Annotated in this window: 118 protein-coding genes, 5 tRNA genes and 1 pseudogene (2 of these 124 cut by a window edge); 56 read left to right on the top strand and 68 right to left on the bottom strand. The window is 59.3% G+C overall.

From position 1 onward, the window contains the following. The 38 genes from rplO to AAY24_RS14400 all read right to left on the bottom strand — a co-directional run. On the bottom strand, nt 1-201 hold the 5' end (the start) of the coding sequence (rplO, locus tag AAY24_RS14585; protein ID WP_046860309.1) for a 50S ribosomal protein L15. It extends 234 nt beyond the left edge of the window; the window shows 201 of its 435 coding nt (coding positions 1-201); its start codon is at nt 199-201; its stop codon lies beyond the left edge, outside the window. Nucleotide 202: 1 nt separating this feature from the next. After that, on the bottom strand, nt 203-391 hold the full coding sequence (gene rpmD / locus AAY24_RS14580; RefSeq protein ID WP_046860308.1) for a 50S ribosomal protein L30: 189 nt from the start codon (nt 389-391) through the stop codon (nt 203-205). A gap of 3 nt (nt 392-394) precedes the next feature. Next, complete coding sequence (gene rpsE / locus AAY24_RS14575) at nt 395-901, bottom strand: 30S ribosomal protein S5 (protein WP_046860307.1); 507 nt, start codon at nt 899-901, stop codon at nt 395-397. Nucleotides 902-911: 10 nt separating this feature from the next. Further along, nucleotides 912-1,268, bottom strand: coding sequence for a 50S ribosomal protein L18 (rplR, locus tag AAY24_RS14570; protein ID WP_046860306.1), 357 nt, complete (start codon nt 1,266-1,268; stop codon nt 912-914). An 11-nt stretch (nt 1,269-1,279) separates the two neighbouring features. Further along, a complete protein-coding gene (gene rplF / locus AAY24_RS14565; RefSeq protein WP_046860305.1) occupies nt 1,280-1,813 on the bottom strand; it encodes a 50S ribosomal protein L6 in 534 nt (177 codons plus the stop codon). A gap of 14 nt (nt 1,814-1,827) precedes the next feature. After that, complete coding sequence (gene rpsH, locus AAY24_RS14560; RefSeq protein WP_046861343.1) at nt 1,828-2,223, bottom strand: 30S ribosomal protein S8; 396 nt, start codon at nt 2,221-2,223, stop codon at nt 1,828-1,830. Nucleotides 2,224-2,330: 107 nt separating this feature from the next. Next, the gene (gene rpsN / locus AAY24_RS14555; protein WP_046860304.1) at nt 2,331-2,636 is read right to left on the bottom strand and encodes a 30S ribosomal protein S14; all 306 of its coding nucleotides are present in this window, start codon (nt 2,634-2,636) and stop codon (nt 2,331-2,333) included. Between the two features lie 16 nt (nt 2,637-2,652). Continuing rightward, nucleotides 2,653-3,192, bottom strand: a complete 540-nt coding sequence (gene rplE / locus AAY24_RS14550; protein ID WP_046860303.1) for a 50S ribosomal protein L5 — start codon at nt 3,190-3,192, stop codon at nt 2,653-2,655. Between the two features lie 14 nt (nt 3,193-3,206). Continuing rightward, nucleotides 3,207-3,521 (bottom strand): 50S ribosomal protein L24, encoded by a 315-nt coding sequence (gene rplX, locus AAY24_RS14545; protein WP_046861342.1) that lies wholly within the window; start codon nt 3,519-3,521, stop codon nt 3,207-3,209. A 16-nt stretch (nt 3,522-3,537) separates the two neighbouring features. Further along, the gene (rplN, locus tag AAY24_RS14540; protein ID WP_029134304.1) at nt 3,538-3,906 is read right to left on the bottom strand and encodes a 50S ribosomal protein L14; all 369 of its coding nucleotides are present in this window, start codon (nt 3,904-3,906) and stop codon (nt 3,538-3,540) included. Between the two features lie 59 nt (nt 3,907-3,965). After that, the gene (rpsQ, locus tag AAY24_RS14535) at nt 3,966-4,226 is read right to left on the bottom strand and encodes a 30S ribosomal protein S17 (RefSeq protein WP_046860302.1); all 261 of its coding nucleotides are present in this window, start codon (nt 4,224-4,226) and stop codon (nt 3,966-3,968) included. Next, a complete protein-coding gene (gene rpmC / locus AAY24_RS14530; RefSeq protein WP_046860301.1) occupies nt 4,223-4,423 on the bottom strand; it encodes a 50S ribosomal protein L29 in 201 nt (66 codons plus the stop codon). The genes rpsQ and rpmC overlap by 4 nt, the downstream gene beginning before the upstream one ends. Beyond that, complete coding sequence (rplP, locus tag AAY24_RS14525) at nt 4,423-4,836, bottom strand: 50S ribosomal protein L16 (protein WP_046860300.1); 414 nt, start codon at nt 4,834-4,836, stop codon at nt 4,423-4,425. Before rplP ends, rpmC begins: the two co-directional genes overlap by 1 nt. 3 nt (nt 4,837-4,839) lie before the next feature. After that, nucleotides 4,840-5,532 (bottom strand): 30S ribosomal protein S3, encoded by a 693-nt coding sequence (rpsC, locus tag AAY24_RS14520; protein ID WP_046860299.1) that lies wholly within the window; start codon nt 5,530-5,532, stop codon nt 4,840-4,842. Nucleotides 5,533-5,541: 9 nt separating this feature from the next. Beyond that, on the bottom strand, nt 5,542-5,874 hold the full coding sequence (gene rplV, locus AAY24_RS14515) for a 50S ribosomal protein L22 (protein ID WP_029134309.1): 333 nt from the start codon (nt 5,872-5,874) through the stop codon (nt 5,542-5,544). A gap of 14 nt (nt 5,875-5,888) precedes the next feature. Then, entirely contained in the window at nt 5,889-6,164 is a 276-nt protein-coding gene (gene rpsS, locus AAY24_RS14510) for a 30S ribosomal protein S19 (protein WP_029134310.1), read from the bottom strand. Between the two features lie 21 nt (nt 6,165-6,185). Then, a complete protein-coding gene (gene rplB, locus AAY24_RS14505) occupies nt 6,186-7,013 on the bottom strand; it encodes a 50S ribosomal protein L2 (RefSeq protein WP_046860298.1) in 828 nt (275 codons plus the stop codon). A gap of 41 nt (nt 7,014-7,054) precedes the next feature. Next, nucleotides 7,055-7,351 (bottom strand): 50S ribosomal protein L23, encoded by a 297-nt coding sequence (gene rplW / locus AAY24_RS14500; protein ID WP_046860297.1) that lies wholly within the window; start codon nt 7,349-7,351, stop codon nt 7,055-7,057. Continuing rightward, nucleotides 7,348-7,962, bottom strand: a complete 615-nt coding sequence (rplD, locus tag AAY24_RS14495; protein ID WP_046860296.1) for a 50S ribosomal protein L4 — start codon at nt 7,960-7,962, stop codon at nt 7,348-7,350. The genes rplW and rplD overlap by 4 nt, the downstream gene beginning before the upstream one ends. Nucleotides 7,963-7,968: 6 nt before the next feature. Then, nucleotides 7,969-8,616 (bottom strand): 50S ribosomal protein L3, encoded by a 648-nt coding sequence (gene rplC / locus AAY24_RS14490; RefSeq protein WP_046861341.1) that lies wholly within the window; start codon nt 8,614-8,616, stop codon nt 7,969-7,971. A 10-nt stretch (nt 8,617-8,626) separates the two neighbouring features. Beyond that, on the bottom strand, nt 8,627-8,938 hold the full coding sequence (rpsJ, locus tag AAY24_RS14485) for a 30S ribosomal protein S10 (protein ID WP_029134315.1): 312 nt from the start codon (nt 8,936-8,938) through the stop codon (nt 8,627-8,629). Nucleotides 8,939-8,943: 5 nt separating this feature from the next. Then, a complete protein-coding gene (gene tuf, locus AAY24_RS14480; RefSeq protein WP_046860295.1) occupies nt 8,944-10,134 on the bottom strand; it encodes an elongation factor Tu in 1,191 nt (396 codons plus the stop codon). Nucleotides 10,135-10,152: 18 nt separating this feature from the next. Further along, nucleotides 10,153-12,243 (bottom strand): elongation factor G, encoded by a 2,091-nt coding sequence (fusA, locus tag AAY24_RS14475; RefSeq protein ID WP_046860294.1) that lies wholly within the window; start codon nt 12,241-12,243, stop codon nt 10,153-10,155. A gap of 71 nt (nt 12,244-12,314) precedes the next feature. Beyond that, nucleotides 12,315-12,785 (bottom strand): 30S ribosomal protein S7, encoded by a 471-nt coding sequence (rpsG, locus tag AAY24_RS14470; RefSeq protein ID WP_046860293.1) that lies wholly within the window; start codon nt 12,783-12,785, stop codon nt 12,315-12,317. 33 nt (nt 12,786-12,818) lie between these two features. Then, entirely contained in the window at nt 12,819-13,193 is a 375-nt protein-coding gene (gene rpsL, locus AAY24_RS14465; protein WP_046860292.1) for a 30S ribosomal protein S12, read from the bottom strand. A 314-nt stretch (nt 13,194-13,507) separates the two neighbouring features. Next, a complete protein-coding gene (rpoC, locus tag AAY24_RS14460; RefSeq protein WP_046860291.1) occupies nt 13,508-17,728 on the bottom strand; it encodes a DNA-directed RNA polymerase subunit beta' in 4,221 nt (1,406 codons plus the stop codon). Between the two features lie 73 nt (nt 17,729-17,801). After that, nucleotides 17,802-21,878 (bottom strand): DNA-directed RNA polymerase subunit beta, encoded by a 4,077-nt coding sequence (gene rpoB, locus AAY24_RS14455; RefSeq protein ID WP_046860290.1) that lies wholly within the window; start codon nt 21,876-21,878, stop codon nt 17,802-17,804. Nucleotides 21,879-22,201: 323 nt separating this feature from the next. Beyond that, the gene (gene rplL, locus AAY24_RS14450; protein WP_046860289.1) at nt 22,202-22,579 is read right to left on the bottom strand and encodes a 50S ribosomal protein L7/L12; all 378 of its coding nucleotides are present in this window, start codon (nt 22,577-22,579) and stop codon (nt 22,202-22,204) included. A gap of 62 nt (nt 22,580-22,641) precedes the next feature. Beyond that, a complete protein-coding gene (gene rplJ, locus AAY24_RS14445) occupies nt 22,642-23,169 on the bottom strand; it encodes a 50S ribosomal protein L10 (RefSeq protein ID WP_046860288.1) in 528 nt (175 codons plus the stop codon). A 234-nt stretch (nt 23,170-23,403) separates the two neighbouring features. Continuing rightward, nucleotides 23,404-24,099 carry a 50S ribosomal protein L1 gene (gene rplA / locus AAY24_RS14440; protein ID WP_046860287.1) on the bottom strand — a complete coding sequence of 232 codons (696 nt, stop codon included), beginning with the start codon at nt 24,097-24,099 and terminating at the stop codon, nt 23,404-23,406. 2 nt (nt 24,100-24,101) lie between these two features. Next, nucleotides 24,102-24,533, bottom strand: coding sequence for a 50S ribosomal protein L11 (gene rplK, locus AAY24_RS14435; protein WP_046860286.1), 432 nt, complete (start codon nt 24,531-24,533; stop codon nt 24,102-24,104). 95 nt (nt 24,534-24,628) lie between these two features. Further along, nucleotides 24,629-25,162 carry a transcription termination/antitermination protein NusG gene (gene nusG / locus AAY24_RS14430; RefSeq protein ID WP_046860285.1) on the bottom strand — a complete coding sequence of 178 codons (534 nt, stop codon included), beginning with the start codon at nt 25,160-25,162 and terminating at the stop codon, nt 24,629-24,631. A gap of 10 nt (nt 25,163-25,172) precedes the next feature. Further along, nucleotides 25,173-25,508: a preprotein translocase subunit SecE gene (secE, locus tag AAY24_RS14425; protein ID WP_335337177.1), complete on the bottom strand. Its 336-nt coding sequence runs from the start codon at nt 25,506-25,508 to the stop codon at nt 25,173-25,175. Nucleotides 25,509-25,580: 72 nt separating this feature from the next. Next, nucleotides 25,581-25,656: transfer RNA gene (locus AAY24_RS14420), tRNA-Trp, on the bottom strand. A gap of 90 nt (nt 25,657-25,746) precedes the next feature. Then, a complete protein-coding gene (gene tuf / locus AAY24_RS14415; protein ID WP_046860283.1) occupies nt 25,747-26,937 on the bottom strand; it encodes an elongation factor Tu in 1,191 nt (396 codons plus the stop codon). A 79-nt stretch (nt 26,938-27,016) separates the two neighbouring features. Continuing rightward, nucleotides 27,017-27,092, bottom strand: a tRNA-Thr gene (locus tag AAY24_RS14410). A 41-nt stretch (nt 27,093-27,133) separates the two neighbouring features. Next, a tRNA-Gly gene (locus AAY24_RS14405) sits at nt 27,134-27,207 on the bottom strand. Nucleotides 27,208-27,252: 45 nt separating this feature from the next. After that, a tRNA-Tyr gene (locus tag AAY24_RS14400) sits at nt 27,253-27,337 on the bottom strand. 420 nt (nt 27,338-27,757) lie between these two features. On the opposite strand from AAY24_RS14400, the gene AAY24_RS14395 reads away from it, so the two are divergent. Beyond that, nucleotides 27,758-29,131 carry an OmpP1/FadL family transporter gene (locus AAY24_RS14395; RefSeq protein ID WP_046860282.1) on the top strand — a complete coding sequence of 458 codons (1,374 nt, stop codon included), beginning with the start codon at nt 27,758-27,760 and terminating at the stop codon, nt 29,129-29,131. An 89-nt stretch (nt 29,132-29,220) separates the two neighbouring features. Here AAY24_RS14395 and pth read toward each other — a convergent pair whose 3' ends face one another. The 6 genes from pth to AAY24_RS14365 all read right to left on the bottom strand — a co-directional run bounded on the left by pth (nt 29,221) and on the right by AAY24_RS14365 (nt 34,370). Continuing rightward, nucleotides 29,221-29,811, bottom strand: a complete 591-nt coding sequence (gene pth / locus AAY24_RS14390) for an aminoacyl-tRNA hydrolase (protein WP_046860281.1) — start codon at nt 29,809-29,811, stop codon at nt 29,221-29,223. A 123-nt stretch (nt 29,812-29,934) separates the two neighbouring features. Further along, the gene (locus tag AAY24_RS14385; protein WP_046861340.1) at nt 29,935-30,567 is read right to left on the bottom strand and encodes a 50S ribosomal protein L25/general stress protein Ctc; all 633 of its coding nucleotides are present in this window, start codon (nt 30,565-30,567) and stop codon (nt 29,935-29,937) included. 73 nt (nt 30,568-30,640) lie between these two features. Beyond that, nucleotides 30,641-31,594 (bottom strand): ribose-phosphate diphosphokinase, encoded by a 954-nt coding sequence (locus AAY24_RS14380; protein WP_046860280.1) that lies wholly within the window; start codon nt 31,592-31,594, stop codon nt 30,641-30,643. A gap of 100 nt (nt 31,595-31,694) precedes the next feature. Beyond that, nucleotides 31,695-31,769, bottom strand: a tRNA-Gln gene (locus tag AAY24_RS14375). Further along, nucleotides 31,748-32,626 (bottom strand): 4-(cytidine 5'-diphospho)-2-C-methyl-D-erythritol kinase, encoded by an 879-nt coding sequence (gene ispE / locus AAY24_RS14370; protein ID WP_046861339.1) that lies wholly within the window; start codon nt 32,624-32,626, stop codon nt 31,748-31,750. Before ispE ends, AAY24_RS14375 begins: the two co-directional genes overlap by 22 nt. A gap of 55 nt (nt 32,627-32,681) precedes the next feature. Further along, entirely contained in the window at nt 32,682-34,370 is a 1,689-nt protein-coding gene (locus AAY24_RS14365; RefSeq protein ID WP_052761258.1) for a tetratricopeptide repeat protein, read from the bottom strand. A 369-nt stretch (nt 34,371-34,739) separates the two neighbouring features. On the opposite strand from AAY24_RS14365, the gene hemA reads away from it, so the two are divergent. The 7 genes from hemA (at nt 34,740) to AAY24_RS14330 (ending at nt 40,703) form a co-directional block, all read left to right on the top strand. Beyond that, complete coding sequence (hemA, locus tag AAY24_RS14360) at nt 34,740-36,005, top strand: glutamyl-tRNA reductase (RefSeq protein ID WP_046860279.1); 1,266 nt, start codon at nt 34,740-34,742, stop codon at nt 36,003-36,005. After that, nucleotides 36,002-37,078 (top strand): peptide chain release factor 1, encoded by a 1,077-nt coding sequence (gene prfA / locus AAY24_RS14355; protein WP_046860278.1) that lies wholly within the window; start codon nt 36,002-36,004, stop codon nt 37,076-37,078. Before hemA ends, prfA begins: the two co-directional genes overlap by 4 nt. A gap of 14 nt (nt 37,079-37,092) precedes the next feature. Continuing rightward, nucleotides 37,093-37,953: a peptide chain release factor N(5)-glutamine methyltransferase gene (gene prmC, locus AAY24_RS14350; protein ID WP_046860277.1), complete on the top strand. Its 861-nt coding sequence runs from the start codon at nt 37,093-37,095 to the stop codon at nt 37,951-37,953. Nucleotides 37,954-38,041: 88 nt separating this feature from the next. Next, nucleotides 38,042-38,452: a hypothetical protein gene (locus tag AAY24_RS14345; protein WP_046860276.1), complete on the top strand. Its 411-nt coding sequence runs from the start codon at nt 38,042-38,044 to the stop codon at nt 38,450-38,452. 100 nt (nt 38,453-38,552) lie between these two features. Beyond that, nucleotides 38,553-39,308 carry a HesA/MoeB/ThiF family protein gene (locus tag AAY24_RS14340; RefSeq protein ID WP_046860275.1) on the top strand — a complete coding sequence of 252 codons (756 nt, stop codon included), beginning with the start codon at nt 38,553-38,555 and terminating at the stop codon, nt 39,306-39,308. Next, nucleotides 39,305-39,916, top strand: coding sequence for a class I SAM-dependent methyltransferase (locus tag AAY24_RS14335; RefSeq protein ID WP_046860274.1), 612 nt, complete (start codon nt 39,305-39,307; stop codon nt 39,914-39,916). Before AAY24_RS14340 ends, AAY24_RS14335 begins: the two co-directional genes overlap by 4 nt. Before the next feature lie 166 nt (nt 39,917-40,082). Then, nucleotides 40,083-40,703: an ANTAR domain-containing response regulator gene (locus AAY24_RS14330; protein WP_046860273.1), complete on the top strand. Its 621-nt coding sequence runs from the start codon at nt 40,083-40,085 to the stop codon at nt 40,701-40,703. An 86-nt stretch (nt 40,704-40,789) separates the two neighbouring features. Here AAY24_RS14330 and gatB read toward each other — a convergent pair whose 3' ends face one another. Genes gatB through gatC form a run of 3 tightly spaced genes read right to left on the bottom strand, consistent with a single transcriptional unit; the run spans nt 40,790 to nt 44,044 of the window. Beyond that, nucleotides 40,790-42,226 carry an Asp-tRNA(Asn)/Glu-tRNA(Gln) amidotransferase subunit GatB gene (gene gatB, locus AAY24_RS14325; protein WP_046860272.1) on the bottom strand — a complete coding sequence of 479 codons (1,437 nt, stop codon included), beginning with the start codon at nt 42,224-42,226 and terminating at the stop codon, nt 40,790-40,792. Nucleotides 42,227-42,251: 25 nt separating this feature from the next. Continuing rightward, nucleotides 42,252-43,706 (bottom strand): Asp-tRNA(Asn)/Glu-tRNA(Gln) amidotransferase subunit GatA, encoded by a 1,455-nt coding sequence (gatA, locus tag AAY24_RS14320; protein ID WP_046860271.1) that lies wholly within the window; start codon nt 43,704-43,706, stop codon nt 42,252-42,254. Between the two features lie 50 nt (nt 43,707-43,756). Next, complete coding sequence (gene gatC / locus AAY24_RS14315; RefSeq protein WP_046860270.1) at nt 43,757-44,044, bottom strand: Asp-tRNA(Asn)/Glu-tRNA(Gln) amidotransferase subunit GatC; 288 nt, start codon at nt 44,042-44,044, stop codon at nt 43,757-43,759. Between the two features lie 339 nt (nt 44,045-44,383). Between gatC and AAY24_RS14310 the strand changes: the two genes are divergently transcribed. The 14 genes from AAY24_RS14310 (at nt 44,384) to AAY24_RS14250 (ending at nt 56,628) form a co-directional block, all read left to right on the top strand. Next, entirely contained in the window at nt 44,384-45,433 is a 1,050-nt protein-coding gene (locus AAY24_RS14310; protein ID WP_046860269.1) for a rod shape-determining protein, read from the top strand. A 44-nt stretch (nt 45,434-45,477) separates the two neighbouring features. After that, nucleotides 45,478-46,368: a rod shape-determining protein MreC gene (mreC, locus tag AAY24_RS14305; RefSeq protein ID WP_199930588.1), complete on the top strand. Its 891-nt coding sequence runs from the start codon at nt 45,478-45,480 to the stop codon at nt 46,366-46,368. Beyond that, on the top strand, nt 46,365-46,853 hold the full coding sequence (mreD, locus tag AAY24_RS14300; RefSeq protein ID WP_046860268.1) for a rod shape-determining protein MreD: 489 nt from the start codon (nt 46,365-46,367) through the stop codon (nt 46,851-46,853). Before mreC ends, mreD begins: the two co-directional genes overlap by 4 nt. Nucleotides 46,854-46,857: 4 nt before the next feature. Continuing rightward, the gene (gene mrdA, locus AAY24_RS14295; RefSeq protein WP_046860267.1) at nt 46,858-48,702 is read left to right on the top strand and encodes a penicillin-binding protein 2; all 1,845 of its coding nucleotides are present in this window, start codon (nt 46,858-46,860) and stop codon (nt 48,700-48,702) included. Next, complete coding sequence (gene rodA / locus AAY24_RS14290) at nt 48,702-49,838, top strand: rod shape-determining protein RodA (protein ID WP_046860266.1); 1,137 nt, start codon at nt 48,702-48,704, stop codon at nt 49,836-49,838. The genes mrdA and rodA overlap by 1 nt, the downstream gene beginning before the upstream one ends. A 46-nt stretch (nt 49,839-49,884) precedes the next feature. Further along, on the top strand, nt 49,885-50,889 hold the full coding sequence (gene mltB, locus AAY24_RS14285; protein ID WP_046860265.1) for a lytic murein transglycosylase B: 1,005 nt from the start codon (nt 49,885-49,887) through the stop codon (nt 50,887-50,889). Then, on the top strand, nt 50,889-51,719 hold the full coding sequence (locus AAY24_RS19590) for a septal ring lytic transglycosylase RlpA family protein (RefSeq protein ID WP_046860264.1): 831 nt from the start codon (nt 50,889-50,891) through the stop codon (nt 51,717-51,719). The genes mltB and AAY24_RS19590 overlap by 1 nt, the downstream gene beginning before the upstream one ends. Nucleotides 51,720-51,897: 178 nt before the next feature. Further along, the gene (locus tag AAY24_RS19555) at nt 51,898-52,029 is read left to right on the top strand and encodes a hypothetical protein (protein WP_257720820.1); all 132 of its coding nucleotides are present in this window, start codon (nt 51,898-51,900) and stop codon (nt 52,027-52,029) included. Further along, nucleotides 52,023-53,051: a D-alanyl-D-alanine carboxypeptidase family protein gene (locus tag AAY24_RS14275; RefSeq protein WP_335337247.1), complete on the top strand. Its 1,029-nt coding sequence runs from the start codon at nt 52,023-52,025 to the stop codon at nt 53,049-53,051. The genes AAY24_RS19555 and AAY24_RS14275 overlap by 7 nt, the downstream gene beginning before the upstream one ends. After that, complete coding sequence (locus AAY24_RS14270; RefSeq protein ID WP_046860263.1) at nt 53,039-53,950, top strand: D-amino acid aminotransferase; 912 nt, start codon at nt 53,039-53,041, stop codon at nt 53,948-53,950. Before AAY24_RS14275 ends, AAY24_RS14270 begins: the two co-directional genes overlap by 13 nt. After that, nucleotides 53,947-54,219 carry a YbeD family protein gene (locus AAY24_RS14265; protein ID WP_046860262.1) on the top strand — a complete coding sequence of 91 codons (273 nt, stop codon included), beginning with the start codon at nt 53,947-53,949 and terminating at the stop codon, nt 54,217-54,219. Before AAY24_RS14270 ends, AAY24_RS14265 begins: the two co-directional genes overlap by 4 nt. After that, entirely contained in the window at nt 54,219-54,887 is a 669-nt protein-coding gene (lipB, locus tag AAY24_RS14260; protein WP_199930387.1) for a lipoyl(octanoyl) transferase LipB, read from the top strand. The genes AAY24_RS14265 and lipB overlap by 1 nt, the downstream gene beginning before the upstream one ends. Beyond that, the gene (gene lipA, locus AAY24_RS14255) at nt 54,880-55,866 is read left to right on the top strand and encodes a lipoyl synthase (protein WP_046860261.1); all 987 of its coding nucleotides are present in this window, start codon (nt 54,880-54,882) and stop codon (nt 55,864-55,866) included. Before lipB ends, lipA begins: the two co-directional genes overlap by 8 nt. 3 nt (nt 55,867-55,869) lie before the next feature. After that, nucleotides 55,870-56,628 (top strand): YdcF family protein, encoded by a 759-nt coding sequence (locus AAY24_RS14250; protein ID WP_046860260.1) that lies wholly within the window; start codon nt 55,870-55,872, stop codon nt 56,626-56,628. 31 nt (nt 56,629-56,659) lie between these two features. Here the strand turns inward: AAY24_RS14250 and AAY24_RS18965 are convergent, their stop codons facing one another. After that, nucleotides 56,660-57,058, bottom strand: a complete 399-nt coding sequence (locus AAY24_RS18965; RefSeq protein WP_234422183.1) for a hypothetical protein — start codon at nt 57,056-57,058, stop codon at nt 56,660-56,662. Between the two features lie 58 nt (nt 57,059-57,116). Further along, complete coding sequence (locus AAY24_RS14240; protein ID WP_046860259.1) at nt 57,117-57,563, bottom strand: FxsA family protein; 447 nt, start codon at nt 57,561-57,563, stop codon at nt 57,117-57,119. A gap of 182 nt (nt 57,564-57,745) precedes the next feature. Here AAY24_RS14240 and cutA point away from each other — a divergent pair, with 182 nt between their 5' ends. The 13 genes and pseudogenes from cutA (at nt 57,746) to purD (ending at nt 70,662) form a co-directional block, all read left to right on the top strand. Continuing rightward, entirely contained in the window at nt 57,746-58,066 is a 321-nt protein-coding gene (cutA, locus tag AAY24_RS14235) for a divalent-cation tolerance protein CutA (RefSeq protein WP_046860258.1), read from the top strand. Then, a complete protein-coding gene (locus AAY24_RS14230) occupies nt 58,054-60,348 on the top strand; it encodes a protein-disulfide reductase DsbD (RefSeq protein WP_046860257.1) in 2,295 nt (764 codons plus the stop codon). Before cutA ends, AAY24_RS14230 begins: the two co-directional genes overlap by 13 nt. Continuing rightward, a complete protein-coding gene (locus tag AAY24_RS14225; protein ID WP_082117161.1) occupies nt 60,345-60,869 on the top strand; it encodes a TlpA family protein disulfide reductase in 525 nt (174 codons plus the stop codon). Before AAY24_RS14230 ends, AAY24_RS14225 begins: the two co-directional genes overlap by 4 nt. 223 nt (nt 60,870-61,092) lie before the next feature. Then, on the top strand, nt 61,093-61,533 hold the full coding sequence (gene aroQ, locus AAY24_RS14220) for a type II 3-dehydroquinate dehydratase (protein ID WP_046860255.1): 441 nt from the start codon (nt 61,093-61,095) through the stop codon (nt 61,531-61,533). A 27-nt stretch (nt 61,534-61,560) separates the two neighbouring features. Next, nucleotides 61,561-62,015: pseudogene (gene accB / locus AAY24_RS14215) on the top strand (acetyl-CoA carboxylase biotin carboxyl carrier protein). 14 nt (nt 62,016-62,029) lie between these two features. Continuing rightward, complete coding sequence (gene accC / locus AAY24_RS14210; RefSeq protein WP_046860254.1) at nt 62,030-63,370, top strand: acetyl-CoA carboxylase biotin carboxylase subunit; 1,341 nt, start codon at nt 62,030-62,032, stop codon at nt 63,368-63,370. A gap of 52 nt (nt 63,371-63,422) precedes the next feature. Then, nucleotides 63,423-64,295 (top strand): 50S ribosomal protein L11 methyltransferase, encoded by an 873-nt coding sequence (gene prmA / locus AAY24_RS14205; protein WP_052761257.1) that lies wholly within the window; start codon nt 63,423-63,425, stop codon nt 64,293-64,295. Nucleotides 64,296-64,311: 16 nt separating this feature from the next. Next, complete coding sequence (locus AAY24_RS14200) at nt 64,312-65,433, top strand: zinc-ribbon and DUF3426 domain-containing protein (RefSeq protein ID WP_046860253.1); 1,122 nt, start codon at nt 64,312-64,314, stop codon at nt 65,431-65,433. Nucleotides 65,434-65,561: 128 nt separating this feature from the next. After that, a complete protein-coding gene (gene dusB, locus AAY24_RS14195; RefSeq protein WP_046860252.1) occupies nt 65,562-66,551 on the top strand; it encodes a tRNA dihydrouridine synthase DusB in 990 nt (329 codons plus the stop codon). Beyond that, nucleotides 66,548-66,844, top strand: a complete 297-nt coding sequence (gene fis / locus AAY24_RS14190; protein ID WP_234422182.1) for a DNA-binding transcriptional regulator Fis — start codon at nt 66,548-66,550, stop codon at nt 66,842-66,844. The genes dusB and fis overlap by 4 nt, the downstream gene beginning before the upstream one ends. An 88-nt stretch (nt 66,845-66,932) precedes the next feature. Next, a complete protein-coding gene (purH, locus tag AAY24_RS14185; protein ID WP_046860251.1) occupies nt 66,933-68,492 on the top strand; it encodes a bifunctional phosphoribosylaminoimidazolecarboxamide formyltransferase/IMP cyclohydrolase in 1,560 nt (519 codons plus the stop codon). Between the two features lie 50 nt (nt 68,493-68,542). Next, a complete protein-coding gene (lpxA, locus tag AAY24_RS14180) occupies nt 68,543-69,319 on the top strand; it encodes an acyl-ACP--UDP-N-acetylglucosamine O-acyltransferase (RefSeq protein ID WP_046860250.1) in 777 nt (258 codons plus the stop codon). A 56-nt stretch (nt 69,320-69,375) separates the two neighbouring features. After that, nucleotides 69,376-70,662 carry a phosphoribosylamine--glycine ligase gene (gene purD, locus AAY24_RS14175; RefSeq protein WP_046860249.1) on the top strand — a complete coding sequence of 429 codons (1,287 nt, stop codon included), beginning with the start codon at nt 69,376-69,378 and terminating at the stop codon, nt 70,660-70,662. Between the two features lie 70 nt (nt 70,663-70,732). Here the strand turns inward: purD and AAY24_RS14170 are convergent, their stop codons facing one another. Next, a complete protein-coding gene (locus AAY24_RS14170) occupies nt 70,733-71,716 on the bottom strand; it encodes an aminoglycoside phosphotransferase family protein (RefSeq protein WP_046861333.1) in 984 nt (327 codons plus the stop codon). A gap of 256 nt (nt 71,717-71,972) precedes the next feature. Between AAY24_RS14170 and AAY24_RS14160 the strand changes: the two genes are divergently transcribed. Genes AAY24_RS14160 through pdxA form a run of 3 tightly spaced genes read left to right on the top strand, consistent with a single transcriptional unit; the run spans nt 71,973 to nt 77,104 of the window. After that, nucleotides 71,973-74,774, top strand: coding sequence for an LPS-assembly protein LptD (locus tag AAY24_RS14160; protein ID WP_052761255.1), 2,802 nt, complete (start codon nt 71,973-71,975; stop codon nt 74,772-74,774). A gap of 11 nt (nt 74,775-74,785) precedes the next feature. Further along, nucleotides 74,786-76,105: a peptidylprolyl isomerase gene (locus tag AAY24_RS14155; RefSeq protein ID WP_052761254.1), complete on the top strand. Its 1,320-nt coding sequence runs from the start codon at nt 74,786-74,788 to the stop codon at nt 76,103-76,105. 12 nt (nt 76,106-76,117) lie between these two features. Beyond that, complete coding sequence (pdxA, locus tag AAY24_RS14150; protein WP_046860248.1) at nt 76,118-77,104, top strand: 4-hydroxythreonine-4-phosphate dehydrogenase PdxA; 987 nt, start codon at nt 76,118-76,120, stop codon at nt 77,102-77,104. Nucleotides 77,105-77,257: 153 nt separating this feature from the next. Here pdxA and AAY24_RS14145 read toward each other — a convergent pair whose 3' ends face one another. Then, nucleotides 77,258-77,611 carry a TusE/DsrC/DsvC family sulfur relay protein gene (locus AAY24_RS14145; RefSeq protein ID WP_046860247.1) on the bottom strand — a complete coding sequence of 118 codons (354 nt, stop codon included), beginning with the start codon at nt 77,609-77,611 and terminating at the stop codon, nt 77,258-77,260. A gap of 180 nt (nt 77,612-77,791) precedes the next feature. Here AAY24_RS14145 and cysB point away from each other — a divergent pair, with 180 nt between their 5' ends. Both cysB and AAY24_RS14135 read left to right on the top strand, forming a co-directional pair. After that, entirely contained in the window at nt 77,792-78,766 is a 975-nt protein-coding gene (cysB, locus tag AAY24_RS14140; protein WP_046860246.1) for an HTH-type transcriptional regulator CysB, read from the top strand. A 224-nt stretch (nt 78,767-78,990) separates the two neighbouring features. Next, nucleotides 78,991-79,380 (top strand): hypothetical protein, encoded by a 390-nt coding sequence (locus tag AAY24_RS14135; protein ID WP_046860245.1) that lies wholly within the window; start codon nt 78,991-78,993, stop codon nt 79,378-79,380. Between the two features lie 60 nt (nt 79,381-79,440). On the opposite strand, the gene AAY24_RS14130 is transcribed toward AAY24_RS14135, so the two are convergent. The 3 genes from AAY24_RS14130 to AAY24_RS14120 all read right to left on the bottom strand — a co-directional run bounded on the left by AAY24_RS14130 (nt 79,441) and on the right by AAY24_RS14120 (nt 82,245). Beyond that, nucleotides 79,441-80,556, bottom strand: a complete 1,116-nt coding sequence (locus AAY24_RS14130) for a DegT/DnrJ/EryC1/StrS family aminotransferase (RefSeq protein WP_046860244.1) — start codon at nt 80,554-80,556, stop codon at nt 79,441-79,443. 80 nt (nt 80,557-80,636) lie between these two features. Beyond that, nucleotides 80,637-81,584: a Gfo/Idh/MocA family protein gene (locus AAY24_RS14125; RefSeq protein ID WP_046860243.1), complete on the bottom strand. Its 948-nt coding sequence runs from the start codon at nt 81,582-81,584 to the stop codon at nt 80,637-80,639. Nucleotides 81,585-81,789: 205 nt separating this feature from the next. Next, nucleotides 81,790-82,245, bottom strand: a complete 456-nt coding sequence (locus tag AAY24_RS14120; RefSeq protein ID WP_046860242.1) for an ankyrin repeat domain-containing protein — start codon at nt 82,243-82,245, stop codon at nt 81,790-81,792. Between the two features lie 155 nt (nt 82,246-82,400). On the opposite strand from AAY24_RS14120, the gene apaG reads away from it, so the two are divergent. Genes apaG through AAY24_RS14100 form a run of 4 tightly spaced genes read left to right on the top strand, consistent with a single transcriptional unit; the run spans nt 82,401 to nt 85,112 of the window. Continuing rightward, nucleotides 82,401-82,784, top strand: coding sequence for a Co2+/Mg2+ efflux protein ApaG (gene apaG, locus AAY24_RS14115; protein ID WP_046860241.1), 384 nt, complete (start codon nt 82,401-82,403; stop codon nt 82,782-82,784). A 23-nt stretch (nt 82,785-82,807) separates the two neighbouring features. Continuing rightward, entirely contained in the window at nt 82,808-83,425 is a 618-nt protein-coding gene (locus tag AAY24_RS14110) for a DUF2238 domain-containing protein (RefSeq protein ID WP_046861329.1), read from the top strand. Between the two features lie 15 nt (nt 83,426-83,440). Then, nucleotides 83,441-84,274 (top strand): symmetrical bis(5'-nucleosyl)-tetraphosphatase, encoded by an 834-nt coding sequence (locus AAY24_RS14105; RefSeq protein WP_046860240.1) that lies wholly within the window; start codon nt 83,441-83,443, stop codon nt 84,272-84,274. Nucleotides 84,275-84,323: 49 nt separating this feature from the next. Continuing rightward, nucleotides 84,324-85,112: a TIGR00266 family protein gene (locus tag AAY24_RS14100; RefSeq protein ID WP_046860239.1), complete on the top strand. Its 789-nt coding sequence runs from the start codon at nt 84,324-84,326 to the stop codon at nt 85,110-85,112. 22 nt (nt 85,113-85,134) lie between these two features. On the opposite strand, the gene folA is transcribed toward AAY24_RS14100, so the two are convergent. The 3 genes from folA to lgt form a co-directional block, all read right to left on the bottom strand. Further along, entirely contained in the window at nt 85,135-85,635 is a 501-nt protein-coding gene (gene folA / locus AAY24_RS14095) for a type 3 dihydrofolate reductase (RefSeq protein WP_046860238.1), read from the bottom strand. A gap of 84 nt (nt 85,636-85,719) precedes the next feature. After that, nucleotides 85,720-86,514 (bottom strand): thymidylate synthase, encoded by a 795-nt coding sequence (locus AAY24_RS14090; protein ID WP_046860237.1) that lies wholly within the window; start codon nt 86,512-86,514, stop codon nt 85,720-85,722. A gap of 3 nt (nt 86,515-86,517) precedes the next feature. Next, complete coding sequence (gene lgt / locus AAY24_RS14085) at nt 86,518-87,360, bottom strand: prolipoprotein diacylglyceryl transferase (protein WP_046860236.1); 843 nt, start codon at nt 87,358-87,360, stop codon at nt 86,518-86,520. Nucleotides 87,361-87,475: 115 nt separating this feature from the next. Between lgt and AAY24_RS14080 the strand changes: the two genes are divergently transcribed. Together AAY24_RS14080 and AAY24_RS14075 are read left to right on the top strand one after the other, a co-directional pair. Next, entirely contained in the window at nt 87,476-87,835 is a 360-nt protein-coding gene (locus AAY24_RS14080; RefSeq protein ID WP_046860235.1) for a hypothetical protein, read from the top strand. A gap of 458 nt (nt 87,836-88,293) precedes the next feature. Beyond that, nucleotides 88,294-88,587 (top strand): helix-turn-helix domain-containing protein, encoded by a 294-nt coding sequence (locus tag AAY24_RS14075; RefSeq protein ID WP_199930385.1) that lies wholly within the window; start codon nt 88,294-88,296, stop codon nt 88,585-88,587. A gap of 57 nt (nt 88,588-88,644) precedes the next feature. Here AAY24_RS14075 and AAY24_RS14070 read toward each other — a convergent pair whose 3' ends face one another. Continuing rightward, nucleotides 88,645-89,841, bottom strand: a complete 1,197-nt coding sequence (locus AAY24_RS14070) for a class I SAM-dependent rRNA methyltransferase (protein WP_046860233.1) — start codon at nt 89,839-89,841, stop codon at nt 88,645-88,647. A 347-nt stretch (nt 89,842-90,188) separates the two neighbouring features. Between AAY24_RS14070 and AAY24_RS14065 the strand changes: the two genes are divergently transcribed. From AAY24_RS14065 to AAY24_RS14020, 10 genes are all read left to right on the top strand, one after another. Then, a complete protein-coding gene (locus AAY24_RS14065; protein ID WP_046860232.1) occupies nt 90,189-91,214 on the top strand; it encodes an efflux RND transporter periplasmic adaptor subunit in 1,026 nt (341 codons plus the stop codon). 14 nt (nt 91,215-91,228) lie between these two features. After that, nucleotides 91,229-94,363: an efflux RND transporter permease subunit gene (locus tag AAY24_RS14060; RefSeq protein ID WP_063370466.1), complete on the top strand. Its 3,135-nt coding sequence runs from the start codon at nt 91,229-91,231 to the stop codon at nt 94,361-94,363. A gap of 72 nt (nt 94,364-94,435) precedes the next feature. Beyond that, on the top strand, nt 94,436-94,771 hold the full coding sequence (locus tag AAY24_RS14055) for a hypothetical protein (RefSeq protein ID WP_046860231.1): 336 nt from the start codon (nt 94,436-94,438) through the stop codon (nt 94,769-94,771). After that, complete coding sequence (locus tag AAY24_RS14050) at nt 94,772-95,929, top strand: MFS transporter (protein WP_046860230.1); 1,158 nt, start codon at nt 94,772-94,774, stop codon at nt 95,927-95,929. It abuts the gene before it with no gap. Nucleotides 95,930-95,987: 58 nt separating this feature from the next. Then, complete coding sequence (locus AAY24_RS14045) at nt 95,988-96,842, top strand: hypothetical protein (RefSeq protein ID WP_046860229.1); 855 nt, start codon at nt 95,988-95,990, stop codon at nt 96,840-96,842. Between the two features lie 12 nt (nt 96,843-96,854). Then, on the top strand, nt 96,855-97,937 hold the full coding sequence (metA, locus tag AAY24_RS14040) for a homoserine O-succinyltransferase MetA (RefSeq protein ID WP_046860228.1): 1,083 nt from the start codon (nt 96,855-96,857) through the stop codon (nt 97,935-97,937). A 220-nt stretch (nt 97,938-98,157) separates the two neighbouring features. After that, nucleotides 98,158-100,278, top strand: a complete 2,121-nt coding sequence (locus AAY24_RS14035; RefSeq protein WP_063370465.1) for a thioredoxin domain-containing protein — start codon at nt 98,158-98,160, stop codon at nt 100,276-100,278. A 119-nt stretch (nt 100,279-100,397) separates the two neighbouring features. Continuing rightward, on the top strand, nt 100,398-100,943 hold the full coding sequence (locus AAY24_RS14030; RefSeq protein ID WP_046860227.1) for an RNA polymerase sigma factor: 546 nt from the start codon (nt 100,398-100,400) through the stop codon (nt 100,941-100,943). Further along, nucleotides 100,940-101,659 carry a DsrE family protein gene (locus AAY24_RS14025; protein ID WP_046860226.1) on the top strand — a complete coding sequence of 240 codons (720 nt, stop codon included), beginning with the start codon at nt 100,940-100,942 and terminating at the stop codon, nt 101,657-101,659. The genes AAY24_RS14030 and AAY24_RS14025 overlap by 4 nt, the downstream gene beginning before the upstream one ends. Before the next feature lie 85 nt (nt 101,660-101,744). Then, complete coding sequence (locus AAY24_RS14020) at nt 101,745-102,182, top strand: DsrE family protein (RefSeq protein ID WP_046860225.1); 438 nt, start codon at nt 101,745-101,747, stop codon at nt 102,180-102,182. Between the two features lie 2,038 nt (nt 102,183-104,220). On the opposite strand, the gene AAY24_RS14010 is transcribed toward AAY24_RS14020, so the two are convergent. The 10 genes from AAY24_RS14010 to gcvPB all read right to left on the bottom strand — a co-directional run. Further along, nucleotides 104,221-105,261 carry an acyl carrier protein gene (locus tag AAY24_RS14010; RefSeq protein ID WP_046860223.1) on the bottom strand — a complete coding sequence of 347 codons (1,041 nt, stop codon included), beginning with the start codon at nt 105,259-105,261 and terminating at the stop codon, nt 104,221-104,223. Further along, the gene (locus AAY24_RS14005; RefSeq protein ID WP_052761253.1) at nt 105,258-107,480 is read right to left on the bottom strand and encodes a thiamine pyrophosphate-dependent enzyme; all 2,223 of its coding nucleotides are present in this window, start codon (nt 107,478-107,480) and stop codon (nt 105,258-105,260) included. Before AAY24_RS14005 ends, AAY24_RS14010 begins: the two co-directional genes overlap by 4 nt. Nucleotides 107,481-107,537: 57 nt before the next feature. Then, nucleotides 107,538-108,170 carry a LysE family translocator gene (locus AAY24_RS14000; RefSeq protein ID WP_046860222.1) on the bottom strand — a complete coding sequence of 211 codons (633 nt, stop codon included), beginning with the start codon at nt 108,168-108,170 and terminating at the stop codon, nt 107,538-107,540. A gap of 197 nt (nt 108,171-108,367) precedes the next feature. Beyond that, nucleotides 108,368-108,832, bottom strand: a complete 465-nt coding sequence (moaE, locus tag AAY24_RS13995; protein ID WP_046860221.1) for a molybdopterin synthase catalytic subunit MoaE — start codon at nt 108,830-108,832, stop codon at nt 108,368-108,370. 238 nt (nt 108,833-109,070) lie between these two features. Further along, nucleotides 109,071-109,325 carry a molybdopterin converting factor subunit 1 gene (moaD, locus tag AAY24_RS13990; protein WP_046860220.1) on the bottom strand — a complete coding sequence of 85 codons (255 nt, stop codon included), beginning with the start codon at nt 109,323-109,325 and terminating at the stop codon, nt 109,071-109,073. Next, nucleotides 109,322-110,572 (bottom strand): molybdopterin molybdotransferase MoeA, encoded by a 1,251-nt coding sequence (locus AAY24_RS13985; protein WP_046860219.1) that lies wholly within the window; start codon nt 110,570-110,572, stop codon nt 109,322-109,324. Before AAY24_RS13985 ends, moaD begins: the two co-directional genes overlap by 4 nt. Nucleotides 110,573-110,608: 36 nt before the next feature. Then, nucleotides 110,609-111,127, bottom strand: a complete 519-nt coding sequence (moaB, locus tag AAY24_RS13980; protein WP_046860218.1) for a molybdenum cofactor biosynthesis protein B — start codon at nt 111,125-111,127, stop codon at nt 110,609-110,611. Nucleotides 111,128-111,241: 114 nt separating this feature from the next. Further along, the gene (locus AAY24_RS13975; RefSeq protein WP_046860217.1) at nt 111,242-112,174 is read right to left on the bottom strand and encodes a carbohydrate kinase family protein; all 933 of its coding nucleotides are present in this window, start codon (nt 112,172-112,174) and stop codon (nt 111,242-111,244) included. Between the two features lie 159 nt (nt 112,175-112,333). Further along, nucleotides 112,334-112,702 (bottom strand): diacylglycerol kinase, encoded by a 369-nt coding sequence (locus tag AAY24_RS13970; RefSeq protein WP_046860216.1) that lies wholly within the window; start codon nt 112,700-112,702, stop codon nt 112,334-112,336. Beyond that, on the bottom strand, nt 112,703-112,782 hold the final stretch of the coding sequence (gene gcvPB / locus AAY24_RS13965) for an aminomethyl-transferring glycine dehydrogenase subunit GcvPB (protein ID WP_046860215.1). Its footprint extends 1,375 nt past the window's final position; 80 of the gene's 1,455 nt are visible here — the last part of the coding sequence; the start codon falls outside the window, past its right edge; the stop codon is at nt 112,703-112,705. It lies immediately after the preceding gene.

Below are 112,782 nucleotides of genomic sequence, written 5' to 3'. Positions count from 1 at the left end.
ACTGAATCCGACTTTCGGCAGACGACGCTGCAGCGGCATCTGACCGCCTTCGAAACCTACTTTGTGAAAACCACCGGAACGGGATTTCTGCCCTTTGTGGCCGCGACCGGCTGTTTTGCCCAAACCACTACCGATGCCACGACCAACACGTTTCGCGTCAGTTGTTGCGCCTTCAGCGGGCTTAATGGTATTTAAACGCATATCAAGCCTCCTCAACCTGGACCATGTAGCTGACTTTATTCACCATGCCACGGGTCGCGGGCGTATCTTCTACGAGCACGCTATGCCGAATGCGCCGCAGGCCCAGGCCCCGGACACACGCCTTATGACTCTCGAGCCGACCGTGAACACTACGGGTCAGGGTCACCTTCATCATCTTTTTCTCACTCATGACTTACCCCAGGATCTCTTTAACCGATTTGCCACGCTTGGCCGCCACGGTTTCAGGATCAGTCATTTCGGTCAGCGCGTTAACGGTAGCGCGAACCACGTTTATGGGATTGTTCGTTCCAATGCACTTGGCAAGAACGTTGTGGACACCGACCGCTTCGCAGACAGCACGCATCGCACCACCTGCGATAATGCCAGTACCTTCAGAGGCCGGCTGCATGTATACCTTGGCTGCGCCATGACGACCGATCAACGGGTACTGCAGGGTATCCCCATTCAGCTTGGAAGTACGCATGTTCTGCCGCGCGTTCTCCATCGCCTTCTGAATAGCGATCGGAACCTCGCGAGCCTTACCGCTGCCGAAGCCGACTTTGCCATTGCCGTCGCCAACCACTGCCAGCGCCGCAAATCCAAACACGCGACCACCCTTAACCACTTTCGCGACCCGGTTGACGTTGATCAACTTCTCAATCAGATCGTCACCTTCCGGCTTTTCATTGAACTTTGACATAGCCTGCCCCTTAGAACTTAAGACCGTTTTCGCGGGCAGCGTCTGCCAACGCCTTGACCCGGCCGTGATATTTGAAACCGGCGCGATCGAAAGCAACACTTTCGATACCAGCAGCCTTGGCGCGCTCGGCGATAGCCTTACCGACGACTGCTGCAGCTGCGCTGTTACCCGCTGCGCCCTGCAGTTGCGCTTTCACTTCCTTATCCACAGTGGACGCGCTGGCGATCACTTCGGAACCGTTAGGCGCAATCACCTGGGCATACATATGCCGCGGAGTGCGAAAGATGGTCAGACGATTGACCGCCAGTTCGCGAATCTTAGCGCGTGCTCTGCGAGCACGGCGTAAACGTGTAGTTTTCTTGTCCATCTCAGTATGACCTATTTTTTCTTGGCTTCTTTACGGGCGACATGCTCATCCGCGTAGCGAACACCCTTGCCCTTATAGGGCTCAGGCGGACGGAAGGCACGAATCTCCGCAGAGACCTGGCCGACACGCTGCTTGTCACATCCAGACACGACAATCTCAGTCTGACTGGGGGTTTCAATCGTAATACCCTCCGGCACGGGGTAATCCACCGGATGGGAAAAACCAAGATTCAGATTCAGTACTTTACCCTTGGCCTGTGCACGATAACCGACACCGATTAACTGCAACTTCTTTTGGAAACCGGTACTTACACCAGTCACCATATTTCCGACCAACGCCCGGAAGGTACCAGCCATCGCCCACTGCTCGCGATTCTCTTTGACGGGTGCTACGGTAATCACACCGTTATCGTTCTTGAGAGTCACAAACGGATGCAGGTCCAGCTGCATGGTGCCCTTCGCCCCCTTAACGGTCAGTTCACTACCGTTCAGGTTCACATCCACACCGGATGGCAGGGTTATCGGATTCTTTGCTACACGAGACATGTCATTTCCTCCGATTAAGCGACGTAAGCGACAACTTCGCCGCCTTGGCCGTTGGAACGGGCGACACGGTCAGTCATCAACCCCTTGGACGTGGAAATGATCGCAACGCCAAGACCGCCACGCACCTTCGGAAGCTCTTTGCTGCCCTTGTAGATGCGCAATCCAGGGCGACTGACGCGCTGGATCATTTCAATGACAGGTTTACCCTGGAAATACTTGAGATCAATGTGAAGTGTGGGCTTGTTGCCGTTGGACTCGACATTGAAACCGGCAATATAGCCTTCATCGAGAAGCAGTTGCGCGACGGCAACTTTCTTCTTTGAAGATGGCATGGAGACAGCCACCTTGGAAACTTGTTGACCATTACGAATACGCGTCAGCATATCCGCGATCGGATCAGACATACTCATTTTTAAATCCTCAGGGTCAGCCATCCCTACCGGATGCGATACCCAAACGATTGAACAGAAGCCCGCCGATAAGCGAGCCCACCCCGAAAAGGGTGGTGTATTCTACATTACCAGCTGGCTTTTACAAGCCCTGGAACATCACCACGCATGGCTGCTTCACGGAGCTTGTTTCGACACAGACCGAACTTACGATATACGCCGTGCGGACGCCCGGTAACCCGGCAACGGTTCCGCTGACGGGAGCGACTGGCGTCTCTCGGCATTTTCTGAAGTTTAATCACTGCCTCGTCGACCTGCTCGGGAGTGCTTGCAGGATTGTTGATAATAGCTTTCAGCTCTTTGCGCTTTGCACTGAACCTCTCAACAATTTTTGCCCGCTTTGCTTCGCGCGCGATCATGCTCTTTTTTGCCATGCGATTCTGCTCTGTTTCAGTTCTTGAAAGGGAAGTTGAACGCTTCGAGAAGCGCGCGACCTTCCGCATCATTCTTAGCTGTGGTGGTGATAACGATATCCAGCCCACGCAACGTGTCGACCTTGTCGAAATCGATCTCAGGGAACATGATCTGTTCCTTTACGCCCATGCTGTAGTTGCCACGCCCATCGAATGACTTCGGATTAAGTCCGCGGAAGTCACGGATACGGGGGATGGCCACATTGATCAGGCGATCCAGAAACTCATACATCCGCTCCCGCCGCAGGGTAACTTTGCAGCCGATTGGCCAACCTTCACGCACCTTGAATCCGGCAACCGATTTCCGCGCCATAGTGACAATCGCCTTCTGACCGGCAATTTTTTCCATGTCGGAGACTGCAAATTCAAGTACCTTCTTGTCGCCAAGGGCCTCGCCAACACCCATGTTCAGGGTGATCTTGGTGATCCGCGGGACTTCCATCACGCTCTTGAAGTCAAACTGATCTTTCAGCTTGCCCACGAGCTCGTCGCGGTAGACCTGTTGTAATCTTGCCATCTTAACTATCCGCCTCAGATATCCACGACTTCGCCATTAGACTTGAAGTAGCGCACTTTGCGACCATCCTCCAAAATCTTTATACCCACCCGATCGGCCTTGCCTGTATTGGGGTTGTATACGGCAACATTGGAAGCATCGATAGGCATCTCTTTGTCGAGGATGCCACCCTGCTCACCCTTTTGCGGGTTCGCCTTCGTGTGCTTTTTGACAATGTTGATATTCTCAACAATAACCTTGTTGTCGATTACCCGCAGAACCGTACCCTGCTTACCCTTATCCTTACCGGCAAGGACGACGACCTGGTCACCTTTTTTAATCTTACGCATAGCCATGATTCACCCCTCAGAGCACTTCTGGCGCGAGCGAGATGATTTTCATGAATCGTTCGCTGCGCAGTTCGCGGGTAACCGGCCCGAAAATACGGGTACCGATCGGCTGTAGTTGCGTATTCAGGAGAACGGCGGCATTGCCGTCGAAGCGGATCAGCGATCCGTCCGGACGACGAACACCCTTCCTGGTACGCACAACTACTGCGTTATATACATCACCTTTCTTCACTTTGCCGCGGGGAATGGCGTCTTTGACGCTCACTTTAATTATGTCCCCGATACCAGCATAGCGACGGTGTGATCCGCCCAGCACCTTTATGCACTGGACTCGCTTTGCGCCGCTGTTATCGGCGACGTTAAGCATTGTCTGCATCTGGATCATTGGTCTATTCCAATTAAATAATCACTAAACCGAAATCGTACGATTTACCGGTGCCTACTTCAGGTTGCCTTCGCGACAACCTTGACCAGACGCCAGGTCTTGCTCTTTGAGAGCGGGCGGCACTGCTCAACCACCACTAGATCGCCGATACCACACTCGTTGGTTTCATCATGAGCGTGAACTTTGGTGGACCGCCGGATAAACTTGCCGTAAATCGGGTGCTTCACCTTGCGTTCAACAAGAACGGTGATGCTTTTGTCCATCTTATCGCTCACCACGCGGCCCTCAAGTGTGCGATTGCTGTTGTTTTGATCGCTCATGATGCTTCACCTACACCCTTCTCATTCAGCAACGTCTTCACCCGGGCAATCTCTTTTCTGACCCGTCTCATTTCTGACGGACGCGACAACTGTCCAGTGCCCTGCTGCATACGCAGATTGAACTGCTCCTTGCGCAATTCCAGTAACAAGCCCTCCAGTTCAGAAGGCTCTTTTTGACGAAGTTCACTCGCATTCATCACATCACCGTCCTTTTAATGAAAGCAGTCTTGAACGGCAGTTTTGCGGCTGCCAACTGGAAAGCTTCACGAGCGACTTCCTCAGACACACCTTCAATCTCATAAAGTACGCGACCGGGCTGAATCAGGGCTACCCAGTATTCGACACTACCTTTACCTTTACCCTGACGCACTTCCAGAGGCTTCTTGGTAATTGGCTTGTCCGGGAACACACGAATCCACATCTTACCGCCACGTTTAGCAGTACGGGTGATCGTGCGTCGTGCAGCCTCAATCTGGCGAGACGTCATACGTCCCCGGTCGACGGCCTGAAGACCATACTCACCGAAGCTAACCTTGTTGCCCCGGTTGGCCAGGCCACGATTGCGGCCCTTCATTTGTTTACGGAATTTAGTCCGCTTTGGCAGTAACATGACTTAATCCTTCTTACGCGGTGCTTTACGACGCGCGGGTTTTGGTGCAGCTTCTTCCGGCGCTTCGTCACCGAAGACTTCGCCCTTGAAGATCCAAACCTTGACACCGATGATCCCATAGGTGGTTTTCGCCTCGGCGAAACCGTAATCAATGTCGGCGCGCAGTGTGTGGAGTGGAACGCGGCCTTCCCGGTACCATTCGTTACGGGCGATCTCCGCACCGTTCAGACGACCGGAAATATTCACTTTGATGCCGCCGGCGCCCAGGCGCATGGCTGTCTGCACTGAACGCTTCATCGCCCGACGGAACATCACACGACGCTCCAACTGCTGAGTTATACCTTCAGCAACCAACTGGGCATCCAGTTCAGGCTTACGGATCTCTTCCACGCTGATGTGCGCGGGGATACCCATGCGTTTGGATACCTCTTCACGCAGCGTGTTGATATCTTCGCCTTTTTTACCGATCACAATACCAGGCCGCGCCGAGTGAATCGTCACATGGGCGTTCTTGGCAGGACGGTCAATCTGAATGCGGCTTACTGAAGCCTGGGAGAGACGCTTTTTCAGGTACTCCCGCACTTCAAGATCGGTGTTGAGCATATCAGCATAGTCTTTGGAGTCGGCATACCACTTCGACGTCCACTGCTTGACAATACCAAGACGAATTCCAATTGGATGTACTTTCTGACCCATAACTCTGCCTTACTTGTCCGACACAATCACGGTGAAGTGACTGGTACGCTTTAAAATACGGGCCGCACGACCCTTGGCTCGCGCCCTGATCCGTTTCATTGTCGGACCCTCGTCGACCATAACAGAGGCAACCTTCAACTCGTCGATATCCGCGCCTTCGTTGTTTTCCGCATTTGCAATGGCGGAATCCAGCAATTTCTTCATAAGGTCCGCGCCCTTCTTGTTACTGAAGGAGAGGATGTTCAGAGCCTGCTCCACAGGCAGACCCCTGATCTGATCGGCGACCAGACGACCCTTCTGGGCCGAAATACGCGCAAAACGCAATTTAGCAGCAGCCTGCATGGTTCCTACCCCGATTATCGTTTTGATTTCTTGTCAGCTGCATGCCCACGGAAGGTGCGGGTCAATGCGAACTCACCAAGTTTATGACCAATCATGTTTTCCGTGACCAGCACTGGAATATGTTGGCGTCCGTTGTATACCGCAATGGTCAGGCCGATCATATCCGGCAGCACCATAGAACGGCGGGACCAGGTTTTAATCGGACGTTTGCTATTGCTTGCCACTGCTTCATCGACTTTTTTCATCAGATGATGGTCGACGAACGGGCCTTTTTTGATTGAACGTGGCACTTTAAATTACCTCAGTTCCATTTACTTGCGATTGCGCCGACGCACAATCATCTTGTCAGTACGCTTATTGGTACGTGTCTTGTAGCCTTTTGTCGGCACACCCCAGGGACTGCAGGGATGACGCCCACCGGAGGTACGACCCTCACCACCGCCGTGCGGATGGTCAACCGGGTTCATCGCCACGCCACGAACGGTCGGCCTGACACCACGCCATCTGGAGGCACCAGCCTTGCCCAGTTTGCGCAGACTGTGCTCCGTGTTACCCACTTCACCAATGGTTGCCCGGCATTCGCTGCGAATCTTGCGCATCTCACCAGAGCGGAGGCGCAGGGTAGCATATTCTCCCTCACGTGCAACCAATTGTGCAGAAGTTCCGGCAGAGCGGGCGATCTGCGCACCCTTGCCGCGCTTCATTTCAATGCAGTGCACGTTGGTTCCGACCGGTATATTCCGCAGCGGCAGGCAGTTACCCACTTTAATACTGGAATCTTCCCCGGACATGATCGTCTCGCCTGCCACCAACCCTTTGGGGGCGATGATGTAACGACGCTCGCCGTCCAGATACTTTACCAAGGCAATGTTGGCCGTACGGTTCGGATCATATTCCAGACGTTCCACAACACCTGGTACGCCTTCCTTGTTGCGTTTGAAATCGATCAAACGATAACGCTGCTTGTGACCACCGCCCTTGTGCCGGGTGGTGATACGGCCGTTATTGTTGCGACCGCCCTTCTTGCTCTTCTGCTCCAGCAGTGGGCCGTACGGCTCACCCTTATGCAGCTCAGGGTTTACCACCTTAACCACAAACCGGCGACCTGCTGATGTTGGTCTGGTTTTTACAATAGCCATACTCTTAATTCCGCTCTAATTCGTTGCGATCAAGGGCCTGTTCAGGCACCCGCACCGAAGTCGATGTCACTGCCTTCAGCAAGCCTGACATAGGCTTTACGAACGCCGTTACGACGACCTTTAATCTGACCGAACCGTTTGCTCTTGCCCTTGATATTGACAACACGAACGTTATCAACCGTGACATCAAACATCAGTTCTACAGCCTTTTTTATCTCAGGCTTCTTGGCATCGGGAACCACCTTGAATACAAACTGGCGATTCACATCGGCCGCGATTGTGCTCTTCTCGGAAATAACCGGTCCCAGCAGCACCTGCATCAGACGCTCTTTATTCATGACAGGTTTGCCTCCAGTTGCTTGAGTGACTCAGAGGTAATCACAACCTTGTCAAAGCCGATCAGGCTGACCGGATCAACTTCACGCACCTCACAGACGTCCACACCATACAGATTGCGCGCCGCCAGGTAGAGATTCTCATCGGCCTGGGTGGTAACGATCAACGCCTCTTTCAGACCCAGTGCGTCCAGCTTTGCCACCAGCTCTTTGGTTTTAGGCGCTTCTACTGCGAAGTCAGAAACCACCACCAGCCGCTCGGTGCGCAACAGCTCGGACAGGATTGAACGGATAGCGCCGCGATACATCTTGCGGTTAACTTTCTGCGAATAGTCCCGCGGCCGTGAAGCGAAAGTCATGCCGCCGGCACGCCAGAGCGGACTCCTGCTGGTACCCGCACGGGCCCGACCAGTACCTTTCTGACGGAACGGTTTGATACCGCCACCGCTGACATCAGAGCGGCTCTTGCCTGCTTTGGTGCCACTGCGCGCGGCTGCCATGTAGGCGGTAACTACCTGATGAATCAGTGCTTCGTTATAATCAGCTGCAAAAACCGCGTCGGAAACCTGGATGGTTTCGGTGCCGCCGTTTCCAGCCTGTACATTGAGGTCCATTTTTTATTACCCCTTGTTCAGCTTCTTGATCGCCGGTGTGATGATCACATCACCACCACGCGAACCAGGCACAGCCCCGCGAACCAGCAACAGATTGCGGTCCGCATCCACTCTCACTACCTGGAGGTTCTGGATGGAACGCTTTGCGTTGCCCATGTGGCCAGCCATCTTCTTACCCTTGAATACACGCCCCGGCGTTTGACACTGGCCGATCGAACCCGGTGCCCGATGGGACAGCGAGTTACCATGGGTAGCATCCTGCATCCTGAAACCATGCCGCTTAACACCGCCCTGGAAACCCTTACCCACGGTGGTGCCCCGTACGTCCACGATCTGGCCGGCTTCAAACATGTCGACTTTGATCTCGCCGCCCAGCTCAATACCTTCCTGCTCGCCCTCGGCAAGGCGGAACTCCCACATACCACGGCCCGCTTCCACACCGGCCTTAGCCAGGTGTCCGGCCTCCGGTTTGGTGACGCTTGAAGCCTTACGGCTGCCCGTGGTTACCTGCACGGCGCTGTAACCGTCATTTTCGACGGTGCGCAACTGGGTAACACGATTAGGCTCGACTTCAATAACCGTCACAGGTACTGAAACGCCTTCCTCGGTAAACACCCGAGTCATGCCGACTTTTCGTCCTACTATTCCTAACATCGTCATTACCTCAGTTCAGCTTGATCTGAACGTCAACACCTGCCGCCAGATCCAACTTCATCAGCGCGTCCACCGTCTTATCGGTCGGATCAACGATATCCATCAGCCGTTTGTGGGTACGAATCTCATACTGATCACGGGCGTCTTTATTGACGTGTGGTGAGATAAGTACCGTGAACCGCTCCTTTTTGGTCGGCAGCGGGATCGGTCCGTGGACCTGCGCCCCGGTGCGCTTGGCGGTATCGACAATCTCTCGTGCGGACTGGTCGATCAGACGATGATCGAACGCCTTCAGTCGAATACGAATTCTCTGGTTGGCCATATTAATTACTCTATGATCTTGGCAACGACGCCGGCGCCGACAGTACGGCCACCTTCACGGATCGCAAAACGCAGACCCTCTTCCATTGCAATGGGGGCAATCAACTTGACTTGCATCTTCACGTTGTCACCCGGCATTACCATCTCCACACCTTCCGGCAGATCACACGCACCGGTCACGTCGGTGGTACGGAAGTAGAACTGCGGACGATAGTTATTGAAGAACGGCGTATGACGCCCACCCTCGTCCTTGCTCAGTACGTAAACCTCTGCCTCAAAGTGGGTGTGCGGGGTAATGGTGCCCGGCTTCGCCAGCACCTGGCCGCGCTCAACCTCTTCACGCTTGGTACCACGCAGCAGCACGCCCACGTTGTCTCCCGCTTCACCCTGATCCAGCAACTTGCGGAACATCTCAACTCCGGTACAGGTGGTCTTGGTGGTATCCTTGATACCCACAATCTCCACCTCGTCACCCACGTGGATAATGCCACGCTCAACACGTCCGGTAACCACCGTGCCGCGACCTGAGATCGAGAACACGTCCTCGATCGGCATCAGGAAGGATTTGTCGGTGTCACGCTCCGGCGTCGGAATGTAGCTATCCATCGCTTCAACCAGCTTGATGATGGATGGCGCACCGATCTCAGAGGTATCACCCTCCAGCGCTTTCAGTGCAGAACCGACAATGATCGGGGTGTCATCACCCGGGAACTCGTACTGATCCAGCAGCTCCCGGATCTCCATCTCCACCAGCTCCAGCAGCTCTTCGTCGTCCACCATGTCTGCCTTGTTCATGTAAACAAGGATGTAGGGAACGCCAACCTGACGGGACAGCAGGATGTGCTCGCGGGTCTGCGGCATCGGACCATCTGCGGCAGACACCACCAGGATCGCGCCGTCCATCTGCGCCGCACCGGTGATCATGTTCTTCACATAGTCAGCGTGCCCCGGGCAGTCTACGTGCGCATAGTGGCGCGTATCCGACTCGTACTCCACGTGCGCCGTCGCAATGGTGATACCACGCTCACGCTCTTCCGGTGCATTATCGATGTCAGCGTAGTCTTTAAACTCACCACCACGCGCTTCCGCCATCACTTTCGTGATCGCCGCCGTCAACGTGGTTTTACCGTGGTCAACGTGACCAATGGTTCCCACGTTTACGTGGGGTTTTGTACGCTCGAATTTTTCCTTGGACACGGTTCTACCCCTTCCAGATTACTGTTTCTTCACGGCCTCAGCGATATTCGCCGGGACTTCACTGTATTTAGCAAATTCCATGCTGTACGTTGCACGACCTTGCGTAGCTGAACGGAGATCCGTCGCATATCCAAACATCTCGGATAGCGGAACCTCCGCCTTGACTTGCCGACCCGCCGGACAGTCATCCATGCCCTGAACGACACCACGTCGCCGATTCAGGTCACCCATCACGTCCCCCATGTACTCCTCGGGCGTGATGATCTCAATCTTCATAATGGGCTCCAGAAGAACAGGACGGGCTTTCTCCGCCCCTTCTCTGAAGCACATGGATCCAGCAATTTTGAAGGCCATCTCGCTGGAATCCACATCGTGGTATGACCCGTCGTAAAGGGTCACTTTCACATCCACTACCGGGTATCCAGCAATAACGCCATTTTGCATCTGTTCCTGGACACCCTTGTCGACCGCGGGGATGTACTCCCGTGGCACAACACCACCCACAATCGCATTGACAAACTCGTAACCGGCACCCGGTTCCTGCGGCTCGATCCGCAGGAATACATGACCGTACTGGCCGCGACCGCCGGACTGCCGGACGAACTTGCCTTCCTGCTCGACCGTCGAACGAATGGTTTCCCGATAGGCCACCTGGGGTGCGCCGACGTTCGCTTCCACATTGAACTCGCGCTGCATCCGGTCAACGATGATCTCCAGATGCAACTCACCCATGCCGGCAATAATGGTCTGACCGGACTCCGTGTCGGTGGTGACACGAAATGAAGGATCCTCGTGCGCCAATTTACCCAGCGCCACGGACATCCGCTCCTGATCCGCCTTGGTCTTCGGCTCGACCGCTACCGCTATAACCGGCTCGGGAAACTCCATCCGCTCCAGCGTGATGTGGGCATCCAGGGCGCACAATGTATCGCCGGTAGTCACGTCCTTAAGGCCAACAGCCGCTGCAATGTCACCCGCGCGCACTTCCTTGATCTCTTCGCGCGAGTTGGAGTGCATCTGCAAAATCCGCCCAACCCGATCCTTCTTACCCTTAACCGGGTTATAGACGCTGTCTCCGGAGTTAAGCACACCGGAGTAGACGCGGAAGAACGTCAGATTACCAACAAACGGATCAGTTGCTATTTTAAATGCCAACGCCGCAAAGGGCGCGTCATCATCGGACGGCCGCTCGGCGACGGTCTCCTCGTCATCCAGCACGCCCGTTATCGCCGGCACATCGACCGGGGCCGGCATGTATTCGATAATCGCATCCAGCAGGGCCTGCACACCTTTATTTTTAAAGGCGGAGCCACACATCATCGGCGTTATCTCGCTAGCCAGGGTTCTGGCTCGCAAACCGGACTTTATCTGTGGTTCGGAGAGCGTACCGCTATCGAGATACGTCTCCATTAATTCATCACTTGCTTCGGCGGCCGCTTCAATCAGCTTCTCCCGCCACTCTTCCGCCAGGGCAGTAAGCTCTGCAGGAACCTCTTTTTCCTCGTAGGCCATGCCCCGGCTGGCTTCATCCCAGTAGATCGCCTTCATGCGGATCAGATCCACTACACCCTGGAAATCCTCCTCAGCGCCGATAGCAATCTGAAGCGGCACGGGCTGAGCACCCAACCGTGTGCGCACCTGCTCTACAACGCGCAGGAAGTCCGCCCCCATGCGATCCATCTTGTTGACAAAGGCGATGCGCGGGACACCGTATTTATCGGCTTGCCGCCACACCGTCTCCGACTGCGGCTCGACACCACCTACCGCGCAAAATACCGCACAGGCACCGTCCAGCACTCGCAATGAACGCTCCACCTCAATGGTGAAGTCGACGTGCCCCGGGGTATCGATAATATTGATACGATGCTCCGGAAATTGCTGATCCATTCCTTTCCAGAAGCAGGTGGTTGCCGCGGAGGTAATGGTAATACCGCGCTCCTGCTCCTGCTCCATCCAATCCATAGTCGCCGCACCATCATGCACTTCACCGATCTTGTGAGAGACCCCGGTGTAGTACAAAATGCGCTCGGTTGTGGTGGTCTTACCCGCATCAATATGCGCCATAATCCCAACATTCCGATACCTATCAATAGGTGTGCTTCGCGCCACGACTCAATCCGATCAACAATGTAAAAGAGCAAAAAAAGAGAGAACAGCCTAGTTAGGCGTAACTCAATAACTTACCAACGATAGTGCGAGAATGCCTTGTTCGCTTCAGCCATACGATGAGTATCTTCACGCTTCTTCACAGCCGAACCACGCTGTTCCGCAGCATCCGAAAGCTCTCCCGCCAGCCGGTGGGCCATCGACTTCTCACTACGCTTGCGGGAGGCTTCGATCAACCAGCGCATGGCCAGCGTATTACGACGATTAGCGCGAACCTCAACCGGCACCTGGTAAGTTGCACCACCCACACGGCGGGACTTAACCTCCACCATCGGGCGCACATTCTCCAGCGCCTTCTCAAGCACATCCATCGGCTCGCCACTTGCGCGCTCGCTGACACGATCCAGCGCATCATAAATGATCTTCTCGGCAACCGACTTCTTACCATCAACCATGATCATGTTGATGAATTTCGCGAGCAACTGGCTTCCGAATTTCGGATCAGGCAGGATTTCGCGTTTTGCTGCAACTCGTCTTCTTGGCATGACTTATTAACTCAGTCCTGTTAGTGAACCCAATCAGCTCTTAGGCCGCTTGGCACCGTATTTCGAACGACCCTGACGACGCTTATCAACGCCGGAGGTATCCAGACTGCCGCGCACCACATGGTAGCGAACACCAGGCAAATCCTTCACACGACCACCACGGATCAAAACCACCGAGTGCTCCTGCAAGTTATGCCCCTCACCACCGATATAGGTGCTCACCTCATACCCGTTGGTCAGGCGCACACGGGCAACCTTACGCAATGCGGAGTTCGGCTTTTTCGGCGTAGTCGTATAGACGCGCGTACAGACGCCACGCTTTTGCGGACACGCCTCCAACGCAGGCACGTTACTTTTTTCTACTTTGCGCGCGCGTGGCTTGCGCACCAACTGATTGATTGTAGCCATTAAATCCCGTCTCCAGAGATGCGCACCATGCGCCCTCTATCGCACCAGAAAAGCGCGCAATCGACACCCGACTGGTAAACCGCCGGTACATATCGACCACAAGCTTAAAACCTAGTCCCCACGACCCAAACTGGCCGAGGAATAATCCTGAACCCCAAGCAAAAGCAGCACTTCAGCTCGAGTGAAGAGCGCGCATTCTACGCGCCTAATTTAGAGGTGTCAATACCAGCCCGGCCACCTGTTATCCGTTCGGTCGCCGTCCCCTAAATCAACAAATGTATCGGGGGCGCTTTACGCGCCCCCTTCCATGACAACTACTCGCTATCGGCAGTGTTCAGGGCCTGCTTGATAGCTTCTGCAACCTCATCCGCATCCATTTCGACTTTGGCGTCAGCAGATTCGGCATTCAGTTCCTCGTCCCGGCGTTTATGCCGCTCGTTGTGATAGGAGAGTCCGGTACCTGCCGGTATCAGTCGACCAACGATCACGTTCTCCTTCAATCCGACCAGGGAGTCGCTGGAACCGCGCACTGCCGCTTCCGTCAGCACCCGTGTAGTCTCCTGGAACGAGGCGGCAGAAATAAACGACTCGGTAGCCAGCGATGCCTTGGTGATACCCAACAGGATCGGCTCCCACAGCGCCGGCTGCTTGCCTTCCGCTTCGACGCGCTGGTTCTCTTCCAGCACCCGGGCTTTTTCAGCCTGCTCACCGCGCAGGAATCGGGTGTCGCCAGGTGCGGTGATCTCCACCTTGCGCAGCATCTGGCGAATAATCACCTCGATGTGCTTGTCATTGATCTTCACACCCTGCAGGCGATAGACATCCTGGATCTCCTTCACCAGGTAGTCGGCCAGGGCGGTTACACCCTTCAGACGCAGAATGTCATGGGGATTGTACTCACCATCGGACACCACTTCGCCCTTGGCCACGTGCTCGCCCTCGAAGACGTTGACATGACGCCACTTTGGAATCAGGTCTTCATGCTGCTCACCATCCGCATCCGTGATGACCAGTCGTTGCTTGCCCTTGGTATCCTTGCCGAAGCCGACCGTACCGGTCGCTTCCGCCAGTATCGCCTGATCCTTCGGCTTGCGCGCCTCGAACAGATCGGCCACCCGGGGCAGACCACCGGTGATATCACGGGTCTTGGAAGACTCCTGCGGGATACGCGCCAGGGTGTCACCGATCTGAACCCGTCCACCATCGGTCACGATGACCACCGCGCCAGCCGGCAGGTAGTAATGGGCCGGGATATCGGTTCCGGCGATGTTCAGGTCGTTGCCCTCATCATCCACCAGCTTGACCATGGGGCGCATATCCTTGCCCGCGGTTGGCCGCTGCTTCGGATCGATAATCGCCAGCGAGGAGAGGCCGGTGACATCATCCACCTGCTGCTGCACACTGATACCGTCAGCAAATTCGACGAACTGTACCGTACCGGCCACCTCGGTAATCACCGGATGGGTATGGGGATCCCAGTCCGCCACCAACTGGCCGCCGGTAACCTCTTCACCGTCGGCGGCGCGAATATTCGCACCGTAGGGCACCTTATAGCGCTCGCGCTCGCGGCCCACCTCATCAACCACCGTCAGTTCACCGGAGCGGGATACCGCCACCAGGTTGCCTGAATGATGTTCCACGGTTTTGATATTGTGCAGACGTACAATACCGGCGGTCTTGACCTCGATACTGTTCACCGCTGCTGCCCTGGATGCCGCACCACCGATATGGAAGGTACGCATGGTCAACTGGGTTCCCGGCTCACCAATCGACTGGGCGGCAATCACACCGACCGATTCACCGATATTGACTTTGTGACCACGTGCCAGATCACGGCCATAACACATGGAGCAGACGCCCACCTTGGATTCACAGGTAATGGCAGAGCGCACGCGCACATGATCCACACCCAGTTTTTCCAGCTTCTCGACTGACGTTTCGGTCAGCAGGGTGCCGCGGTCAAACACCATCTCATCACTGCCAGGCTTGTAGACCGCCTCGGCCAGCACTCGACCCAGGATCCGCTCGCGCAACGGCTCGACCACATCACCACCTTCAATGATGGGATGCATGTCCAACCCTTCCTCGGTACCACAGTCGTCTTCCAGCACCACCATGTCCTGCGCCACATCGACCAGGCGACGGGTCAGGTATCCGGAGTTGGCGGTCTTCAGCGCGGTATCCGCCAGACCCTTACGGGCGCCGTGGGTCGAGATGAAGTACTGCAGTACGTCCAGACCCTCACGGAAGTTTGCTGTAATGGGCGTCTCGATAATGGAACCATCCGGCTTGGCCATCAGGCCACGCATACCGGCCAGCTGACGAATCTGTGCCGCCGAACCTCGAGCACCGGAGTCAGCCATCATGTAGATCGAGTTGAAGGAGTCCTGCTTGACCTCGTTGCCTTCACGGTCAATCACAGTCTCCTGGCCCAGGTGGGCCATCATGGCCTTGGCTACCTGGTCATTGGTATGGGACCAGATATCCACCACTTTGTTGTAGCGCTCGCCATTGGTCACCAGACCGGAGGCGTACTGGTTCTGGATCTCCTTGACCTCTTTTTCCGCCGCCGCCAGGATCGGCCCTTTCTCCTCGGGGATGATCATGTCGTTCATTCCGATGGAGACACCGGCACGGGTGGCGAAACGGAAGCCCATGTACATCACCTGGTCGGCAAAGATAACGGTCTCCTTGAGACCGACACGCCGATAGCAGGCATCCACCAGACTGGAGATCTGGCGTTTACCCATAGCCATGTTGACCAATTCAAACGGCAGACCCTTGGGCAGAATCTCGGACAGCAGGGCTCGACCGACAGTGGTGTCGACCAGACGTCGCACCGTCTGTTCCTCACCATCTTCATCCTTCACCTTTTCAGTCAGACGCACTTTGACCTTGGCCTGCAGGTCGACCATGCGCGCCTCATAGGCACGGTGCACTTCAGCGAGGTCGGCAAACACCATCCCCTCACCCTTGGCATTAATGCGTTCCCGGGTCATGAAGTAGAGACCCAGCACCACGTCCTGTGAAGGTACAATGATAGGCTCGCCATTGGCCGGGGAAAGGATGTTGTTGGTCGACATCATCAGGCTGCGCGCTTCCAGCTGCGCCTCGATGGAGAGCGGTACATGGACCGCCATCTGGTCACCATCGAAGTCGGCGTTAAAGGCGGTACAGACCAACGGATGCAGCTGAATAGCCTTGCCTTCGACCAGCACCGGCTCAAACGCCTGGATACCCAGACGATGCAGTGTGGGTGCACGGTTCAGCATGACCGGATGTTCCCGGATCACCTCTTCCAGTATATCCCACACCTCACTGGTACCACGTTCGACCAGCTTTTTGGCCGCTTTGATGGTGGTGGCCAGGCCGCGCAACTGCAACTTGGAGAAGATAAACGGCTTGAACAGTTCCAGCGCCATCTTCTTAGGCAGGCCGCACTGGTGCAGCTTCAGGGTCGGACCGACCACGATCACTGAACGACCGGAATAGTCCACGCGCTTACCCAGCAGATTCTGCCGGAAGCGACCCTGCTTACCCTTGATCATATCCGCCAGTGATTTCAGCTGGCGCTTGTTGGTGCCGGTAATGGCGCGACCGCGTCGACCGTTATCCAGCAGGGCATCAACCGACTCCTGCAGCATGCGCTTCTCGTTACGCACGATGATATCCGGCGCATTCAGATCCAGCAGTCTTTTGAGACGATTGTTACGGTTGATCACCCGACGATACAGATCATTCAGATCCGAGGTGGCGAAGCGGCCACCGTCCAGCGGCACCAAGGGGCGCAGTTCGGGCGGCAGCACTGGCAGTACGGTCATCACCATCCACTCGGGGCGGTTGCCGGACTCGTGCAGCGACTCCACCAGCTTAAGACGCTTGCTCAGCTTCTTCAGCTTGGTTTCCGAGTTGGTACCCTGAATCTCCTCCCGCAGAATTTCGATCTCTTTCGGCAGGTTCAGGGAGCTGAGCAGTTCGTAAACCGCTTCAGCACCCATACGGGCATCAAATTCGTCGCCGTTCTCTTCAATTGCTTCCAGGTACTGGTCGTCATTAAGCAGCTGACCACGCTCCAGCGGGGTCATGCCGGGATCAACCACCACAAAGGACTCGAAATAGAGTACCCGCTCAATATCCCGCAGGGTCATATCCAGCAGCAGACCAATCCGGGATGGCAGTGATTTCAGGAACCAGATGTGAGCAACCGGGCTGGCCAGTTCGATGTGGCCCATCCGTTCACGGCGCACCTTGGCCAGAGTCACTTCCACGCCGCACTTCTCACAAACCACGCCGCGATGTTTCAGGCGCTTGTATTTTCCGCACAGGCATTCATAGTCGCTGGTCGGGCCAAAGATCTTGGCACAGAACAGCCCTTCGCGCTCCGGCTTGAAGGTCCGGTAGTTGATCGTCTCAGGCTTTTTAACTTCGCCATAGGACCATGAACGGATCATGTCGGGTGAAGCCAGACCAATTTTGATCGCGTCAAAATCTTCAGTCTGCCCTTGCTGCTTCAGAATTTTTAATAGATCTTTCAAGATCGTATCTCCTGCTGTCGGGTTCCGGTGTTTGTCTCGGTATTCGCTACGTTACGACGCGTGATGCCGGACCCTATTCCCGCTCCAACTCAATATTGATGCCCAGTGAGCGTATCTCTTTGACCAGCACGTTGAAGGACTCGGGCATACCGGCCTCCATCTGGTGATTACCATCGACAATGTTCTTGTACATCCGGGTACGCCCGGTGACATCATCAGATTTGACGGTAAGCATCTCCTGGAGAGTATAGGCGGCGCCGTAGGCCTCCAACGCCCAAACCTCCATCTCACCAAAGCGTTGTCCACCGAACTGTGCCTTACCACCCAACGGCTGCTGGGTAACCAGACTGTAAGGTCCGGTTGACCGGGCATGCATCTTGTCATCCACCAGGTGATTCAGTTTCAGCACATACATGTAGCCGACCGTCACCTGGCGATCGAAGGCCTCTCCCGTTCTGCCGTCAAACAGCGTTGTCTGACCACTCTCCGGTAGATCCGCCAGCTTCAGCAACGCGCGGATCTCTTCTTCAGACGCCCCGTCGAACACCGGCGTCGCCATCGGCACACCTTTTTTCAGATTGGTCGCCAGCTCGATGATCTCATCGTCGCTGAAACTGTCCAGATCTTCCGGCTTGCCGCTGGTGTTATAGACCTGATCCAGGTATTTGCGCAGCTCGGCAATCTTCGCCTTGGCTTCCAGCATCTTGCCGATCTTTTCGCCAACACCTTTTGCCGCCCAGCCCAGGTGGGTCTCCAGTACCTGTCCCACATTCATACGTGACGGTACGCCGAGGGGGTTCAACACGATATCCACCGGCTCACCATTCTCATCAAACGGCATATCTTCGACCGGCTGGATCATGGAGATCACACCCTTGTTACCGTGTCGACCAGCCATCTTGTCACCCGGCTGAATACGACGCTTCACCGCCACATACACCTTGACCATTTTCAGCACACCGGGGGCCAGATCATCACTGGTGGTGAGCTTGCGCCGCTTCTCCTCGAACTTCTCACGGAACTCTTCGCGCTGGGCCTTGACCTGTTCGGCAATGGCCTCCAACTGGGCAGCCGCCTCTTCATTGTGCAGGCGAATCTCCAGCCAACGGTCCTGATCCAGCTCGGCCAGGTAAGCCTTGGTGATCTTGGCACCGGACTTGAGCTGATTCGGACCACCATCGGCCACCTTGCCCAGGAGCATCTTCTCGACACGCTGGAAGGTGTCCTCCTCCATGATGCGCAGCTGATCATCCAGATCCTTCTTGACCCGTTCCAGCTCGGCATTTTCAATCTGCAGTGCGCGGGCATCTTTCTCCACACCATCACGGGTGAAGACCTGAACATCGATAACCGTACCCACCCGTCCTGAGGAGACACGCAGTGAGGTATCCTTCACGTCCGCCGCCTTCTCGCCAAAGATGGCGCGCAGCAACTTCTCCTCCGGAGTCAGCTGGGTCTCACCCTTTGGTGTTACCTTGCCGACCAGGATATCGCCCTCTTTCACTTCGGCGCCCACGTAGACGATACCGGACTCATCCAGCTTCGCCAGCGCCGCCTCCCCCACATTGGGGATATCGCCGGTGATCTCTTCAGAACCCAGCTTGGTGTCCCGGGCCATGCAGGTCAGCTCTTCGATATGAATCGTGGTGAAACGATCCTCCTGAACCACCCGCTCCGAGACCAGGATGGAGTCCTCGAAGTTGTAGCCGTTCCAGGGCATAAAGGCGACACGCATATTCTGACCCAGCGCCAATTCACCCAGATCGGTGGAGGGACCATCCGCCATCACATCGCCGCGGGTAATTTTGTCCCCCGGTTTGACCAGCGGACGCTGGTTGATGCAAGTGTTCTGGTTGGACCGGGTGTACTTGGTGAGGTTATAGATATCCACACCGGACTCACCGGCAACCGTCTCTTCGTCGTTGACACGTACCACAATACGGGCCGCGTCCACTTCTTCGACCAGGCCGCCACGCTTGGCTACCACCGTCACACCGGAGTCGACCGCTACGGCCCGCTCCATACCGGTTCCCACCAGGGGTTTTTCGGCCCGCAGGGTCGGCACAGCCTGACGCTGCATGTTCGATCCCATCAGGGCGCGGTTGGCGTCATCGTGCTCCAGGAACGGAATCATGGAAGCCGCCACCGAGACAATCTGCTTCGGCGACACATCCATATACTGAATCTGATCGGGACTGGTGAGCATGGTCTCGTTCTGGTAGCGACACGGGATCAGTTCATCAGACAGATAACCCTTCTCGTCCACCACCGCACTGGCCTGGGCAATAACGTAGCGCCCCTCTTCAATGGCCGACAGGTAGTCGATCTTGTCTGTCACCAGACCATCCTTCACCACCCGGTAGGGAGTTTCCAGGAACCCGTAATCATTGGTACGGGCATACACGGCCAACGAGTTGATCAGACCAATATTGGGGCCTTCAGGGGTCTCAATCGGGCAGACACGACCGTAGTGTGTCGGATGCACATCGCGCACCTCGAAGCCAGCCCGTTCCCGCGCCAGACCACCCGGGCCGAGCGCCGAGACACGACGTTTGTGCGTCACTTCCGAGAGTGGATTGTTCTGATCCATAAACTGGGACAGCTGGCTGGAGCCGAAAAACTCCTTGATCGCAGCAGAAACCGGCTTGGCGTTGATCATCTCCTGGGGCATCAGGCCCTCGGATTCCGCCAGGGTCAGACGTTCCCGTACAGCCCGTTCCACCCGAACCAGACCTACCCGGAACTGATTTTCCGCCATTTCACCCACGGAACGGATGCGGCGGTTACCCAGGTGATCGATATCATCAACAATGCCGTGGCCGTTGCGGATATTGATCAGCTCTTTGAGCACATCCACGATGTCCTCGTTGGAGAGGACACCTTCGCCGGTCACTTCGTCCCGACCCAGACGCTTGTTGAACTTCATCCGGCCAACGGCCGAGAGGTCGTAACGATCAGGCGTGAAGAACAGGCTGTTAAACAGTTTCTCAGCCGCTTCCTTGGTAGGCGGCTCGCCGGGACGCATCATGCGATAGATCTCCACCTGTGCCTCCAGGGCATTGGCGGTGGTATCGATGCGCAGGGTGGTGGAGAGATAGGGTCCCTGATCCAGATCGTTGGTGAACAGGGTTTCGATCTTCTTGACACCGTTTTCGATCAGGCTCTCCAGCACCTCTTCATTCAATTCGTCGTTGGCAGAGACCAGCACTTCGCCGGTATCCTGATCCACCACGTCGTGCGCAATGGTTTTGCCGTACAGAAACTCAAACGGCACATCGAGCGACTTCACTTCGGCCTTTTCAAGTTCCCGGATGTGGCGAGCGGTGACACGACGTCCAGCTTCCACGATGACCTTCTTGCCCACCTTGATATCGAAGGTCGCGGTCTCACCACGCAGACGCTCCGGCACCAGGGTCAGTTTCCCGGACTTTTTGCTCAAAGCGATCTTGTCGGTTTCGAAGAACATGTCGAGCATCTGCTCGGTGTTGTAACCGAGGGCGCGCAACAGCACCGTGGCCGGCAGCTTGCGGCGCCGGTCAATACGGACGAATACGTTGTCCTTGGGGTCGAACTCGAAATCCAGCCAGGAGCCGCGGTAAGGGATCACCCGGGCCGAGAACAGCAGCTTTCCGGAGCTGTGGGTCTTGCCCTTGTCATGGTCGAAAAACACACCGGGAGAGCGATGCAGCTGGGAGACAATGACCCGCTCGGTACCGTTGATAACGAAGGTACCGTTGTCAGTCATCAGAGGCATCTCGCCCATGTAGACTTCCTGCTCACGGATATCTTTCACTACTTTGGATTTTGCCGGCGCATCTTTATCGTAGATAACCAACCGGACCAGAACCCGCAGCGGCGCAGCATAGGTGGCGCCCCGGAGCTGACACTCCCGCACATCGAAGACTGGCGTACCGAGACGGTAGCTGACGTACTCGAGCACCGCATTTCCAGAATAGCTTTCAATAGGGAAAACCGATTTGAATGCGGCGTGCAATCCCACGTCCGCGCGGTCCGCTATCGCGACACCTTCCTGCAGAAATCTGCGATAAGAGTCAATCTGTGTCGCCAAAAGAAAAGGCACTTCCAGGATACTCGGACGCTTGCCGAAATCCTTACGAATACGCTTTTTCTCAGTGAAAGAATAGGCCATGTTGCCGTCCCTCGATTTCTTGAGATCCTGTGGATCTTCGAAAAGATACTCTTAATATTGTGGTTCCAGCCAACTCCTTGCCGGAATACATCCCTGTCGCTGTGTTCCTACCCAACGCCCTCATTAGGTATATGCTTACACCCATACATTTCTCCGTTCGGCGGAATCGCCTGCGGAGGCAGTGGTTTACTGTTTCATAAACCTGCTTTCCAAACAGCATCTCGTATTGCTTGGAAAGCAAGTCTACAAGCGGGAAAAGGCCGGTGGCGAAAACGCCACCAGCCCTGACCTCACGAGTATTTGCAACTGTATGAAATCAAGAATTATTTGATCTCTACTGATGCACCCGCTTCTTCCAGTTCTTTCTTCACGCTCTCAGCCTCATCCTTGGAAACGCCTTCCTTCAGAGTGGTGGGGGCGCCTTCAACGGCTTCCTTCGCCTCTTTCAGGCCAAGCCCGGTGATACCGCGCACTGCCTTAATGACGGCAACCTTGTTGGAACCGAACGAGGTCATAACCACATCGAACTCGGTCTGCTCTTCAGCAGCGGCAGCTTCACCGCCACCAGCTACAGGGGCAGCAGCTACGGCAGCTGCAGCGGACACGCCAAACTTCTCTTCCATGGCGGAAATCAGCTCGACAACATCCATAACGGTCATGCCGGCGATTGCCTCCAGGATATCTTCTTTAGAAACGGCCATTGTAAAAACTCCTGATAATGGGTTAACACTTACTACGTGTGTAGATTAAGGGATTAAAGCTATTAAGCAGCCTCTTTCGCATCACGGATCGCAGCTACAGTGCGGACCAACTTACCCGGTACCTCGTTAATGGTACGTGCAAGCTTCTCCACAGGAGCCTTCATGACAGCCATAAGCATACTGACAGCCTGCTCGTAAGTAGGCATCTTCGAAAGCGCCTCGAGATCGGAAACAGCAAGCAGCTTGCCACCGATTGAGACCACTTTCACTTCCAGTTTGCTGTGATCTTTGGCAAAGTCTTTGATCACGCGCGCAGCAGCACCTGGATCTTCCTGGGAGAATGCGATGACAAGCGGACCGGTCAACTCATCCTTCATGCAGGCGAAATCCGTATTCTCGATAGCGCGACGGGCCAGGGAGTTCTTGATAACCCGAACATAGACACCCGCTTCACGTGCCTTGGCACGCAACTCGGTCATCTCGCCCACGGTTAAACCCCGGTACTCGGCGGCTATCGCAGAGTAGGCAGTACTTGCTACTTCAGCGACTTCGGCGACGACAGCTTTCTTTTGCTCAAGATTGAGTGGCACTCGTCACCTCCTAAAAAATGACAACGTCATTTTGTTTACCAGACCCTTGCCCTTGCGGGTTCGGGCACTCTCACTACAACGTGCACCATCATCAGAAAACCGAATCAGGAGCACCGTCTGCGCAGGCGAGTATTAAGCCAGGTGGCGCCTGCGGTCTTTGACGGCTCCGGCCCAGGCCGGTGCCCCAAAGTTCTTTAAATGGCGGGCAGGATTGACCTTACCCGCCAGTGACAATCAGACATCCAGCGAAGAGAGATCCACCTGAAGACCCGGCCCCATGGTCGAGGAGATGGTAACTTTCTTCATGTAGACGCCTTTGGCAGCACTGGGTTTGATCTTCTTCAGATCGGCCAGCAGCGCTTCAAGGTTCTGTTTTACAGCAGCAGGCTCAAAACTGACCTTACCAATAGTACAGTGGACAATACCGCCCTTATCGGTGCGATAGCGTACCTGTCCGGCCTTGGCATTCTTGACCGCTTCCGCCACATTGGGTGTTACTGTGCCCACTTTCGGATTCGGCATCAGGCCACGCGGACCGAGAATCTGACCCAACTGACCGACGACACGCATGGCATCGGGAGTAGCGATGACAACGTCAAAATCCATGTTGCCCGCTTTCACATCCGCTGCCAGGTCTTCAAAACCGACTACGTCTGCACCTGCTTCCTTGGCAACATCGGCATTTGCACCCTGGGCAAAGACCGCCACTCGCACCACTTTACCGGTACCGTTCGGCAATACGGTGGAACCACGAACATTCTGATCCGATTTACGGGGATCGACACCCAGGTTCACCGACACATCCAGGGACTCGCCAAACTTGACGGTGGACAGCTCTTTCAACAGCTGCACCGCATCCGTGATCTCATACTGCTTGCCGATCTCGACTTTTTCCTTGATTGCGCGGGCGCGCTTGCTCAACTTGGCCATGCTCAGACCCCCTCTACATCAAGGCCCATGGAACGGGCAGTACCAGCAATAGTCCGCACAGCCGCATCCATATCCGCAGCGGTGATATCGGGCTTCTTCACAGTGGCGATCTCTTCCAACTGCTCCCGGGTCACCTTACCCACCTTGACGGTGTTGGGAGTACCGGAACCCTTCTGCACGCCGGCCGCCTTGCGCAGCAGTACTGCGGCGGGTGGGGTCTTGGTGATGAAGGTAAAGCTGCGATCCGCATAGACCGTGATCACGACGGGGATCGGAAGCCCCTTCTCAACGCTCTCGGTCTTGGCGTTGAACGCCTTGCAGAACTCCATAATGTTGACACCATGCTGGCCCAGGGCAGGACCTACTGGTGGACTGGGGTTGGCTGAACCGGCAGCCACCTGAAGCTTAATATAAGCTTGGATTTTCTTAGCCATTGTCTACTCCAAATCGGGTGCAAGCGCCTCGCGGCTCCCCGGATAACCAGATGAGAAGCACCCATCCGCCGGCAGGACAGACGGAGGAGATCTTCTCAGCTCTTTTCCACTTGGCCGAATTCGAGATCGACCGGGGTGGAACGCCCAAAAATCAGCACGGAAACCTTGAGGCGACTCTTCTCGTAGTCCACATCCTCAACCACGCCATTGAAATCATTGAAAGGTCCGTCGATAACACGTACCACTTCGCCCGGCTCGAACAACACCTTGGGTCGCGGTTTCTCGACACCCTCCTGCACGCGCTGCAGGATAGCATCGGCTTCGCGCTCAGTGATCGGCGCTGGACGATCAGCAGTCCCGCCGATAAAGCCCATCACTTTCGGCGCGTCCTTGACCAGATGCCAGGTCTCATCGGTCATCTCCATCTGCACCAACACATAGCCCGGAAAAAACTTGCGTTCGCTCCGGCGCTGTTGGCCGCTGCGCATCTCCACCACCTCTTCGGTGGGCACAAGTATCTGACCGAACTGCGACTCCATACCGAAACGCTTAATGCGCTCCTCCAGAGAACGCTTTACCTGCGCCTCAAAACCGGAGTAGGCGTGAACCACATACCACCGCAATGCCATAGCACTCTCCCTATCCGGTTACAGCCTTAACAATCCACATCAGAATCATATCGAACAGCCAGAGCACGATACCGATCAGCAACACCATGGCAAACACAATTAATGTGGTTTGAATGGTCTCCTGCCGACTTGGCCAGACAACCTTGCGTACTTCGCCCCGTGACGCCTTGGCAAATTCCCAGACACGCCGACCTGCGACAGACTGCATGCCTATAAACACCGCTACGCCGGATATCGCCAGCAGTCCAAGCACTCGCACCAGGGTGGAGTACTCCTCAAAAAAATAGAACAGCGCGATGCCAGCCACCAGCAGTACTACTGCCAATAACAGCTTAGCTGTATCCATCCCCGTGCTTTCGACTTCAGCCTTTGCGTTCATTCCTGCCACAGCACTTCTTTGCAGAAGCGCCTTAGATAATGGCAGGCCAGGAGGGACTCGAACCCCCAACCTGCGGTTTTGGAGACCGCTGCTCTACCAATTGAGCTACTGGCCTGTAAAAAAATTGTTAGCTGCCAGACGAAGAGGCGGCTGGACCTTTACGGCCCGCCGCTTCTCACGCCCAGCTACAGGTAACTAACAACGATCACTCGATGATCTTAGACACGACGCCGGCGCCGACAGTACGGCCACCTTCACGGATCGCAAAACGCAGACCCTCTTCCATTGCAATGGGGGCAATCAACTTGACTTGCATCTTCACGTTGTCACCCGGCATTACCATCTCCACACCTTCCGGCAGATCACACGCACCGGTCACGTCGGTGGTACGGAAGTAGAACTGCGGACGATAGTTATTGAAGAACGGCGTATGACGCCCACCCTCGTCCTTGCTCAGTACGTAAACCTCTGCCTCAAAGTGGGTGTGCGGGGTAATGGTGCCCGGCTTCGCCAGCACCTGGCCGCGCTCAACCTCTTCACGCTTGGTACCACGCAGCAGCACGCCCACGTTGTCTCCCGCTTCACCCTGATCCAGCAACTTGCGGAACATCTCAACTCCGGTACAGGTGGTCTTGGTGGTATCCTTGATACCCACAATCTCCACCTCGTCACCCACGTGGATAATGCCACGCTCAACACGTCCGGTAACCACCGTGCCGCGACCTGAGATCGAGAACACGTCCTCGATCGGCATCAGGAAGGATTTGTCGGTGTCACGCTCCGGCGTCGGAATGTAGCTATCCATCGCTTCAACCAGCTTGATGATGGATGGCGCACCGATCTCAGAGGTATCACCCTCCAGCGCTTTCAGTGCAGAACCGACAATGATCGGGGTGTCATCACCCGGGAACTCGTACTGATCCAGCAGCTCCCGGATCTCCATCTCCACCAGCTCCAGCAGCTCTTCGTCGTCCACCATGTCTGCCTTGTTCATGTAAACAAGGATGTAGGGAACGCCAACCTGACGGGACAGCAGGATGTGCTCGCGGGTCTGCGGCATCGGACCATCTGCGGCAGACACCACCAGGATCGCGCCGTCCATCTGCGCCGCACCGGTGATCATGTTCTTCACATAGTCAGCGTGCCCCGGGCAGTCTACGTGCGCATAGTGGCGCGTATCCGACTCGTACTCCACGTGCGCCGTCGCAATGGTGATACCACGCTCACGCTCTTCCGGTGCATTATCGATGTCAGCGTAGTCTTTAAACTCACCACCACGCGCTTCCGCCATCACTTTCGTGATCGCCGCCGTCAACGTGGTTTTACCGTGGTCAACGTGACCAATGGTTCCCACGTTTACGTGGGGTTTTGTACGCTCGAATTTTTCCTTGGACATCGACTCAATCTCCGAAAGGTTCGCTCTAAAACTTAAGACAAATAAGCCCGCGCACAACATGTGCACGGGACTGGATTAATGGAGCCCATGAGCAGATTTGAACTGCTGACCTCACCCTTACCAAGGGTGTGCTCTACCAACTGAGCTACATGGGCCTTGCACTACAATCATAGAAGCCCTAACGAAGGACTTGATATGGAGCGGGTGATGGGAATCGAACCCACGTATTCAGCTTGGAAGGCTGAAGTTCTACCATTGAACTACACCCGCGCTGCCAAGCGACGGAATCGCTTACCAAAACCGCTTCAAATTCTTTGGTGGAGGGGGGAGGATTCGAACCTCCGAAGGCGGAGCCGTCAGATTTACAGTCTGATCCCTTTGGCCACTCGGGAACCCCTCCACGAAGCCCGGCATTCTGCTTGATCATGGGGATGCTGTCAACATCTTTTCTGACAAAATATCCAACAAATCGAACAAATCCATCCGGCAACTTCTTACGGGCACAGAACACTCAAATGTGGTCATATTGACGTGTTACACCAACACCCGAAAGCCAAAGGCACACGGGAGCCATCAGAGGGGCCATGGAAAACCACTATATAAAGAATTCAATTAACCTATAACATTGATTAATAACAATAAGTTACTAATATTCTAATATTTTTTCCAGTTGACATAGATTCACTCCCTCCGCATTATTAGTACTACCGAATAAAAATAGTGTTATTCCAAACCAGACACTTAAAGCAGGACCACAAAACAATAATTATGCCGTCGGCTCCCAACCCACCAGCCGGCATATTAGCGGAGGATTTAACAAATGCATCTCAAGAAACAGCTGCTCACTGCAGCAATATCAACCATTTTCGCATCCAGTGCCTGGGCAACCAATGGCATGAATCTTGAGGGGTATGGCCCTGAAGCCCTGGGGATGGGTGGCGCATCTTTTGCCTATGACAACGGAACTGCCGCCTCCATGAATAACCCGGCCACTCTCGGCCTGATGAATCAGGGCGCCAGACTTGACCTCGCAGTCGGTTTTCTGGGACCTGACGTCGATGCAACCGCAACAGGCATGGGTACTGCCAGTTCTGGCGGCGACGCCTACTACATGCCAGCATTCGGTTATGCGCGTAAAAATGGCGCTCTCACCTATGGCCTAGCAGTATTTGCACAAGGCGGGATGGGAACCGAATACAATAGCAACACCTGGCCTGGGATGATGACGCCGCCAACCGGGCGACCGGAACAGCGATCAGAGGTTGCTGTCGGACGCGCGATGGTACCTGTCGCTTACAACGTAAATGATAAGTTAACCATCGGCGGCACTGTCGACCTGGTCTGGGCCGGCATGGACCTGATAATGAGCATGGGTGGCGGGCAGCTTCAACAGATGACCGCTGGCGGACTTATTACCGGGTCCCTTGCCCCTGCACTTCCAGCCTTTGCCGCAAATGATATCTTCCAATTCGACTTTTCCAACGGAAGTGACTTTACAGGCGAGGCCATGGGGTATGGCGTGGCAGGTAAACTGGGCCTCACTTATGCACTCAGTGAGACCGTCACATTCGGCGCCACCTATCACTCGAAAACCAGACTGAGTGACCTAAAGGCCAACGGCGCCTACATGCACTTCACCGATGCCAACAATGTCATGGGGGGCGTGACCGACATACCCGGTACTGTCAAAATCATTGATTTCGAGTGGCCGGAAACCTACGGATTGGGCGTCGCCTTTCAGGCTACCGATAAACTGATGTTGGCGATGGACGCAAAGCGAATCCGCTGGTCAGATGCGATGAAGAACTTCAAGCTCAGCTTCACCGCAGCCCCTGGATTTGGTGGCGGAACAACCTATATCACCATGCCGCAAAACTGGGATGATCAAAATGTCTTTTCACTTGGGGCGGCCTATGCTGCAACCAAAAACCTGACCTTACGCATAGGGGCCAACATTTCTGACAACCCGATTCCTGATAACACGCTCAACCCACTGTTTCCAGCGATTATCAAGGAGCACTACACCGCCGGTTTCTCTTACCTGCTGGGTGACGGCAGCAGTGAAGTAACCTTCGCCCTTTCCCACGCCCCCGAAGTCAAACAGACCAACACCAACGCCCTTGGCCCAGGTGTTGACTTGACAGCCACCCATAGCCAGACCAGTTGGCAGGTTATGTATTCCATGAACTTTTAACTGTAGATGGGTAAAGCGCAGTACGCCCACCGTTAATAACCCCCCGCCCGGCAACTACCGGCGGGGGTTTTTATATGGAAAACCACCAATCAACCCGAATGCATTGCATTCATCGCCAACTGGAAGCGCCCCTGCAGCAGCTCGGGCAGCACCCGCTCCGCCCCATCCAGCGCCCGTTCAATCGCCTCCCCATCCTGACGGGACGGGCGACCCAGAACATAATTCACCACTTCCCGGGCATTACCGGGGTGATCAATGCCGATCCGCAAGCGCCAGAAATCCCTGCCCCCCATGGCACTGATAATATCCCGCAGCCCGTTGTGCCCGGCATGGCCACCACCGAATTTGAGTCGCACGACACCTGGCGACAGGTCCAACTCATCATGGGCCACCAGGATCTCGTCCAGGCCGATTTTGTAGTATTTCGCCAGACTCGAGACCGACTGACCACTACGATTCATGAAGGTCCCTGGCTTCAATAGCCAGCACTCGCGACCGTCGACCTGAATACGGCACACCTGACCGTGGAATTTTGATTCTGATCTGAAACTGCCACCATAGCGCTCGGCCAGCCGATCGACCCACCAGAAACCGGCATTATGGCGTGTCGCCGCGTAATCAGCTCCGGGATTACCCAGGCCAACGATCAGCCGAATGGATTGTGTGGGATGACTACTCATAGGGAGCTATCACCATAAACGTACAATGGGATTGAGAGTATGCCTGGAGCGGCGGAACGTAAGGAGGGAGAAAGTCAGGGCCGGACAGCATGCCCGGCCCTGTCACTGGAACAAGGGTACGGATTACTCTTCCGCGGCACCCGCTCCCTCTTCGTCCTCTTCCTCATCCTCGACAGCAACATGGGCCGCGTGAATGGAGACAACCTGTACATCCTGCGCATCGTCCTGACCCAATGCGGGCAACTCCACGCCGCTAGGCAGCGAAATCTCGGACAACATGACCGCACCACCCAGCTCAAGAGCCGAGATATCCACTTCGATGTACTCAGGCAGATCGCCCGGCAGACAGCTCACCTCGACCTCGGTCAACAGGTGGGAGACCACGCCACCGGCCTTGACACCAGGCGCCACATCTTCACCCACAAAGTGCAGAGGCACATTGGTCTTCAACTTCTCTTTGGCACTGACGCGCAGAAAGTCGGCATGCATCACAAACGGACGGGCCGGATGACGCTGCAGATCTTTCAGGATCACCTGCTCCGGCTTTCCATCCACATTCAGAGTCAGGATATGGGAGTAGAACGCCTCGTGATCCAGGTGCCGAAGCAGATCGCTGTGCACTATAGAGATCATAGCCGGCTCCTGGTGGGCACCATAAACGATACCCGGCACCAAGCCGGTACGACGCAGGCGGCGGCTCGCACCCTTCCCTGTATCAGTGCGCGACTGCACGTTAATAACAAACATTTCTTTCATGATTTTCTCCAAATCATCAGTTTTAATAATCACCACCTCTCCGCGACCAGAAAGGATGGTGAAGGATGGGCCATCACTCCATAAAGAGCGAGGTCACCGATTCATTCAGGGCGATTCTGCGCATGGTCTCCGCCAGCAGTTCTGCAATGCAGATCTGGCGAATCCGGCTGCAGGCCCGCGCCTCTTTGTGCAGTTGAATGGTATTTGACACCACCAACTGGTCGAGCACTGAATTCTCTATATTGTCAATCGCCGGCCCTGACAACACCGGGTGCGTACAATAGGCCACCACCTGCTCGGCACCCCGATCCTTCAACGCCTGGGCCGCCTTGCACAGGGTGCCTGCGGTATCCACCATGTCATCAATCAGCACGCAGGTGCGGCCGTTGACATCACCGATGATATTCATCACCTGGGCGTCATTGGCCTTGGGCCGGCGCTTATCGATAATGGCGAGATCCGCATCATCAAGCTGCTTGGCCAACGCCCGGGCGCGTACCACACCGCCCACGTCCGGCGAAACCACCATCAGGTTGGGATATTTTTGCCGCCAGACGTCCCCCAGCAGCACCGGCAGGGCGTAGATATTGTCCACCGGAATATCAAAAAAGCCTTGTATCTGGTCCGCATGCAGATCAACCGTCACCACCCGGCTGGCGCCGGCTGCGGCGATCTGCTTGGCCACCAGGCGTGCGGTAATCGGTACCCGGGCTGAACGGGGGCGACGATCCTGTCGCGCATACCCGAAATAGGGGATCACCGCCGTAATGCGCTCTGCCGACGCCCAACGCAGTGCGTCAATCAGCACCAGCAACTCCATCAGGTTATCGTTGGTCGGCTGGGAGGTGCTCTGCACCACGTACACGTCGCGGCCACGTACGCTTTCCCGTATCTCAGCCATCGCCTCACCGTCACTGAAGCGACCGACAACCGCCTTGCCAGTACGCAGACTGAGACGGGAGGTTATTTCGCTAACAAGTTCAGGATTGGAATTTCCTGAAAAAACCATCATGTGGTTATCTGGCATAACTAGCCTCTCCACCTGCCTGACAAACAACGGGATACGAAAACGCCTCTATAAACGGGAATACCCGGCTACCTGTGACACAGATAGCCGGGCCGATATATGGCTGGGGCGGTAGGATTCGAACCTACGTATGCCTGGATCAAAACCAGGTGCCTAGCCGCTTGGCGACGCCCCATCAATCTCTGCCGAACCCCCTGCCATGGCCAGCAACGGTGAAGTATCCAGCCCTCTGGCGATAAACGCCCGATAACATTCGGGCACTTTCCGCAGCAGCTCGCTGGCCTGTTCCGCCCGCTCGAACTCGGCAAATACCGCGCCGCCGGTTCCGGTCAGTCGCGCCTCAGCGTGGTTCCCCAACCAACGCAGCGCAGCGGCGACCTCAGGGTAGTGATTCGACACAACAGGCAGGCAGTCATTCAACCGACCGCCCGCAAGAAAGTCGCGTATTGTCGTTCGAGGAGCGTTCCGTGTCAATTGCGGATCGCTAAAAACTGCGGCGGTGGAAACATGGCAGGCGGGAACCAGCACCAGATACCAGGCAGCCGGCAGCTGCAACGGCGTCAGCGCTTCCCCCACCCCCTCTGCCCAGGCCGCTTGCCCGCGGATAAACACCGGCACATCGGCCCCCAGACGCAGACCCAGTTCAGCCAATCTGTCCAGAGAGAAACCGATCCCCCACAGCTTATTGAGGGCCATCAGCACCGTAGCGGCGTCGGAACTGCCACCCCCCAGGCCGGCCCCCATGGGAATCTGCTTGATCAGTGATATATCCGCCCCCGAGGCAACACCCGATTCGGCCCGTAACAGCTGTGCAGCCCGCACCATCAGGTCATCCGTTGCCGGCACCGAGTCGTTACCCAGGGCACGCCGGATCACGCCATCCGGCCTGACCCGGAACGCGATACGATCTCCATAATCGATAAAGCGGAACACCGTCTGCAGCAGGTGATAACCATCTGGCCGCCGCCCCACAATCCGCAACATCAGGTTCAGCTTGGCCGGTGCCGGCCACCACTCTGCGGCCTTATCCATTGCGATCAGAAACAGTGTCAACCAGCCAAATAGAAGGAACAATCATGGTATGAAATCAGATCTTCAGGCGACGCATCACTTCCAGCACATGTTCATTATCGGGTGACTCCTTCAGAACACCCTGCCAGATCTGTTGCGCCTGCTGATGATCCCCTGTCATCCAGAGCACTTCACCCAGATGGGCTGCGATTTCCGGATCCGGCAGCTTGGCAAAGGCCCGTTGCAGATATTCCAGCGCCTCCTGCAAGCGCCCCATGCGGAACATCACCCAGCCCATACTGTCGAGGATCGCGGCGGAATCGGGTTTCAGAGCCAGGGCACGCTGAATATAGTCCAGCGCCTCCTGATGCCGGTCTGTCTGGTCGGCCAGCGTATAGCCCAGCGCATTCAGGGCATCGGCATTCTCAGGGTCGCTATCGATCACCTGCAGCATGTCCCGCTCCAGGATATCCAGCCGGTTCTGGCTGGCTGCATACAGCCCCCGGGCATAGAGAAGATCACTATTTCCGGGCATTGCGTTGATAGCCTTGTCGAACAGTGCCATAACCTGTTCCGGCGTACCATGATCCCGCAGCAGACTGACTTCAATCAGATAAAGCCTGACCGACTGGTCCGGATATTGAATCCGTTTACGCTGCAGCCACTCCAGCGCCTCTCCAATCGACCCCTGGTCCGCCATCAAGCGGACAACCCGGACTTGCGCCTCGTCGTTAAACTCGCCGCCCTCGGCTCGCTGATACCAGTCGATCGCCTGCTTCGGCTGATCAGCATCTTCAGCAATGCGCCCCAGATAGTAGGCGGCAAGATCGGTGCGCTTATCCAGACTCATCAGATGCAGAAAATGCTTCCGCGCCACTTCATTACGTCCCTGCTCCAGGGCGATCAATCCCATCCAGTAACTACTATCCCCACGCCCCTGCTCGATTTGTTCCAGCACCTGAAACTGTTCGTAGGCCAACTGGTACTTTTTGGCATCCACCAGAAGTCGCGCATAGGCAGAGCGCAACAAAGGATCCTCGGCAAATCGATCCACCGCGTCGGCCAGGAGCGCCTGGGCCTGGGCCTTGTCGCCGCGCGCCAGGTGGATCCGGCTCAATACCAGATAGCCTTTTGGCCAGTCTGGATGGGCCTCAATCAATTGGTTCGCCTCTTTTTCCGCCGTCGAGAAATCCTTCTCCACCAGCGCGGTGATCGCCAGTGCATAGCCACCCCGGGGATCGTCCGGAAAAGCCAGCGCCAGCCTGCGCATCCACCCCATCACCACATCACGCTTCAGCTCACGATTGATCGCCGCCATGGCGTTCAGGAATCCATTCCCATCCTGTTTTTCACTGATCTGAACAATGGCCTTAAGGTGCTCCAGCACCGGGGCATTTTCATCCTGCCGCAACATCAGAATGACGATCAGCTGCCGAGCGGTCAGATCAGTCGGGGCCAGTTCCACCCAGAGCGCAGCGGCTTCGGTAGCCAGGTCATCCCGCTCCATGTGCAGGGCCAGGCGGGTGGCCCGCTCAGCTGACTTGGCATCCCCCGACAACCGGGCCGCCTCCAGCTGATAGTCATAAGCTTCGTCCAAGGCGCCCCGCTGGGTAGCAACCTCACCGGCCAGCAGATTGAACACGATATCCTCGGTCAGCTCGGTAGCTCCTGCCGGGGTGGTTGGCGGGGAATGTTCTGTCACCGACTGGGTCAGCGGCTCGGCAGGCGGCGTCGCAGCGGGCTCAGGCGCCGTTTTATGCGCCATCGACTGGCAACCGGCGAGGGACCAGAAACACGTCAGAATGAGTACCCGTTGAAGCGACTGCAACATGAACCTTACACCTGAAAAACGCCCACCAGGGGCCTGTCATAAAGCATAGATGATAACCGGAATCCCCATCAAAGGACGACATCTAACGCCTGTAAAAAATGGCTGACGACTTGTATTTAACCTTTTGATAATACAAAATTTCACTTTCCAAGGTCCGGCACGCGTGAAGTTTAGTGGTAATTACTCCGCTTGTGGTGGCGCCAGCAGGATTATTAATCCCGAATGGCGGCAGTGATCATTGACGGGCTGACAGCACCATTGACGACGAGCTACTGAGACTATCCTGATACGCGACAAGTTCCTATGGCATTGATTACTCTCGGCCTTAACCACAAGACAGCCCCCATTGATATCCGTGAACGGCTCACGTTTGGTCCGGACATCATTGTGGCCGCGCTGCGCAGTCTGACAGAGCAGCCGGAGATTGATGAAGCCGTAATTCTCTCAACCTGCAACCGGACAGAGCTCTACTGCACCCACAACCGTTCCAGTCGGGAGCAGATCTGCAACTGGCTGGGTGAGTTCCACGGCCTGGAGCCGGAGACCATCTCGCCGTTTCTCTATCACCACCAGGATCAGGAGTGTGTGCGCCATCTGCTGAAAGTGGCCAGCGGACTGGACTCCATGGTGCTTGGAGAGCCGCAGATTCTGGGCCAGGTAAAACAGGCCTTCCAGACCGCCAACGACGCCTCAACCAGCGGTAAGTTCCTCGGGCGCCTGTTTCAGCACACTTTCTCGGTCGCCAAGCAGGTGCGCACCGATACCGCCATTGGACACAGTCCGGTCTCGGTGGCCTTCGCCGCGGTCAGCCTGGCCCGGCAGATTTTCAGCGACCTGTCACAGCTGACCGCACTGCTGATCGGCGCCGGCGAAACCATTGAGCTGGCGGCCCGGCATCTGCACCAGCACGGGGTGGGCAGAATTATCGTTGCCAACCGAACCCTGGAGAAAGCCCATCAGCTGGCCGGCCATTTCGACGGCTACGCCATTGGCCTGACCGAGATCCACAACCACCTGGCGGAGGCCGATATCGTCATCTCATCCACCGCCAGCCCGTTACCGGTGGTGGGCAAGGGCACGGTGGAGAGCGCACTGAAAAAGCGCAAACACCAACCTATTTTCATGGTGGATATCGCCGTACCCCGGGATATCGAAAGCGAGGTCAGCGAACTGAACGACGTCTACCTCTACACGGTCGACGACCTCCAGGAAGTAATCCAGGAGAACATGCGTTCCCGTCAGGAAGCGGCGGAGCAGGCGATGGAGATTGTCGACCTGCACGTGGAAGAGTTCATGGGCTGGCTACGCTCACTGGATGCGGTGGGTATGATTCAGGACTATCGCCGCCAGGCCGAACAGATGCGCGATGAGGTACTCGAAAGAGCACTGAAACAGATCCAGTCGGGCAAATCCCCGGAAGAGAGCCTCAGGTTCCTTGCCCACACACTGACCAACAAACTGCTGCACACCCCCAGCACCCAGATAAGACAGGCGGGATTCACCGGTCAGTCTGAACTTCTGGAAGCAGCAAACACCCTATTCCAGATCAACGACAAAACCACTCAATGAAGGCATCCATACGCAGCAAGCTGGATCAGATTGCCGAGCGCTTTGAAGAGATCACCGCCCTGCTGGCGGAGCCGGAAATTCAGAACAATCAAAACCGCTACCGTGAACTGAGCCAGGAGTACGCCCAGCTGGAGCCGGTGGTGGCGTGCTTTGGTCGTTACCGGGCCCTGGAGCACGAAATAGCCACCGCCCGTGAGATGCTGGATGACCCGGAGATGGCTGATCTTGCCAAAGAGGAGCTGGCCGAAGGAGAGCAGCAGTTGCGACAGCTGGAACCCCAACTCCAGTTACTGCTGATCCCACCCGATCCCAACGATGACCGCAACATCTTCCTGGAAGTGCGCGCAGGTACCGGCGGCGCCGAGGCCGCTCTGTTTGCCGGGGATCTGCTGCGCATGTACCTGCGCTACGCCGAACAGATGGGCTGGCAGACTGAAACCATCAGCGAAACAGCAGGCGAACAGGGCGGTTACAAGGAGGTGGTGAGCCGGGTCTCCGGACGCAATGTCTACTCACGCCTGAAATTTGAGTCCGGCACCCACCGGGTCCAGCGGGTACCGGAAACCGAATCCCAGGGCCGGGTCCACACCTCCGCCTGTACCGTTGCGATCCTGCCGGAAGCGGCAGAAGTGGATAATGTGGAGATCAATAGCGGCGACCTGCGCATTGACACCTTCCGCGCATCCGGCGCTGGCGGTCAGCATGTCAACAAAACCGACTCGGCCGTACGCATCACCCATCTGCCCAGCGGTATCGTGGTGGAGTGTCAGGATGAGCGTTCACAACACAAAAACAAGGCCCGGGCCCTTTCCCTGCTACAGGCCAGGCTGCTGGCCGGCATCCAGGAGAAGCAGGCCAGCGAGCAGGCTGAATCCCGCAAGCTGCAGGTGGGCAGTGGCGACCGATCGGAACGGATTCGCACCTACAACTTCCCCCAGAATCGGCTGACTGATCACCGCATCAACCTGACCCTGTATAAACTGGACGAGATCATGGCGGGCGCCCTTGACCAGGTGATCGATCCCCTGATCCAGGAACACCAGGCGGAGCAACTCACCTCCCTGGCCCACTGACCCGGGCCACCCCCATGAGCGACCAGGAACCGTTGACCATCACCACCGCACTGCGGTTGGCCGAACAGGTCGCGCGACTCACTCCGGTGGACGCACAAGTGCTGCTATGCCATGTGCTGCACTGTTCCCGCAGCCACCTTTATGCATGGCCTGAACAGCGCCTGAGCGCTCAACAGGCCAACCAGTTCCACGCCCTGCTTGACCGCCGCGCCCAGGGAGAACCGATAGCCTATCTCACCGGATACCGGGAGTTCTGGTCCCTGAACCTGCGGGTCACCCCGGATACGTTGATTCCCCGTCCCGAAACCGAACTGCTGGTCGAGTGCGCCCTGACCCTGTTGGAACCGGAACGGAATGGCCGGGTGGCCGATCTGGGCACCGGCAGTGGCGCTATTGCCGCCGCTATCGCCAGCGAATGCCCCCGGGCGCAACTGGTCGCCACGGATATTTCCGGCGCCGCACTGGCAGTGGCCAGGGAGAACGTCCAGGCCCACAGGCTGCACAACATCGAGCTGCGCCAAGGCAGCTGGCTGGATGCCCTGAAGCCTTCTGAGCGCTTTGACCTGATTCTCAGTAACCCGCCCTACGTGGCTGAAAACGATCCCCACCTGGAGCAGAATGGGCTGCCCTGGGAACCGCAGAGAGCCTTGACCGCAGGAGCCGACGGTCTGGCTGACATTCGCCGGCTGATCAACGATGCACCACCCCATCTGGAGCCGGAAGGCTGGCTGCTGATCGAGCACGGCTTCGAACAGGGCAGCGCCGTGCGCCAACTCTTTCAGCAGGCAGGCTATCGGGCCATAACCACCCATCAGGATCTGGCCAAACGCGACCGGTTGACCCAGGGCCAGCGCCCGGAGGATGATGTAAGTTAAATCGTCTCATACCCCGACCGGCAGCTTCACATAGAAGTGAGCAGCGGCAACGCTTGATAATTTCTGCACAGCGTTTAGGATCATTAACATGGAAGGCGAAGACAGCGACCTCATCAAACTCCGGGAAATCGTGTTTACGGAGTTGCATCCCGACCCGGCGCAGGCCCAATCGGCAGCCAGCATGCTGGAGGGGATAGACGGTATCCTTGAAGTTCATGCGGAGACCCGACTGCTGCTCAAGGTGCGGTACCATGTGCTGAAGGTCTCCCTGGAACAGATCGAGACTGCCCTGATCGACTGCGGATTCCATCTCAGCAGCAAACTGATCTACAAGGTCGCGCGCGCCCTCTACTACTACACCGAGGAGAATCAACGGGCCAACAATGGCTGCAGCAGCGAAGACCACAACTGCACCCGCAAAATATTCATCAATCGCTACCAGCAAAAGACCCACGGCTGCGCGGATCCCCGGCCCGAGCACTGGCGAAAATATCTGTAGCAGGACACCTACAGCGGCAATTACCCATTCAGGGATCGGAGAGACGGCCGGAGCTGCCGTTTCGTGCTATTCCTGAGCTAACTGAACTGACCTGCAACCTATGAACGACGAACAACTCCTACGCTACAGTCGACAGATCATGCTCCCCAGCATCGGTATCGAGGGGCAAGAGAAGCTGCAGCAATCCCGTGTGGTGATTTTTGGCCTGGGCGGCCTTGGCTCACCGGCGGCCATGTACCTTGCCGCCGCCGGCGTCGGACAGCTGGTACTGGTGGATTTCGACCGGGTGGACCTGACCAATCTACAGCGTCAGATCGCCCATACCAGCGGCAGTATCGGTCAGTTAAAGGTGGATTCGGCACGCCAGACCCTGCGCGCCATCAACCCCGAGTGCCGCATTGAGACCATCTCATCCAGACTTGAGGGGGAGGAGTTGGCCCGGGAGATCCGGCGGGCCGATCTGGTGATCGACGGCACCGATAATTTCACCACCCGTTTCGCCGTGAACGAAGCCTGTGTGCAGAACCGCATACCGCTGGTATCCGGCGCCGCAATCCGCATGGAGGGACAGGTGTCGGTCTTTACCGGTCAACCCGGAGAGCCCTGCTACCGCTGCCTCTATGGCAGTGCCGCGGAGATGGATGAAACCTGCTCTGCCAACGGCGTACTGTCACCCCTGGTGGGTATCATCGGCAGCGTGCAGGCGCTGGAAGCCATTAAGGTACTGACCAGTGCCGGCACCCCGCTGATTGGCCGCCTGCTGCTGCTGGACGCCCTGGAGATGGAGTGGCGCACCCTGACATTGAAAAAGGACCCCGACTGCAAAACCTGCGGAAATGGCAAAAACAATCCATGAGCCCTATAAAAATAACGCCAGAAACCAACGCCTACCTGGATAAACTGCGTGCCGATATCGTGTTCCAGGATACCCTGCGGGGAGAGACGCTTACCTACCACACCACCTGGGGGCTGTTCTCCCCGAAAGGCATTGACGAGGGGAGTCGCCTGCTGCTCGATCACCTGGATGTAAGGGAAGACGATGACACCCTGGATCTGGGGTGTGGCTACGGACCCCTCGGTCTGACCCTGGCCCGCCTGGCTCCCCGGGGGACCAGTGTGCTGGTGGACAAGGATTTTGTCGCTATCGACTACAGCCGCAAAAATGCCAGCATCAACGGCATCAGCAACGCCGAAATCTTCCTCAGTAACGGCTTCACCGAGGTCGGTGACCGGCGTTTTGACCTGATCGTCTCCAACCTGCCGGCCAAGACCGGCAAGGAACTCTATTACCTGTACTTTTATGACGCCCTGGTACGCATGAATCCCGGCGCCCGCTTCTATGTGGTGACGATCAGCGGTTTACGCAAATTTATCCAGAGAGCCTTCATGGAAGTGTTTGGCAACTATAAGAAACTAAAACAGGGCGGCACCTATACTGTAGCTATGGCTACCCTGCCGGAATAGACAACGCTTCATATCGGTCTGTGTGGTACGGCTTGGGCATCCCGGCTTTATCACTTATAATCCTAAATTGCCGTAGATTACCGGCAGGCTGCTCCCTCCCGCGCATCCTGCCGGGGTCTCCCGCGGGGGACGGGGGAATTTAGAGCAGGGTTTATCCAGAGAGACCATGAAGAAAAACAAGATCCTGGTTGCCGACGATGACATGATCACCCTCACCAGCATTACCAGTGGCCTGAGTGATGCAGGCTATCTGGTGGTGTCGGCCCAGGATGGCCGGAGTGCCGTTCAGCTTGGCCTGCGGGAAAAACCGGACCTTGCCCTGCTGGATATTCGCATGCCCGGCATTAGTGGCATTGAGGCGGCACGTGAGCTCAAGGCAGAGGGCGGCATCAGCACCCTGTTTCTCAGCGCTTACTCGGATCACGACATGGTTGAGTCCGCCACCCGCGAGGGAGCGCTGGGCTACCTGGTCAAACCGGTCAACACCCAACAGCTGATCCCGGCGATCGAGGCGGCGCTGAAGCGTGCCCGGGATTTACAGCAGCTGCGGCAGAAAGAGTCTGACCTGCTGGGGGCGATCCACCGCAATCGGGAGATCAGCGTGGCGGTTGGTATCTATATGCAGCGCTTCGACGCCGATGAGCAGAGCGCCTTTGAGGCGATCCGGCGTTATGCCCGCTCCAGAAGCCTGAAACTGGCCACTCTGTCCAGCCAGCTGGTCAATGAGATCGACATCCGGGACGACCTGTTCCGGGAGATTTATCAGTACGACCTGCAGCATCGCTAAATCGCCCGGCACTTCCCTGTGCACACCACCCGGACGCCCGGCAGCTCTACACAGCGTCGCACGGGGTGATTTTGAAAGGGGCGCTGTCAGAGCTTCTTCAGCAGCAGTTCATTGACCTGTTTCGGATTGGCCTTGCCCTTGGACGCCTTCATCACCTGGCCGACAAAGAAACCGAGCATTTTCGGCCGTTTCTTCTCATCCGCATTGCGGTAATTGGCCACCTGATCCGGATTGGCCGCCAGCACCTCATCCACAACCGCCTCAATAGCCCCGCTATCGGTAATCTGTTTCAGACCACGGGCCTCGATGACCTGGTCGGCACTCCCCTCACCGGCCCACATCGCCTCAAACACCTGCTTGGCGATCTTGCCGGAGATGGTCTGATCGACAATGCGTAACAGCATGCCACCCAGATCGGTGGCGCTGACCGGGCTCGCTTCCAGCTCAATCCCGGCTTTGTTCAGGGCGCCCGACAGCTCGCCCATCACCCAGTTGGCAGCCAACTTGGCATCACCCGCCACACCGGCAGCCTGCTCGAAATAGTCTGCCAGCCCTTTGCTGGCGGTCAGCACAGCGGCATCATAGGTGCTCAGGCCGTACTCCTCGGCAAACCGGCGCCGCTTGGCATCCGGCAGCTCCGGCATCTGGGCGCGCACATCTTCAATCAGGTTCGCTTCCAGCTCCACCGGCAACAGATCCGGGTCGGGGAAATAGCGGTAGTCATTGGCCTCCTCCTTGGAGCGCATGGAGCGGGTTTCGTCCTTGTCGGCATCATACAACCGGGTCTCCTGAACCACTTCGCCGCCCGCTTCGATCAGGTCGATCTGGCGTTCCACCTCGATATTGATGGCGCGCTCCAGAAAACGGAACGAATTGAGGTTCTTCAGCTCCGCCCGGGTACCCAGCGGTTCGCCCACGGGCCTGACTGACACATTGGCGTCACAGCGGAACGACCCCTCCTGCATGTTGCCGTCACAGATCCCCAGATACTGGACGATCTGGTGGATCTTTTTGGCATAGGCCACCGCCTCCTTGGCGGAGCGCAGGTCCGGTTCCGAGACTATTTCCAGCAGCGGTGTACCGGCCCGGTTCAGATCCACACCGGTCATGCCGTGAAAATCCTCATGCAGGGACTTGCCGGCATCCTCTTCCAGATGGGCCCGGGTCACCCCGATCGATTTCACCGAACCGTCATCCAGCGCGATCTCCACACTTCCCTGACCCACAATCGGCAGCTCAAACTGGCTGATCTGATAGCCCTTGGGCAGATCCGGGTAGAAGTAGTTTTTCCGTGCAAACACTGAGCGTGGCGCGATCTCAGCCTGGATCGCCACACCGAAGGTGATCGCCATGCGAACCGCTTCCCGGTTCAACACCGGTAATACCCCCGGCATACCCAGATCGACGCTACAGGCCTGGGTGTTCGGGGCCGCGCCGAATGCGGTGGAAGCAGCGGAGAAGATCTTCGATCTGGTGGCCAGCTGGGCATGGATCTCCAGCCCGATTACGGTTTCCCATTGCATATGCTGTCTCTATTCCTGTCTCTTATTACTCAAAACCGGCCGGTGCCGCCAGGTGCCAGTCGGTCGCCTGCTGGAGCTGATGCGCCACATTCAACAGCCGCCCTTCCTGGAAATAGTTACCGATCAGTTGCAGTCCCACCGGCATGCCGTCCACCGGTCTCACCGGCACCGACATACCCGGCAATCCGGCCAGATTGACCGCAATGGTATAGATATCGGACAGATACATGGTGACCGGATCATCCGCTTTCTCGCCGATAGCGAAGGCCGTGGAGGGTGCGGTCGGTCCCATGATCACATCCACCTGCTCAAAGGCGGCCCGGAAGTCATCCGAGATCAGGTGCCGGATCTTCTGGGCTTTCAGGTAGTAGGCGTCGTAGTAGCCGGCGGACAGGGCGTAGGTGCCGATCATGATACGGCGCTTCACCTCGGCCCCGAACCCCTCGCCCCGGGAGCGCTTGTAGAGATCTTCCAGGTCCCGGGGATCACTGCAGCGATAACCGTAACGCACCCCATCGAAGCGCGACAGATTGGAGGAGCATTCGGCCGGCGCCACCACGTAGTAGGTCGGCACCCCAAGCCGGCTATTGGGCAGACTGATCTCCACCAGCTCCGCCCCCAGGCGTCTGTATTCATCCAGCGCCTGCTGAATGGAATCAGCGATCGCTCCCTCCAGCCCGTCGTCAAAATACTCTTTGGGAATACCAATCCGCAACCCCTTCAGATCGTCATTCAGGGTGGCCAGATAATCCGGCACCGGCTGCTCAGCACAGGTGGAGTCACGCTCATCAAATCCGGCCATGGCCTGCAGCAGGATGGCGGCGTCCTCCGCGCTGCGCGCCATGGGCCCACCCTGGTCCAGCGACGAGGCGAAAGCGATCATGCCATAGCGGGATACCCGGCCGTAGGTGGGCTTCAGCCCGGTGATGCCACAGAAAGCGGCCGGCTGGCGAATCGAGCCGCCGGTATCCGTACCGGTGGCCGCCGCACAGAGTCGCGCGGCCACTGCGGCGGCCGAACCGCCGGAGGAGCCGCCGGGTACGCTGCCCGCCTTCCAGGGATTGTGGACCGGCCCGTAGTAACTGGTTTCATTGGATGATCCCATGGCGAACTCATCCATGTTGGCCTTGCCCAGCATCACTGCACCGGCCTGTTTCATCAGGGAGACCACATGGGCATCGTAGGGGGCGATGAAATTGTCCAGCATGCGGGAACCGCAACTGGTTTTTACCCCGTCGGTACAGAAGATGTCCTTGTGCACAATCGGAATGCCCAGCAGCTGGCCCGTTTCGCCGGCCTGAATCCGACTATCCGCCTGCTCCGCCGCCTGCAGCGCCTCCGTCTCACAGACAGTGACCAGACAGTTCAGCGCCGGATTATGGCCGGCAATCCGCTCCAGGTAGGATCGGGTGAGTTCGACGCTGGTGAACTCACCGGCCCGCAGCCCCTGCGCCAACTCGGAAATAGATTTGTTATGCATGCACTCTACCCATCAATTTCTTACACTTGCCCGCGTTGCGGAGACTATACTCACTCTATCACCCGGGGAACCAGGTAGAGTCCATCTTCGGTCAGCGGTGCGATCGACTGGAACTTGTCCCGCTGATCCACCTCCCGCACCTCATCTGCCCGCAGTCGCTGGGCCATGTGCAGTGGATGGGCCATCGGCTCCACCCCGGTGGTGTCCACCGATTCCATCTGCGCCACCAGGTGCAGAATATTTGACAGATCAGAGGTGACTGCATCCAGCTCCTCCTCACTCACGGCAAGACGGGCCAGGTGGGCAATCTTCTCGACATCGGATCTTTCCAGCGACATGATTTCCTCGACAATACAGACGGTTGATCCCGGAGCATGGTAGCAGCGTGATACACTGGGCAACGGCGTAATTCGGGATCAGCGCCCTGCTCGGGCAGATCCTCCTCCGTACCGGTGATCACAACCGGGATGACGCAAGGGGGGGAAATTAACACATTTAACAGCGTGCGTGCAGGTGCATAAATGATAAACAAGCCCCTAAACAGGCATATTTTCCAGCGGATCGCCTTGCCCAATACCCCTGCTGATTGCTAGATTACGTCTTTTTCCCGGGGCATCACGCTGGTAACGGTGCCCTGCAACAACTAACGACACACCTCACGGGATATCAATTTCGCAATGTTCAGACGCATACGCGGGCTTTTCTCCAACGATTTGTCGATCGATCTTGGGACTGCCAATACCCTGATTTACGCACGTGGCCAAGGCATCGTGCTCGACGAACCCTCCGTTGTGGCAATCCGCCAGGACCGGGGCCCGGGCAGCGGCAAATCGGTCGCAGCCGTTGGTGAAGAGGCGAAGCGCATGCTCGGCCGCACCCCCAACAACATCACCGCCATCCGGCCCATGAAAGATGGGGTGATCGCCGACTTCACCGTCACCGAGAAGATGCTGCAGCACTTCATCCACAAGGTACATGAGGCCAAGCTGATCCGCCCCAGCCCCCGGGTGCTGGTGTGCGTCCCCTGCGGCTCCACCCAGGTGGAGCGCCGCGCCATCCGCGAATCGGCCGCCGGCGCCGGCGCCCGTGAGGTCTACCTGATTGAAGAACCCATGTCAGCCGCCATCGGCGCCGGTCTGCCGGTTAACGAAGCACGCGGCTCCATGGTGCTGGATATCGGCGGCGGCACGTCGGAAGTGGCCATCATCTCCCTGAACGGCATCGTCTACTCCAACTCGGTGCGGGTCGGGGGGGACCGCTTTGATGAGGCGATCATCAACTACGTCCGGCGCAACTACGGCACCCTTATTGGTGAAGCGACTGCCGAGCGGATCAAGAAAGAGATTGGCTCCGCCTTCCCCGGCAACGAAGTGAAGGAGATGGAGATCAAGGGCCGTAACCTGGCCGAGGGTATTCCGCGCAGCTTCACCCTGACCAACAACGAGATATTGGAAGCGATGCAGGAACCGCTCTCCGGCATCGTCGGCGCGGTCAAGGCGGCCCTGGAACAGACGCCGCCGGAACTGGGCGCCGATGTGGCTGAGTGCGGCATCGTCCTGACCGGCGGTGGCGCCCTGTTGAAAGATATCGACCGACTGCTGGAAGAGGAGACCGGGCTGCCGGTGCTCATCGCCGAGGACCCGCTGACCTGTGTTGCCCGCGGTGGCGGCCGGGCTCTCGAGATGCTGGATGAGCGCGGCGGAGAATTTCTGTTCGCACTGGAGTAATCTGCCGTCAGGCACCGATCAGGAAGCAGAGAGGCTGATCCCCTATTAAGCCGATCTTTACACAAGGTCCGTCTATCCGTATCCGCGTTTTGCTGGCCGTGGTGGTTTCGCTCGCCCTGATGATTGTGGATCATCGCCAGCATCACCTGGAAGCGGTCCGCTCACTCCTTTCCACCATCACCTACCCACTGCAGTACGTCGCCAACATGCCCATTGCGGTGGGCTACTGGGCATCAGAGGCGTTCGCCACCCGGGCACGCCTGCAGGAGGAGAACCGGGAACTGCATCGGGAGAACCTGCTGCTGCAGGGACGCCAGCAGAAGCTGGCGGCGCTGGAAGCGGAAAACATGCGCCTGCGCGACCTGCTCGACTCATCGTTCAAACTCGGCGACCGGGTACTGATTGCGGAGCTGATCGCCGTCGACATGGACCCCTACCGGCAGCTGGTACTGCTCAACAAGGGCTCCAGCTCCGGCATCTACAAGGGTCAGCCGGTGCTGCATGCCAATGCCGTCATGGGCCAGGTGGTGCATGTCAACCGCTTCACGGCCTCGGTTCTGATGATCACCGACGCAAGCCATGCCCTGCCGATTCAGGTGAACCGCAACGGCCTGCGTACTGTGGCGATCGGCACCGGGCGCAATGATGAGCTGGAACTGCCCAATCTGCCGAACAATGCCGATATAGAGGTGGGCGACCTGCTGGTCACCTCGGGACTGGGGGGACGTTTCCCCGCCGGTTACCCGGTGGCCACCGTCACCTCGATCCGGCGTGAGCCCGGCGAACCGTTTGCCCTGATCAAGGCCCAACCCAGCGCCCATCTGGAACGGGCCCGGGAAGCACTGCTGGTGTGGACACTCTCCCCACCCGGCCAGGACGAAGCGGAACCGCAGCACGACCAGACCGACGCAGAGATGCCGGGGGAAGAGCCATGACCCTGACGCCGAGAAGCGGTACCACCGTCATCATTGTCACTTTCTGTATCGCCCTGCTACTGACTATCCTGCCGTTGCCGGACTGGGCCCAGATGCTGCGCCCCCAGTGGTACACGCTGGTATTGATCTACTGGACCATGGCCCTGCCGCAGCGGGTTGGCGTGGGGGTCGGCTGGCTGGTGGGTATCGTGGTGGATGTGCTGTCCGGCACCCTGCTGGGACAGCATGCCCTGCCACTGGCACTGATCGCCTATATCACCTTCGAGCTGCATCAGCGCATCCGCCTGTTCCCGCTCTGGCAGCAGTCCCTCACCATCCTGGTACTGCTGTTGCTGGAGAAGTTGCTCTCCTTCTGGGTCATTGGCGCCGTGGGTCAGCCCACACCGCCGCTCAGCTACTGGACGCCACCGCTGGTGGGCATGCTGCTGTGGCCCTGGATCTTCATTGTGCTGCGGGATCTGCGCCGTAAGTTCCAGGTCAGCTGAGGCCATGTACCAGACCACCCTGAAAGATTATCTGCGCGAGAGCCGTCTGTTCCGGGCACGGGCCATCAGCGCCAGCCTGATCATCCTGCTGCTGTTACTGCTTCTGCTGCTGCGCCTGGCCCAGTTGCAGATTATCGATCACACCCACTTCACCACCCTGTCCCGGGACAACCGGGTGAAGGTGGAACCGCTGCCGCCGACCCGTGGTCTGATCTACGACCGCAACGGCGTCATCCTGGCTCAGAACATACCCACACACAGCCTGGAGATCATCCCCGAGCGGGTCAAGGATCTGGAGTGGACGTTACGGGAGCTGGGCAAGATCATCACCATCAGCGACAACGACCGAAAGCGTTTCAAACGGCTGAAGAGTCATCAGCGCCGGTTTGAGAGCATCCCGATTCGTGTTCAGCTTACCGACGAGGAGGTGGCGCGCTTCGCTGTTAACCGCCACCTTTTCCCGGGGGTGGATATCCGTGCCAAACTGCTCCGGCAGTATCCTCTCAAGGACGTGACGGCACACATCCTCGGTTACGTCGGCCGGATCAACAAAAAGGAGTTGCAGACCATTGACAACTCCAGCTACTCCGGCACCACCCATATCGGTAAAAACGGTATTGAGAAATATTATGAGGAGACGCTGCACGGCCAGGTGGGGCTGCAACAGGTGGAGACCAACGCCCTGGGCCGGGTGATCCGCATACTGGAAAGCACGCCGCCGGTGCCGGGGGCCGACCTGCACCTGACCCTGGACTCATCCCTGCAGCGGGTGGCCATGGATGCGTTTGGCGAGGAGAACGGCGCGGCGGTGGCCATCGACCCGCAGACCGGGGATATTCTGGCCATGGTCAGCAAGCCGGGCTTCGATCCCAACCTGTTCGTGGAGGGGATCTCCTCCAAGGAGTACAACGCCCTGCAGAACTCCGACGCCAAACCGCTGTTTAATCGGGCCATCCGGGGGCAGTATCCCCCCGGCTCCACGGTAAAACCCTTCATCGGTCTGGGCGGACTGGAGAACGGCGTCATCACCGCCACGCAGAAAAAGTACTGCCCCGGCTTTTACCAGCTGCCGAACCATACCCACAAATACCGTGACTGGAAAAAAGGCGGCCACGGGGCGGTGGACCTGTATGACAGCATCATCCAGTCCTGCGATGTCTATTACTACGACCTGGCCCACCAGATGGGCATCGACATGCTGGCGGACTATCTGGCCCCGTTCGGGTTCGGCCAGAAGACCGGCGTCGACATCACCGGGGAACTGGGCGGACTGCTCCCATCCCGGGAGTGGAAACAGCGCAACAGGAAGCAGCCCTGGTACCCGGGCGAAACCCTCATTACCGGTATCGGCCAGGGTTACTTCCTGACCACGCCCCTGCAACTGGCCAGCGCCACCGCCACTCTGGCCAGCCGTGGCACCCGTCTACGCCCGCGCCTGGTCAAGTCGATCCAGTTCAACGGTGAGCCGACGCCGAAAGAGCAGCCAATCCACGAGCAGTTGCAGATTGTCCGGCAATCGGAGGAGCACTGGGACGATATTTTCGAGGCGATGGTGCAGGTGGTGGAGGGGCCACGGGGAACCGCCCGCCGCATCCGCAGCGAGCAGTACCAGATCGCCGGCAAAACCGGCACGGCGCAGGTATTCACCATTAAGCAGGAAGAGACTTACGACGAGGAGAAACTGGATAAGAAAATGTACGATCACGCTCTGTTTGTCTCCTTCGCGCCCGCCGAGGCGCCCCGCATCGCGGTTGCGGTGATCGTGGAGAACGGCAGCCACGGCGGCTCGGTGGCAGCACCCATCGCCAAGACTATCATGGATCACTACCTGCTCCCGGGATCAAACTGATGGCCCATTACAAACCGAGTGGCCTGCCGGAATCCAACCCGACCCGTGCCGAGGGTCTGCTGGCCGATCTTCATCTGGACCTGCCCCTGCTGACCGGGCTGATTCTGCTGTGCGGATTCGGCCTGCTGGTGCTGTACAGCGCCAGCGGCCAGGACATGGCGATTATCGAGCGCCAGGTGATCCGGCTGGGGATCGCCTTTGCCGTGATGATTGCCGTCGCCCAGGTACCGCCCACCACGCTGCGCCGCTGGGCGCCCTGGCTGTTTGGCGCCGGCATTCTGATGCTGATCGCGGTGCTGGTGGTCGGCCAGGTGGGTAAGGGGGCACAACGCTGGCTAAATCTGGGGCTGTTCCGTTTTCAACCATCCGAACTGGTCAAACTGGCGGTGCCCATGATGATCGCCTGGTTCCTGGCCGAGAAATCCCTGCCACCCCGCTGGAACCGGCTGATGATTGCCGGCGTGATGATCCTGGTTCCGGTACTGCTGATCGCGCGACAACCGGACCTCGGCACCTCCCTGCTGGTGGCCAGCGCAGGCATCTTTGTACTGTTTCTGGCCGGACTCAGCTGGCGTTTTATTGGCGGCATGATTATCACCGCCATCCCCATCTCCTGGGTACTGTGGGAGTGGGGCATGCGGGACTACCAGCGCAACCGGGTGCTGACCTTCCTGAATCCGGAGCGGGATCCGCTCGGCACCGGCTACCATATCATTCAGTCCAAGATCGCTATCGGCTCCGGCGGACTGTACGGCAAGGGCTGGCTGAACGGCACCCAGTCCTATCTGGACTTCCTGCCGGAGGGCACCACCGATTTTATCTTCGCGGTGCTGGCGGAAGAGTTCGGTTTCATCGGCATACTGCTGTTACTGACACTCTACCTGGTGATTATCCTGCGCGGCCTCTATATCGCCGCCCAGGCCCAGGACACCTTCAGCCGCCTGCTCGGCGGGGCCGTTACCATGGTCTTTTTCGTCTACCTGTTTGTGAACACCGGCATGGTCAGCGGGATTCTGCCGGTGGTCGGTGTGCCGCTCCCCCTGATCAGCTATGGCGGCACATCACTGGTGACCATCATGGCCGGGTTCGGTATCCTGATGTCCATACATACCCATCGCAAGCTGCTGCCGACATGATCGGCAGCCACGGAACAACACCGCATACAGGCAAAAGGAACTAGGCATGCTAAAGACCCTGACAAGAATCGGCTTTCTGGCAATCCTGTCGTGCTGCACCCCGCTCATGGCCTCCACCCCGGCAGCCGACACGGAGGCACTGCTCCAGGAGCTGGCCACCGAGAAGGGCTATGCGATCGAAGACCTGCGCAGACTGCTGCAGGGAGCCAGCCGCAGCCAGCGGGTTATCGACAGCCTCAACCGTCCGGCCGAAACCATCCATACCTGGAAAACCTACCGGCCCATATTTCTCAAGCAGAACCGCATCGACGCGGGCGTCGCCTTCTGGAAGCAGCATCAGGAGACCCTGGAGCGGGCTGAACAGACCTACGGTGTTCCGCCGGAGATCATCGTTGCCATTATTGGAGTCGAAACCTTCTACGGAAAACGGCCAGGCAGTATCAGCATCCTTGATGCCCTCTACACCCAGGCCTACCACTATCCGAAACGCTACCGGTTCGGACGCAACCAGCTGAAGGCGTTCCTACAGATCCTGATGGAGGAGGAGATGGAGCCCAGCATGGCGGTTGGCTCCTACGCCGGCGCCATGGGAATGCCCCAGTTCATCCCCACCAGCTATCTCAGCTATGCGGTCGACTTCAACGGCGACGGCAAACGGGATATCTGGAGTGATACCGAGGATGTGATCGGCAGCGTGGCCAACTACTTCAGCAAACACAACTGGCGCAAAGGCGAGCGGGTCGTCCTGCCGGCCAATACCGTGGAGGCGGGCCAGCCTTTCTACATCGAACCGGCCCAGCGGACGGCAAAACCGGCTACCCCGCTGGCGGATCTGGTGGCGGCCGGCATCCTGACCCAGCCGGAGCCCCCACTCCCGGCCGATACCCTGGCGACCGTCCTGCATCTGCAAGGTGCCAAGGGGTCTGAATTCTGGCTCGGGCTGAATAACTTCTACGTCATCACCCGGTACAACCACAGCAACCTTTACGCCATGGCGGTCTACCAGCTGAGCCAGGCGATACGGTCACAAAAACAGGGGTCCGGGAACTGATGTCTCTGGTCACGACAAACAGATCACTGCTCCTGGCTCTGCTCTGCGCCGGCCTGCTCACTGCCTGTTCAGGTCGTGCACCGGTACTGTCCGGCAGTGACAGCGCGCCGGCCCGTCGACTGGACCCCAACACCATCGCCGATGCCACGCCACGGGCGGAGCCGAAGAGCACGCGGGGCAACCCGGCCTCCTATGTGGTGCTGGGGAAACGCTACTATACGTTGCCCAGCAGTCGCGGTTATATCGAGCGTGGCATCGCCTCCTGGTATGGCACTAAATTTCACGGCCGCTCCACCAGCAGTGGTGAGCCGTATGACATGTATGCCATGACGGCCGCCCACAAAAGCCTGCCCCTGCCCACCTATGTGCAGGTGACCAACCTGCGTAACGGCCGCAGCGCCATTGTCAAAGTGAATGATCGCGGCCCGTTCCATGATAACCGGCTGATAGATCTCTCCTATGCCGCCGCCACCAAACTGGGCATCGTGGCCGAGGGCACCGGCCTGGTGGAGGTGCGGGCACTGGATCCGGGCACCCCGACGACTCCGGCGGAGTCCCCGGTGATCCTGGCCAACCAGGCCAGTCTGCCGGCACCGCCCGCCCTGTTCGTCCAGGTCGGCGCTTTCAGCAGCCGCCACAACGCCAACCAGCTGAGCCAACGCCTGGCGGGATCACTGAGCCAGCAGGTGCGCATCCAGCAAGTCGATAACCAGGGACAGCGGCTGTACCGGGTGCAGATCGGTCCGCTTGCCAGTGTCGAACAGGTGGATGAACTGAGCCAGAGCCTGCCCCGGCTGGGTATCATGGAGACCCAGGTGATCATCGACTGATCACAGGAGCCGGAACGCCCCTGAAACGGCTGATCCGGGATCGTTGTCCGAATCCCTCAATCTTTGGCCGCGATTTTGCGCCGCCATTCGCGTTAGAATAGAGCGCCAACAGACAGAACCTCGTCCGTTTTGTGCTGTCATTAGCTGCTTCAGGCCCAAGTAACTGATAAGGACTACCATGTTTGTACGCACCACCAGAATCAACCTGCTCTCCCTGCTCGCATTTATCTTTCTGACGCTCGCCCTGCTGCCGGTCGCCGCCGCACCGGTGCCGGCGCCCCCAGCGTCGCCGCCACGGGCCACCTGCTGATCGATTTTGACAGCGGCTATGTGCTGGCAGAGAACAATGCGGAGCAGCGACTGGAGCCGGCCAGCCTGACCAAAATCATGACCGCCTACGTGGTCATGAAAGAGATCGAGGCGGGCCAGGTGACCCTGCAGGATCAGGTACTGGTGAGCAAAAAGGCCTGGCGCACGCCGGGCTCGCGCATGTTTATCGAGGTGGGCAAAAAAGTCTCCCTGGAAGATCTGCTCAAGGGCATGATTATCCAGTCCGGCAACGATGCCAGTGTTGCGCTGGCTGAACACATTGCCGGCAGCGAGGAGACCTTCGCCAACCTGATGAACGACCACGCCCGACGCCTGGGGATGGTGAATACCCACTTCGTCAACAGCACCGGCCTGCCGGCCGACGAGCACTACACCACACCGCGGGACATCGCCCAGGTGGCCCGCGCCACCATCCGGGAGTTTCCAGAACTCTACAAGTGGTACGCCACCAAGGAGTTCACCTTCAACAATATCAAGCAGCACAACCGCAACAAGCTGTTGTGGCGCGATGATGCGGTGGACGGGGTCAAGACCGGCCATACCGAAGCCGCCGGCTACTGTCTGGTGGCGTCGGCCCAGAAAGATGGCATGCGCCTCATCTCGGTGGTTATGGGAACCAAAAGCGAGGATGCCCGGGCCAGGGAGAGCCAATCCCTGCTCAACTACGGCTTCCGCTTCTACGAGACCCACCGACTCTACGGTGCCGGTGAGAAACTGACCACCACCCGGGTCTGGAAGGGCAGTCAGGAGCAGCTCCGCCTCGGTCTGACCCGGGATCTCTATATCACCATCCCCAGAGGCCAGTATCAGAATCTGAATGCCGGCATGCAGCTCGAGCCACAAATCATCGCACCGGTCAGCCCCGGCCAACCGTTGGGCAAACTGAACATCTCCCTGGCTGGCGAGACCGTGGTGGAAGAGGATCTGGTGGCACTGGACCCGATTGAGGAGGGCGGTCTGATGCAGACCGTCAAAGATACCGTCCTGCTATGGCTGGAGTAGGCCACAACCGCAGCCCGGCTGGACCGCCGGAGATCTATCTGAATGGCCGTTTTCTGCCCCCCGATGAGGGTAAGATTTCGGTCATGGATCGGGGTTTTCTGTTCGGTGACGGCGTCTACGAAGTGATTCCCTGCTACGCCGGACGCCTGTTTCGGCTGGAGCACCACCTGCAGCGTCTGGACAACAGCCTGCACGGTATCCGCATGCCCAATCCCCTGGACCGGGCGCAATGGCAGGCGATACTGGAACGGCTGATCGCCCAGTTGCCGGGGGCCGATCAATCGATCTATCTGCAGATCACCCGCGGCTCCAGCGGGCGGCGGGAACACGCAATTCCCAGCGGGATCGAGCCGACCGTGTTCGCCATGACCCAACCGGCAGTCTATCCGGACGCCACCACCCTGGCGACCGGTATCAAGGCGATCACCCTGGATGACACCCGTTGGAAACACTGCGATATCAAGGCGATCACCCTGCTGGCCAATGTGCTCCTGCGTAGCGAGGCAAAAGACCGCGGGGCAGCGGAGGCGATCCTGATCCGGGACGGTTTTGCCATCGAGGGGGCAGCCAGCAACCTGTTTATCGTCCAGGCCGGCCAGATCATCACCCCGCCCAAGAGCGATCACTTGCTACCGGGAATCACCCGCGACCTGGTGCTGGAACTGGCACAACAACACCAGCTCCCCTGCCGTGAAAGCCCGATCAGCCGGCAGATGCTGGACCGTGCAGACGAGGTCTGGGTGACCAGCTCCAGCAAGGAGGTGACGGCGGTGGTGGAACTGGATGGGCACCCGGTTGGAAATGGTCGGCCCGGCCCCATATACGGGCGCATGGCCCGCTTTTACAGTGACTACAAGGCCCTGCTTCAGACGGGCCGGTTAGCATCCGGAATGACATGAAACAAGAACGCGACACACTGCTGGAGTTCCCCTGCCAATTCTCCGTCAAGGCGATGGGGCTCGCCAGCCACCCGGACTTCGAGGCCCTGATCACCGAGATCGTTGCCACCCATGTACCGGATCTACCCGGCGATGCCTGCCGCAGCCGGGCCAGCAGCAATGGAAAATACCTGTCCGTCACAGTCACTTTCCAGGCCACCAGCAAGGCCCAGCTGGATGCAATCTATTACGCCCTCACCGACCATGACGACGTGGTGATGAGTCTCTGATGGGCAGTCGTCCTGCCCTGCCGCCGCTGATCCGTGAACTCGGCCGGCAATCCTACGAGCCGGTCTGGCAGGAGATGCAAACCTTTACCAACAATCGGGATGCGGACACCCGGGATGAGATCTGGCTGGTGGAGCATCCACCGGTCTTCACCCTGGGACAGGCCGGCAAACCGGAACACCTGCTCAACCCGGGTGACATCCCGGTGATCAAAACCGACCGGGGCGGCCAGGTCACCTACCACGGCCCGGGACAGCTGGTCGCCTATCTGCTGCTCAATCTGCGCCACTACGGCCTGGGGGTGCGCCAACTGGTCACCCTGATCGAGCAAAGCATTGTGGATCTGTTACAGACTTACGGGATCGACTCCAGGGCGCGCCCGGACGCGCCCGGCGTCTACGTGAACGGCAGCAAGATTGCGGCACTTGGCTTGCGGGTGCGGCACGGCTGCAGTTTTCACGGCCTGAGCCTGAATGTGGACATGGAGCTGGAGCCTTTTAACCGTATCAACCCCTGTGGCTATCCCGGCCTTCAGGTGACGCAACTGCGCGAACTGACCGACCCCGAGCCCCTGTTTACCGTGGGTCAGCGGCTGGCCAGCCACATTTTGGGCCGACTCGGCTACAATCAACACCAACAGACCACAGGCGATAACCGTTCCCATGAGTAAACTTGAAGATTACAACGCCCCATCACGGGCCACCCCGGAGACCCACCAGCGCGGCAGTGAGAAGCTGGCCAGAATTCCCGTCAAAGTCGAACCGACCCGGGAGATGCCCCGTAAGCCGGCCTGGATCCGGGTGAAGATGCCCAGCGGCGAACGGGTCAGCCAGATCAAGCAGATCCTGCGCCAGAGCAAACTCAGCTCGGTGTGCGAAGAGGCCGCCTGCCCCAACCTGGGAGAGTGCTTCAGCCACGGCACCGCCACTTTCATGATCATGGGCGATATCTGCACCCGGCGCTGCCCATTCTGCGACGTGGCCCACGGCAAACCAAAGCCGTTAGATCCCCAGGAGCCGATCGAACTGGCTGAAGCGGTGAAGGCGATGCAGTTGCGCTACGTGGTGATCACTTCGGTCGACCGGGACGATCTGCGGGACGGCGGGGCCGGCCACTTCGTTGACTGCATAACCGCACTGCGTGACACCAATCCGGAGACCCGTATCGAGATCCTGGTACCCGATTTTCGGGGCCGCATTGATGTGGCGCTGGATGCCTTCGCGGAGACCCGGCCAGACGTGTTCAACCACAACCTGGAGACTATTCCCCGACTCTACCGCCAGGCGCGACCGGGGGCCGACTACCAGGGTTCGCTGGACCTGCTGGCCCGTTTCAAGGAGCGCCACCCCGAGGTACAGACCAAATCCGGCTTGATGCTGGGCCTGGGCGAGACTACCGAGGAGGTGCTGGCTGTCATGCGGGACCTGCGCGACCACCAGGTCAATATGCTGACCCTGGGTCAGTATCTACAACCCAGCCGGGACCACCTGCCGGTGGACCGGTTCGTCACACCACGAGAGTTCGACCAGTTGCGTCAGCAGGGCGAAGCGATGGGCTTTTCCAACGTGGCCAGTGGCCCGCTGGTGCGCTCCTCCTATCACGCCGATCTGCAGGCCAACCCACTACTCGACCGCGATCACAAGGAGTAATCGATGGATCAGGAGATTGTCTGGGCCCTGAAAACCCTGTTACTGCCACCCGGCATACTGGTACTGCTGGGGCTACTGGGCCTGATACTGGCCGGCCGACTGATCGGCAAGCTGTTGCTGTTCACCACCCTGGCAGCGCTCTATCTGCTATCAACCCCCTACATTTCCGGCCAGTTGATGGCCAACCTGGAAACCATATCCGCGCTCACCAGAGACCAGATCCGCAGCACGGACGCCCAGGCGATCGTGGTACTGGGCGCCGGTCGCCGGGAAGCGGCGCCAGAGTATGGTGGCCAGGATACCGCCAACTCCCTGCTTCTGGAGCGCCTGCGCTACGCCGCCTGGCTATCCCGTAACACCGGCCTGCCGTTGATCACCAGTGGCGGCTCACTACACAGCAGTGGGCCCAGCGAGGCCACTATTGGCCGGGCCGTACTGGAGGGTGAGTTTGGGGTCAAAGTGATGCTCACCGAGGATCGAAGCCACACCACCCGGGAGCAGGCGCTGATCCTGAAACCGCTGTTGGAGCAACACAATATCCACAAGATCCTGCTGGTGACCCACGCCTGGCACATGCTGCGCGCCCTGGATGTGTTCGAGGCGGCCGGCATCCGGGTTCAGCCGGCACCGACGGCATTCGCCCACGGCCCGAGCGAGCGCGCCAGCTACTACGACTGGCTGCCCACAGAAAGGGCTTTCCGGGACAGCTATTTCGCCCTGCATGAACAGCTGGGACGGGCCTGGTATCGACTGCTGGACTGAGCAGACCGGGATGGCTGTCTGAGCGGGCTGGCTATCTGACCGGGTCGGGCAACTGCCGGACCGCACAGCCGGGCCGCCACAGACGGCCGAACTGGTGCACCGCTGGCAGCACATCGCCACTCACCCAGAGCTGCTCGCCCCCTCCGTGGCAAGCACCCCGACCACACCACTGCGACTCAGGCTGATAGGGGGCTTCAGCCCCGGCTCCACACCGATCACCGGCAGGGCGAACTCCTGCCGCAATGCGGCGATTACCGCCGCCGTGGCGGTATTGCAGGCCACCACGATTGCCCTGATCCACCAGAAACCGGCCGATGGCCGGGGAACGCCGTCGCACAACTTCGGGCGGTTTGCTGCCGTAGGGAAGATAGCCGTTGTCCGCCACGTAGCAGAGTGACGCGGCCGGCAACAGGCGACGGATTTGGTGCAATACCGATAGGCCACCAATACCGGAATCAAATACCCCGATCGGCCCGGATCACGTCAGCTCAATCGTCATCCCGATGGAATTCGCCTTCGATCACCCGGGGATTTTCATTGCGCTGCGTGGAATCAGCATCCCCCACCGGGCGCATGGTGCCCGAGCGCTTCAGGAACCAGACAATCATGGCGCGCCGGACCGGCGGCACCAGGCAGAGAAAACCGAACAGGTCGGTAAAAAAACCGGGCAGCAGCAACAGAATGCCACTGAGCAGCAACACCACCCCTTCCAGCATCTCAATGGCCGGAACTTCGCCCCGATCCATGCCGGCCCGCACCCGCATGGCGGTGGAGAAACCCTGCAAACGGACCAGCGCACCACCCAGTACTGCGGTGAAAACGGTCAGCAGGATGGTTGGCAGAGCGCCGATCTGGGAACCAACTTCAATGAGAAAATAGAGTTCGACTAGCGGGATGCCGACAAACAGCAGCAGAAGCAGGAGTAGAGGATTCATGGGGGCAGAGCTTACGCCCCGAAACCGCACGATTCAAGATAACCACACCCTTATCCGGGCTACTGCACTCTTGGCGCGACAACACGGCCTCCCCGACCCGATCCGGGAGGCCATTACCATGCTAAATATAAGTATTTATTTCGATTTTGCGCACGACCGATCAATCCTGTATCTTCCGGCTCATGCCCGTGGACAAGCTTTTGATCTACTGTACCTGCCCCGACCAGGAAAGCGCCGACAGGATCGCCGGCCAACTGGTGGAACAACGACTCGCCGCCTGCGTCAGCATAACGGCGCCGATCAAATCGATCTATGTCTGGCAGGATAAGCTTGAAAAGTCGGAGGAGTACCTGTTGCTGATAAAGAGCACGCAAGCACGCTATGCGGATCTGCAGCAGACCATAATCTCTCTCCATCCTTATGAACTACCGGAGATTATTGCGGTCCCTGTACAGCAAGGTCTACCCGCTTACCTTCATTGGATTGATGTATGTACACAATAAAAAAATTAAATGCACTGTTTTTGTTACAGATCCTACTGTTACTACCGTTATTCAGCACCGCCCAGGCAGAACAGCCCGACTACCTGACACCCCAGCAGGCATTCAAGCTGAACACCGCTGTCGAGGGTGCTGACAATATCCGTCTCACCTGGCAGATTGCCGAGGGATATTACCTCTACCGCAACAAGCTCAAGTTCACCAGCCAGACCCCCGGCATCACCCTGGGGGAAGCCCGTTTCCCAGCGGGTAAAAACAAGCATGATGAATTTTTCGGTGATGTGGAGATCTACCGCAACTCGGTCTCCATCCAGATCCCCATCCAGCGTGCAGCCGACGCCGGTGACAACCTGGTATTGACGACCGTCTCCCAGGGCTGCGCCGATGCCGGACTCTGTTATCCGCCACAGAAACAGGATGTCTCCCTGAGCCTGCCCCCTGCCGGTGGCCAGGCAATGGGGGCATTGGGCAACCTGGGTCAAACCCTGGGCATCCAGGAAGAGGATGAGATACCCTCCCCGGAGCAGGCTTACCAGCTCTCCGCCACCGTTGAACAGGCCGACCGCATTCGTCTGAACTGGCAGATCGCTCCAGGCACCTACCTGTATCAGGACAAAATCGGTGTAACGCTAAAGTCAGGTGATGGTGTACAACTGGGCCAGTTCAAGCTGCCCCCCGCCGAAATCAAACAAAACGCCCTGAAACCTGATGGCTCCTTCGGTGATCTGCCGGTTTACCACGACAGCATTGATCTGCCATTGCCGCTCATTCGCAGCAGCAGTGACGTTACTGATATCGAGCTGCAGGTAAATTATCAGGGCTGCGCCGAGGCCGGCGTCTGCTACCCACCTGCCCGCAAGGTTTTCGCATTGACCCTGCCGGCCCTGAGCGCCGCCCAGGCCAGCGCAGCGCCGCAGCAACCACAACAGGCCATGGCGGCCACCGCGGTGCAGACCTCCAGTGCCGCAGGGGAACCCCAGTCCGAAATGGACGAGATCGCCTCCACCCTGGCCGGCGGCAACACCCTGTTGATCACGCTGCTGTTCTTTGGCCTGGGACTGGCACTCTCACTGACCCCCTGCGTCTTCCCCATGATCCCGATCCTGTCCGGGATCATTGCCGGACAGGGCACCGGCATCACCACCTACAAGGCCTTCATCCTGTCGCTGGTCTATGTACTGGCCATGTCGGTCACCTACACCGGGGCAGGCGTGCTGGCGGGGCTTTTCGGACAGAACCTGCAGGCCGCCTTCCAGGACCCCTGGATTCTCAGCTTCTTCGCCCTGGTATTTGTCGGTCTGGCGCTCTCCATGTTCGGTTTCTACGAGTTGCAACTGCCCAGCAGCTGGCAGAGCAAACTGACTGAACGGAGCAACAAGCAGTCCGGCGGCAGCCTGGTGGGTGTGGCCATTATGGGCTTCCTGTCCGCCCTGATTGTCGGCCCCTGTGTTGCGCCACCCCTGGCGGGCGCACTGATCTATATCGGTCAGACCGGTGACGCCCTGCTGGGCGGCCTGGCCCTGTTCGCCCTCGCCATGGGTATGGGCACACCACTCATCATCATCGGCACATCCGCCGGCAAATACCTGCCCCGGGCCGGCAGCTGGATGGACAAGGTCAAGGCGGTGTTCGGTGTCGGCATGCTGGCGGTTGCCATCATCCTGCTGGAGCGGGTCGTGCCAGCGGATATCGCCATGTTGCTATGGGGCATCCTGCTGGTGGTCAGCGCCATCTACATGGGCGCAATTGGTGAGCTGCCGGTAGAAGCGTCCGGCTGGGATCGGCTCTGGAAGGGTCTGGGCATGGTACTGCTGATTTACGGCAGTCTGATGTTGATCGGTGCAGCGGCAGGCGGCAAGGATACGGTACAGCCACTGCGCGGACTGTTCGCCGCCGGCACTACCAGTGAGTCGGCCCATCTGCAGTTCAAACGGATCAAGACCGTAGCCGACCTGGAACGGGAAGTGGCCGCAGCCAGCAGCGCCGGTAAACCGGTGATGCTCGACTTCTACGCCGACTGGTGCGTCTCCTGCAAGGAGATGGAACGCTACACCTTCAGCGATCCGCAGGTAATGGCCGCACTCTCGGATGCCGTTCTGCTGCAGGCGGACGTCACCGCCAATGATGAACAGGATGTGGCCCTGTTACAGGGACACTTCGGCCTGCCTGGACCTCCCAGCATCATGTTCTATGGCCGGGATGGCCAGGAACGGAAAGGTTACCGCGTAGTCGGTTTCAAAGCAGCTGAGGAGTTCGCCAACCACGTAAGGAGCGCCCTGCAATGAGAATGCGTTATGTACTGATGCTCCCCCTGTTAGTGAGCCTGGGATTCCTGGCCGGTTGTGAGCAGGAGCCGACGCCGGCCAAGCCAAACCTGACCGGGAATGCCGAAAGCCAAATGCCGGCTTTCAGTTTCCCGGATCTGGATGGCCAGCAGCAGTCCAGCGACCAGTGGGCCGGCAAGGTCCTGGTGGTGAACTACTGGGCCACCTGGTGCCCACCCTGTCGCAAGGAGATGCCGCTGTTTATCGAGACCCAGCAGAACTACCAGGACCGGGGCGTTCAGTTCGTCGGCATCGCTATTGATGATCCGGACATGGTGCAGGATTTTGTCGATGTCTACGATATCGGTTTTCCCATCCTGATCGGCAGCACCAAAGCGATCGAGCTCTCCAACCGCATGGGGAACCGGTTCGACTCACTCCCTTTCACCGTCATATTCGATCGCCAGGGGAAGACCCGGTACATCCAGTCCGGCGAGATGAAGCGTGAAGTGCTGGAGAAGGAGCTGAACGCGGTACTTTAGTTAGAAATGTGGGCCCGGCCCCTGACAAATGTGTCATGAATCACGGCCGGGCCCATTTTAATTGTTTAATTCCTGATTTATTTTCGCCGATCTTGGCGTGATCTTCGCTAAAATCTGGACAAACTAACTCCACTCCGTCAGAATTTACCCCTAGATTGATCTTACATCCCCAGCCGCTTCAGGCGTGCAACGGGGCGAAACACCATCTGTCGGGAAAACTATCATGGCGACCATTCTGGTACTGAACGGCCCCAACCTGAATCTACTGGGAACCCGTGAACCGGAACTGTATGGCCAGGAGACACTGGCCGACATCGAGGAGCACCTGACCCATCTCACCCAGGGCGCCGGCCACAGCCTCACCTTCACCCAGAGCAACGCGGAGCACGAGCTGATCGAGCGGATCCACCGCGCCCGGGATGAGCAGATCGCCTATATCATTTTCAATCCGGCAGCCTTCACCCACACCAGCGTGGCCCTGCGCGACGCCCTGCTTGGGGTGAACATACCCTTCATAGAAGTGCACCTCTCGAACGTTCATGCACGGGAGCCGTTCCGCAAGCACTCCTATTTTTCCGATATTGCTGAAGGCGTCATCAGCGGCCTGGGAGTGCAGAGTTACGAGCTCGCACTGGCCGCCGCCCTCAAGCGTCTCAGCACCTAAGCAACCGAACCGGGATTTACAACCACCATGGATATCCGCAAAGTAAAAAAACTGATCGAGCTCATCGAAGAGTCGGATGTTGCCGAGATCGAAATTCACGAAGGCGAAGAGTCGGTACGCATCAGTCGGGTCAGTTCGACCATGCCGCCCGTCGCCATGAGCGCACCGCAACCCCAAATGGCACCCGCCGCGCCCCCGCCGCCGCTCCGGCGGCCGAAGCCGCCGGCGAGGCAAAACCGGAACTGACCGGTCACGCCATCCGCTCCCCCATGGTAGGCACCTTCTATCGCTCCCCGACCCCCACCTCCAAACCCTTTGTTGAAGTGGGACAGCAGGTCAACGTGGGCGAGACGCTCTGCATCATCGAGGCGATGAAAATCCTCAATCAGATCGAGTGTGACAAGTCCGGTGTAATCGCCAAGATTCTGGTGGAAAACGGCCAGCCAGTGGAATACAACGAGCCCCTGTTTATTATTGAATAAAGGCCCCTGTCGCTATGATTGAAAAAATCGTCATCGCCAATCGGGGCGAAATCGCCCTGCGCATTCTGCGGGCCTGCCGGGAACTGGGCATCAAGACCGTGGCCGTGCATTCGGAGGCCGACCGGGAGCTGAAGCATGTCCGGCTGGCGGATGAGACTGTCTGCATCGGTCCCGCCCCCTCCGCCGGCAGCTACCTGCAGGTCCACTCCATTATCAGCGCCGCCGAGGTGACCGACGCCATGGCCATCCATCCCGGCTATGGCTTCCTGTCGGAAAACGCCGATTTCGCCGAACGCGTCGAGGAGAGCGGCTTCATCTTTATCGGCCCGAGGCCGGAAACCATCCGCATGATGGGTGACAAGATCACCGCCATCGAAGCGATGAAAGAGGCCGGCGTCCCCTGTGTACCGGGCTCCGACGGGCCGCTCGACAGCGACGAGCGCAAAACCCTGAAAATGGCCAGCGAGATCGGTTATCCGGTCATTATCAAGGCGGCCGGTGGCGGCGGTGGACGGGGCATGCGCGTGGTCCACGCCGAAGCCAACCTGCTCAATGCCATCTCCCTGACCAAGGCCGAGGCGGGCGCCGCTTTCGGCAATGACACGGTCTACATGGAAAAGTACCTGGAGAATCCACGCCACGTGGAGTTCCAGGTTCTGGCCGACACCCACGGCAACGCCATTCACCTGGGGGAACGGGACTGCTCTATGCAGCGCCGACACCAGAAAGTGGTGGAGGAAGCGCCGGCACCAGGGATCTCCGAAGAGCTGCGCAACCGGCTGGGGGAGCGCTGCGCCGAGGCGTGCCGCAGGATCGGCTACCGGGGTGCCGGCACGTTCGAGTTCCTGTATGAAAACGGCGAGTTCTATTTCATCGAAATGAACACCCGGATTCAGGTTGAACACCCGGTTACTGAGATGATCACCGGGGTGGACATCGTCAAGGAGCAGTTGCGTATCGCGGCAGGTGAGGAGCTGGCCTATCGCCAGTCCGACATCCAGATCCGTGGTCACGCCGTGGAGTGCCGTATCAACGCCGAAGACCCGGAGAGCTTCATGCCCAGCCCGGGGGATATCACCCACCTGCATATTCCGGGCGGTCCCGGCATTCGGGTCGACACCCACATCTACGACGGCTACCGGGTGCCACCCCATTACGACTCCATGATCGGCAAGCTGATCGCCCATGGTGAAAACCGGGCTTCCGCCATTGCCCGCATGCGCACCGCCCTGTCGGAGATGGTGGTGGACGGAATCAAGACCAACATTCCGTTGCAGCAGCGCATCATGCAGGACGAAGCGTTTGCCCGGGGTGGTGCCAACATTCACTACCTGGAAAAGAAACTGGGTCTCTAACAACCGCGTATCACGGCACTGGGTCTGACATCCCTGCCGACTGGAGTTGATCGTGCCCTGGATACAAGCCCATCTCACCACCGGCAAGGAGCAGGCCCCGCTGATCGAACTGCTGTTCGAAAACCTGGGTGCCCTCTCCACCACCCTGGAGGATGCGGAGGACGAACCGCTGCTGGAACCCGGGCCGGGCGAGCTGCCGATCTGGCAGCGGACCCGGGTCACCGGCCTGTTTGAAGGCGACATCGACAGCGATGATCTGCGCCATCGCATCAACCAGACACTCAACAGTGACGTTACCCTGACCCTGCAACTGGAAGTGCTGGAGGATCAGGCCTGGGAACGGGCCTGGCTGGACAATTTTCACGCCATGTCCTTCGGCCAGCGCCTCTGGGTCGCCCCCCAGGGCAAGCGTCCGGAGCAGCCCGATGCGGTGATCGTGGAGTTGGATCCGGGACTCGCCTTCGGCACCGGCACCCACCCCACTACCGCACTCTGCCTGCAGTGGCTGGACCGGACACCACCGGAGCAGCTGGAAGCGATCGACTTCGGCTGCGGCTCCGGCATCCTGGCGGTGGCGGCACTCAAACTGGGGGCCCGGCGGGTGTACGCCACTGATCACGACCCCCAGGCACTGCAGGCTACCCGGGCCAATGCGGAAAAGAACCAGGTACTGGGACGGCTGCAGCTGTGTGACAGCGGGGAGTTACAACCGGTGGATCTGGTCATGGCCAATATCCTGGCCGGCACCCTGATCGAGCTGCGGGATCTGCTGGCCGGACTGACCCGTCCTGGCGGTCGGATCATTCTTTCCGGCATCCTGAGTGAACAGGCCGAGCGGGTAAGTGACGCCTATGCCGACGCCTTCCACATGCAGCCGCCAAGGCAACAGGAGGAGTGGGTGCTGCTGGAGGGACGGCGAAAATGAACGGAGCGGGTTGAGCGTGTATACCCAGTGTCCACACTGCCAGACCCTGTTTCGTATCAGCGCCGAGCAGCTGCAGGCGGCCGGCGGCCAGGCGCACTGCTGCCGTTGCGACCGGATATTCAGCGCCGTGGCCAATCTTCGGGAACCGGAGCCGGATGAGACGTGGTCGGAGCGGGATCTGGCCGATGCCGATACCACTACCGAACAGCAGAACCTGGAACTGCCCTTTGACGCCCCGCCCGCCGAACCGGAACGGTTTGAGCAGCCCAGCGACCTGTCGGAACTGATGCAGGCACTGAAAATCACCCCTGACCAACCGGTTGACACCGCAGATCGATCCACGGCGGATGATCAACTGGCGATGGATGATGAGCGTGATCCGTTCGAACCCCCCTTTGTGGTGGACGAACCGGAGCTGGATAGTGTACAGATCGGACTCGATTCCCAACTCACCGACAGCAATGCGCCGACACCGACCACTGATGAGCCATCCGAGACGGCAGCCATCAAACCCCTGGATGATTACTGTGTTTCAGCGGGTATCCCCATCGTGCCGCAGGAACACCATTCGGACTCATCGACACCGTTCCCTATCCCGCCAAACCTGCCGGAGCTTCCGCCCACTGAAACCGACCCGCTCTCCCTGGATGAGAGCCTGTCAGAACAGGCGCACAGCGGCAAGCATCTGTTTGGCTGGTCCCTGCTCATTCTGCTGTTGTTGGTGACAGCCCTGGGCCAGCTGGCCTGGTTCGGACGCGATCACCTGCTCCGTTACCCGGCCGGTCGGGAGCTGCTGGAGGCGACCTGCAACCTGCTGCCCTGCCAGCTGCCACCCCGCCATGAACCGGAAAAGCTCCAGGTCATCACCCGCGCCATGACCAGTCATCCGACCCGGGACAACGCCCTGCTGGTAACCCTGACCCTGCGCAACAACAGTGAGTTCCCCCAGGCCTGGCCGCAGCTGGAACTGAGCCTGCTGGACCGGGGTGGCAACCTGGTCGCCCGACGCAGCTTCGGGCCGACCGAATACCAGCACCGGGCCACCGAATTACTGCAGCCCGGCATCCCCCACAACCTGCGCCTGGAACTGGTGGACCCGGGCAGCCGGGTGGCCGGCTTTCAGTTCGACTTCCGTTAACGCCCCCCCGCCACTGCCGCCAACCAGACGGCCCGCCGGGTTAGCGCTTGTCCACCCCCGCCGATCGTCGTACCATAGCCGACTCTCTTTGCGGCCACTCCTGAATCACTCGACTTTGTAACGACACAATGCGCATTGGTCCCTACCAACTCGACAATAACCTGCTGGTTGCCCCCATGGCCGGGGTCACGGACCGCCCGTTTCGCCAGCTCTGCCGCCGTCTCGGCGCCGGCATGGCAGTCTCCGAGATGATCTCATCCAACGCCGCATTGCGGGGCAGCCGCAAGACCGTGCGCCGCCTCGATTTCGCCGGCGAACCCGGCCCCATAGCGGTGCAGATCCTGGGGGCCGACCCGGTCGCCATGGCGGAAGCGGCCCGTGTCAACGTGGCGCATGGCGCCCAGATCATCGATATCAACATGGGTTGCCCGGCGAAGAAGGTGTGCAAGGTGGCAGCCGGGTCGGCACTGCTGATGGATCCCCCCCTGGTGGGGCGCATTCTGGATGCGGTGGTCCGGGCGGTGGAGGTACCGGTAACCCTGAAAATCCGCACCGGCTGGGACCCGCAGCACCGCAATGGAGTGGAGATCGCCCGCATTGCCGAGGGCAGCGGTGTCCAGGCCCTGGCGGTACATGGGCGGACCCGGGCCTGCGGCTTTTCCGGACAGGCCGAGTACGACACCATTCGCTCGATCAAACAGGCCGTCTCCATTCCGGTGATCGCCAATGGCGACATCGATTCGCCGGAAAAAGCAAAAAAGGTACTGGAACAGACCGGTGCCGATGCTATTATGATCGGCAGGGCTGCCCAGGGGCGGCCCTGGATTTTTCGCGAAATCACCCACTACCTGGAAAACGGGGTAACGCTTGCCCCCCCTGAACCGGGGTGGATTCGCGATATCCTGTTGCAACACCTGGAGAATCTGTACCAGTTTTACGGCGAGTTTCAGGGGGTGCGCATTGCACGTAAACATATCGCCTGGTACAGCAAGACCCAGCCTGGGGGGGCGCTCTTCAGACAGCGCGTGAACACGACCGACTCAACGGAAAAACAACAAGCCCTGGTCATGGAATTTTTTGATCAGCTGGCCATAAATAATAAGGAGCGGGCAGCATGACAATGGATGCATTACTGGTGCAGGAACCCAACAAAACTCACTTTTCAGTGGCCAAAAACAAGACTACAGCCCCCCTGCGGGAATGTGTCAGGGATGCCATGACCGGATATTTGAAGCAGCTGGGTGGCCATACGGCGGCCAACATTTACCAGATGGTGCTGGCCGAAGTAGAGCAACCACTGCTGGAAACGGTCATGACCCACACCGAGGGCAACCAGACCCGGGCGGCAGAAATGCTGGGTATCAGTCGCAGCACGCTCAGAAAAAAACTGGCGCTCTACGATCTCGACTGAGCCCGGTCCAGGTATGAAACGAATTAACTACAACGCGGCCCGCCGGCCGCGTTTCCATTAATCATCCAGCAGAAGCAGGTTCAGGATAATGACAGCAATCAGCCGAGCCCTTATCAGTGTCTCCGACAAATCCGGTATCGTGGAGTTCGCCCGGGCACTTCATCAGCGTGGTGTAGAGATCCTCTCCACCGGTGGCACGGCCAACCTGTTGGCCCAGCAGAACATCCCGGTTACCGAGGTTTCGGCCCACACCGGATTCCCGGAGATGATGGACGGCCGGGTCAAGACCCTGCACCCCAAGATCCATGGCGGCATCCTTGGCCGACGGGGTATTGATGACGCCGTCATGGCGGACAACGGCATCGCCCCCATCGACATGATTGTGGTCAACCTCTACCCGTTCGAGCAGACCGTAGCCAATCCTGACTGCGACCTGCCGACCGCTATCGAAAATATCGATATTGGCGGACCCACCATGTTGCGTGCCGCCGCCAAGAACCACAAAGACGTCACCGTCATCGTGGACGCCGCCGACTACGACCGGGTGCTGCAGGAGATGGACGCCAACAACGGCAGCGTCAGCGACGCTACCCGTTTCGATCTGGCGGTCAAGACCTTCGAGCACACCTCCAACTATGATGGCGCCATTGCCAACTACCTGGGCGCCCGGGTCAGCGGCGAAACCGCCGACTTCCCCCGTACCATCAACCTGCAGTATCAGCAGGTCCAGACCATGCGCTATGGCGAGAACCCCCATCAGAAGGCGGCCTTCTTTGTGGAGCGCGAGCCGGCCGAAGCGTGCATCGCCACCGCCCGGCAACTGCAGGGCAAAGAGCTCTCTTACAACAATATCGCCGATACCGATGCCGCGCTGGAGTGCGTCAAACAGTTCCATGAAGCCCCCGCCTGCGTGATTGTGAAACACGCCAACCCCTGTGGCGTCGCCTTCGGCAGTGACCTGACTGAAGCCTATCAGCGCGCTTTCAGTACCGATCCGGAATCGGCCTTCGGCGGTATCATTGCCTTCAACCAGACACTGGACGCCAAGACCGCCCAGGCCATTGTGGACCAGCAGTTTGTCGAGGTGATCATCGCCCCACAGGTGGCCGACGAGGCGGTGGCGGTGGTGGCCGCCAAGAAGAATGTGCGACTGCTCGCCTGTGGTGAATGGAACAAGGAGTCGACCCACCGCCTGGAGATGAAGCGGGTCAACGGCGGCATGCTGGTACAGGATGCTGACCTGCAGCTGTACAACGAACTGAAAGTGGTAACCAAACGGGCACCCAGCGAGACCGAGATGGAAGCGCTGCTATTCAGCTGGCGGGTGGCCAAGTTCGTCAAATCCAACGCCATTGTCTACTGCCGTGACGGCATGACCATCGGCGTCGGCGCCGGGCAGATGAGCCGGGTCAACTCGGCCCGCATCGCCGGCATCAAGGCGGAACAGGCCGGGCTGGAAGTTCCGGGTTCCGTAATGGCCTCGGACGCCTTCTTCCCGTTCCGGGACGGACTGGACAACGCGGCTGCCGCCGGTATTCGCGCGGTGATACAGCCGGGAGGTTCCATGCGTGATGACGAAGTGATTGCTGCCGCCGATGAGCACGACATCGCCATGGTCTTCACCGGCATGCGCCACTTCCGTCACTGATCGCCTGGGGCGGGCGGCGCTGTTCTGTTGCCCGCCCCGGACAGAGCGTTATGAACATACATCCAACCGCCATCATCCATGACAGCGCCCGCCTGCATGAATCGGTTCAGGTGGGCCCCTACTCCATTATCGAGGCCGATGTGGAGATCGGCGCAGGGTGCCGTATCGAGAGCGCCGTGCGTATCTATCAAGGGACCCGTATGGGAAGGGAAAACCGGGTATGTCACGGCGCCGCGCTCGGATGTGAACCCCAGGACCTGGGATTCGTGCCGGAGAAGAGCCGCCCGCTGCTGATCGGCGACCACAATCAGTTTCGTGAGGGGGTCAACATCAGCCGCGGCGTGAAAACCGACGGCGGCACCCGGATCGGCGATCACAACTACTTCATGAGTGGCTTTCACGCCGGGCATGATTGCCGACTTGGCAGTCACAACATCTTCGGTTCCAACAGCACCCTGGCCGGCCACGTGGAGTTGGGGGAACACATTTTCATCTCCGGGCTGGTGGCCATCCACCAGTTCTGCTTCGTCGGTGACTACGTCATGATCGCCGGCTGCGCCAAAGTGGTAAAAGACATCCCCCCCTATGTCACCTGTGATGGCAATCCGGCCCGTGTTGTCGGGCTCAATTCGGTGGGATTACGCCGCGCAGGCGTGCCGGCGGCCAATCGCAGCGCCATCAAGCAGGCCTACAAGCTCCTCTACCACTCGGGGCTGAACACCAGCCAGGCGCTGGCGGAGCTGAAACAGCAGGCTAACAGCCCGGAGAGCGAAGCCATAATGCATTTTTTTGAACAGAGCGACCGGGGCGTGACGGCGCACCGCTGAACGCCGGCAGACGCACCCATCTCTACCCATTTAGTTAGCAGGCAGGTTAAACGCACATGAACATCCTGATTATCGGCGGCGGTGGTCGCGAACATGCACTGGCATGGAAGGCTGCCCAATCTCCCCTGGCGGATAAGATTTTCCTGGCACCGGGTAACGCGGGCACCGCACTGGAGCCGTCCATGGAGAATGTACCGATCGGTGTCGAAGAGATCGACAAGCTGGTCCAGTTCGCCCGGGAAAACCGCGTCGGCCTGACTATCGTCGGCCCGGAAGCCCCCCTGGTGCTGGGGGTGGTGGACGCATTCAACGCCGCCGGCCTGAAGTGTTTTGGCCCGACCCAGGGCGCCGCCCAGCTGGAGGGCTCCAAGGCCTTCACCAAGGACTTCCTGGCGCGCCACCAGATTCCCACCGCTGCCTACGGCAACTTCACCGACGTGGACCAGGCCCTGGAGTACCTGCACCAGGTAGGCGTGCCGATTGTGATCAAGGCGGATGGCCTGGCGGCCGGCAAGGGCGTGATCATAGCCCACGAGATGGGCATGGCCGAGGAGACCGTGCGCGACATGCTGGCGGGCAACAGCTTTGGCGAGGCGGGACACCGGGTGGTGATCGAGGAGTTCCTGAGTGGGGAGGAGGCCAGCTTCATCGTGATGGTGGATGGCCAGCACATTCTGCCCATGGCCAGCTCCCAGGACCACAAAGCGCGGGATAACGGCGACCGGGGCCCCAATACCGGTGGCATGGGCGCCTACTCCCCGGCACCGGTGGTTACCCCACTGATGCATGAACGGATCATGGAGCAGGTGATCCGACCAACCGTCGCAGGTATGGCGGCCGAGGGACTCCCCTATACCGGCTTCCTCTACGCCGGCGTCATGATCGACGCCAACGGCACCCCCAAGGTGCTGGAGTACAACTGTCGCTTCGGTGATCCGGAGACCCAGCCCATCATGTTGCGGATGAAATCGGATCTGGTGGAACACTGCCTGGCCGCCCTGGAGGGCAAGCTCGATACCCAAAAGACCGTCTGGGATGAGCGTGCCGCCCTGGGGGTGGTGCTGGCTGCCGGTGGTTATCCCGACAGCTATAAAAAAGGCGATGTGATCAGCGGCCTGCCGAGCCAGCCCACCGAGGGTGAAAAGGTATTCCATGCCGGCACGGCGGAAAAAGATGGCGAGATAGTCACCGCCGGCGGCCGGGTGCTCTGCGCAACCGCCCTGGGCGAGAGTGTGGCGGAAGCCCAGGCCCGGGCTTACTCGCTGGCCAGACGGATTGATTGGGACAAGGTCTACTACCGTACTGATATCGGTTATCGGGCAGTGGCCCGGGAACAGGAGTGATCTTCAACCCGGATGGTTCCCGGCAGGTTGGGCACGGAAGTCGTGCCCAGCCGACAACCGTCGGGTTCAGCTAGAGCCGCGGCAGCACCCGCTGCCCGATCAGCTCACCCAGGCCGGCCAGCTCCGGGTAGCGACCGGCCACTTCCACGATATAGCCCAGGGTCCGGGGGATCTCCACCAGGTACCCAGACTTGCCATCACGGTGATTGAGTCGGGCAAATATGCCGCTCGCCTTGAGATGGCGCTGCACCCCCATCAGGTCAAACCAGCGCAGAAACCGCGCCTCATGCTCGGCCCGCAGGATCCCCGACTGCACCGCCAGTTCAAAGTAACCCATGGCCCAGGCCTGGACCTGCGACACCGGCCAGGCGATATAACAGTCCTTCAGCAGCGACACCAGGTCATAGGTGACCGGCCCCACCACCGCATCCTGGAAATCGATAATCCCCGGTGTTGGTGACGGGCTGACCAGCAGATTGCGGCTGTGGTAGTCCCGGTGAACACAGACCCGGGGCTGCTCCAGGGCGTTCTCCACCAACCGGTCAAAGCAGCCGGTCAACATGGCCCGCTCAGCGGCATCCAGATCCAGGCCGAGATGCCGGGTCAGCAGCCAATCCGGAAACAGTGCCATCTCCTGCCGCAGCAACGCTTCGTCGTAGAGCGGCAGGCCCTCACAAGGCCCCACCGACTGAATGATCGCCAGGGCCCCCAATGCATCCCCGTAGAGCCGGTCAGCACTGGCGTCATTCAACTGATCAAGATAATGGACTGAACCCAGATCCTCCAGCAGGACAAAACCCTGCTGCGGGTCAGCGGCGTGGATAGTGGGCACATGCAGACCGATTGCACCCAACTGTTCAGCGATACGCAGAAACGGCCCGCAATCCTCCCGTTCAGGTGGGGCATCCATGGCAATCCGGGTACTGCCATCGCTCAGGGTGACGCGAAAATAGCGCCGAAAGCTGGCATCATCCGAGGCCGGTTCCACATGGATATTCTGAAGTCCAACCTCTCCCGTCAGCCACTGGGTCAGGGCCTGTTCTCTTTTCGGCATTACCGGTTCCATACTGCTGCAGGCCCTCCATCCCATCCAGCCCGATGCATCGGGCGCCATGTTGAGGCGGTTGCGGCCATTGAAGAATAGGCGATTCTATGCGATTTTATGCGGTCGTTGCCATGGCTTCTCGCACAACAGAGGCCGAAGCGGGCCGCCAGGGAGCGGTACAGGGTACGATCAGGCGGACAGCGCCCGTGCCAACCCGACCAATCTTAAGAACAATCAGAGTGTTGCCGTGCCTGGAATGAGAAGGATGCTACCGCTAGCCATCAGTGGATTGCTGTTGGCTCCAGCCGCCCAAGCCGCTTCGAAATGGGACTGTCGTATCAGCAGGGACGGCGGCTGGGAGTGTTTTCAGGATGGCCAGCCGGTTCCGACCGAACCGGTTATCCAGAAGAAAGCCGAACCCCAGACACCCGGCACGGGGGCCGTCACCAAATCCGAAACCAGCCCTGATGGGGCAGTTACGCAGGCACTGGAAGAGCCCGCTGCAGAACCCGCCACGGCAGTTACACCTGCGGCGGAGAGCGACCCGGAAGCCACTACTGAAGCCGAGCCGATGGCCGAGCCCGAGCCGATGGCCGAGCCCGAGCCGATGGCCGAGCCCGAGCCGATGGCCGAGCCCGAGCCCGAGCCGATGGCTGAACCCGAGCCAATGGCTGAACCCGAGCCAATGGCTGAACCCGAGCCAATGGCTGAACCCGAGCCGATGGCCGAACCCGAGCCGATGGCCGAACCCGAGCCGATGGCTGAACCCGAACCAATGGCTGAACCCGAACCAATGGCTGAACCCGAGCCGATGGCCGAACCCGAGCCGATGGCCGAACCAGCCGTTACCGACCAGTCCCGCGACAGCCAGGCTGCCGCCCATCAACCGGAAATGGCACGTATTGACCAGGGTCTGAACTGGAACCAGTGCGGCACAATCGACCGCAGTGACGACGACGCGCCCAGGCCGGTTACGAATGAAGATACCCGCATCGTGGCGGATGGGGCCGACCTTTACCGTCGTAATAACCGTGCCGAATTTTACGGCAATGTGCTGATTGAACAGGGCAGTTCCCGTCTGGAAGCGGATCGTGCCATTTACCTGAAAGACGCCAACTCGCTGGACGCCATGGGTAATGTCTATCTGGAGCAGCCCGGGCTGCGGGTCATGGGCGACAGCCTGCACTACAACCTGCTCTCCAAACAGGGGGCGGCAAAACAGACCGAGTTTCGCCTGACCGAGCCGGTGGCACGGGGTACCGCCAGCAGCGTCGAGATTTTAAACGAAGATCAATCCCACTATCAGGATGTCCGTTACACCACCTGTCCACCGGGGAACAACGGCTGGCAGGTGGAGTCCGAAGAGCTTGAACTTGATCGATCGACCGGAGTCGGTGTGGCCCGCAACGCCAAGTTGCGCTTCAAGGGCGTACCTTTTATCTATTTTCCTTACGTCAGCTTCCCGATCGATGACCGGCGTAAATCCGGCTTCCTGCCCCCCACCATCGGCAGCTCTGAAAACTCCGGGGCCGACCTGTCGATACCCTACTATTTCAATATCTCCCCCAATATGGATGCCACCTTTACCCCGCGCATCCTGAGCAAACGGGGCATTCTGCTGGGCGGGGAATTCCGCTATCTGACAGAGGGACACCAGGGGGAGATCCGCGCGGAACTGTTGCCCAGCGACAGCGAGCGGGAGGTGGGGGAAAACGACACCCGGGGCGCCGTCAACATGCTCCTGAACGGAACACCGGCGCCACGCTGGAGTTACGATATCGATCTCAATTACGTGTCGGACAACGACTATATCGATGACCTGGGTGACAGCCTGGCCACCACCAGCGCCAAACACCAGGAGCGGCGCGGGGATCTGCGCTACTATGGCAACGGCTGGAACCTGCTTGGCCGCGTTCAGTATTACCAGACTATCGACGATACCATCGCCGTTAACAACCGTCCCTACAGCCGGCTGCCGCAACTGCTGCTCAACCTGGAGAAACCGAACCAGGCGCTGGGACTCACTTACCACCTGCGCAGTGAGTATGTCAGCTTCGGCCACAGCTCGGATACTGTCGTTAAGGGGGAGCGAATCGATCTGCGACCCGCAGTCAGCCTGCCCCTGCGGCGCCCCTGGGGCTTCCTGACGCCCAAGGCCGCGCTCCGCTACACCCGCTACAACCTGGAGAACCAGACAGCCGGATTGAGTGATAGCCCCGATCGCACCTTGCCGACCTTCAGTCTGGATGGCGGACTCTATTTCGATCGCAGCAGCAGCTGGTTTGGCAACGCCATCACCCACACCCTGGAACCCCGCCTGTTCTACCTCTACACCCCGGAAGAGGATCAGAGCGCGCTACCCGATTTCGATACCGCAGAGCTGGATTTCAGTTTCGCCAACCTGTTCCGGGAGAACCGTTTCAGCGGTGTCGATAAGGTGGGGGATGCCAACCAGCTGACCACCGCCATCACCACCCGGGGCCTGAGCGCTGAGACCGGCGAGGAACTCTTCCGCGCCAGTATCGGTCAGATATTCTACTTCAGGGACCGGGAAGTAGGACTCACTTCCAGCACCACCACCTACAGTGACGACAGTTCATCCATTGTGGCGGAGGTTGCCGGCAAGCTGAGTCGTAACTGGCGGGCCAAGGCAGGGATTCAATGGAACCCCCATGCGGATGTCAACGCCACAGAGAAAAAGGCCTTTGGGCTCCATTACCAGGACGACAGGCAACGTGCCCTGAATCTGACCTACCGCTTCACCGACGGCTCCATTGAACAGACCGATCTCTCCGGCCGTTGGCCGATCACCCACAAACTGCACGCGGTGGGCCGCTGGAACTACTCACTGCTGTACAAACAGAGTATGGAAACCTTTGCCGGTATCGAATATGAAAACTGCTGCTGGATCAGTCGCTTTATCGTGCGTGACTACCGTTCCGATGCCAACGCTGAGGGCAATCTCGCCCTGTTCCTGCAACTGGAACTGAAGGGTCTGACCAGTCTGGGTGATAGAATTGATGAATTCCTGGAACGGGGCATCCTCGGTTACCGCACTTACAACTGACTAATACATACATGACCACTAGACTAAACTTTCCGAACCGTCTGGGAGTGCTACTCCTCGGCCTGATCATTTCACTGGGATCTCCCCTCGTTGCCCAAAGCCAGCAGATAGAGCCGGTCGATGAAATCGTCGCCGTGGTCAACGATGACATCATCGTCCGCAGCGAACTGGACGACGAGATCAGAAAAATAGTCACCCAGTTACGCCAGCAGGGACAGCGCCTCCCTCCCCAGTCCGATATTGAAAGACAGGTACTTGGACGGCTGATTCTGAAAAAGCTGCAGCTGGAAGCCGCCAGCCGGGCGGGGATCAATGTCAGCGAAGATATTGTGGCCCAGGCCATTAATAACATTGCCAGGCGCAACAACCTGAACCTGTCTGAATTCCGGCAAACACTGGAAGAGAGTGGCCTCAGCTTCCGCAGTTTCCGCAAGAACATCAAGGAGGAGATCACCCTGCAACGGCTGTTGGAGCAGGAGGTACGCCGGCGTATCCGGGTGACCGACCAGGAGGTGGAGACCTATCTCGCGCGCCAGGCCAGCAACCTGGGAGATCGCTCCGCCTACCACCTGCAACATATCCTGATTGCCACTCCGGAAGCGGCTTCGCCCGACCAACTTGAGCGCGCCCGTCAGCAGGCCGAGTCGATCGTCCAATCCTTGCGTGAAGGTGCAGACTTTGCCGACATGGCTATCACCAAGTCCGACGGTCGTCAGGCCCTGGAGGGGGGTGATCTGGGCTGGCGACCGGCCGATCAGCTGCCCACCATCTTTGTCGACCTGGTGATCAACATGGAACGGGGCGAAATCAGTGACCCGATCCGCACCGCCAGTGGCTTTCATATCATCAAGCTGCAGGACTACAAGGGAGGTGATCGCAAGATTGTCACCCAGAGCCATGTCCGGCATATCCTGATCAGCACCAACGAGATCACCTCCAATGAAGATGCCCGCACGCGCCTGGAGCAACTGCGTCTGCGCATCCTGGGTGGTGATGACTTCAGCGCCCTGGCCCGCTCCCACTCGGATGACAAATCCTCCGCCATCAAGGGCGGTGACCTGGGCTGGATCACTCCAGGCGCGCTGCTGCCCCGCTTTGAGGAAGAGATTGCCAAGCTCTCCCCAGGAGAGCTGACCCAGCCGTTCCGCACCGAGTTCGGCTGGCATCTGGCCCAACTACTGGAACGGCGCCAGCATGACAGTACCACCGAGGTCCAGAAAGCCGAGGCCCGCAAGGCGATCAGCGACCGCAAGGCCGCTGAAGAGAGTGAGCTCTATCTGCGCCGTCTCCGGGATGAAGCCTTCATCGACATCCGTATCAGCGACTCCTGAGGAGTAACCCGATTGGATATACCGCGCCCACTCGCACTCACACCGGGGGAGCCCGGCGGAATCGGCCCTGATATCTGCATCCAGCTGGCACAGCAGGCGCGGGACTATTCCGTTGTAGCGGTGGGCTCACCGGAACTGCTGACAGAGCGTGCGGCACGACTGTCACTACCGATCAAAATCGAGCACTATGAACCCGGAACTTCGGCAAGCCGGGATGCGGGACACCTGAGTGTACTGCCGGTGGAACTGGGCGCAGCTGCCCAGGCGGGCGTTCTGAATCCGGCCAATGCCACCTATGTGCTGGAGACCCTCACCCTGGCCACCCGGGGTTGCCTGGAGGGGACGTTCAGCGGCCTGGTCACCGGCCCGATCCACAAGGGAGTGATCAATGACGCGGGCATCCCTTTCTCTGGCCATACCGAGTTTCTGGCCCAACTTACCGACGCCTACCCGGTCATGATGCTGGCCTGCCCTGGCCTGCGGGTTGCCCTGGCCACCACCCACCTGCCGCTGAAGGATGTCAGCGCGGCCATAAATACCACCTTACTGGAGCAGGTAATCACCATCCTGCACCGGGACCTGGCTCGGCGTTTTGGCATTCCCGATCCCAACATACTGGTCTGCGGACTCAATCCCCACGCCGGCGAGGGCGGGCATCTTGGTAGAGAGGAGATTGAGATCATCAGCCCGGTGCTGGAACAACTCCGTCAGACCGGGATGCGCCTGGAGGGTCCGTTACCGGCCGATACGCTCTTCACACCGCCCTACCTGGAGCGGGCCGACGCTGTGCTGGCGATGTACCACGATCAGGGCTTGCCGGTACTGAAACACCTGGGATTCGGCAACGCGGTCAACATCACCCTCGGTCTGCCGATCATCCGCACCTCGGTGGATCACGGCACCGCCCTTGACCTGGCCGGCACCGGCAAGGCTGACATCGGCAGCCTGCAGGCGGCCATCAAAGCCGCCCTGGAACTGACCACTGCCGCGGTGAATTGACCCCAGGGGCCGGCGCGCCCTGATTCCAGTGGACAAAAAAAGGCCCGGCGAACCGGGCTAAGGGAGGTATAACTCGGTAAAAGGGCGCACCCTTAAAACTGAGGCCGCCACATAGCGGCGTGGCCGGTGTGCAACCGGCCAGAGAATTATGGACTATCCCAGGTAAGCCCTGGCTTCTTCGCCGGGATTGGGCAGTCCGGCAATACGCCAGACCTGCAGACAACCACCGAACAACCGCTTCACCTCGCTCCTGGAGAGTTCACTGCTGCGGCAGATCCGCCGCATGGGCGGTATGGCTCCAAGGCGCAAATAGCGGTCACGCACAAAGCGGATCACCCGCCAGTGGGCCGCACTCAGGAAACCGATCCCTTCCTGCAGCGCAAGTTGCTCTGCCACCCGGTTATCCCAGTATGCGGAATCACACAGATAACCATTCTCATCAAAAACGAGTCCGGCGAGTGGCGAACCCACACTGTCGGAATCCTTAACAATTGGTAATGCGCCCATTGATCCTGTTTCCTGCAAGGTAAGTAGTTTCCGGGATCGGGGGAAAACGTCTGTTTCACCCGGTCCTGCTTGCAAAAAACTATAGCGCGGCGAGACAATACATCAAAATAACTTTTACGTCTATAGAAATAGTTGATTAATATAACAGTAATAGGAATCACTCTATATATTAGGCCCACTATGAAACTACAACAGCTCCGTTTTCTGCTGGCAGTGGCCCAGAACGATCTGAACATCACCGCGGCGGCCGAGCGTCTGTTCACGTCCCAACCCGGCATCAGCAAACAGATCCGCCTGCTGGAAGAGGAGCTGGGCGTGACCATTTTCGAGCGCACCGGCCGCCAGCTGACCGGTATAACCGATGCGGGCAAGGCGATTATCAGCCATGCCGAGGCGGTGCTGGGGGAGGTGGATGCGATACGCGATGTGGCCAGTGAGTTCAGTGATCCCCGTTCCGGCAGTCTCTCCATCGCCACCACCCACACTCAGGCCCGTTATGTCCTGCCGCCGGTGATCAAGGCGTTCCGGGAACGCTACCCGGAGGTGGATCTGCAGATGCACCAGGGCAACCCGGAACAGATTTCGGAGTTGGCCGCCGGCGGCGGCGCTGACTTCGCCATCGCCACGGAAGCAACAGCGGATTTTGGCAACCTGATCATGATGCCCTGCTATCACTGGAATCGCACCATCATCACCCCCAGTGACCATCCGTTAAGAGCAGTGGCACCGCTGACCCTGGAGGCGGTCGCACAGTTCCCCATCGTCACCTATGTGTTCGGCTTCACCGGGCGTTCCCAACTGGACAAGGCATTCCGTAAGCAGGATCTGGAGCCGAAGGTGGTGTTTACCGCAACAGATGCGGATGTGATCAAGACCTACGTCCGCCTGGGTATCGGCATCGGCATCCTGGCCAGAATGGCCTACGATCCTGATCAGGACCAGGATCTCTGTTCCCTGGACGCCACCGCACTGTTTCCCCCCAGCACCACCCGGCTCGGTTTCCGCCCCGGCCTGTTTCTGCGCTCATACCACTATGATTTCATCCAGCTGTTCGCCGCTCACCTGACCCGGGAAGTGGTGGATAGCGCAGTGGAAGCCGCCTCTGATCAGGAACGAAACGCACTCTTCAGCGACCTGGTTCTGCAGGAGTATTAGCCCTCCCTGGCAACTGCCCGGGCGGGTTTCCGGAGCCCCCTTCAGGAGACAATCCGGGACCGTTCAGGCGTGGCCAATTTTGCCCGTGGAAACTATTGTCGAAACCCCGCTTTTAAAATAATATCAGGCCGTTTCCGGTCCCCCAGAGCCCTGGCTGGCCGGAGGATCATTGTCGGTAATCAGGCGATTCCGGAAGGAACGCGATCAGATAATGCGGGGAATACATGAGTAAAACGAACTATTGGCACGGCTATCTGGAAGCGGGTAAAAAAAGCTCACCGGTCCTGCGGGACCCGAGCTTGGAAACAGGCAATGCGAATACCGTTTACCTCTACTCGCTCAACCGGGACAAGATCCTGGAATTCCAGGCCGCTATTGTGGAAAAGAAGTTGCGGGATCTCGGTGAACATGAATCGGACCTGATCAGTTCCCTGAATGCCGGCTACAAGAAGGCCAAAAAGGAGTTCACGCCGCGCGCCTCCATGCGCCTCAAGCAGGTGGAACTGACCCCACAGGCCACCGCCGATAGCGTCAAACCGGAACTGGAAGATGGGATTGATGATGCGGTTCTGGATGACGACCTGGATATCGATATCGACGTGGATGACGATTAAGCTCACCCGTCCATACAGACCACATAGCCGGCCGCAGGCTGCGGCCGGCCTGCTCCGGCTTCAGATCTCCGCCACCCGCTGACAAACCGTATCCACCTGTTCCTCGGTCATGGCCGGAAAAATAGGTAAGGAGAGCGTCTCACCACACACTCGATCCACCACCGGCAGATCCCCGGGACGATAACCGAGTTCGGCATAGATCTGCTGCAGATGCAGCCCCAGCGGATAGCATTGACTATTGCCGATCTTGTGCTCATTCAGGTGCGCCCGCAGGGCGTCACGCCGGGGATGGCGAATGGTATACAGATTGAAGGCGTGACGCCCGTCGGCGGGACGCCGGGGTGTGACCAGATCCAGGCTGGAAAGTCGCGCATCATACCAATCCGCCACCTGGGAACGGGCAGCGATATCCTGTTCCAGCTTCTCCAGTTTGATACGCAACAGCGCGGCCTGTACTTCATCCAGCCGCGAATTGTAGCCCAGCTCATCATGGGTAAAGGGCGCCGTAGCACCGTGGTTGCGCAACTTCAGCAGGCGATCCCGAACGGTCTCATCACGGGTGGTGATCAGCCCACCGTCACCATAGCAACCCAGCACCTTGGTGGGATAGAAGCTGAAACAGCCGGTATCACCCAGGCTGCCCACGGTGGCCGTTCCAGAGCGGGCACCAAAGGCCTGGGCGGCATCTTCGATAAGTTTCAGGCCATGCTGCTCTGCCAACTGCCGCAGAGCCGCCATGTCCGCCGGGTTACCAAAAATATGTACCGGCAGAATGGCCTTGGTATGGCCATTGATTCTGGCTGCCACGCTGGCCGGATCGAGATTGAAACTTGCCTCATCGATGTCAGCAAACACCGGCGTGGCACCCACTACCGAGATCGCCTCGGCAGTGGCGAAGAAGGTGAACGGTGAAGTGATCACCTCATCACCGGGACCGATATCCAGGGCACGCAGTGAAAGCACCAGCGCATCGGTACCGTTGGCCACCGCCACGGCAAATTCGCTCCCCACATAGGCCGCCGCCTCCTGCTCGAAAGCGCGCACATTGGGACCGAGGATGAAGGCCCCGCTGGCACCAATCGATTCGATGCGACTGAACCACTCCTCCTGCAGCGAACTGAATTCCTGCTGCAGACTAAGGTAGGGTACTCCCTGGGGGGTTGCTTGTTGTGTCATTGTGGTTTCCGATTTCTGTAGCGAAATAAAGAGTGAGTGTAGCCACCGCTGGCCCAGCTGTTGTCAATGGGGCAGCCGGATCAGTTGGCGAGGCGTCCCATGATTTCATTCTTGACCCGCATGGCCACTTCCAGCGCCTCCAGCCCCACACGGCCATCCACCAGGGGTGCCTTGCCGGTCAGTACGCTGTCGGCGAAAGCCGCCAGTTCCGCATCCAGCGGTTTGACCGGTTCGATATCCAGACGCTCAACCACCACTTCCGGCCAGGCTTCACCGGGACGGGGTTTGGGGTAGGCGGTCTCGATACGCTGATCAATAAAATCGAGCGATTCGTAGCGGTTCTCCTCGAACACCCGGATACGTCGCATGCGCTTCTCCGATACCCGGCTGGCGATCACATTGGCCACGGTACCGTTGGCGAACTCAAGTCGTGCATTGGCGATATCCACATGGGGAGTGAGGACCGGTGTCCCGACTGCGGAGATGGCGGTGATTTCCGATTTCACCAGGGAGAGAATGATATCGATATCGTGGATCATCAGATCCGACACCACATCCACGTCGGTGGCACGCTCTACAAAGCCACCCATGCGGTGGGCTTCAATAAAGCGGGGGCGGTTGATCCGTTCCGCCAGCGCCATTACGCCGGCATTGAAGCGTTCCAGGTGACCGATCTGCAGTATAACACCGGCCTCCTCCGCCAACCGGACGATTTCCGCGCCCTCCTTGACCGTGGAGGCGATGGGCTTCTCCAGCAGCATGTGCACACCGGCCTGCAGGAACTGCCGCGCCTCTTCCAGATGGGCCGTGGTGGGTACCACGATACTGACCGCATCCACCTTCCCCAGCAGATCACTGCTGTTTGCAAAGGCGGGGCAGCCACACTCGTCAGCCACCCGGGCAGCGGCCTCCGCATCGATGTCCACCACACCGACCAGCTCCACATTGTCCATCCTGGAATAGATCAGGGCGTGGAAACGCCCCAGATAGCCAACTCCAACGACGCCCACACGTAATTTTTTGCTCATTGATCACCCAGATTGAATCCAGAACAGTCCCGGCATGAGGCCGCGAACCAAAAACCCGGCCAATTCTAAACCATCTGGGCAAGCCATGGCATCTTTCAGGGCAACCAGGCGGGGCAGATCGCCCTGGGAGTGACCCTGATCAGGCAGGGCGAATCAATCAGCTGAAAAAAACTGACTTATCGGATGGTAACTGTCAGGACTGGCCTCAATCATCATCCTCTGCGGCACTGGATGCCTCCTCCAGCAGACGGGTCACTTCGGAATATTTGCCCAGCGCAGCCCGCTGCTGCGCCCCCATGCCTGACTTGTTCTTCAGAGTGGCATCGGCGCCCGCTTGCAGCAGCAGTGTCACCGCCTCCACATGGCCGAAGGCGGCCGCCTCCATCAGGGCGCTGTTGCCGGCACTGTCCACCGCGTTGACATCAGCGCCAGCCGCCAGCAATGCCTTGAGAGTACGGACGTTGCCATTAAACGCTGCCAGCACCAGCGCCGGCCGTCCGGCTCCGTTCCTGGCATTGGCATCCGCTCCCTGGGCCAGCAACGCCTGCACCTGCTGAACCTGACCGAGCCCGGCGGCCGCCAGCAGCAACTGATCGGCATCCGCCGCCCAGGCCGTCAGACTCAACAGCCACAGCAGTAGGAATAGAGATCGTTTGTTCATGCACGCCATCCTCTGGTTTCAGCTCACTGGACAGTATCCGGAATAATCTATTCAGCGACCGACCCACTATTATCTGAAGCGGTCATAATTATCCCACACTCTGCGCTTTTCAGATAAAATCAAACCATACCCGCAATCGAGCCACATACCAGCCCATGAGCAAGCCAGCACAAAACAGTATTGAAGTGGATGTGCGTACAGCCTATGTCGAAGAGCAGTCCAAACCGGCCGAGTCTCACTACGTATTCGCCTACAGTATCACCATACGCAACACCGGTCAGAGCACGGCCCGACTGATCAGCCGTCACTGGTTGATCACCGATGCCAACGGCGGCGTGCAGGAGGTGTTCGGCGAGGGAGTGGTGGGACAACAACCACTACTGCGTCCCGGCGAGGATTTCAGCTACACCAGTGGCACCACCTTACCCACGCCGGTAGGCACCATGCAGGGCAGCTACCAGATGGAGACGGATTCCGGCGAACAGTTCGAAGCCATCATCGCCCCCTTCTCCCTGGCGCTACCCCACATGCTGCACTAGTGGCCCGCACCCGGGTTGTCTGGATGAAGCGAGCCACCCCGAATGAACCGGCCATACTGCTGGCCCTGGTTATCCTGTTCCTGCTGTTCAGTGCCATCGACCCGGTAGCCGACAGGCTCACCTGGTTCCTGGAGACCGTACCGGTGATGCTGGGAGTTGCCCTGGTCATAGGCACCCGTCGCACATTCCCCCTGACACCACTGCTCTACCGTTTGCTGGCGCTGCATGGGGTGATTCTGATTATCGGTGGCTACTACACTTACGCCGAGGTTCCCCTGTTCAACTGGTTACGTGATACGCTTGAGCTGTCACGCAACCACTATGACCGGGTTGGCCATCTGGCCCAGGGCTTTATCCCCGCCATACTGGCCCGGGAGATTTTGCTACGATGCTCGCCGCTGGTGCGGGATGGTTGGTTGCTGCTGACAGTGACCAGTATCTGTCTGGCCTTCTCCGCCTTTTATGAAATGATCGAATGGTGGACCGCCCTGATCAGCGAGCAGGCCTCATCGGCCTTTCTCGGCACCCAGGGCGATGTCTGGGATACCCAGTGGGACATGTTCCTGGCACTTACCGGCGCGCTGCTTTCCCAACTGCTGCTGGGGAGGCTGCACGATCGACAACTGGCTGAACTTCAATAAACGGTGGATTCTGATATGGCGCTGTATGCCATTGGTGATGTACAAGGCTGCTACCGAGAGCTGATGCAGCTGCTGAAAGAGATCAAGTATAACCCGGACCGGGATACCCTCTGGTTCGCCGGCGACCTGGTCAACCGCGGCCCCGACTCTCTGAAGACTCTGCGCTTCGTCATGAAGCTGGGCGATGGCGCCCGGGTGGTGCTGGGCAACCACGACCTGCACCTGCTGGCCATGTCCCAGGGCAACATGAAACATGCCGAGAAAGATCACACCCTGGGGGAGGTCCTGAAGGCGAAGGATCGGGACGAACTGCTGGAGTGGCTGCGTCACCGCCCCCTGATGTACCACTGTGACGACCGGGGATACAGCATGGTTCACGCCGGCTTGCCACCCCAGTGGGACCTGGCCACGGCGCTACAACGGGCGGCCGAGGTGGAAGCCGCACTGCGGGGGGACGGATTCCGGGACCTCTGCCTGCAGATGTACGGCAATGAGCCCCGCCGTTGGTCGGACGATCTGCAAAAGATGGAGCGTTACCGCTTCATCATCAACTGCTTTACCCGCCTCCGTTTCTGCGACAGCCAGGGCAATCTTGCACTGAAAGAGAAGCGCTCCCCTGGCCACCAGGCATCGGACCTCTACCCCTGGTTTGCCGTCCCCGGACGGGCCACCCGTAAAGACCGTATCCTGTTCGGCCACTGGTCGACGCTCGGTTACTACACCAGTGACAACTGCTGGTGCCTGGACAGCGGTTGCCTGTGGGGTGGCAAACTGACTGCACTGCAGGTTCGCCGGGAGAAGCCGCCACGCCCTGTGCAGATCAACTGCAGTGGCTACAAGAAACCCTGAAAACTTACCGGACTGACAAAAACAACCCGACACAATCAAGGAGTTGGTCATGCGCTGTCATGAAATTGATTATGAAATTATCGGATCCGAGATGCAGCTGGTGGAGGTGGAGCTTGATCCGGGTGAGATCGTGGTGGCGGAAGCCGGCGCCATGACCTACATGGAAGATGGCATCACCTTTGAGACCCGCATGGGCGACGGTTCCGAACCGGAACAGGGCTTCATGGGCAAGCTCTTCACCGCCGGCAAACGGATGGTCAGCGGCGAGTCGCTCTTCACCACCCACTTCTCCAATCAGGGCGTGGGTAAACGGCGCGTCGCTTTCTCTGCCCCCTACCCGGGCAATATCATCCCCCTCGACATGGCGGCCCATGGGGAAAAAGTGACCTGTCAGAAGGACGCCTTTCTCTGCGCTGCCCTGGGCACCAAGATCGATATCACCTTCAATCGCAAGATCGGTGTCGGCCTGTTCGGCGGCGAAGGATTCATTCTGCAGACCCTGGAGGGCGATGGCATGGCCTTTATCCAGGCCGGCGGCACTATCATAGAGAAACAGCTGAACGGCGAAACCTTGCGGGTGGACAGCGGCTGCCTGGTGGGGTTCAGTGGTCAGATCGACTACGACATCGAACGTGCCGGCAACCTGAAATCCATGGTATTCGGTGGTGAAGGACTGTTCCTGGCCACCCTGCGCGGCCGGGGCACCGTCTGGCTGCAGAGCCTGCCCTTCTCCCGCATGGCCGACCGGATTCTCTCCCACGCCCCCTCCGCTGGCGGCAGCGACCGGGGTGAAGGCTCAGCTCTGGGCGGCATCGGCCGCCTGCTGGACGGCCGTTGATGCACCACCCCGGGCGGGGGCCTCAGCGCACCCGCTGCAGGGTCAGAAAGCTGTAGGCGAACGGATTGCGCTCATCGGCGGCATGGTCCTCCCGGGCGGTTTCACGCCATTCATCGGCCTGATAATCCGGAAACCAGGCATCCCCGGACACCCGGGTATGCACCAGGGTCAGGTAGAGGCGATCCGCCCGGGGCAGCAGTTGGCGATAGAGATTGGCGCCACCTACCACCATGATCTCATCCACCTCACCGGCCGCCGCCAGTGCCTGCTCAATGGAGTGCACCAGCAGACAGCCCGCCGCCTGGTAGGTCGGGTTGGCCGTGATCACGATATGGGTGCGGCCCGGTAACAGGCCGGGCAGGGACTCCCAGGTCTTGCGCCCCATCACCATGGGCTTGCCCATGGTCAGGCGCTTGAAGTGTTGCAGATCCGCCGGCAGGCGCCAGGGTAACCGGTTGTCACTACCGATCACCCGATTCTCGTCCATGGCGGCGATGAGGGAAAGGGTTGGTTGCTGCTTCATGGCGGAGGAGCATACCACGTCCAGGTCCCGGGCTTTAGTTCAGCCATCTGCAAAAATCCCGGCAGTTGTACCCGGATCATCGCCTCACACCGCCACCGGCGCCTTGATGTGGGGATGGCACTCGTACTGCTGCAGGGTGAAATCGTCGTAGACAAAATCGAACAGCGAACTGACCTCCGGGTTGAGCTGCATGCGGGGCAGTGGATAGGGTGTGCGGGCCAGCTGGGTCGCCACCTGCTCCAGGTGATTGGAGTAGAGATGGGCGTCACCAAAGGTGTGGATAAACTCGCCCGGTTGCAGCCCGGTCACCTGGGCCATCATCAGGGTCAGCAGGGCGTAGGAGGCGATATTGAAGGGTACACCGAGAAAAATATCCGCACTGCGCTGGTAGAGCTGACAGGAGAGCCGGCCCTCCGCCACGTAGAACTGGAACAGGCAGTGACAGGGCGGCAGTGCCATCTGCTCCACCTCGGCCGGGTTCCAGGCGCTCACCAGCAGACGCCGGGAATCGGGATTGTTACGGATCTGCTCCACCAGCTGGGCGATCTGGTCGATATGCCCGCCGTCGGGGGTCGGCCAGGAGCGCCACTGGGCACCGTAGACCGGCCCCAGGTCACCGTTCTCATCGGCCCACTCATCCCAGATGCTGACCCCGTTCTCCTTCAGATAACGGATATTGGTCTCCCCCTTAAGGAACCAGAGCAGCTCATGGATGATCGAGCGCAGGTGGAGTTTTTTGGTGGTGACCAGGGGAAAACCGTCCGCCAGGTCAAAGCGCATCTGGTAGCCGAACACACTCAGTGTACCGGTGCCGGTGCGGTCCTCCTTGCGGGTGCCGTTCTCCAGAACATGGCCCATGAGATCGAGATATTGACGCATAATTCAACCCGTTGTTGTGCGGCGGCGATAGGCCAGCCAGATCAGAATGGCGCCGGCCAGCAACATGGGCAAGGTCAACAACTGACCCATGGTTACCCATCCAAACGCCAGGTAGCCCAGCTGAACATCCGGCATGCGAACGAACTCGATGCCGAAGCGGAACACACCGTAACAGACCAGGAACAGACCGGATACCGCCATGGCGGGTCGCGGCCGGGCGGAGAACAGCCACAGAATGGTGAACATCACCACCCCCTCCAGCAGCGCTTCGTAGAGCTGATTGGGATGCAGTGGTGGTGTCATCAGGGTGCCCGGCGGCAACTGCAACTTGTCTGCACAGAGGGACACGAAGCGCTCGCAGGAGACCTGCATGGCCCAGGGTACCGAGGTCGGCGCACCCCACAACTCGCCATTGATAAAGTTACCGACACGCCCCGCTCCCAGGCCGATGGGAATCAGCGGTGCGATAAAATCGGTGCTCTGGAAAAAGCCCTTGTCGTGACGGCGTCCGAACAGCCCCATGGCCACCAGCACCCCCAGCAGACCGCCATGGAACGACATGCCGCCCTGCCAGATGCGCAGCAGCGAAAGCGGGTCCCGCAGGAATTCGTCGAAGCCATAAAACAGGGTGTAACCGATCCGACCACCCAGTACCACACCCAGCGCGATATAGAACACCAGATCATCCACCTGCTCCACACGCCAGCCGGACCCGGGTCGGGCAGCACGCAACCGGCCCAGCCACCAGCCGGCCGAGAAACCGATCAGATACATGACCCCGTACCAGTGCACCGCCACCGGTCCGAATGACACCAGAACCGGATCAATATTTGGGTAAGTCAACATAGGGCGCTATCTTAGTGAGTAGTTGGAGTCAGAGCAAAAGGGAATTTTCCGCGGCGGCCGGGGTCCAGCTACTTACAGCAGCAACCCTGCCATCACCTTTATGGAGTCAACAGATATGCGTCAAATCCTGATACTCGTGTCACTCTGGTTATTACCGGTTATATCAATCGCCGGTGATGTGGAGATTATCAACGCCACTGCCAACCGGGTCGATGGAAACCGCTACCATATCCAGGTCACACTGCGTCATAACGACACCGGCTGGGACCACTATGCCAACGCCTGGCGGGTATTCGCCCCCGACGGCACCCTGCTGGGTGAGCGCACACTGTACCATCCCCATGTTAACGAACAACCCTTCACCCGCGGACTCACCCTGGCCATCCCGAGCGGCATCTCCCAGGTCGAGATTGAGGCGCAAGACCTCAAACACGGCATTGCCAAACAGCGATTCAAATTACAGCTCCATCCATGACGGGAACTGCGAACCGAATCAAGGGTTACACAAACCAGTGGCACAGTTACCTGGAAAAAGTAAAATTTTCTTCTTCTGACACGGGGACAGCTTTAGGAAAAATGGGTATGCTTACGCCAAGGATGATTTTTCTCATAGAGAAAGATGATCCTTAGTGTCAGTAACTGTATTCGTTGATATTTCATCGATGTGCCAGGACTACACGCATTTGTAACTGGTGCTCCTGAATACTCAGGATTGTTCCCAGTAGCACAAGACAATTCTGCAGTAATTGATCTGTTGGTCGGCCATGCCCCTGCACCCCGGCATGGCTGCGAAGAAATGACGGGGTCTGAAAAAAAGACCCAAGAATTTCAATCGGCCACCCGATCGGGAGCTATACTCAAATTTGGACTAACGACAGGTTGAAGAAAATGACTAATGAGAATCCCCAAAACCCCGGGAATCTGGGTCAACGGATGCGCTTCAGACGCCAGGAAAAAGGCTGGACACAAGAACAGCTAGCGGTACGGGCCGGGACAAATCAGGCCGTGATTCAAAAGATTGAAAACGGCAAGAGCCTCCGTCCCCGCAAGATAGATCAGATTGCAGCCGTACTGGATGTCAATCCGGCATGGCTTATGTTTGGTGATGAGCTGGCAGCATCACTTCCACCTGATGCGATAGCGGTTGCCGAGGCATGGCACGCCATGCCCGAGCCCCACAAATCGCGGATTCAACGGGAAATCCTGGAGAATGCCCCGAAGGGGTGAAAGAGTTGCACATCCCGGTGTACTGCAGAACACCGGGATGTGCCTGTCCCGCCACCCCTAGAAACTGGGCAACACCCGCAGATAGAAAGCCTTCAGGTAAGCAGTTTCGGGAATCGCCGGATGAACCGGATGATCCGGCGCCTGGAAGCCCCGCTCCAGCAATTGGAGTGACCGGTCTGTATGACGAGCAGCCTGCTGAATCTCATGTAGCAACGCTTCTGCACCCATATGGTGCGAACAGGAGGATGAGACCAGGATACCGTCCCTGTTCAACACCTGCAGTGCCAGTTGATTCAGACGCCGATAGGCAAGCACCCCCTCCTTGGTATCCTTCTTGCGCTTGATAAAGGCGGGCGGATCCACCAGCACCACATCAAACCGCTCGTGGGCCTGGCGCAACTCCTTGAGGGCTTCAAACGCATCCCCGTGCAACCCGGCCACCTGTTCCGTCACCCCGTTCTCCCGGGCATTCAGATCCACCGTATCCAGTGCGGCACTGGAAGCATCCACGCAGATCACCTCCGAGGCCCCCTTGACGGCCGCCTGCACTCCCCAGGCACCGACATAACTGCACACATCCAGTACTCGCTTGTCTTTTATATAGGGGATCATGCGCCCCCGATTGGCCGCCTGATCGAAAAACCAGCCGGTCTTCTGGCCCGCCTCGCCGGGCAGATTGAAGCGCACGCCGTGCTCCTCCAGGGTGAGCATCTCCGGCCACCCACCCAGGGCATCCTCCACGTAACAATCCAGCCCCTCCAGCTCCCGGGCCGGTGAATCATTGCGGAACAGCACACCGGCGGGACGCAACACCTTTACAACCGCCGCCAGAATCTCATCCTTGAGGCGCTCCATACCCGCGGTGGTGATCTGGATCACCAGGTAGTCATCGAACCGGTCGATCACCAATCCCGGCAGCCCGTCGCTTTCCCCGAACAACAGCCGATAGAACGGTTTGGCATAGAGCCGTTCCCGCAGGCTCAGGGCCACTTTCAAACGATGTACAATGAGCGACCCGCTGAGCGGATGCCGATGATCACGACTCACCAGTCGCACGCTGATCAGGGAGTGGGGATTGACATAGCCGGTACCGAGCAGTTTCCCCCGGTCACTGAAAACCTCCACCGGCTGGCCCGGCTGCAGGCTTTTCAACGGTGTAATGGCGGTATCGATCTCGTTGCTGTAGATCCAGCAGTGGCCGGCACGCAGACGTCGGTCTTCGTTTTTCTTCAATCGCAGCGGGGCAAAATTCATGGCCTGGAATCCTGGTAACATCGGTAGGCGGAAAGCGGAGGCAAGATTAACAGATTTACGTAACCGACGCCCTGTAAAAACGTTTGTACCAACCGGCAACGAGCGGATATATTGCCCGGCCCGGTGACGCCATCACCACACCGCTGAGCCAGCAACCGTTAGGTAGTGGCCAGCACCACTGGGCATGCTGGGGCCGGTCATATATCGGCAGTATCAGTTGGTCTGTGCAGGGCGCTATGTAACATTCAGACAAGACCACACAAGCTACAGTTTATAGACTGGCGCTCATCGGCCCGTAGCAGTCCGGAGTGGCGGAACATCGATTCAGCAAAGGACCCGAATCAACTATGCAAAACAGCCGCACAACCCGCGCCCGCCTGTGGTGCACGCTTCTGATCCTTACCACCCTGCCCGGCATGGCGGCGGATCGGCCAGTGCAGGTCACTACCGCATCCCTGGCGGAGATTGCCGTCCACCAGCACTATTCCGCCCCGGCCACCACCCTCAGCCTGAACGACAGCCGCATCAGCGCCGAGACCAGCGGAACCCTGTTAAAAATCCCGGTACAGGTGGGCGACCGGGTCCAGCAGGGTGAGCTGCTGACCTCACTGGATTGTCGTGACAACCAACTCAAACTGCAGCGTGCTGAGGCGGCTCTGGCCAGTGCCCAGGCCCGGCTGACCCTGGCCCAAAGGCAGCTGACCCGGACCCGATCCCTGCATAAAAGCAATAGCATCTCCGAGGAGCGACTCAACCAGCAGGAGGCCGAGCTGCGTATCGCACAGGCGGATCAACAGGCTCAGCAGACGGCCATTGCCGAGGCACGGCTGAACCGGCAACGCTGTGAGATCCGCGCCCCCTTCGCCGGTGTGGTCCGGGAGCGGCTAGCCGGTGAAGGCGAGTGGGTCAACCCGGGACAGCCGCTGATCCACCTGATCGACCTGCAACGCCTGGAGATATCGGCCCAGGTATCTGTGGATCTTGTCAGCTCCCTGGAAAAGGCCACATCCATCGTGCTGGAGAGCAACCAGGGGGTCTTTCCGGTCAAGCTGCGCCGGGTCGTCCCGGTGGTGGAATCCCTGGGTCGCAACCGGGAGGTACGGCTCCAGTTCGTTGCAGAACGGGCCATGCCGGGCAGCAGCGGGCGCCTGCTGTGGCAGTCACAGCAGACCTATGTGCCGGCGGACCTGCCGGTACGACGGGGCGACACCCTGGGCCTGTTTACCCTGGAGCAGGGCAAAGCCCGCTTCATCCCTTTACCGGGAGCCCTGGAGGGCCATCCGACCCCGGTGGATCTGCCGGCGGATACCCGCCTGGTCATCGAGGGACGCCAGGCGCTGTCCGATGGCAGTGCCATTAAACTGACCGATTAGGAACAAGCAAGCACATGCTGGGACGCTTTTTCAATAATCATGTACTGGCCAACCTGACCTTCGGGCTGGTACTGGTGATCGGTTTTCTCTCCTACAACCTGATGCCCCGGGAGCAGGACCCCAGCATCAATTTCAACTGGATCGATATCACCACCGTACTACCAGGCGCGGCAGCGGCGGATGTGGAAAAGCGGGTCACCGAAGTGCTGGAGAAACAGATCCGCACCATATCGGATATCAAGTTCGTCTCCAGCGTCAGCCGGGAGAGTATCTCCAGCATCCTGGTGCGGTTCGAGGACATCAAACCCGAGGTGTTCGACAAGCGGGTCGCCGATCTGCGCCGCGAGGTACAGAACGCGGAGGATGAACTGCCGGAAAACGCCACCACGCCATTTGTGTTCGAGATCACCACCGCCAACGCCTTCCCCAGCGCCACTCTGGCCGTGGTGGGGCCGGCAGATGATGAGAACCTGCGCCGCCAGGCGGAGAACATCAAGAAGGATCTGGAGCGCATCAAGGGGGTCGATCGCATACTGGACACCGCCCTGCGGGATCCGGAACTGCAGATCAACTTCTATCCGGAACGGCTCGAAGCCGCCGGTATCACCCCCACACAGCTGGCGGATACGGTCACCCGCAGTTTTCAGGATCTGGCCGCCGGCAGCGCCCGGGTGAACGACCAGAACTGGCTGGTACGGATCATCGGCCAGGACAGCGATCCCGGTTACCTGGCCGCCCTGCCGGTAGCGGGTGTCACCGGCGAGGTGCCCCTGGGTGACCTGGCCCAGGTGGTGCGTGGACGGGAGAAGCAGGACAAGGCGGTGTTCTACCAGGGGCGGCCGGCGGTGATGCTGGCGATCACCAAGAAAGAGAGCGCCAACACCCTGGAACTGGTGCAGGAGATCACCCAGTACGCCAACGAGCGCAACCGCTTCCAGGACCGGACCGGTGTGGAAGTGGTGTTGATCGACGACCAGACCGAGATCACCCGCAACGCCCTCAACATCATGCAGACCAACGCCCTGCTGGGCCTGATCATGGTGCTGTTCGTGGCCTGGCTGTTCCTTGGCGGACGCATCTCCCTGCTCACCACCATCGGTATCCCGTTCATCCTGGCCGGCACTTTCCTGGTGCTCAACGCCCTGGACCAGACCCTCAATGTCATTGTACTGCTGGGGGTGGTGATCAGCCTGGGCATGCTGGTGGATGACGCCGTGGTGGTGGTGGAGTCGATCTACTACCGGCTGCAGCGGGGCATGGCAGTGCTGCCCGCCACCCTGGATGCGCTGCGAGAAGTGGTCGCTCCGGTCACCACCGCCGTCCTCACCACCATGGCCGCGTTTATGCCTTTGATGCTGCTACCCGGCATCCTGGGCAAGTTCATGCTGATTATCCCCCTGGTGGTGACCATCGCTCTGGCCATCAGCCTGATCGAGGCCTACTGGATGCTGCCGGCCCATATGCTCGGGGCCAATGTGCATTTTGAAAACCCGTCCCGCATCCAGCGCTGGCGCGTCGAGGCACTGCACTGGATCCGCATCAAATACACCAAGTTGCTCATTCGCGCCCTGCACTGGCCAAAAACCATCCTGCTGGCGGTGCTGCTGATGTTTGCAGCGGCACTCGGCGCCACCGCCAGCGGGCTGGTGAAGATCGACTTCTTCGCCACCGATCCGATCCGGCTCTTCTATGTCAGCCTGGAGATGCCCGCCGGCACCCCGCTGGATATCACCCGGGACAAGGTGCTGCAGGTGGAGCGGAAGATTCGCCAACACATCCAGCCGGGCGAGACACGCAACATCCTCAGCTACGCCGGCCAGCTGTTCACCGAGACCGCCCCCTTCTTCGGCGATCACTACGGGCAGATACTGGTGGCGCTCAACCCGAAGACCGACCAGCTGCGCAGCGTGGATGAGATGATCGAGTCGATGCGCGCCGATATCGAATCCACCTCCGGCCCGGACAAGATCTCCTTCCTGCGCCTGGCCGGCGGTCCGCCCACCTCGAAACCGATCCAGGTCAAGGTGCGCGGCGACGACATCGACACCATCCGGGCAGCGGTCGGGGAGTTGAAATCCATCCTGCAACAGAACCCGGCCGTGCGGGACATCACTGACGACGACAGCCAGGGTCAGATGGAACTGGCGCTGCGGGTAAACCAGGACGCCGCCCGCCGTGCCGGCATCAGTCCGGCCGAAGTGACCCGCACCCTGCGGCTGCTGGTGGATGGGGAGATCGTCAGCCAGATGCAGGACCAGGGCGAAGAGCTGGAGGTGCGGGTACGGGCCCTGCCGCGCACCCTCAGCACGATCGACGAACCGGGCAACTACACCTTGCCCCTGCCAGACGGTGGACGCATCGCCCTCAAGGAGCTGGTACACAGTAGCACCGGCCCCAGCAACAACAGTATCCGCCACTACAACTTCCGCCGCACTATCACCGTGGAGGCGGACCTGGACAAGCAGCAGACAGACACGGTGACCGCCAACCGGCAGATTCAGGAGGCGTGGGACCGGATCGTCGAACGCTACCCCAGCATCGATCTGGACTTCTCCGGTGAGGTGGATGACATCCAGGAGAGCGTGGATGCCATCGCGGTGCTGTTCCTGTTCGGCATTGGCCTGATGTACCTGATTCTCGGCACCCAGTTCAAAAGCTACTTCCAGCCGCTAATGATCCTGGCCACTGTCCCCATGGCCTTTACCGGCGTGGTGATCGGACTGATGATTACCGACAACCCGCTGAGCCTGTTCACCCTGTACGGCGTGGTGGCCCTGGCCGGGATCGCGGTCAATGCGGCGATTGTGCTGATCTCCGCCGCCAACGAGCGGCTGGAACGGGGCATGAGTGTGCTGCACGCCACCCTGTATGCAGCACGCCGCCGGGTAATCCCGATTCTGATCACCTCGCTGACCACAATCGCCGGGCTCTTCTCTCTGGCCACCGGGCTGGGGGGTGCCTCCCTGATGTGGGGGCCGGTAGCCACCGCCATTGTCTGGGGCCTGGCGGTCTCCACGGTGTTAACCCTGTTCGTGGTACCGCTGCTCTACCGGCTGTTCATGGGTGCCGGCTGGGTGACCCGGCAACGCCTGGCGGCCGCTGAAAAAGCCGCCACGGCACTACAAAGCACCCCCTCCGATCGGCTATAATAACGGTCTCACCCGCCGCACTCGGCAGATGACCCTGACAGCAACGTCCGACACTATCTATAGCGGATTACCATGACCAATCCATTCACCGCCACCTGGAGCGAGCAGGGTCACCTGATCTGTCTCGGACGCTGGGAGATCAGCTATCAGGGCCGGCCACTGGAGGTCCCGGCGCCCAGAAATGAAGAGGACATGGGCACCTACGGGATCTACTCGTTTCTCTACCCGGACGATCCCGAGTTTGCAGAGGGACTGGAAGAGGATGACTGGATGCTGGAGAACATCGACTGGCTCACTGATCTGTTTATCGCCAATGATATCCCGATTGACGAACAGCACGCCCGTTGGTTTTACCAGGCTGTGAACAGCAGCGACTGGCGCTGCGGCAGCTGCGGCGGCTGCACCTGAATGGGTAAATACGCACATCTGCGTCTGCAGCTGGTGGTCTTCGCCCTGGTGGCCGCCTCCTTCACTAACGTCTACATCACCCAGCCGGTGCTGCCGGTGCTGCAGGCGGAGTTCGCGGCCACCACGCCCCAGGTCTCTTTCACCGTGGCGGCGGTGGTGCTCGGCATCGCCCTGGCCAACCTGCCGTTTGGCGTGCTGGTGGACCGCCTGCCGATCCGGCCCATCATTCTCACCGGCGGTATCATGGTAGCGCTGGGTGGCCTGATCTGCGCCATCACCGACAACCTGTGGATCCTGATCGGTGCCCGCTTCCTGCAGGGCCTGTTCATACCGGCCCTGACCACCTGCATCGCCGCCTACCTGGCCAAGACCCTGCCGATTGAACGGCTCAATGTGGTGATGGGCGCCTATGTCTCCGCCACCGTGGTGGGCGGCTTGGGCGGACGTCTGCTGGGTGGCTGGATTCATCCGCCGCTGCACTGGCGCTACGCCTTTGTATCGGCCGCCACCCTGATCCTGGCGGCCACTTTTCTGGCCTTTAAACAGCTGCCGAAACAGCCCAAGTTAACGATCCCGACCGGCGAACAGCCCCGTTTCACCACCCTGCTGCGGCGCTGGGATCTGGTGCGTATCTACCTGGCCGCCGCCGGTGGATTCTTTATCTTCTCATCCGTGTTCAATTTCCTGCCGTTCCGACTCTCGGCGGCTCCCTTCTCCTTCTCCACCGAGCTGATCACCCTGCTCTACCTGGTCTATGTGATGGGGATTTTCATGGGCCCCATGTCGGGGCGTCTCAGCAACCGTATCGGCAGCGGCAACACCCTGATCGGCGGCACCCTGTTGCTGGGCGCCTCGGTGGCACTCACCCTGCTGCCTTCGATCTACGCCATCATCCTGGGACTGCTGGGACTCTGTACCGGCTTTTTCGCCGTGCATGCCGCCGCCGTCGGCTCTCTCAATCGCCGCCTGACCGGTGGCCAGGGCCGGGCCAATGCACTCTATGTGCTGTTCTACTACGTGGGTGGCTGGATCGGCATCACCAGCAGTGGCTTCGCCTATACCGAGTGGGGCTGGCCGGGCGTGGTGCTGACCTGTCTGCTGCTGCTGATCCTGCCCCTGATGGCCGGCGTGGGCGAGCGGAGGGACGCCCGGCGCTGATTTCGGTTATATTATGCGGTCCGTAGATCACAAACCCTTATAGAGAAGACCGCAAATCGTGAAGTTGACCCTGGAACAGTTCCGCGCCTGGAAGAACAAGAGCATCACCCTGCTGGGTATGTCCGGGGTGGGCAAAACCCACCTCTCCAAGACCATGCGCCGTTACAACTGGTTTCACTACTCCGGTGACTACCGCATCGGCACCCGTTATCTGGACGAAGCGATCCTGGACAGCATCAAGCAGGAGGCGATGCGGGTACCGTTTCTGCGCGGATTGCTGCGCAAGGACTGGATCTACATCCGCAACAACATCAAGGTGGATGACCTGGGACCGGTACTCTGTTACGTGGGCAAGCTGGGAAACCCGGAGCGGGGCGGCGTGCCCCTGGAGCTGTTTCAGCAGCGCCAGGCCCAGTATTGCCAGGCCGAGATCAACGCCATGCGGGATGTGCCGGAGTTCATCCGCAAGGCGCGGGAGATCTACGGTTACCAGCACTTCGTCAACGACGTGGGGGGCAGCCTGTGTGACATCGAGCAGCCCGAGGTGATCGAACTGCTGGCGGAGCACAGCCTGATCCTCTACATCCAGGCTACCGGCGTGGAGGAGGAGGCGCAACTGATCCAGCGCGCCCAGGATGATCCCAAGCCGCTCTACTTCCGGCCCGCCTTCCTGCAGCAGCAGGTAGAGACCTACCTGGCGGAACAGGGCCTGCAGTATGCGGCCCAGATGGACCCGGACGACTTTACCCGCTGGGTGTTCCCCCGCCTGTTCCGCTCCCGCATTCCGCGGTATGAAGCGATCGCCAGGCCGCTCGGTTACACCGTCACCTCCCTGGAGGTGAACCAGGTAAGGGACCAGAACGATTTCCTGGACCTGCTGGAACTGGCCATTTCACGTAAACAATGGGACTGACCCGGAGCCGCCATGCCACTGGTATCACACAATAACCTGCCAACTTTCGAGCGTCTGCGAAAAGCCGGACAGACGGTACTGGAGCCGCAGCGGGCCCGGCACCAGGATATCCGTGAGCTGCATATCGGCCTGCTCAACATGATGCCGGACGGGGCACTGGAGCCGACCGAGCGCCAGTTCTTCCAGCTGATCGGTGAGAGCAACCCGATCGCCCAGTTCTATGTCCACCCCTTCACTCTGGACGAGTTGCCCCGGGGCGACAAGGCACGCCGGCATATCGACCAGTACTACGAGCCGCTGGAGAAGATCCAGCAGGATGGCCTGGACGCCCTGATCATCACCGGCGCCACACCAACCCGTCCCCGGCTGGCCGACGAACCGTTCTGGGAACCGCTGAAACGGGTGGTGGCCTGGGCCCATGAGAACGTCACCTCGACCCTCTGCTCCTGCCTGGCCACCCATGCGGTACTGGAAGCGCGCCACGCAACACCGCGCAAACCGCTCGGCTTCAAGCGCTGGGGTGTCTATCCGCACCGGGTGGTGGATCGGGTTCACCCCCTGGTGAACGATGTGAACACCCGCTTCGATGTGCCCCACTCCCGTTTCAACGAGATATCGCGCCAGCAGTTCGAGGAGGCCGGTCTGCACATTCTGGTGGAGAGCGAAGTGGCCGGTGTCCACCTGGCGGTCAGTGAGGACGGCTTCCGCATGGTCTATTTCCAGGGTCATCCGGAGTACGAAACCATCAGCCTGCTTAAAGAGTACAAGCGCGAGGTGATGCAGTTTGCCGCCGGCAAACGGCTCACCTACCCACCCTTCCCGGACAACTACTTCATGCCCCGGGTGCAGGCCATATTCAATGAGTACCAGCTCTACCTGCAGCGCGCGTTGCAGGAGGGGACGGAGCCGCCGGAGTTTCCGGAACAGCTGATCAGCGCGGAGCTGGACAACACCTGGCACGATACCGCGGAAGGCATCGTCGGCAACTGGATGGGTCTGGTCTACCAGGTCACCCATCGGGAGCGTCATCTGCCGTTTATGGAAGGGGTCGACCCGAACAATCCGCTCAATCTCAAGTGGCAGGATGCCGGCTGAACCGACCGGGGCGGGCAAACCCGGCACGACTTCCGGTCCGTTTTCCCGGCAATTCCACCGGGAACTACCCGTTGAAACGTCTATAGTTTCTGTCAGGATTCGAAAGGCCGGGGCTGAATACACCCCCCGGCTGACCGGATCGGGGTTACCCACTTGCACAGGCCGACTCTGACCACTCAAGCTGACGACTGACAACGCTGACCGAATCACAGGAAACTCCATGCCAACCAACCACCTGAGCAACTGCACCAGCCCCTACCTGCAACAGCATGCCGACAATCCGGTGGCGTGGTATCCCTGGGGAGAGGAGGCGCTGGAGAAGGCCCGCCAGGAGGACAAGCCAATCCTGCTCTCCATCGGCTACTCTGCCTGTCACTGGTGCCATGTGATGGCCCACGAATCCTTCGAAGACGAAACCACCGCGGCACTGATGAACCGGCTGTTCATCAATATCAAGGTGGACCGGGAGGAGCGCCCCGATCTGGACCGGGTCTACCAGTCGGCACACCAACTGCTGGCTCAGCGCCCCGGCGGCTGGCCGCTCACCGTGTTCCTGACCCCGGACGACCAGACACCTTTCTTCGCCGGCACCTATTTTCCCCGGGAGCCGCGCCACGGCCTGCCCGCCTTCTGCGATATCCTGCAGAACATCGCCAACGCCTATCAGCAGCAGCGGGCCGACATCCTGACCCAGAACAAGGCCCTGATCCGCGCCATCAGCCAGCTCGACCCGGTGTCCGGTGAGCAGCCGGTGGCGATCGACTCCGCCCCCCTGGAGACTGCCCGGCAACAGTTGGCGGCGGGCTTCGATGAAACCGACGGGGGCTTCGGCAGCGCGCCCAAGTTCCCCCATCCCAGCAGCCTGGAACAGCTGCTCAGACACTGGGCCGCCACCGGCAGCAGCGACCCCCGCTCCCTCTACATGGTGGACTTCAGCCTGACCCGGATGGCCCAGGGCGGCATCAACGACCAGCTGGCCGGCGGTTTCTGCCGCTACTCGGTGGACAACCAGTGGATGATCCCCCACTTCGAAAAGATGCTCTATGACAACGGTCCACTACTGGCCCTCTATGCCGATCTCTGGCAGGCCACCAGCAAGCCCCTGTTCCGGGAGACCGCGCTGAACACCGCCCGCTGGGTAATGGAGGAGATGCAATCGCCCGAAGGGGGCTACTACTCATCCCTGGACGCCGACAGCGAAGGCCAGGAGGGCCGCTTCTACGCCTGGGACAAGCAGGAGATAGAGCAGCTGCTGGACGAGGATGAGTACGCCCACTTCAGCCGCTATTACGGACTGGACCAGGCACCCAATTTTGAAGGCCGCTGGCACCTGCATACCTACAGCGACGTCGCCACCCTGAACCGGGAACTGGGTAGCAGTTCGGAACAGGCGCGCCAACTGCTGGCCCAGGCACGGCAGAAACTGTTGCAGCAGCGCGCCAAACGGGTCCGGCCCGGTCGGGACGAGAAGATCCTCACCACCTGGAACGCCCTGATGATCAAGGGCATGGCCCGGGCCGGCCGGCTGCTGGATGAGCCGGAACTGGTCCACTCGGCCCGCCGGGCGGTGGACTTCATCCGGCAACAACTGTGGCGCGATCAGCACCTGCTGGTCTCCTACAAGGATGGCCAGGCCAACCTGAACGGCTACCTGGATGATTACGCCAACCTGATCGATGCTCTGCTGGAACTGCTGCAGGCCCGCTGGGACAGCCAGTTGCTGACGTTTGCCATCGAACTGGCTGAGATCATGCTGGAGCGGTTTGAAGACCGGGAACAGGGTGGTTTCTTCTTTACCTCCAATGACCATGAAAGCCTGATCTACCGCCCCAAGCCGTTTGGTGATGATTCACTACCCGCCGGCAACGGTGTTGCCGCCTCGGTGCTGACCCGCCTCGGGCACCTGCTGGGAGAACCCCGCTACCTGCGGGCGGCGGAACGCACCCTGCAATGCGCCTGGGACCAACTGAAGCAGATACCCCACGCCCACTGCGCCCTGTTGCAGGCACTGGATGAACTGATCAATCCGACCGAAGTGATCATCCTGCGCGGCGATACCGGAGCCATGCAACCCTGGCTGAAGCGGGCCAACCAGCATTATGCGCCGCGCCGGATGACCTTCGCCATCACCGACTCCAGCAGTGATCTGCCGGAGGCCCTGGCCCTCAGAGAGCCCTGCGGGGCGTGTGTCGCCTATCTCTGCCACGGCGCCCACTGCGAGGCACCCCTCGAGGATTTTGCGGCCTTTGAACAGGCGTTGACGCCCGCTGAAGTGGCGGCGGGAGAGGGCAGCCAGCAGTTCGATGGCCTGGTCGGCTCATTCAAGCGTTTCCGGGAGTAGCCAACTCCGGAGTGAACACCCCAGCGGGTCTGGCAGCAGAAATCTGTGGCCGGAAAAAACATGGAATAAATCCATCGCCCAGTGCGTCTTACCCACAATAACAGCAAAGGGCCCGCTTCATGTTCAGCGCATGGCGTACCGCAAATAAAAATCGACGCCGTTTAGCGGCACTGACCCCCCGCCTGCGGCGACTGGCGCTGGCCTGGTGCGGCGAACAGAGCCTGGCCGATGACCTGGCCCAGGAAGCACTGGTCCGCGCCCTCGCCCGGCTGGAGGCACTCAAGGATGATCAGGCCCTGGAGCGCTGGACCTTCTCTATCCTGGCCAACTGTTTCCGGGATCACTGCCGCCGCCAGAAACCGGTTGATCAGTTCCAGGAGTGCATCGACCCCTCGCTCGCCAGTGCAGATGAACAGTTGGCCCAACAACAGACCATGGACCGGGTGCGACAGGCCATCGGCCGGCTGACACCGGAGCAGCGCGAGGTGCTGATGCTGGTGGACCTGGAGTCCTGCAGCTACAGCGAGGTGGCGGATATTCTGGGTATTCCGGTCGGCACCGTGATGAGTCGGTTGAGCCGGGCCCGGCAGAAGCTGAAGCAACTGCTGGCAACGGCCCCGACACACAGCAGCGGCAAGCGCCCTTTTATGGAGTGTGTAAAATGAGAGCAGCGCAATACAGCGACGAGCAGCTGAATGCCTTTGTGGATCGGCAACTGACCCAACAGGATCGCCTGGAGATTCTACAGGCAGCCACCGGTTCGACGCAGCTACGGGATCGCCTGGTGGAACTGGCGTACACCAAAGAACTGACCCGGGCCGCCTATCCGCTCACCCCGAAACAGACCACGCCACACCCCCGCGCCTGGCGTGGCAAGGGCCTGGCCCGCTACTTGACGGCCGCCGCCCTGGGGGCGCTCTCCCTGTTTGCCATCCACACCCTGACTGACCGGATGACCACCGCCAACCCATCACCCACTGCTCCGCTGGCTGCTCTGGAGCAGACCTCAGAAGCGCAGACCCGGGTGGTATTCCACATCAGCACCGATGACCGGCATGACGCTGCCCTGCTGCTGGATCAGGTGGAGCTGGTGCTGCAGGAACACCGGGCCAGCGGCAAACCGCTGCGCCTGGATGTGGTAGCCAACAATGAGGGACTGCGTCTGATGCAGCAGAATCGCTCACCCTTTCCAGAGCGTATCCACCAGTTGAGCGAGACTTACCCGAACCTGGTGTTTGCCGCCTGTGGCAGCACCCTGGAGCGCCTGACCAAAGAGACCGGCGAGCAGATCCGCATACTGCCCGACGCGGTGATTATCCGCTCCGGTGTCACCTATGTTACCCGGCGCCAGCAGACCGGCTGGGCCTATATCAAGGTCTGACTTAGCATCAGATCATTCACTGCAGTCAACGGCCGCCCAAATAGAGCCGAACCCTGCAGATTTAAACCAAGAGAGAGGATGAAAGATGAAAACCATAAACCACAGCCTGATGGCATTGTTACTCTGTTTCGGCCTGTTTAGTGCCCAGATCCTGCTGGCGGCGGAGGACTCCCCGCACAAGGTGGTGATCCAGGTCAGTACCGATGATCCCCAGACCCAGAAGACCGCCCTGAATAACGCGGTCAACCTGCAAAAGGCCCTGGGACAGGACAACGTGGAGATTGAAGTGGTCGCCTACGGCCCCGGATTGAGCCTGCTCACCAGCAACTCCAGCCAGGGCAAACGGGTTACCAGCCTGGCCATGCAGGATATCAAGTTCAGCGCCTGCGGGAACACCATTCGGGGTATCGAGCGCAAGACCGGCAAGAAGCCCGAACTGCTGGAAGGCGTTACCATGGTGGAAGCGGGTGTGCTGCGCCTGGTGGAGCTGCATGAGCAGGGCTACACCTACGTGAGGCCCTGAGCATCTTGTTCTGACTGGATCGGGAGGCAGGCCTTGGGCCTGCCTCTTTATTTTAAAACCGGGACCCGTCCCCCTGGGCCGGGTTACTTATTACGGGTAAAAGTAACCAAAACCCTCGCTCCACCACGCCACCCCTGCGGGGTTCCCTGGGTTTCTCGCCCGCGACGGGGCGCGCATAACTCGCTGCGCTCAGACAGATGCGCGCCTGTTTCCGTCCCTGGCTGCGATACTCGGTGGCGTGGAAGTCGGATCATCCTGCGGAGCCCAAACCCCGGTGTGCCTGTTTTCTGATGAACAAGCCGATTTGCAGGCTGGACGAGACAGTGCACCCTCCCCGTTCAGCCTGTCGAGCATCGCAGGGCAGGCTGGCCGGGGAAAGGCTTTGGGCAGTTTTGGCCACAAAAGTACCTCGCCGAAGGCCGCCAGGCCGGCGAAATGCCTTTGGCAGGTCAAGCATTGCTTAACTATTAGCTGCCAAAAGTCTTTGTTAAATAGCGGTTCCGGCCCGCTGGGCCGGGTTACTTTTACGGGTAAAAGTAACCAAAACCTCCGCTCCACCACGCCACCCCGGCGGGGTCCCCTACGTTTCTCGCCCGCGACGGGGCGCGCATAACTCGCTGCGCTCAAACAAATGCGCGCCTGTTTCCGTCGCTGGCTGCGATACTCGGTGGCGCGGAAGTCGGGCTATCCTACGAAGCCCAAACTTCAATAGAAGTTTTTATACGCAGAACCAGCGGATTGGCAGGCTGTATGACAGTGCACCCTCCCCGTTCAGCCTGTCGAGCATCGCAGGGCTGAGCGGAATCAAGCGTGAAATTGTCTGAGCCGCGCAGCGGCGAGTTTTTTCACGCGCCGCTCGGACCGAGAAGCGCAGAGTACCCGCAGGGCAGGCTGACCCGGGAAAGGCTTTTGGGTACTTTTGGCCACAAAAGTACCTCGCCGAAGGCCGTCAGGCCGGGCGAAACGCCTTTCGCAGGTCAACTATTTCTTCACCATTAGCTGCCATGAGTCTTTGTTAAAAAGGGGTTCCGGCCCATAGGGCCGGGTTACTTTTACGGGTAAAAGTAACCAAAACCCTCGCTCCACCACCCCACCCCGGCGGGGTCCCCTACGTTTCTCGCCCGCGACGGGGCGCGCATAACTCGCTGCGCTCAAACAAATGCGCGCCTGTTTCCGTCGCTGGCTGCGATACTCGGTGGCGTGGAAGTCGGATCATCCTGCGGAGCCCAAACCCCGGTGTGCCTGTTTTCTGATGAACAAGCCGATTTGCAGGCTGGACGAGACAGTGCACCCTCCCCGTTCAGCCTGTCGAGCATCGCAGGACTGAGCGGAAACAAGCGTGGAATTGTCTGAGCCGCAACGCGGCGAATTTTTTCACGCGCCGCTCGGGCCGAGAAGCGCAGAGTACCCGAAGGGCAGGCTGACCGGGGAAAGGCTTTTGGATACTTTTGGCCACAAAAGTACCTAGCCGAAGGCCGCCAGGCCGGCGAAATGCCTTTGGCAGGTCAAGCATTGCTTAACTATTAGCTGCCAAAAGTCTTTGTTAAATAGCGGTTCCGGCCCGCTGGGCCGGGTTACTTTTACGGGTAAAAGTAACCAAAACCCCTGCTCCACCACACCACCCCTGCGGGGTTCCCTGCGTTTCTCACCAGCGACGGGGCGCGCATAACTCGCTGCGCTCAGACAGATGCACGCCATTTTCCGTCCCTGGCTGCGATACTCGGTGGCGTGGAAGTCGGATTACCTTGCGGAACCTGAACCCCGGGGGGCTGTTTTCTGATCAACAAGCCGATTAGCAGGCTGTATATCAGTGCACCTCCCCGTTCAGCCTGTCGAGCATCGCAGGGCTGAGCGGAATCAAGCATGAAATGGTCTGAGCCGCAACGCGGCGAGTTTTTTCACGCGCCGCTCGGACCGAGAAGCGCAGAGTACCCGCAGGGCAGGCTGATCCGGGAAAGGCTTTGGGCAGTTTTGGCCACAAAAGTACCTCGCCGAAGGCCGCCAGGCCGGGCGAAACCCTTTGCGTTTCTCAAACCTTTCACCCCGGGACCACCTGCTGACGCTGCTCATCCAGGCCCATGGCCAGCAGGAAGGGATCATCCGCCTGCCGCTGCTTGAAGTCGGTCTTGTCGCTCATGCCCAGCCAGCGCTGCCTGATCAGCTCCTGGCCAATGGGAGCCCCAAGATTACTTCCCGGCCCCAGCAGAATCAGCCGGTCCGGAGCGAACTCCTTGATGGCCACTTCGATGGCAGCGGAGAAATTGAACGGCTCCACCACCTGCTTACCCAGGGTGTAATCCCACAGCGCCTTTAGATCGGTTGCCAGGGGCTGCCAGATATGCCCGCGGCCATCGATCAGGGGCAGCCCGGGCCGCTTGAACAGGCTGGCCGGCAGCTGGCTTCGGGCCCGCCGGGACACCGGCGTCAACAAGGGGGTATGGAACGCTGCATGCCGGGCCAGTTGCAGGGGATAGCGTTCCCCGCTGGGCGGCAGGGAGGCCATCAGCGCCGCCAGTGCGGGAGCGTTGGCACCGATCACCCGTAACCCGCCCAGCTGAATGGAGAGATAGGCCTGACAATCCGGGCGCTGATTGACCCGCTCCAGCTGTTCATCAAGCAGCGCCTGCCGGGCCGGATCGGCCCGCCACTGCTCATCCACCACCGGGTAGACCAGCTGCCCACCGATCAGCCCATCCTGCATCATGGAGCCCATGGTGTTGACCAGGGTGATGGCCGCCCTCGCCTCCAGTGCGCCGGCCGCCGCCATGGCCAGGTACCAACCCATGGAGTTACCGGTGACCGCGACAATCTCGTAGCGCTCCCGATCAATCGCAGCAAAGTCGGCCAGGGCGCAGGCATAGATCAGCGCCGATGCGTTCTCCCCCGCTGCATGCCGGTCCGGCGCATAGCGGGGCAGGCGATCCAGCTCGGTCACCGCCGCTTGTCCCTGCTGTTGCCGATAGGCATCAATGGGGGCAAGGAGAGCCTGTTGGTCGGCGTGATGGCGAGCCAGGTAACCCAGCTCCTGGCTATTGTAACTGCCGCGCCCCGGACAGATCACCACGGCAGTCTGTTTCATGCCGATTCCCCCCTCACCAGGCCCAGGGCGGCGGCCACGATCTGCTGCCGGTCCGGCAACACCAGCCGGGCCGCGTCCGCCAGCGGGATAAAGCAGTCCTCGGCAGTGATCCGGGCGATGCGATGGCGCCCGGGGGCCCGCTCGGTCAGCAGGGTCACCAGGGCCTCGCTGATGGAGCCGGTACGACGACACTCATCCACCAGCAGTACCGCGTCACAGGGGGCAACAGCCTCCACCAGTGCCATCTCATCCAAGGGCGCCAGCCAGCGCAGATCGATCACCCGCAGGCTGATCCCGTGCTCCTGTTCCAGCTCCCGGGCCACCTGGCGGGAGAGATAGTAACCGTTACCATAACTGATAATGCAGAGATCGGTTCCATCGCCATGGCAACCGAACTCTCCTGGTGCAATCGGCGTGCTTTCTCCAGGCCCCACATAGGTGGCTGTCCAGCCTTCATCACCCGGCTGGTGCAGGTCCCGGGTCATGTAGAGGGCGATCGGCTCGATGAAGATCACCACCCGGCGCTGTTCATGGGCCAGCGCTACGCAGCTGCGCAGCATCTCCACCGCATCTGCCCCGTTCGAGGGGCAGGCGATCACCAACCCCGGGATATCCCGGAACAGGGCCAGCGAGTTGTCGTTGTGAAAATGGCCACCGAAGCCCTTCTGATAGGCCAGGCCGGCGATCCGCACCACCATCGGGTTGCTGAACTGGCCATTGGAAAAGAACGACAGGGTCGCCGCCTCGCCCCGGATCTGATCTTCGGCATTGTGCACATAGGCCAGGAACTGGATCTCCGGTATGGGCAGGTAACCGAGCTGTCCCAGGCCGATAGCCAGTCCCAGGATACTCTGCTCATCCAACAGGGTGTTGATCACCCGCTGCGGGCCGAACTTGTCCACCAAGCCGGTGGTGACGCTGTAGACCCCGCCCTTCCGGCCCACATCCTCACCGCATACCACACAGTTGCGATACTGCAGCAGGATATCGGCCAGGGCCAGATTGATCAGCCGGGCCATATTCTGCGGTTTGTCCAGTTGCCGCTGCTCCTGCGCCAGCAGTGCCTGCCGGGCCCCATGGTCAGCAGGCGGAACCGGTCTGATGTCGCTCCGCAACGGAGCGATGGATGCCATCACCTCGGCGGCGCTCTGCAGTTTGGGCCGGCGAATCGCCTGTTCGGCAATACGGGACACCCGCTGGGCGATCTGTGCATTCAGTTCGCAGATCTGTTCTGCCGTGAGGATGTTCTGCTCCAACAGGATACGGGCCGAGTGCAGCAGCGGATCCTGGCGCTCGTCCGCCTCCACCTGCTCAAGCGTACGGTACCCCACCTCGGTATCGGAGCCAGCGTGACCCAGCAGACGAACCACCCGCATGTGCAGAAACACCGGCTTGCGCCAGCGACGCGCATAGGCCAGTGCGGCCTGCACACCACGCACGCTGTCCAGCAGATCGGTGCCGTCGCAGTAGAGATAATGGAGCCCGGCACGACCGGAGAAGCTGGCGTGAATCCAGCCTCGGGGGGTGCGGGTGGAGATACCGATACCATTGTCTTCGCAGACGAACACGATCGGCATGGGTGAGTTCTGGTAGGCCGCCCAACCGGCCGTATTGATCGCCCCCTGGGCGGTGGAGTGGTTGGCGGAGGCGTCGCCGAAGTTGCACAGAATGACGCTGTCCTTCGGCAGGGCCATGCCGTCCGGTGGCAGTCGTTGCGCCAGGCCCAGGGCATGGGCCGCCCCCATCGCCTTCGGCAGGTGCGAAGCGATAGTGCTGGTCTGGGGCGGCACCAGCAGAGTCCGGCTACCCAGCACCTTGTGCCTGCCACCGGAGATGGGGTCTTCACTGGAGGCGGCAAAAGAGAGCAGCATGTCATATAGCGGCGTCTCCCCAGGACGCTGTTTGCTGCGCTGGATCAGCAGGGCGCCACTGCGATAGTGCAGGAACGCCATGTCGGTGATGCGGAACAGCTTACCCAGTACCGCGTTACCCTCGTGGCCGGCACTGCCGATGGTGTAGAAGCTTTCGTTTCTGGCCCGCAGCCGGCGGGATTGATAATCGAGATGCCGGCTCATCAGCTGGCTCTCGAACAGATCCACCAGCTCGGTCGGTGCCAGACCCACTGCCTGGGGGGTCAGGTCCACAACCGCCGGGGGCAGCGCCCCCTCCAGCACCTGTTGCGGAAAGCGGGATTCCAGTAGTTCAGCGCGACTCTTCATTGAAAGCGTTCCCGTGTAACGTACCGGATCGCCTGTCCCGACCGGCGGACGACCCATTCAACCAAAGGCCAACCAGATCCCGACCCCGATCATCAGACTGCCGGCGATGCGATTGAGCAGGCGCACATTACCGCGCTGCTGCAGAAACAGGCTCAGGGTGCGCCCGCCGCTGGCATACAGTACCAGACAGCAGAACTCGATCAGCAGAATCAGGCTCAACAGCACCACCAGTTGGGGCAGCATGGGTTGCTGGTCATTGATAAAGGGTGGCAGCAGGGCGATGAAAAACGCCCACCCCTTGGGATTGGCCACCGCAGTGACAAAGCCCTGTACCGCCAGCGCCATACCGGTCACCTGTTGCTGCTGCGGACACTCCAGGTTAATGGCCAGTTTACCCCGGGAGCGCCACATCTGGATGCCCAGAAAAGCCAGGTATCCACCACCCACATATTTGAACAGTTCAAACGCCACCGGATAACGGAGCATCAGGGTCGCCACCCCCACCACCGCGGCGGCGGCCACCAATCCCACCCCAAACAGTTCGCCCGCCATCATCCAGAAGGTGCGCCGCACGCCAATGGTCATGCCGAGAGTCAGGGAGAGCGTCATGCACATACCGGGGGTCAGGGAGACCAGAAAGAAGGTGGGGATAAAAACCCCCAGCAGGGTTGGATTGAGGACGGCGTTCATGATCCCAGTCGGTTGAATCGAGTAATCCCGTCACCGGTTTAGCAGATATTCCGGCATAACAGCAAGCGGGCCCAACGGGCGGTTGACCAACCCCGCTCCGGCAACCTAGTCATGCCCTGCTTCCTGCCCTGTGTACGTAGTCAGCGCGGGGTTCGATGACCAGACTACCAGTTGGACGGAGAGATAGAAATGACTCCCTAGGAGCCGGCCCTTTTCCAGCGCTGTTCCGCCTGCTCATCGGTGTGACGGGCATCGACCCAGCGCTCTCCCTCCGGCGTCTGCTCCTTTTTCCAGAACGGTGCCCGGGTCTTCAGGTAGTCGATAATAAATTCACAGGCCTGGAACGCCTCACCCCGGTGGGCGCTGGCCACCGCCACCAGCACGATGGGATCCAGGGGTTGCAGGGGACCGACCCGGTGCACCACCCGGATACCCAACAGCTGCCAGCGCTCGTTGGCCTCGTCCACAATCGCCTGCAACGCCTTTTCGGTCATGCCCGGGTAGTGTTCCAGGGTCATGGTAGTGACCTGATCACCCTCGTTGATATCCCGCATCTGGCCGAGAAAGGTCACCACGGCGCCGATGGCCGGATTCTGTCGGCGCATCTCTTCCTGGATGGCGGTCAAATCGAACGGTTCCGTCTGGATTTTAATCTGGTTCATGGCGTTGTACCGTGCAGACAGTGATTTGAGAGGTCGGAGTGCCTGGCGGGCCTATCAACGGCCCCGCAAGATCACCCCTGCCCAAATAAAAGAGCCGGTAGGGTGGGCATGTGTTCTGTGCCCACGCTGTTTACCGGCATCCGCGTGGGCACAACAAGCGTACCCACTCTACGATCCGTCGCTTGTAAGACGGTATGCAGCCCGCGGCTTATCCGCCCTACAGAGTATAGATGCCCGGCTAACCGCCGGTCACGGGCGGGAAAAAGGCCACCTCGTCACCATCTTTTACCGCGGCTTCGAGGTCGCACATCTCCTGGTTCACCGCCACCAGCACGGTCTGATTCTCGGCAAACACATCCTGCCAGACACCGCCGCGGGCCCGCAATTGGTCCACAATTGTAGCGACAGTGGTGGAATCGGATTGCGGATCCAGAGTTTCGGAACCGGTCTGCAGCGCTTCGCGCAAGCGGGCAAAGTAGAGCAGATTGATCATTTGAGTAACTCGCTGAAGGGCAGAAATTGCACCATGTCCCCACGTACCAGGGTCTGCTGTTCCGGCAGTATCGCCAGGCCGTTGGCCCAGGTGAGGGAGTTGAGTACGCCGGAAGAGCGGCTGGAGTAGAGACTCACCTGCGCCTCCCCCTGGGCGTCCAGGTTGAGCTGGGCGCGGGCAAACTCACGCCGCTTTTCGGCTTTCGGCCAGTCAAAATCGGCCCTGGCCAGGATCGGAGTCGGCGTCTGTTCCGCCTCCCGGACACCCTGCCGTTTGAGGATAAAGGGTCGGGCAAACAGGCAAAAAGTGACAAACAGGGAGACCGGATTACCGGGTGTGCCGATGAAAGGGGTGCCCTGGATATGACCAAACGCGAGTGGCTTGCCCGGGCGAATGGCGATTTTCCACAGATCCAGGGAGCCGAGCGCCTCGACGGCCGGTTTCAGGTGATCCTCTTCCCCCACCGAGACCCCACCGGAGGTCATCACCAGATCGGCCTGCCCGGCAGCTCGGGAGAGCGCATCACAAGTCGCCTCGAAGGTATCTTTTACAATCCCCAGGCTGATGATTTCACAACCCAGCGCCTGTAACAGCGCCCGCAGGGTGTACTCGTTGGAGTTGTAGATCTGACCCGGCCCGAGTGGCTGACCGGGGCTGATCAGTTCGTCGCCGGAGGAGAACAGCGCCACCTTCAGGCGTCGGTAGACCGTCAGTTCACTCACGCCTACCGAGGCCGCCAGCCCGATGTGCTGGGCACCCAGACGGGTGCCGGCCTGCAACACCTTCTGGCCGATCCGGGTGTCCTCACCGGCATTGCGGATATTGGCTCCCGGAGCAGCAGATTGACGGATAGTGACCTGATCGCCCTGCTGCTCACACACCTCCTGAATCACCACGGCATCGGCATTAGGAGGCACCGGGGCACCGGTAAAGATGCGCGCCGCCGTACCCGCTGCCAGCGGCTCCGGCGCAGCACCAGCCGGGATACGCTGGGAGACAGGCAGGGTGCAGGGCGTCTCGTTAAGATCCGCCGTGTTCACCGCGTAACCATCCATTGCACTGTTGTCCCAGGGCGGCATATTGATCTGGCTTATCACCGGTTCAGCCAGAACACGGCCATTAGCCTCCGCCAGCGAGACCGTATCGTACTCGGGCACTGCCTGGGCATGGGAGAGCAGCAGGGCCAGCGCCTCTTCCAGCGGTTTCATGCTCGGCTCGGCGACGGAAGAACAACCACAATCACTCATCAGTATCTACTCTCGGGTTCTGTTGCAGGCCTGGTGTCAGGCCCGAAACATCTGGGCAAAATTACACGGCCGGGTACGATGATCCAGTTGCGGATTGAGTATTTTCTCCCAGCCGGTACGGCAGGCACCGGTGGAGCCGGGCAGGCAGAACACCAGGGTCTGATTGGTCAACCCGGCGATCGCCCTGGACTGGATGGCCGAAGCGCCAATCTCCTCCAGGGAGACATGCCGGAACAGTTCGCCGAATCCCTCAATGGACTTCTCCAGCAGCGGCATAACCGCTTCCGGCGTACTGTCACGGCCGGTAATGCCGGTGCCGCCGGTGCTGATAATCACGTGTACATCCGGATCGGCGATCCAGCGCGAGAAGATCGCCCGCATCTGGTAGATATCATCCTTGACGATCGCCTTCTCCACCACGTTGTGGCCGGCAGCCGCAGCGCCCTCCTGGAGCACCTTGCCCGACTTGTCGGTCTCCTCGGTACGGGTATCCGATACGGTCAGCACGGCAATATTCAGGGGCACGAAGCCCGATTCGTCATAATGTCCTGTCATGGTCCATTCTCTGGGTTGTTTGGATCGGGATCAAAGCTGTCACTCAAGCCAATAGATTGGCAGGCCCGTGCTACTAGGGCGCCCGCCGGACACGGCGAATCAAGTCTGCTCCGCTCAGAGGGCGTAACCGAAGACAGTCTTGAAGCGCTCGTTAAACTCATCGCGCTCAAAGCGGTGATTCTGCGGTCCCGCCTCTTCGATTTTGATACCACCCATCAGCGAGGCAACACGCCCCGTGGTCTGCCAATCCATATCGTTCATCAAACCATACAACAGGCCGGCCCGATAAGCATCACCACAACCTGTGGGGTCAACGATGCCGGATACCGGCACTGCCGGGATTTCGTACTGCTTGTCCGCTGTATAGATCAGTGAACCCTGGCCACCACGGGTGATGATAACCGCTTTCACCTGCTGTGCCATCTGCTCGGCGCTCATGCCGGTGCGCTCCACCATCAGCTTGGCTTCGTAGTCGTTGAAGGCCAGCCAGTCCGCCTGCTCCACGAACAGTTTCAGCTCCTCGCCATTGAACATGGGCAGGCCCTGGCCAGGATCGAAAATAAACGGCACACCCTGTTCGACGAACTGCTGAGCGTGCTCGATCATGCCTTGCCGGCCATCCGGGGAGATCAGTCCGAGTGTGGCGCCGATGGTCCCGTCAATCCGGTTGAGGTGGGAAAAGTTCATGGCACCCGGATGGAAAGCGTTGATCTGGTTGTCGTCTTTGTCGGTGGTGATGTAGGCCTGGGCGGTGTAGCTGTCTTCGATCACCTTGATATGGTCCCGGCTGACACCTACTTCGTCCATCCAGCTGGCATAGGCGCCAAAATCGGCACCGACGGTGGCCATCGGCTTACCGTCACCCCCCAGCAGCTTCAGGTTGTAGGCGATATTGCCGGCACAGCCGCCAAATTCACGCCGCAACTCCGGGACCAGGAAGGAAACATTAAGGATATGTACCTGCTCCGGCAAGATGTGGTTCTTGAACTGGTCCGGGAAGACCATAATGGTGTCAAAGGCCATGGAGCCACAAATCAGTGCAGACATTCTATCCTCCGTGGGTATCGATCAGGCCGCGAATTCTACTCTGATCAACAGGGAAATGGATAGAAACTGCCAGCAGAAACCGGGTATGGCATTGACTTAGATCAGATGAAGAAATGTCGGATGCCGAATCTGCACCAAATGAAGGCAGATTTCTGTTCTTCAGCGGTATGGAAACAGAACCAACAGCCAGGTGATGATGGCGATAACAATCGCCAGAAATACCGCCGCCGAACCGATATCCTTGGCCCGCCCCGAGAGTTCGTGCTGCTCGCCACCAAAACGGTCCACCACGGCCTCGATGGCCGAGTTGAACAACTCCGCCAAGGGTACCAGTAACAGGCTGCCCACCAGCAGTGCCCGCTCAACCCCGGTCTGACCCAGATAGAGGGCCAACGGCAGCAGCAGGATCAGCCCGGCCAGTTCCTGGCGGAACGCCGCCTCATGGCGCCAGCAGGCGGCGAATCCCGCCAGGGAGTAGCCACCGGCATTGATAATACGTCGAATGCCGGCGGCCTTCTGGTTGGCCATTCAGTCAGACTCCGACGACCAGGCCAGATCCAGCTCCCGGGCCGCTTTCACATCATCCAGCCGTTTTACCGGCAGACTGT

The sequence above is a fragment of the Sedimenticola thiotaurini genome (genome assembly GCF_001007875.1).
Classification (GTDB): domain Bacteria; phylum Pseudomonadota; class Gammaproteobacteria; order Chromatiales; family Chromatiaceae; genus Sedimenticola; species Sedimenticola thiotaurini.
Note: the sequence above shows the minus strand (reverse complement) of the source record. Positions and strands in the feature narration are given on the sequence as shown.

Bases quoted from the DNA above. Each gene is read 5' to 3' on its own strand.
- rplA (WP_046860287.1), bottom strand. From the start codon at position 24,099: ATGGCCAAGTTGAGCAAGCGCGCCCGCGCAATCAAGGAAAAAGTCGAG.
- purH (WP_046860251.1), top strand. From the start codon at position 66,933: ATGACAGCAATCAGCCGAGCCCTTATCAGTGTCTCCGACAAATCCGGT.
- AAY24_RS13985 (WP_046860219.1), bottom strand. From the start codon at position 110,572: ATGAGTGATTGTGGTTGTTCTTCCGTCGCCGAGCCGAGCATGAAACCG.
- gatA (WP_046860271.1), bottom strand. From the start codon at position 43,706: ATGCATAACAAATCTATTTCCGAGTTGGCGCAGGGGCTGCGGGCCGGT.
- AAY24_RS14385 (WP_046861340.1), bottom strand. From the start codon at position 30,567: ATGAAAGAAATGTTTGTTATTAACGTGCAGTCGCGCACTGATACAGGG.
- rpoB (WP_046860290.1), bottom strand. From the start codon at position 21,878: ATGGCCTATTCTTTCACTGAGAAAAAGCGTATTCGTAAGGATTTCGGC.
- purD (WP_046860249.1), top strand. From the start codon at position 69,376: ATGAACATCCTGATTATCGGCGGCGGTGGTCGCGAACATGCACTGGCA.
- rplL (WP_046860289.1), bottom strand. From the start codon at position 22,579: ATGGCCGTTTCTAAAGAAGATATCCTGGAGGCAATCGCCGGCATGACC.
- gatB (WP_046860272.1), bottom strand. From the start codon at position 42,226: ATGCAATGGGAAACCGTAATCGGGCTGGAGATCCATGCCCAGCTGGCC.
- moaB (WP_046860218.1), bottom strand. From the start codon at position 111,127: ATGACAGGACATTATGACGAATCGGGCTTCGTGCCCCTGAATATTGCC.
- AAY24_RS14160 (WP_052761255.1), top strand. From the start codon at position 71,973: ATGCTACCGCTAGCCATCAGTGGATTGCTGTTGGCTCCAGCCGCCCAA.
- AAY24_RS14155 (WP_052761254.1), top strand. From the start codon at position 74,786: ATGACCACTAGACTAAACTTTCCGAACCGTCTGGGAGTGCTACTCCTC.
- rpsG (WP_046860293.1), bottom strand. From the start codon at position 12,785: ATGCCAAGAAGACGAGTTGCAGCAAAACGCGAAATCCTGCCTGATCCG.
- rplC (WP_046861341.1), bottom strand. From the start codon at position 8,616: ATGTTAGGAATAGTAGGACGAAAAGTCGGCATGACTCGGGTGTTTACC.
- AAY24_RS14120 (WP_046860242.1), bottom strand. From the start codon at position 82,245: ATGAACAAACGATCTCTATTCCTACTGCTGTGGCTGTTGAGTCTGACG.
- AAY24_RS14130 (WP_046860244.1), bottom strand. From the start codon at position 80,556: ATGACACAACAAGCAACCCCCCAGGGAGTACCCTACCTTAGTCTGCAG.
- rpsN (WP_046860304.1), bottom strand. From the start codon at position 2,636: ATGGCAAAAAAGAGCATGATCGCGCGCGAAGCAAAGCGGGCAAAAATT.
- ispE (WP_046861339.1), bottom strand. From the start codon at position 32,626: ATGGATAAGGCCGCAGAGTGGTGGCCGGCACCGGCCAAGCTGAACCTG.
- folA (WP_046860238.1), bottom strand. From the start codon at position 85,635: ATGAAGCAGCAACCAACCCTTTCCCTCATCGCCGCCATGGACGAGAAT.
- AAY24_RS14070 (WP_046860233.1), bottom strand. From the start codon at position 89,841: ATGAATTTTGCCCCGCTGCGATTGAAGAAAAACGAAGACCGACGTCTG.
- pth (WP_046860281.1), bottom strand. From the start codon at position 29,811: ATGAGTAGTCATCCCACACAATCCATTCGGCTGATCGTTGGCCTGGGT.
- AAY24_RS14395 (WP_046860282.1), top strand. From the start codon at position 27,758: ATGCATCTCAAGAAACAGCTGCTCACTGCAGCAATATCAACCATTTTC.
- rplW (WP_046860297.1), bottom strand. From the start codon at position 7,351: ATGAATAAAGAGCGTCTGATGCAGGTGCTGCTGGGACCGGTTATTTCC.
- fis (WP_234422182.1), top strand. From the start codon at position 66,548: ATGACAATGGATGCATTACTGGTGCAGGAACCCAACAAAACTCACTTT.
- dusB (WP_046860252.1), top strand. From the start codon at position 65,562: ATGCGCATTGGTCCCTACCAACTCGACAATAACCTGCTGGTTGCCCCC.
- AAY24_RS14230 (WP_046860257.1), top strand. From the start codon at position 58,054: ATGTACACAATAAAAAAATTAAATGCACTGTTTTTGTTACAGATCCTA.
- rpmD (WP_046860308.1), bottom strand. From the start codon at position 391: ATGAGTGAGAAAAAGATGATGAAGGTGACCCTGACCCGTAGTGTTCAC.
- aroQ (WP_046860255.1), top strand. From the start codon at position 61,093: ATGGCGACCATTCTGGTACTGAACGGCCCCAACCTGAATCTACTGGGA.
- rpsJ (WP_029134315.1), bottom strand. From the start codon at position 8,938: ATGGCCAACCAGAGAATTCGTATTCGACTGAAGGCGTTCGATCATCGT.
- lipA (WP_046860261.1), top strand. From the start codon at position 54,880: ATGAGTAAACTTGAAGATTACAACGCCCCATCACGGGCCACCCCGGAG.
- AAY24_RS14125 (WP_046860243.1), bottom strand. From the start codon at position 81,584: ATGAGCAAAAAATTACGTGTGGGCGTCGTTGGAGTTGGCTATCTGGGG.
- AAY24_RS14090 (WP_046860237.1), bottom strand. From the start codon at position 86,514: ATGCGTCAATATCTCGATCTCATGGGCCATGTTCTGGAGAACGGCACC.
- rplD (WP_046860296.1), bottom strand. From the start codon at position 7,962: ATGGACCTCAATGTACAGGCTGGAAACGGCGGCACCGAAACCATCCAG.
- AAY24_RS14380 (WP_046860280.1), bottom strand. From the start codon at position 31,594: ATGCCAGATAACCACATGATGGTTTTTTCAGGAAATTCCAATCCTGAA.
- rpsE (WP_046860307.1), bottom strand. From the start codon at position 901: ATGTCAAAGTTCAATGAAAAGCCGGAAGGTGACGATCTGATTGAGAAG.
- mrdA (WP_046860267.1), top strand. From the start codon at position 46,858: ATGTACCAGACCACCCTGAAAGATTATCTGCGCGAGAGCCGTCTGTTC.
- nusG (WP_046860285.1), bottom strand. From the start codon at position 25,162: ATGGCATTGCGGTGGTATGTGGTTCACGCCTACTCCGGTTTTGAGGCG.
- lgt (WP_046860236.1), bottom strand. From the start codon at position 87,360: ATGTTGACTTACCCAAATATTGATCCGGTTCTGGTGTCATTCGGACCG.
- AAY24_RS14000 (WP_046860222.1), bottom strand. From the start codon at position 108,170: ATGAACGCCGTCCTCAATCCAACCCTGCTGGGGGTTTTTATCCCCACC.
- lipB (WP_199930387.1), top strand. From the start codon at position 54,219: ATGGGCAGTCGTCCTGCCCTGCCGCCGCTGATCCGTGAACTCGGCCGG.
- AAY24_RS14035 (WP_063370465.1), top strand. From the start codon at position 98,158: ATGCCAACCAACCACCTGAGCAACTGCACCAGCCCCTACCTGCAACAG.
- rodA (WP_046860266.1), top strand. From the start codon at position 48,702: ATGGCCCATTACAAACCGAGTGGCCTGCCGGAATCCAACCCGACCCGT.
- rpmC (WP_046860301.1), bottom strand. From the start codon at position 4,423: ATGAATGCGAGTGAACTTCGTCAAAAAGAGCCTTCTGAACTGGAGGGC.
- AAY24_RS14065 (WP_046860232.1), top strand. From the start codon at position 90,189: ATGCAAAACAGCCGCACAACCCGCGCCCGCCTGTGGTGCACGCTTCTG.
- AAY24_RS14010 (WP_046860223.1), bottom strand. From the start codon at position 105,261: ATGAAACAGACTGCCGTGGTGATCTGTCCGGGGCGCGGCAGTTACAAT.
- AAY24_RS14060 (WP_063370466.1), top strand. From the start codon at position 91,229: ATGCTGGGACGCTTTTTCAATAATCATGTACTGGCCAACCTGACCTTC.
- AAY24_RS14270 (WP_046860263.1), top strand. From the start codon at position 53,039: ATGGCTGGAGTAGGCCACAACCGCAGCCCGGCTGGACCGCCGGAGATC.
- rpsL (WP_046860292.1), bottom strand. From the start codon at position 13,193: ATGGCTACAATCAATCAGTTGGTGCGCAAGCCACGCGCGCGCAAAGTA.
- AAY24_RS14100 (WP_046860239.1), top strand. From the start codon at position 84,324: ATGCGCTGTCATGAAATTGATTATGAAATTATCGGATCCGAGATGCAG.
- AAY24_RS14025 (WP_046860226.1), top strand. From the start codon at position 100,940: ATGAGAGCAGCGCAATACAGCGACGAGCAGCTGAATGCCTTTGTGGAT.
- AAY24_RS13975 (WP_046860217.1), bottom strand. From the start codon at position 112,174: ATGTCTGCACTGATTTGTGGCTCCATGGCCTTTGACACCATTATGGTC.
- accC (WP_046860254.1), top strand. From the start codon at position 62,030: ATGATTGAAAAAATCGTCATCGCCAATCGGGGCGAAATCGCCCTGCGC.
- gatC (WP_046860270.1), bottom strand. From the start codon at position 44,044: ATGTCGCTGGAAAGATCCGATGTCGAGAAGATTGCCCACCTGGCCCGT.
- AAY24_RS14110 (WP_046861329.1), top strand. From the start codon at position 82,808: ATGAAGCGAGCCACCCCGAATGAACCGGCCATACTGCTGGCCCTGGTT.
- cysB (WP_046860246.1), top strand. From the start codon at position 77,792: ATGAAACTACAACAGCTCCGTTTTCTGCTGGCAGTGGCCCAGAACGAT.
- AAY24_RS14105 (WP_046860240.1), top strand. From the start codon at position 83,441: ATGGCGCTGTATGCCATTGGTGATGTACAAGGCTGCTACCGAGAGCTG.
- AAY24_RS14310 (WP_046860269.1), top strand. From the start codon at position 44,384: ATGTTCAGACGCATACGCGGGCTTTTCTCCAACGATTTGTCGATCGAT.
- AAY24_RS14080 (WP_046860235.1), top strand. From the start codon at position 87,476: ATGCGTCAAATCCTGATACTCGTGTCACTCTGGTTATTACCGGTTATA.
- AAY24_RS14135 (WP_046860245.1), top strand. From the start codon at position 78,991: ATGAGTAAAACGAACTATTGGCACGGCTATCTGGAAGCGGGTAAAAAA.
- AAY24_RS14335 (WP_046860274.1), top strand. From the start codon at position 39,305: ATGAGCCCTATAAAAATAACGCCAGAAACCAACGCCTACCTGGATAAA.
- metA (WP_046860228.1), top strand. From the start codon at position 96,855: ATGCCACTGGTATCACACAATAACCTGCCAACTTTCGAGCGTCTGCGA.
- AAY24_RS14055 (WP_046860231.1), top strand. From the start codon at position 94,436: ATGACCAATCCATTCACCGCCACCTGGAGCGAGCAGGGTCACCTGATC.
- hemA (WP_046860279.1), top strand. From the start codon at position 34,740: ATGGCATTGATTACTCTCGGCCTTAACCACAAGACAGCCCCCATTGAT.
- rplR (WP_046860306.1), bottom strand. From the start codon at position 1,268: ATGGACAAGAAAACTACACGTTTACGCCGTGCTCGCAGAGCACGCGCT.
- AAY24_RS14005 (WP_052761253.1), bottom strand. From the start codon at position 107,480: ATGAAGAGTCGCGCTGAACTACTGGAATCCCGCTTTCCGCAACAGGTG.
- AAY24_RS19555 (WP_257720820.1), top strand. From the start codon at position 51,898: ATGTTTGTACGCACCACCAGAATCAACCTGCTCTCCCTGCTCGCATTT.
- AAY24_RS14225 (WP_082117161.1), top strand. From the start codon at position 60,345: ATGAGAATGCGTTATGTACTGATGCTCCCCCTGTTAGTGAGCCTGGGA.
- rplF (WP_046860305.1), bottom strand. From the start codon at position 1,813: ATGTCTCGTGTAGCAAAGAATCCGATAACCCTGCCATCCGGTGTGGAT.
- AAY24_RS14265 (WP_046860262.1), top strand. From the start codon at position 53,947: ATGAAACAAGAACGCGACACACTGCTGGAGTTCCCCTGCCAATTCTCC.
- lpxA (WP_046860250.1), top strand. From the start codon at position 68,543: ATGAACATACATCCAACCGCCATCATCCATGACAGCGCCCGCCTGCAT.
- AAY24_RS19590 (WP_046860264.1), top strand. From the start codon at position 50,889: ATGTCTCTGGTCACGACAAACAGATCACTGCTCCTGGCTCTGCTCTGC.
- AAY24_RS14345 (WP_046860276.1), top strand. From the start codon at position 38,042: ATGGAAGGCGAAGACAGCGACCTCATCAAACTCCGGGAAATCGTGTTT.
- rplN (WP_029134304.1), bottom strand. From the start codon at position 3,906: ATGATCCAGATGCAGACAATGCTTAACGTCGCCGATAACAGCGGCGCA.
- AAY24_RS14020 (WP_046860225.1), top strand. From the start codon at position 101,745: ATGAAAACCATAAACCACAGCCTGATGGCATTGTTACTCTGTTTCGGC.
- AAY24_RS13970 (WP_046860216.1), bottom strand. From the start codon at position 112,702: ATGGCCAACCAGAAGGCCGCCGGCATTCGACGTATTATCAATGCCGGT.
- AAY24_RS14075 (WP_199930385.1), top strand. From the start codon at position 88,294: ATGCGCTTCAGACGCCAGGAAAAAGGCTGGACACAAGAACAGCTAGCG.
- rplB (WP_046860298.1), bottom strand. From the start codon at position 7,013: ATGGCTATTGTAAAAACCAGACCAACATCAGCAGGTCGCCGGTTTGTG.
- AAY24_RS14250 (WP_046860260.1), top strand. From the start codon at position 55,870: ATGGATCAGGAGATTGTCTGGGCCCTGAAAACCCTGTTACTGCCACCC.
- rplE (WP_046860303.1), bottom strand. From the start codon at position 3,192: ATGGCAAGATTACAACAGGTCTACCGCGACGAGCTCGTGGGCAAGCTG.
- secE (WP_335337177.1), bottom strand. From the start codon at position 25,508: ATGGATACAGCTAAGCTGTTATTGGCAGTAGTACTGCTGGTGGCTGGC.
- moaE (WP_046860221.1), bottom strand. From the start codon at position 108,832: ATGAACCAGATTAAAATCCAGACGGAACCGTTCGATTTGACCGCCATC.
- cutA (WP_046860258.1), top strand. From the start codon at position 57,746: ATGCCCGTGGACAAGCTTTTGATCTACTGTACCTGCCCCGACCAGGAA.
- rpsQ (WP_046860302.1), bottom strand. From the start codon at position 4,226: ATGAGCGATCAAAACAACAGCAATCGCACACTTGAGGGCCGCGTGGTG.
- apaG (WP_046860241.1), top strand. From the start codon at position 82,401: ATGAGCAAGCCAGCACAAAACAGTATTGAAGTGGATGTGCGTACAGCC.
- prmC (WP_046860277.1), top strand. From the start codon at position 37,093: ATGAGCGACCAGGAACCGTTGACCATCACCACCGCACTGCGGTTGGCC.
- rplX (WP_046861342.1), bottom strand. From the start codon at position 3,521: ATGCGTAAGATTAAAAAAGGTGACCAGGTCGTCGTCCTTGCCGGTAAG.
- mreD (WP_046860268.1), top strand. From the start codon at position 46,365: ATGACCCTGACGCCGAGAAGCGGTACCACCGTCATCATTGTCACTTTC.
- AAY24_RS14240 (WP_046860259.1), bottom strand. From the start codon at position 57,563: ATGAATCCTCTACTCCTGCTTCTGCTGCTGTTTGTCGGCATCCCGCTA.
- tuf (WP_046860283.1), bottom strand. From the start codon at position 26,937: ATGTCCAAGGAAAAATTCGAGCGTACAAAACCCCACGTAAACGTGGGA.
- AAY24_RS14365 (WP_052761258.1), bottom strand. From the start codon at position 34,370: ATGGCGCATAAAACGGCGCCTGAGCCCGCTGCGACGCCGCCTGCCGAG.
- prfA (WP_046860278.1), top strand. From the start codon at position 36,002: ATGAAGGCATCCATACGCAGCAAGCTGGATCAGATTGCCGAGCGCTTT.
- rplK (WP_046860286.1), bottom strand. From the start codon at position 24,533: ATGGCTAAGAAAATCCAAGCTTATATTAAGCTTCAGGTGGCTGCCGGT.
- rpsH (WP_046861343.1), bottom strand. From the start codon at position 2,223: ATGAGTATGTCTGATCCGATCGCGGATATGCTGACGCGTATTCGTAAT.
- AAY24_RS14340 (WP_046860275.1), top strand. From the start codon at position 38,553: ATGAACGACGAACAACTCCTACGCTACAGTCGACAGATCATGCTCCCC.
- rpsC (WP_046860299.1), bottom strand. From the start codon at position 5,532: ATGGGTCAGAAAGTACATCCAATTGGAATTCGTCTTGGTATTGTCAAG.
- AAY24_RS14050 (WP_046860230.1), top strand. From the start codon at position 94,772: ATGGGTAAATACGCACATCTGCGTCTGCAGCTGGTGGTCTTCGCCCTG.
- AAY24_RS14170 (WP_046861333.1), bottom strand. From the start codon at position 71,716: ATGCCGAAAAGAGAACAGGCCCTGACCCAGTGGCTGACGGGAGAGGTT.
- rplV (WP_029134309.1), bottom strand. From the start codon at position 5,874: ATGCAGGCTGCTGCTAAATTGCGTTTTGCGCGTATTTCGGCCCAGAAG.
- rplP (WP_046860300.1), bottom strand. From the start codon at position 4,836: ATGTTACTGCCAAAGCGGACTAAATTCCGTAAACAAATGAAGGGCCGC.
- AAY24_RS14145 (WP_046860247.1), bottom strand. From the start codon at position 77,611: ATGGGCGCATTACCAATTGTTAAGGATTCCGACAGTGTGGGTTCGCCA.
- mltB (WP_046860265.1), top strand. From the start codon at position 49,885: ATGCTAAAGACCCTGACAAGAATCGGCTTTCTGGCAATCCTGTCGTGC.
- AAY24_RS14330 (WP_046860273.1), top strand. From the start codon at position 40,083: ATGAAGAAAAACAAGATCCTGGTTGCCGACGATGACATGATCACCCTC.
- moaD (WP_046860220.1), bottom strand. From the start codon at position 109,325: ATGATCAATCTGCTCTACTTTGCCCGCTTGCGCGAAGCGCTGCAGACC.
- AAY24_RS14030 (WP_046860227.1), top strand. From the start codon at position 100,398: ATGTTCAGCGCATGGCGTACCGCAAATAAAAATCGACGCCGTTTAGCG.